Raw genomic sequence first — 114150 nt, forward strand, 5'->3', positions numbered from 1 at the left:
GAAAGCGGTCTTCGGTCGGCCGCTGCATGGTGTAGCCGAGAGCGCCGACCCCGCGCGGAATGATCGAGATCTTGTGCACCGGATCGCAGCCTTCCAGGTTTGCCGCGACGAGCGCGTGCCCCATTTCGTGGAAGGCAACGGTCCTGCGTTCCTTGTCGGACAGGATCCGGCTGCGCTTTTCCAGCCCGGCAATCACCCGCTCGATCGCCTCGTTGAAATCCTTCAGCGTGACGGCGTCCGCATTGCGCCGGGTCGCCAGCAGGGCAGCCTCATTGACCAGCGTTGCCAGATCGGCGCCGGAGAACCCTGCCGTCAGCTGCGCGACCTGGTCGAGATCGGTCTCCGCGTCGAGCTTGATCTTCTTCACATGGACGTCAAGGATGGCGCGCCGGCCCGGCTTGTCGGGGCGATCGACCAGCACTTGTCTGTCGAAACGGCCGGCGCGAAGCAGCGCTGGATCCAGGATTTCGGGCCGGTTGGTCGCTGCCAGAAGGATGATGCCGCTGGACGGATCAAAGCCGTCGAGCTCCGTCAGAAGCTGGTTGAGCGTCTGTTCCTTTTCGTCGTTTGTGCCCATCGGGCCGCTGGAGCGAGCCCGGCCAAGCGCGTCCAGCTCATCGATGAAAATGATGGCGGGGGCTGCCTTACGGGCCTGTTCGAAGAGATCCCGCACGCGCGCCGCACCGACACCGACAAACATCTCGACAAATTCGGAACCCGAGATGGAGAAAAACGGGACACCTGCCTCGCCGGCGACAGCCCGGGCGAGCAGCGTCTTGCCCGTTCCGGGAGGTCCGACCAGCAGAATGCCCTTGGGCACATGCGCGCCCAGCCGGCCATAGGCTGTCGGGTCCTGCAGGAAGTCGACCACTTCCTTGAGTTCCTGCTTGGCTTCGTCGACGCCGGCAACATTGCTGAAACGTACCTCGACATCCTTTTCGACGAACACTTTCGCCTTGGATTTGCCCACGGTCATCATGCCGCCGATGCCCTGCTTTTCCGCAAACTTGCGAATGAAGAACATCCACAGTCCGAACAGCAGCAACACCGGCAGAACCCAGGACAGGATGTCCCGGATGAAGGTGCTCTGGACCACGCCGGTGAACTTCACATCGTATTTGCTGAGCTCCTCCGCCAGCGGAACCTCCACCCGCGTTGTCACGAAATACTGTTTGCCGTCCTTCAGCGGCTCCTTGAACTTGCCCTCAATGACATTTTCCTTGATCGCGATTTCTTCGATCTTCTTGTCCTTGAGGTACTGTTCGAACTGGCTGTAGGGGATCTGTTCGACGGTTTTGTAGGTAGTCCACCAGCTCTGGAACATCAGCACCAGCATCATGGCGATGAAGGCGTACCAAAGATTGATCTGGTGTTTCTTGTCCATCTGAAATCCGTCCGGGTTGTGATCGAATATGTGCAGCCATTGGGGCGGGGTGAGGTTGCGCTGTCAAGATGTTCACCGGCCTGGGCCGAAAGGCCGAGACTCAGACCGCGGGACCGGCCTGACGTTTTGACAGGCGCGTGCGGAATGTCGACGCGCTGGTGCGCGCCAGATAGATCACGGGGATCAGGCCGACAAGGACAATGGCCAGCGACGGCAGGGCGGCTTCTTCGAAGGCTTCACGGGAGGCGGCTTCGAACACTGTCGTTGCCAGCGTTTCGAAATTGAACGGGCGCAGCAGGATCGTTGCCGGCAGCTCCTTCATGCAATCCACGAAACTGAGCAGGGCCGCAGACAGCAGGACCGGTTTCAGGATCGGCAGATGAACCTGGGTCAGGGTCTGGCCCGTGTTGCGGCCAAGGGTGCGGGCGGCCATGTCGAGATGCGGACTGATGCGTCCGAAACCGCCTTCCACCTGGCCATAGGAAACGGCCAGGAAACGGACCACATAAGCGTAGACAAGACCGGTGCCGCTGCCCAGGAGAAGCAGGCCGGTGTCGATGCCGAACCAGGCCTCCATGCGCGCGTCCAGGAAGTTGTCGAACGTTGCCAGAGGGGTCAGGATGCCGATGGCCAGCACGGTGCCCGGGATGGCGTAGCCGATCGAGGCCAGCCGCACGGCGCTCTTGAGCGGGCCATTGGCGTTAAGGCGCAGCGCATAGGCAAGGGAAACGGAAATCAATACTGTCAGCAGCGCTGCGACGGCAGCCAGGCTGAAACTGTTCCAGATGGTTGTCAGGAAACCTTCGGAGAGAACAAAATCGAGCCGCCGGCTGGCGCGGTCGGCCAGCAACAGGCCGGGAACCACGAAACCGACAAAAATCGGGGTGCCGCAGAGAAACAGCGCAAGGCCCGCTTGAACGGGTTTCAGGTTGAACCGGGTGGGAGGACGCTGTTTGGAGCTGCCGCTGTCAAACCGTTGCTTGCGACGGCCGAACCGTTCCAGCCACAAAAGCAGAAACACCATCAGCAGCATGGCGAGCGCAAGCTGTGCCGCACCGGCCAGGCTCGACCGGTTGAGCCAGGTGTCATAGACGGAGAAAGTCAGGGTCTTGACCCCGAAAAACGTGACCGCACCGATGTCGTTGAGGCATTCCATCAGGGCGAGAGATACACCGATGGCAATGGCCGGGCGGGCGAGCGGCAGTGCGACCCGGAAGAAAAGACCATAGGGGGACGCCCCAAGGGTCCGTGAAACATCCAGCGTCGACGCCGACTGGATCAGAAAGCTCGCCCGGGTGGTCAGATAGACATAAGGGTAAAGCACAGCGCCCATAACAAAGATGGCGCCGCCGAGAGAGCGGATTTCGGGGAACCAGTAGTCCCGCGATGTCTTGAAACCGAAGAGATCCCGGATCAGGCTCTGGACCGGGCCGGTATAGTCAAGCACTTCAACATAGGCGAAGGCGACGATATAGGTCGGAACGGCCAGCGGGACCAGCAACGCCCAGTCCATGAAGCGTCGCCCGGGAAAATTGCACATTGTGACAAGCCAGGCCGTGGCCACACCCGTAACGCCAGTCGTCAGACCCACACCCAGCATCAGCAGCAGGGTTGTCTGAACGGCGCCGGGTAGCACGGTCGCCAGCATGTGACCCCAAACGTCCGTGGCCGGCGTCAGTGCGATCCAGACGATTGCCCCGATTGGCAGCAGCACGAACGCCGCGATCACAAGCGCTGCAACCTGCCAGAAACGGTCAACAATGGATTGGGTGGGCGTGCGCAGCAAGGCTGGTCTTTTCGTTGGGAATGGTTCGCAGGAAGCTCTAGCGGCAAATCCTGAAAAATGCAAAAAGCGCCGCGGCGAGCGCGGCGCTTTTCACGTGGTTGATCAGAGACCTGTCTTAGGACGCCGGGCCATTGTCGAAGCCGACCTTGTCGACCAGCTCGCTGGCGGTCTTGCGGTTCTTGGCAATGTCGTCGAGCGACAGGCTGTCCGGTGTCAGGTCGCCCCAGCTTTGAACGCGCTCGGAGACTTCCACGCCCGGGGTAACCGGGTATTCGAAATTGGTCTCGGCGTAGATCTTCTGGGCGTCAGCGGAGCTCAGGAATTCGATCAGCTTGACTGCGTTGTCCTTGTTCGGGGCGTTCTTGGCGAGAACGATGCCGGCCAGGTTCACGTGCGTGCCGCGATCGGCTGCATTCGGGAACAGGATGCGGACGGATTTCGCCCATTCCTTCTGTTCCGGCTCTTTGTCGTTGGTTTCCATCTTGCCCATGTAATAGGTGTTGCCGATGGAAATGTCGCACTCGCCGGCATAGATGGCCTTGACCTGGGCGCGGTCGTTGCCGGCCGGCTTGCGGGCCAGGTTGTCACGGACGCCTGCCAGCCACTCTTCGGTCTTTTCCTCGCCGTGATGGGCAACCATGGAAGCGATCAGGCCGATGGTGTAGACGTGCTGACCGGAACGGGTGCACAGGCGACCCTTCCACTTCGGATCAGCCAGCTCTTCATAGGTGATGCTGTCTTGTTCGACGCGATCCCTGGAGGCATAGATGATGCGCGCACGGTTGGTCAGGCCGATCCAGTGACCTTCCGGATCACGGTACTGAGCCGGGATGTTTTCGTTGACGACGTCGGAGACGACCGGCTGGGTGATGCCGAGCTGCTTGGCGCCATCCAGGCGGCCGATGTCGACGGTCAGAAGAACGTCGGCCGGGGAGTTGTCGCCTTCGGCTGCAATGCGCTCGCCCAGGCCCTTGGAGGCGAAGACGACGTTTGCCTTGACGCCGGTTTCAGCCGTGAATGCATCCAGCAGCGGCTGGATCAGGAATGGCTGGCGGTAGGAATAGATGTTCACTTCGCCGTCGGCGATTGCCGGCGTCGCAAGGGATGCGGAGGTCAGAGCAACGGCACCTGCGAGGGCGCTAAGCGTGGCACGCATGAAAGTCTCCCAGTCAACTGGTTGTTCTCGCCCGGGACGGATCGGCCCGGTGCTTGGCCGGGAATATGTCGCGCTCTCTCTTGGAAGTCAATAAAGTCAGTAAAATCAATACTTTAGAATGATTCAAAACTAACTGGAGACTGAAACTCCACTATTGATGGAAAAACTGGAAGAAAAACAGGAGTTTAAAACTCGACTTTAGGGGCGGGGAAAGAGGCGGAGGTCGAAGGAAACGCGATCACGAACGTGTTACCGGCAAGGTGAGGCGGAAGGTCACACCCAGGCGAAGGCTTTTTCCAGAAAGGCCTTGCCACCGTTGGACTGCCAGACACCATGGGCCATGATGACCTTGTCCGGGTTCCAGGCGAGGATCTCGGATTTGCAGGCGCGCGCCTTGCGGCGGTTGAAAAAACTGAGCCGCCATTCCAGGGGCGCGTAGCCCTTACCTTCGACGATGCCCCACAGCCCGGCGATCCAGCGCTGCCAGGGTTTCCAGTGCCGGTCCAGAAAGCCCTGCGAAAAATGCTCGCTGAGATCAGCCAGGACAACGGTTGCCGACGGCCGGTGAAAGAAAACGACTTCGTCCATGACCGGAGACCCGGAAAACCGGACCATCTTGAAGACATCCTGCCAGTCGGCCGGCGCCTCATCCTTTAGTGCGGCCTCGAACGCAAGATCCGTGCGTTTGTCGATGGTGCTTTGCGGGCCCCAGAGCTTCGCGTCGGGCCACGCTTTTTTCCAGTCCTGCAGGAAGAGGTGATGGATCTTGTTGGGGCTGACGAGGTGTCTCGGCCGGCCGAGGGCCTCGACCTGCCGTTTGACGTCGTCTGTCAGCGCGATTGGCGACCAGACCCAGAGATCCCCATCCGGCAGCCGGACAATCACAGAGCGGGTCGGATAGGCAAAGCCATAAAAGGAGACAGTCTCTCCTTCCAGGATCCAGATGTCATCGGCAACCTGGATCGGGGCCCCTGTCATTATTCTGCGAGCACTCTTTGCGTCGGGAAGACAATCTCTACCAGAGTGCCCTGGTCAGGCGTGGAATCGATATGGAAGCTCGCCCTGTTGGCTTCCACCAGCGCCTTGGTCAGAGGCAGGCCGAGGCCGGTGCCACCACCGCGGCTGGCCGTATGCAGCTGGCGGAACGGTTCGAGCGCAGCGGTCAGCTGTTTTGCTGTCATGCCCGTGCCGGTGTCCCGTACCCTGAGCGCAACCTCGCCATTGCTTTCCAGGGCGGTCGACAGGATCACCTGGCCTCCGGACCGGTTGTACTTGATGGCATTCGACAGGAGATTGAGTACAATCTGGCGCAGCGAGCGCGGATCGGCAACCACATTGGGAACCGCCTCCGGGAGGCTGGCCCGGATGATGACCCGTTCCCGGTTCGCCTGCGGCTGCATCAGCGCCACGCATTCATTGATGACATCGCTCGTCGATACGGCAGAGAATTTGAGATCCAGCTTGCCGGCTTCGATCTTGGACAGATCCAGAAGGTCGTTGACCAGGCTCATGATGTGCGAACCGGAGGTGCGGATGTCCTTCAAATAGTCCTTGTAGCGATCGTTGCCGATCGGCCCGAAACGCTCTTCCATCATGACTTCGGAAAAACCGATAATGGCGTTGAGTGGCGTACGGATCTCGTGACTGATCTTGGCCAGGAAATCCGACTTGGCCGAACTCGCGTCTTCTGCCTGGCGCTTGGCCTGGGTGAGTTCTTCCTCTGCCGTCTTCCACTGGGTGATATCGCGCAGGACAGCGCAATATTTGGCGTCGTCCTCCGCACCGCTGATCCGGCCCATGGTCATGAACAGCGGGATCAGGCCGCCCGCCGGGACAGAGCCCAGCACTTCGCGGCCGTCATTTAAGATGCTGGCCACGCCGTTGCGCGACAGGCCGTCCAGATAGTCGGCCGCGGCCCGGTGACTTTCGGGTGCCAGGAACTCGGTAAAGGGCGCACCGATCATGTCGGACCTGTTGGCGCTGAAAAGCGCTTCTGCCGAACCGTTCACCTTCAGGATCGTGCCGTGCTGGTCCAGCACCAGGACGCCGTCGGTCGCCGTTTCCAGGATCGTGTCCATTTCGGCGATCTGGCTGTGGGCATTGTCCAGTTCCGACCGGACTTCCGCAAAGAAGTTGGGCGAAGCCGGCGCGGCCGTAGACGATGTTGGCGGCGACCTGCGCTCGGTGATGGAGATCATCAGGCCCCGGCTGCCGTTCCAGGGCACCGAATGCATATGCGCATCCACGGTGAGAACACCACCATCGGCCAGGCGCAGTTTCATCGCCTCGTCAACCTCGCCGTCCATGCCGGCGGCATCGGGCAGTTCTTCCGTGTCGTCGATGAACAGCGCTTCCAGGCCGCCGACCTGCGACAGCTTGGCGATCGACTTGTAGCCGATCATGGCGAGCAACGCCTTGTTTGCATAAAGGACTTCACGGTCGTGCACGATGGCGATGCCGATCGGCAGCCGGTCAAGCAGGCTTGGATCGATCGGACCGGCTTCCGGCACCTCCGGCGGCAGCTCGTCTTCCGGCTCGTCTTCTGCCTGTTCGGGTTCGTCGAAATCCTCCAGGTCGCCCTCAAGCCGTGCCCCGAGCGCCTCCGCGATCTTGCGGAAGGCCGCTCTTTCGGGCCGCGAGAGGCCTGATGTGTCGACAGGGACAACGCGCGGCTTGACGGTTGCCAGCGGAATGACTTCACCGGTCGTCGGCCGCTCCGGTTCCGTTGTTTCGGAGGGCGCGTCTGCCGCCTGGTCTTCCGTTTCAAAGGCAGCGGTCTCTTCGAAGAACTCGCGCTCATCGGCCGCAATGCTGTCTTCGTCATCGGCAGCATCGGGCTGCAGGATGTCGTCCAGCTCTGCCGTGGTGGCCGCTATGGCGTCGTCTTCGGCCTCAGCGCTCTCTTCCGTTGCACCTTGCTGAAGCTCCCGCTCCTCCGGAGCACGGTCGCTGTCTTCCGTTGCCGCGGCGTCCTCGTCGGTGTCGTCGTCTGCAAGGTGTTCCGCAGTCTCATCCGCCGACATCTCGGGCTCGGCCGACGGCGCGGTTTCAATGTCCTGCTGCGCAGGTGTTTCCTCGTCAAAGAGGTCGCGGGATTTCTTCTCTGCCGCCTTGTAGGATTTTGCCAGTGATTTGACTGCGCTTTCGATCTCCGCGGGCGCAAGCGTCGCCGGACCGGAGATCCCGGATGGTGCATCTTCGCTGGACGTCGAAGGTGCCGCCGGTTCAACGTCCGCGTCCCCGGTGATCTCTGCCACGGTTTCTTCGGCGCTCTCCTCGGCTGTCTCGGACGTTTCGTCAGTAGCCTCGATTGCCTCGGGCTGCGAAGGCGCCGCCTCGGTCACGGAAGTATCGGTATTGAGGTCAGCGGAATCTGCCTTGTCTTCTACGTCTTCCTGAGCCTCGGTTGCAGTCGCCTCCGGCTCTTCGTCAGTGTCGGCGAGCGTCTCATCAAGATCTGCTGTTTCCGGCCGGCCGCTCTGCAAGGCTTCCAGCTTGGAATCCAGCGCTGCTCCGGGCAAGTCGGCTGCTGCATCTGCGCTTTGCGTCTCAGCGGGGGAAGCGGCAGCCTGTGCTTCATCGGTTGTCGTCTCCTCGGCCTCCGCTTCGGTGGCTGCAACGGCGGGTGGCGTTTCCGGTTCAGCCGGTTCCTGCGGCTTTTGTGGCGACTTCCCGGTGAATCTTGCAAGGGATCCGACCAGGGCAGCAGCGCTTGCGCCGAGGAAGGTCTTGCCGGCCAGCGAGTCCGGCTGTGCCGGTTTGAGGTCGTCCACAGAGGCCTCGGCTTTCGGCGCGGGAGCGTTCTCAATCGTTTCCGCAGTCGTATCTGCGACTGTCTCGCTGGTCGCATCCAAGGTCGCGGTCTCTTCGGCCCGGGTCTCGAGTGGAGCCTCGAGCGGGTCCCCGGAGCCGTCGGCTCCGGTCTCCTCAATGCCCGTTTCTGAAACGGCTTCGGTCGCTTCGGCCAGTTCTGGGGTCTCCTGCTCGATCGAAGCTTCTTCGTCGGAGGGAGCCTGATCCGTCGGCTCTGCGTCGACAGGGTCCGCAACGAGTGCTGCAGCGGCGGGCACGGTAGAAGCGGTCTGACTGTCGGCATCCGGAACCGCATCGGCCGTGCGGCAAACGCCAAAGCCGCGATATCCTTCAAACTTGCGGTTCCGGTCGAAGGCGGGCAGGGCGGCCATGTCAACGGGAACACGAAGTGCCGCGCCGCTTACCGGCCAGTCGACGGTCTTGCCGCTCCAGGTGTCCCGCCGGTCAAGAGCCCTGGCAATCTGGCTGCGCGGGTCTAGATCGAACCGTTCCGCGACCTCCACCCAGGTCTGACCGACAATGTCGGTCGCCTCGGGACCAAGCACGTCGGCAAATTCATCTGAGAGGAAAGTGAAACGCTGGTCGATATCCATCTTCCAGGCAAACCGCACGGGGCGCCGGCGGGGCTGGAAGACGAAGCCGCTAGCGTCGTGGGGTGCCGTCTCAGCCCCGGGTGCTTCATCGGCCTCTGAAAGGCTTTCGTCCGGCGCGTCTTCATCCGTCTGAGCGACCGCATCCGCATCCATGTCTTGCGATCCGGCAGACGCCTGGCTGTCTTCCTCTTGGGGCGCGTCTTCAATAGGCTCTGGACGGTTCGGCAGGTCGTCTTCGTTGGAGACAACCTCTGAAGGGAGTTCTTCCGCCTCCGGCTCTTCAAGCGCGGCATCTTCCGGCTCCGCTTCCTCAGCCTGATCCGAAGTCTGCGGAGTATTCAAGTCCGATACGCCACCATCCAGGTGATCTGGGCCTGCATCGAGCTCCGGCTCTGCGTCGTCAGCCCGGACCCAGGCGCTCTCTTCGTCGACCTTGAGTGTTTCCGCTTCGCTGGTCTCCTCGAGTGTCGGCGCGCTTATGGTATCCGCTGCGACGCCAGCCAGCATGGCAGCGCCAGCTTGGGCAGGTTGATCCGCAAGGTCATCATCCGCGACAGCGTCTTCAACGGCGTTGTTGTCCAGCACGATGAGCCTTTGCCGCTCGGAAACTTTCAGCACAACCCCTTCGTGATAGGTCCCTTCCAGCTCGATCGGTCCGAACAGCGCCGACTGGTCGGCGGGCAGGTCGAGGTCTTCCGGCGTTCCGGTGAGTGCACCAAGCTGTTCGACAACCATGCCACCGGCGCTGACAAAGACCGTCGATGTTTCGGACCCCAGCAAGTGGGCAAATCCGGTCAACGGATCTTTTGACGCGATCAGCCCCTTGTCCCCGCAGACGATCAATGCGGCGGCCTCGCCCGTTTCCAGGTCCAGACGTTTGCACTGGCAGGTCAGCAGCATGACCCTGAGGCCACGGTAGAAGCGCAGCCTGTCGATGGAGAACTTGTCCGTCTGGCCTGCCTCGGCGATACGCGCGATATGCGGCCTTGCGGGCGACCGCTCAAGGGCCGTCAGTCGGATCAGGTCCTGAACCGAATGAGCCGCAAAAAAGGCGGCACCGGCGCTGTTCGCCCACAGTACACGCGCGCCGTCGGCCGAAAAAAGCCAGGCAGCTTTCTTGTCGGCAACAAGCTGAACCAGATCTTCCCTGGCAGACAGGTCCAGAAAGGATTGGGTCTGTTCGTCCATGGCTCTGCTCCAAACGGGTCGGCGACCCCTCATTGATCAGGTGCGCGGCGCCGGGTTTGCCTGCATTGGTAAACACTCCGTTAATACAAGCAAACGCTTACGCCGTCCACGTAAAGCAAGGTTGCTAAAGGGGTTACGTGAAGGCGTGGTTAATCTGTCTGGTCAGGTTTGCCGGATTGCCATCTGCATGTTACGAATTTTTGGCAAGGAAGGAATTCAGGAATACCGCCTGATACCTTTCGTCGACCCGAGGAGCGCCGACATGAGCACAGACAAGACTGGTTTCGAAGTCCCCGAACAGATGCGTGATTTTGCCGAAAAGAGCGTCGATCAGGCCCGCAAGGCCTTTGACGACTTCATGGGCGCAACCCACAAGGCCGTCAGCAATGTTGAAGACAGCGCGTCTGCCGTGCAGGCCAGCGCAGCCGACGTCAACAAAAAAGCGCTGACTTATGCCGAAGAACATGTCAACGCGGCTTTCAAATTCGCTCAGGAGCTGGTCAAGGCCGGCAATGTGGAAGACATGATGAAGCTGCAACAGGACTATCTGCGCAGCCAGATGGAATCCCTTGGCGAGCAGACGCGCGAGTTTTCCAACACGGCGACCAAGGCCGTTCAGGACGCCACCAAGGCAGTGCAGAACAAATAAGCGGTTGCGGGGCGGTGCGGGATCCATTGGTCCCGCATCCTTACGTATTGTATCGCATTGCAATATGCGTGTTTTGGTTGTATTTCTTGCATTGAAACTACCCACATGCCCGTTGTTTCTTTCTGAGATGGATGGCCGGTCCCAAGGCTGAGACACCACTTGTGCAACGTCGGCACGCGGCCAGCTGACCTGTCAGGTTCGGAAAGTCCAGCATTCCCCTTCGGAAATTTTATTGTGCAGCGCAAAAAAATGTTGCAATGCAACAAGAGCTGCACTATGTAGGGGATGCGGATGACGACAGGGTCCGCCGGCAGACAGTTCGGCGGAGACAAAATTCACCAGTGATCGCATCCGGCCTCAAGGAGATGAGATCATGACTGACACCACCACTGCATCGGCCAAATCGGCCCCGAAAACCCGGACCACCAAAGCCAAAGCCGCTCCGGCAGCTGCTGGGGTTGCTTTCCCGGACTTTGAAGCATTTGCAATGCCGAACATGGAAGTTCCGGCTGTCTTCCGTGAAGCCACGGAAAAAGGCATCGAGAACGCTCGTGAAGCCTACGCCAAGGTCAAGACCGCTGCTGAAGACGCGACCGACCTGATGGAAGACACTTTCGAAACGTCCCGCCAGGGCGTTGTCGAGTTCAACCACAAGGCTGTCGACGCTGCCAAGGCCAACGCTGACGCTGCTTTCACCTTCATCAAGGACATCATGTCCGTGAAGAGCCTGGCCGAAGCCATCGAACTGCAGTCCACGTTCGCACGTAGCCAGTTCGACGCTCTCAGCACCCAGAGCAAGGAAATGCAGGAACTGGCCACCAAGCTGGGCACCGACGTTTCCGCTCCGGTCAAGGAAGCCATGGAAAAGTCCTTCAAGGACCTGAAGGTCAACTAATCTGAGTTTCGCCGCACTTTTGCGGCAGACGGATTGAATGCCCGGGGCACGGCCCCGGGCATTTGCTTTTCAACAGGCTGAATTTTCCGAAAATTCACGCTTGCCGGTTACGCTAAATGGCGTTAGAAGACGCCCTTGCAAATGGCGCCCCGGACAGGTAATGTCCGCGCCACTTTGACGACCTTAGCAGACGTAGCTCAGTTGGTTAGAGCGTCGGATTGTGGCTCCGAAGGTCGGTGGTTCGAATCCACTCGTCTGTACCATTCCTGCATTCAAAGCCCAAAATTCAAAACCTTGTTAATACGCAAGACACTCTTGCGACCTTTGTTACATGCAAAGGTTTGGGGCTCGAATATCATTACTCGGAAAAGTGCTTCTTGAACGAATCTGGCACCGTGCTTGTTGCCCGATCGCCTCAAGACTTGAAACGTTGATACCGGCTTGCGTGAAGCCGGGTTGCAATAGCTCATGCTGCTCGAATACAGTGAATTGCGGTGTCAATAAATTGTACCTGAGTGTGATTGCCCATGACCGTCCGGCTTCTCATCATGATGTTGGTCACCATCTTTCCTTCTGTGACGAATGCCGAGCTCAGCTACATTTCAGGTGAAGGTGACGATGGTCTGAGGTTTGTTGTCGTTGAAGGGACTTTCACTCCCAGAGATGATCTGTCCGACTTCGAGAAAACCATCCGCTCTTTCAGGCCCAAAGTGATCGGTTTTGACAGTGAGGGCGGAAACATATTCAAGGCAATGGAGCTTGGTCGGATAATCAGACGGCACGGTCTGGCGACGATCCAACTGCGCAAGCTTGAATGTGCGTCCGCCTGTGCCTTGGCGTTCATGGGAGGCAGGTCACGATATGCCGAACCGGGTTCTATCGGGGTGCACAAGTCATCGTTCTCGCCAACAGCGCCTTTCAACAAGGAAGAAGCCGTCTCAGCTGTTCAGGACGTAACTGCAGACATCATCGGTTACATGGTGGAGATGGGAGTGAAACCCGCTCTCTTGCAGCTCGCGTTCAGGACGGAAGCGAATGACATAAGGTATCTCTCCGGGCAGGAAATGGTCGACTATGGGGTTACCCTTACTGAGGGAGGCACGGAAACGGCTGCGCTCACCGCCCCTTCAGGCCAATTCAAACCCAGTCTTCCTCCTCCTCCAGCCGCGTCGACAAGTCCGAGCTATGTTGAGCCGAGCGGGACGACCGTCCCAATCGCCCGCTCTGGGCGTGTCCGACACCCCAAGGGCTCTGTCCTGTTGAAAGCAGCACCCAGCGCGAAAGCTCATAGCCTGCGTCGCTTTAGCAATGGAGTTGCTGTGCAAATCACTGATGAGGAGGATCGCTGGTATCGCGTGAAGGCATTGGGCCTGACCGGGTACATGCACCACACGTGGATACGAGTTGATCAATTCGATGCCACGCCGGGTGAACTCCGGCTCATTCAGATCAAGAGCTTCGACAACATTCAAGAGGCGGTGGGCTACGCATTAGCGAGAGATCTTCCCTTGTCTGTCTACCTTGCGACCAACGGATGGTACGCCGTGACAATTGCCAAGCCGTTCGACAAAAAGCAGGCCCTCTATTTCACCAAGGGGCTGAAACGAGAAGGGGCTATCCCGAGTGACAGCTTCGTCACCCTGGGGAACACCTACGTGATGAAGGTCTGCTGTGGGACAAGTTCATTGCAGGGTGGCGCCTCAAGTGCTTCCGGTTACGGCCGTTAGTTGGATGCTGAAAAACAAGTTGATGTGTGGCGTTTCCTGCTGCCGATGAATTGTTTGCGTCCTTGGACTCAGGCTGAATGGCCCTGAACGTCGTTGAGCTTCAAAGGAGCACACAATGTCCTATACTGATCGACCGGGTTTGGGGGCGCGTCTGTTGCGTCTGCCGGGCCAGTTGCTCCTGGCGCTGGTCAATGCCACCGCTCTGTTGGTGATTGTCGCCTGCGTGCTGGTGATTGTCGTTCTCAACCGGGTCGATACCGCAGGTGAACGCATTGCCGGGACCGTGACCGACGCAGCGCTGGCGCGACTGGAGGTTTCGCCGGCTGAGTTCAAAACGCGCCTGGAAACGCTCGACAGCCGGATTACAGGGCTCTCGGAACAGTTGAAAAATCCGGATCTTTCCGATCACTGGGAAGTTAGCCAACAGCTGAAAGACCTGAACGGCAACCTGGCGCAGATCAGGCTGGCTGCCGAAGGTCTGAGTGCTGTCGGTCCGGATGTCACGACGACAGCATTCGAACAGGCCGGCAAGCTGCTGACCGGCAGCCTGTTCGCCCTGAGGGGCTGCGAGGTGCCGCAACCGGTCGACGGCCCGTCCAGCTGACAGGCCGCCGGCCGACGCAAGCACTCTACCCCTGGAAGACGTCCGCCCATTCAGGGTGTTTCTGAGACTGCGCCTTCACATAAGGACAGAGCGGGATGATCCTGACCTGTTTCCTGCGTGCGTCCGCCACCAGTCTTTCCACCAGGACCTTGCCGACGCCCATGCCGCGCATGCTGTCGGGTGCGCCGGTGTGGTCGGCGATGATCAGATGATCGTTGACGATGGAGAAGGTCAGCTCTGCCGGGTCGGTCACCCCGTCCAGCCTGGCAACGTATCGGCCCTTGGCGCCGTCCTGTTCCAGGGTGATCGACGGGGACGGTGTATCGGACATGGGAAAGTCTTCCTGTCAATTGATGGGTCCTGGCCCTGGTGTTTTACGGGCACGGGGCGGGCCCGGTTCAACATCGTCATCCTGAGGAGGACCGTCAGGTCCGTCTCGAAGGACGGGCAACAAGCTGAAGAGCAAGCATCCGATCCTTCGTGACGCCGCTCCTCAGGATGACGTCGATGAGGAAGCCGGGCGCCTGGGTTTCCAGGCGCCAGCCTTTTTCCTAGGCCTCCAGGTCGAACAGCAGGAATTCCGCGTTTTCCCGGGCGGCGAGCGAGATGGCGCCGGCGTCCAGCAGGCCAAGCCCGTCCCCGGCGGAGAGCTGCTGGTTGTTGACGCTGAGCTTGCCTTTCACGATCTGCAGCCAGACCTTGCGGCCCGGTCTGATGTCATAGGCAAGGCTCTTGTCGGCGCCGAGCAGCGAGGCATAGAGATCGACATCCTGATGGATGACAACCGAGCCGTTGCGGCCATCGCGTGAACCGATCAGGCGCAGGGCGTTCTGCCGCTCGTCTTCGGCAAACGCCTTTTGCTCATAGCTTGGCTGAAGCCCGTCCTGTTCCGGCACGATCCAGATCTGCAGGAAGTGAACCGGCTCCGTGTCGGAGTGGTTGTACTCGCTGTGACGGACGCCGGTGCCGGCACTCATGCGCTGCAGTTCACCCGGGCGGATCACCGAGCCGGTTCCGATGGAATCCTTGTGCTCCAGCCCGCCGGAGACAACATAGGAAATGATCTCCATGTTCTGGTGCGGGTGGGTCGGGAAACCTGCGCTCGGCGCGACCCGGTCCTCGTTGATGACGCGCAGGGCACCGAAGCCGATGTAGTTCGGGTCGAAATAGGAGCCGAAGGAGAAGGTGTGCTTGCTTTTCAGCCAGCCAAAATCGGCATCGCCGCGAGCTTCGGAGGGACGCAGTATCTGGTTCATGGTTCAATCCTTTCCCAATTCGGTGGCACGGAGACGTCCATGCGCTGTTGGGTTTAAGATTGGCGCGACCAAGTTGATTTACAATTCCGTCAAAATTTGACGATTAGTCATCGATTTTTGAACAATCCTATTGAACAGACTTGGGGGCCTCCGCGGTAAGCCTGTTCCGCTCCGCAATCTGGCGGGCGGTGTTGCCATTGGCTGTCACAGCGTTCCCGGCAGGATCAAAAGCGACCTTGAACGTGAAGGCGTGCGGCGACGGGCCTTCGTCGCCAAGAAGTTCAAAGCGGTCAACGGCTTCGTCCCAGTCCGGCCGATGGTTCTCCGGCACCCACCACAGGACATAGGCCGGATAATCCGTGTGGTCCTGCATGAAGTCGGGCCCCTTTTTCAGGATCTCCGCATGTGGTCCCCGGTAGATAGCGGCAAGGGCCGTTTCAAGGTCCTGCCAGAGAGAGATGATTGAGGGCGCCCAGCCGTCACCGTTGTCCTGCCAGTATCTCGGATAGACCTGCTCGCCCCAGCTGTCCGGTCCGGGTTCGTCCTCGTAGCCGGACCGCGCAATGAAGCCCTCCGAACGTTCCATCGCCGCCCAGACACCCGGCTCCGACGTGTGAAAGATCTCGACATCGGGATGGTCCGCACGGGTGCGGAACTGTCCGAACACGTAAACCGCAAGCCAGTGGCCGCTCATTCTCGCTCCCCTCCCAGAAACGTCAGCAAGACTGTGTCGGTATTTGCCGCCGAGTTCAAGATGAAGGCCCGTGAGAAAACAGATTGTCCGACAAGCCGGCTGGCATTTTTCCCCAGCCTGGTCTAAGCGCAGGGAACACCGCCGCCAAGAGCGGCACGATTGAGGAGACGCGCGTGGAAGATCTCAGCCTATTCTCCCTCGGCCTTCTGGCGGCGGCCTTGCTGGCAACCGGCGTGGTGGCAGGGATTATTGCCGGCCTGCTCGGCGTTGGCGGCGGCATCGTCATCGTGCCGGTGCTCTACTACATGTTCACCGCGCTGAAGATCGATCCGGCCGTCCTGATGCATGTGGCTGTCGGCACGTCGCTGGCAACGATCCTGGCAACCGGAACCTCATCCGCTCGCTCGCACTACAAACGCGGCAGTGTCGACATGGATCTGCTGAAACGCTGGTGGTGGGCGATTGCCATTGGCGTGATTGCCGGTGCGACCCTTGCCGGCAACATCTCCGGCGGTGCGCTGACGCTTGTCTTCGGTGTCGTGGCGCTGGCCGTCGCGGCCAACATGCTGTTCCGGAGGGACGGATCGCATCTGGCCGAGAAGCTGCCCGGCTCGCCCGTGAAGGAAGTGCTCGGTTTCCTGATTGGCGGCATTTCCGTAATGATGGGCATTGGTGGCGGCACGCTCGGTGTGCCGACGCTCACGCTGTTCAACTATCCGATCCGCAAGGCTGTTGGCACGGCGGCCGCGATCGGCCTGATCATCGCCGTTCCGGGCACGCTGATGTCGATCTGGTTCGGGCTCGGTGCCGAAGGTCTGCCACCCCTGTCCCTCGGCTATGTCAACATCATCGGCTTTCTGCTGATCATCCCGGCTTCGACCCTGGCAGCGCCGCTTGGCGCGAAAATCGCCCATACGATCGACCCGTCCAAGCTGAAACTGGTGTTTGCGCTGTTCCTCGGCTTTACGGGCCTGCGCATGATCTATGGTGTGCTGGTCTGAGATTTCAGGACGGCTGTGCGACCGGAACAGCGTCGCTGATAGGTGGATCAAAAGGTTTTATTGGTGCGGGGCCGATCAATCAGCGATACTCGCCGTTCTTGACAAGGTGCACATGAATGCACCCGAAACCCTTGGAATGAAATGCTGAAGAAGAATGTCACCATCAGCCTTGAGGGCTGTGTGCGGGGGGCCGCGCTTTGCTTTCCGGCGGCTCCCGGGATCATCGCGCTCAGCGTGGTGTTCGGCACGGTTGCCGCACAGAAGGGCCTGACCTTTCTGGAAACGATCATGATCAATTCGCTGGTCTTTGCCGGTGCCAGCCAGTTCGTGGCCATGGAAGTGTATGGCAGCCCGCTGACCTGGGGGCTGGTGATCGCCATGATCGGCGTGACGGCCGCGGTCAACATGCGCATGCTTCTCATCGGCGCGAGCCTTCGGCCCTGGCTCGGTCAGGTGCCGGCCTGGCAGACCTATCCGGCGCTGTTCTTCCTCACCGATCTCAACTGGCTGCTGGCAATTTCCGAATATGAAAAAGGCACGCGAGACTGGGGTGTCTATCTTGGCGGCGGCCTGTTCTGCTGGTCGATCTGGTCGCTGTCGGTGGTGCCCGGCTATTTTGCCGGCAGCCTGATTTCCGATCCGAAGGCTTTCGGCCTCGATGTGGTTCTGCCCGCGTTCTTCGCGGCGCTCCTGGTGCCGCTCTGGAAGGGAAACCGCCAGACCTACAGCTGGTTGGTTGCCGGTGGCGTCGCCTGTCTGACCTGGTATCTGGTGGGCGGTTACTGGAGCATTTTCACCGGTGCCGTTGCCGGTGCAGTTGCGGGAGCTTATCTGGATGACTGAGGGGCTCTTCACTGCCGATGCAATGTTCGTGACCGCGGTATTCGGCATGGTCGCCGTCACGTATGCGCTCCGCGCAGGCGGCTACTGGGTCATGGGGCGCCTGCCGATCACCCCCCGTGTGCGGCGCGGACTTGAGGCATTGCCGGGCGCAATCATCGTCTCCACCATCCTGCCGATCGTCTTGCAGGGCGGCCTGGCCGTGGTGTTGTGCCTGGTGGTGGCAATTGCCGCTCAGGTCCGGCTCCGCAAGGAATATGTCGCCGTATTCTGCGCGGTCGTGGCGGCCGCCGCCCTGCGGGCCGCAGGGCTATAGGGACAAGCTGCCGTGGGCGCGTGCGTGCGTGGTCGCCCTGTCGGAACTGGCATCGATTTCTGTCCAGCTCATCCTGCCGGTCTCGTAGCCCTGCTGGATGTCGACCACCTCTTCGGTGGCATCGGACGCGTCGTCGGTACGGGCAGCGATCCGCGCCTTCAGCACCTTGGCTGGCGCGGAGAGCCACAGCCCGGTAAACCCGGCCTCGACCCTGGCGGCCACCTTCGCAATGTGATCGCGCTCGGTTTCAGCGGCAAAAACAGCATCGAAAATGGCGGAATGACCGGCGGCCAGAACGGTCTGCACGGCATCGTCCAGAGCCTGATAGACACGTTGCGACGCCTCCAGCGAATAGGCCTCGGGCGGAGCCTGTTCCGTCTCTGAAATGTTGAGAAGACGCTTGCGCATGACATCGGTCCGCAGGACGCGGGCGCCGGGTGCCCGGCCGATCTCGGGCGCCAGCGCATAGGCAAGTGTCGTCTTGCCGGTGCCGGAAAGGCCGCCGATTGCCAGCAGCTGCGGCCGGGACGGCTCCAGAAATGCAAGCGCATAGCGGAAATAGGCCTTGGCCTGGTCCTGCTGCGCCTGTTTCTGCTGCGGGTCGGATTGCGCCAGGGCGGCGCTGGCCGCGATCTTGGAGCGGATCGCCGCGCGCATCATCAAGTAGAAGGGCAGGGCGGCCAGGCCCTCCGGGTGCGTATCGAGCCGGGTCTTGTCCAGGTAACGGTTGAACACCCTGTTGGCAGACCCGGGTTGGCCGCGTTCCCAGAGATCCATCAGCAGGAAGGCAAGATCGTAAAGCACATCGCCCGTGGCGATGGCATCGGAAAACTCGACCGCGTCAAAGAGAACAGGCACCCCTTCGATCAGGACGATGTTGCGCAGATGGGCATCGCCGTGACAGCGGCGGACAAGGCCCTGCTCGCCCCGCCGCAGAATGAGTTCGTGGATCGACGACAATACGCGTCGCGACTGCTCGCTCAGGTGGCGCACGTCTTCGGCGGGAAACAGTTCGGGATGTTCGTGGAAGGCGGCTTCGTTCTGGTCGACATAGCTGGCCAATTCACTGTAGAAACCTGCGCCGTCCCGCAAGGGAGCTGCGTCATGAGCCGCCACCATCATGTCGGCCAGTTCGTCCGACAGGGTGTCCTGGAAAGGTCCCTTCGACGCCAGGACGTCGAGTTCGTTCCGCCGTTCGAAACGGTTCATCTCCACCACCCACTCGATCGGTTCGCCGGTCCCGTCCAGTGAAAGCGATCCGTCGTCAGCCCGCGTGACCGGCAGGGCCTGACGGTAGATCCGGGGCGCATTGGGCTTGTTGCAGGTGATTTCGGCCTTGCAGGCGTCTTCTCTCAGGGCAAGCGTCGAATAATCGAGAAACGGATAACGGATCGCCCGCTTGACCTTGTAGGCTCTGGAACCGACCAGAAAAACGATGTTGGCGTGGGTATCGATCCGCTTGATGGCGGGGCGCTCCGGATCGTCGGACGGCAAGCTGCTGAGAAACGCGAGTGCTTCGTCCTGGGAATGCGCCTGATCCATGTTCCGTCCTTTTCCTGCCACCTCGCCAACATGCCCCATGGACCCAGCCAACTGTTTGATCCTGCTCAATGTGCGGCAACGCGGGTGTGGCACATATTTGGTCTCAAAGCCAAACGGGAAAATGACAAAGGAGGGCTTTATGAGCGACCATCCGGGTTTGAAGAAGATCAGGCTGAACCTGGCCAGGACCAAGGACTATCCGCAAGGCTCGGCCCGCCACGGTTACGAGTTTACCGCGCCGTTGGACGAGACAGGCCATATCGACGCGGGGCTCTGGAAAAAGGAGCGCGATCATTGCCGCGTCCGCCGTTTCTGGGGCGATGAAGTTGAGGAAATCGGTCACCTGATTCACCGGCCGGGCGGTTCCTGGGCGTTCCACTATGACATTGACGGCGATGACGACGACGAGGCGGGCTACCGCTTCGGCACGCACGCCTTCAATCCGGGAGAGTATGTCTCCATCAAGGACGAAGACGGCGACCTGCACACGTTTCAGGTCGTGACGGTCCAGTCGATCTGACGACCGTCAGACACTTTTGTTTCCAGAGGATTGGGCGCCGGGAAACCGGTGCCCTTTCTTTTTGCAGAGGAGCGCTTGGCCGCGGAAAGACGGGGGCAGTTGATAGCCCCTTCAAGACACATCTGCGTAGCCCGCCAGGATGAAACTGAAGGAATGATCGGCGCCAGGTCTTGCCAGACACACCGTCTCATCTTGAGGAGCCCGGCAGCGCCGGGCGTCTCGAAGGATAGGTCACAATCTCCAGGGAAAGCATTTCTTCCTTCCATTCTGGAATGATCTCATTGCCAATTAATCTGATTTTGGCCTCTGACAGGCTCATCTTTCATACGCTATAGAATGATCAGGCATTATTGAGCGGGAATTTGACCATGGCTGAGAAGACCGGCGGCGCGTTGCTGGTGGAGGCGCTGGAGCGCCACGGTGCGGAACGGGTGTTCTGCGTGCCCGGAGAAAGCTATCTGGCCGTGCTGGATGCGCTTTACGACGCCGATATTCCAGTCACGGTCTGCCGCCAGGAAGGTGGCGCGGCGATGATGGCCGACACCTATGGCAAGCTGACCGGAAAACCTGGCATCTGCATGGTCACACGCGGGCCGGGCGCAACAAACGCGTCGGCCGGTGTTCACATCGCGGCCCAGGATTCCACGCCGATGATCCTGTTTATCGGCCAGATCGAACGCGGCATGCGCGAGCGCGAGGCCTTCCAGGAGGTCGACTATCGTCAGATGTTCGGCGGTATCGCCAAATGGGTGGCCGAGATCGATCACTCGGACCGCGTGCCGGAGTTCCTCTCGCGCGCCTATCATGTCGCCACGTCCGGCCGTCCCGGTCCTGTCGTGCTGGCGCTGCCGGAAGACATGCTGGTTGAAACGGCTGACATTGCGCAGCCGCCGGCCTGGCAACAGGTCGAAACCCATCCCGGGCTGACCCAGATGGCAGATCTGCAAAAGCGCCTCTGGGCGGCCGAGCGGCCGATTGCGATCCTGGGCGGCAGCCGCTGGTCGGAAGATGCCGTTGCAGCCTTTACCCGCTTTGCCGAGCGTTTCGACTTGCCGGTGGCCTGTTCCTTCCGCCGCCAGATGCTGTTTGACAACCTGCATGAGAATTATGCCGGTGACGTCGGCATTGGCATCAACCCGAAGCTGCTGGCGCGCGTCAAGGCGTCCGACCTGATCCTGCTGGTCGGGGGGCGGCTCTCGGAAATGCCGAGCCAGTCCTATTCGCTGCTCGACATCCCGGCACCGGCACAACAGCTGGTTCATGTGCATCCGGACGCGGAAGAATTGGGACGGGTCTATCGTCCTTCACTCGCGATCCACGCCAGCCCGACAGCCTTCTGCAAGGCGGCAGAAGGTCTTCAGCCTCCGGCTGAGCTGAAAGGCGCAGGGGAGGCCGCAAAGGCCCATCGAGACTATCTCGACTGGTCCGGCGCCCGGCCTGAAACACCGGGCGCCTTGCAGATGGCTGGGGTCATGGACTGGCTGGAGAGCAATCTCGCCGACGACACGATCTGCACCAATGGTGCCGGCAATTACGCCACCTGGCTGCACCGCTTCCACCGGTTCCGCCGCTATGGCACCCAGGCCGCGCCGACCTCCGGCTCCATGGGCTATGGCCTGCCGGCGGCCGTTGCGGCAAAGCTCGCCTTTCCGGAGCGCGAAGTGGTCTGTTTTGCCGGCGACGGTTGCCTGCAGATGACCATGCAGGAATTCGGCACGGCCTGTCAGGACGGAGCCAACATCATCGTGCTGGTGATCGACAACGGCATGTATGGAACGATCCGCATGCATCAGGAGCGGACCTATCCGGGCCGTCCGTCGGCCACCAAACTGTCCAATCCAGACTTCGCAGCCCTGGCCAGAAGCTATGGGGCGTTTGGCGAAACGATCGAGACCACCGATCAGTTCGGCCCGGCGTTCGAACGCGCCCGCGCCTCCGGCCTGCCGGCAATGCTGCATCTGAAGATCGACCCGGAAGCGATCACACCGGCGGCAAGCCTCAGCCAGATCCGGGCAGCGGCGGAAGCGAAGTAAGCGCACGTCGGGCATCTCGAATTGTCATCCCGGTTTGGCGCGTCAGCGGCAAGACCGGGACACAGTATTCCATGTCGCAGTGACTAGGTACGAAGCCCTGGGACGGTGGTTACCGGGTCCCGGATCTCCGCATCACTGCGCCCGGGATGACAATCGAGAACTGGCGGCTGCCCAAGCCCTCACGCCTCTTCCGGCACGTCCTTCACCGGCAGCGTCACCAGAGCAATGCCCGGATCGTCCGATGAGGTGCCCACGGTAAATCCGAGCGCCTGGCACATGGAAATCATCGAGGTGTTTTCCTTCAGCACTTCACCCTTGATGGTCTCAATCCCGTCCGCCTTGGCATAGCGAATAATCAGCTTCATCAGCGCCCAGCCGAGGCCGAAACCTTTCAGGTCGGACCGGACCATCACCGCATATTCACCGGTCTGGTGGTCCGGGTCCGCATGCAGCCGGACGACGCCGAGCAACTTGCCGTCCTGCGGATCAATTGCGGCAAAGGCGATGGCGCGGGCATAGTCGAGTTGCGTCAGGCGGGCCAGGAAACGATGGCTGAAATCGCGCACGGGCGCAAAGAACCTGAGGCGGAGGTCTTCCGGTGTGACGGCTTCAAAAAAGGCCTTGAAGAGGTCTTCGTCCTCCGGCCGGACCGGCCGGACAAAAACGTCCCGGTCCCCCTTCAAGGTCAGGGTCTGTTCCCATTCCTGCGGGTAGGGGGCAATGGCAAGGCGCGACGCACCGGTCCGCCCCGGCCGCTTTTCCGGATGACACAGCGTCATGCGCGCATCCAGCGCGATCAGACCGGAGGGCAGCGACACCATCGGATTGATGTCCAGCTCCTGGATTTCCGGAATATCGATGGTGATCTGCGAAAGCTTGACCAGCGCCGCACCAAGGGCTGCCTTGTCGAGGGCGGGCCGTGCCGGTCCTCCCTCAAGCAGACGCGCAACCCGCGTGCGGCCGATCATGGCTTCGGCCAGATTGAGATCGAGCGGCGGCAGTTCCAGCGCGATATCGATATTCTCCTCGATCGATGTGCCGCCATGGCCGAAGACAAGCACCGGGCCGAATTCCCGCGTTTCCGCCAGGCCCATGTAAAGTTCCATGCCGTGCCGGTCTTCCAGCATCGGGTGAATGGAGATGCCGGCGATGCGTGCCTCCGGGAACGCGCGGCCGGTCTTTTCGATCAGTTCTGCGGCGGCGTGCCGAACCGCGTCCGGGCTTTCCAGTCCAAGCCGGACGCCATCGATATGGGACTTGAAGGGAAGGTCAGGCGAGATGAGTTTGGCGACACAATGGCCGGTTTCTTCAAAAAAGCGTCTGGAGAGCTCTGCGGCACTATCCGGTGTCTCGGCCATTTCGGTGGCCATGATCGGCAGGTCATAGGCCGTCAGAACCGACACGACCTCAGGAGGGCTGAGCCACGTGCGGCCTTCTTCCAGGGCGGCCTCGACAACCGCCCTGGCAGCCTGCACATCCGGTGTGAAACTGCTTGGCAGGCTCGGGGGAACAGCCATCAGGAATTCGCGGGCCTGGGCGTCATGGGCCAGGTGCATCAGGCTGCGCGCAGCCTCCGCCGGGCTGGCATAATTCGGTATTCTGGAATCCGACAAGGCCGCCCGGACCGCGCCGTCACCGCCGATCAGCCCGGCCACGAGAGCCTTGCGCCGGCCGGTCCGGCGGCGGTCGGCCGTCGCCGCGTCGCTGATCGCCTTTGCGATGGCCTGCAGCGGCTGGAACGCACTGGCGGCCTGAAGCACGATTGCACCATCCACCTGAGGATCCTTGAGGACTGTGGTGATCGCGTCGGTGATGTTTTCCGGCGTGACGCTTTCCTTGAGGATCACGGAGCCGCTGGCAGCCGGCGTGCCGTCGAGATCGGCATAGGCCCGGCTGATATCGGAAAGCGCCGAACGCGTCTCCTCGCCAAGGTCGGCAAACTTCCCGCCAAGATCCAGCATCCGGTCAACGGCAAGGCTGGCGAGACTGCGGCCGTTGGCGACCACGGCGAGGTTCTCACATCGTGGCACGCGGATGTGCGACAAGGTTTCGAGCGCTTCGAACATTTCATCCAGATCGTGTACCCGCAACAGACCGGTTCTCCGGAACACGGTCTCATAGACGGGGTCCGTTCGTGCCAGGCGCCCGGCATGGGTGCGGCCGGTGCCGCCGGTATCGCGGCTCTTTCCCGAGCGGATCACGATTACAGGCTTGCTGCGGGCGGCGGCACGGGCCGCGGAGATGAATTTCCGCGGCACCGCGATGCCTTCCAGGTGCAGTACAATGGCGCGTGTGCGGTAGTCCTGCGCGAAATAGTCGATCAGGTCGCCGATATCGACATCCATGCGCGCGCCAAGTGAAACGACTGCCGAAAAGCCTGTCCGGTGGGCCTTCGCCCAGGACAAGGTGGCATTGAGAACAGCGCCGGATCGGGAAATGAAGGCGACTTCGCCCTTTTCCGGAGCCTCGGCACTCAAAAGTGCGTTGAGACGCCGTGCGGGCACCGCCAGGCCAAGAGTGCCCGGTCCGATCAGGCGAAGATTTGACGTTTGCGCTGCCTCCCGGCAGGCCTGCATCAGCTCTTCCGGCCAGGTCTCGTAGCCGGGGGAGGGGATCAGGACGGCCTTGGTGCCGCCTGCCGCCAGTTTGGCGATGGTCTCCGGTGCGGCCTCGGCTGTTGCCAGATAGATTGCGAGATCGGGACACGCCTCCAAGGCGTCGACGCTGCGGACACTCTTGCCGTGAAACGGCACATCTTCGTCGATCCCGACCAGGGTGACGGGGTGGCCGGCTTCGATTTCCTGCAGGCAGGCAACGAGCTTTTGGGTGAGAACGCCCGGATGCCGGCAGGGGCCGATGACGGCGATGGATCCAGGTTCGAAAAAACCTTCCAGATTGCGAATGGTCACCTGTGCAGTCCTTTATCGGGCGCCGGAAAGATGGAGACCGGCATCGCAAGATGAAAACAGAAAACCCGCGGACCCGATTGTGTCAGGTCCGCGGGTCTTTTGCACTGCAAAATTTTAGATCAGTGCGCCATCAGAACCGGTACCGTCATGGCTTCCAGGATTTCCCGCGTTGCGCCGCCGAACAGAAATTCACGCATGCGGCTGTGGCCATAGCCGCCCATGACCACAAGGTCATTGCTGTTGTCGCTGACATGGTTGAGCACCGTGTCGGCAATACCGGCCTGCGGATTGGTGACCACTTCGATCGTGACATTCATGTTGTGGCGGGCGAGATAATTCGCGACATCTGCGCCGGGCTGGCCGTTTTCCGTGGTCGCCTTTTTCTCGATCACCAGAAGCGTGATTTTTTCCGCCTTTTCCAGAACCGGCAGGGCCGCGTGGATCGCGCGCGTCGCTGTTGAACTGCCGTCCCAGCCGACCAGCACGTTCTGAGGCTGGAAGGTCTTGCTGCCGATATAGGGGATCAGCAACACCGGCACGCCGCTCTCGAACAGGATCGTTTCGATCAGCAGTTCCCGCATGGGCTCAGGCTTGTCCGGATTGGCCTGCCCGATAACGACAAGGTCCGTCGGTCGGCAATGCACCAGAACGTTCTCCAGCGGGCCGCCGGTCAGGATCTCCGCCACGCGGCTTTCGTTTTTCACGGCTGCCAGACGGGCCAGTTCGTCAAATTCCTTTTTTGCCTCGTTGGCTGCCGCGACAGCCTGCTCATGCGCGGCCTGGAGATAGTCCACGGGCATCGGAGCGGCGGCAAAGGCGGGCACAACCGGCTCGAAAGAGACCGCAAGCCCCGTAACATGCGCGTCGTAGTTGCGGCCGAATTCCAGAGCATATTTGGCGGCCGGCTGATCTCCTGCCAGATCCAGAATGGTCAAAACATCTTTGATAGGCATCATTCCCTCCTGTGGCCGGTAGCGGTTCGTCGAACCGGCCTTGTCAAAAATCTAGAGGACGGATGGCGCCACAGTCCTTGACGCGTATCAAACCTCTGAGCACCCGGGTGGCGGGAAACGAAAAAATGCGCAATATGGGCAGCATGTCGAGACGTTGGCTCTTTCTGGCTCTACCGCCATTTTTGCTTGTGGTGGCAGGCTTTGTGCTGGTTCAGCTCTTTCTGGAGCTGGATGAGGACGCGATTGACCGCAAGGCGGCCGAACGTCTGACGCTCTATCGCCAGACAATCCTCGGCGAATATCAGAAGTATCGCTATCTTCCCTACATGATCGCCCGGGATCCCCGCGCGACCTCCGCGTTGGGTTTGGGACAGCCGGTGGAGAGCGCCAACCGGTTCCTGGAAGAAATGGCGCTGAACTCGGGCGTAGAATTGCTCTACGTCATGAACTCGGAAGGCACCACGCTTGCAGCCAGCAACTGGCGTGAAGAGCTTTCGCTGGTGGGGCGCAATTACGGCTTCCGACCCTATTTTAAATCCGCGATCCAGGGGGAGGAAGGCAGTTTCTTTGCCATCGGGGCAACATCCGACGAGCCCGGTCTGTTTCTGGCACGGCCGACGCCGGTCTCCGGCGCGCCGATCGGCGTGGCCGTTGTCAAGGTCGACATGGGGCCACTGGAAGAGGCCTGGTCGGAAGGCGGTGAAACCGTGTTTGCGTCTGATGCCAATGGTGTGATCTTCTTGTCGAGCCAGCCGGACTGGCGCTACAGGACGCTGTTTGAACTGCCGGACGAGGTGCGCGACACCATCGAGGCCACCCGGCAATATGCGGGCCGTGAGCTCAATCCGGTCAGCGATCAGTCCTTGCGCGCCCATCAGCAGATCAGCATCGATGGCAAGGCCTTCCGGCACAATGCGGCCGAGGTTGGCCTTTTGGGATGGCAGCTTCATTTTCTGGTGCCGGTGGAAGAGGCGCGCAGGAGCGTGTTGCCGATCTGGGCAGTGACGATCACGCTCTGCCTGATTTACGCGGTCATCGTGCTTGTGCTGCGCGGCCGCAGGCTTCGCAAGGCTTCGGCCTTGCTGCGCCAGGAATCGGCCGGACTGAAGGAGTTGAACACGCGGCTTGTGGAGGAAATCCAGGAAAGGCGCCGCGTGGAACGGGAGCTCCTGGAAGCACAGCGGGGGCTTGCCCGTTCCAGCCGCCTGGCGGCCGTTGGCGAAATGTCGGCTGCAGTGGTGCACGAACTCAGCCAGCCGCTGTCTGCGCTGCGCATGTTTGTCGCCGGAACACGCAAGTTTCTGGAGAAGGGGGACACATCGACAGCCGCTGAAAACCTGGACGAGATCGACAGCCTGCAGATGCGCATGGCGAGCCTGACGCAGGAACTGAAACGTTTTGCCCGTCCGGGCGAAAGCCGGATCGAGAAGATCGACTTGAGGGAAAGCGTGCGGGTCGCGGAAAAGATTGTACGGCCGCGCTTCGAGGAAACAGACGTGATGCTCGATCTCGACCTGCCCGAGGAGCCGCTTGAAGCCGAAACCGCACCGCTTCGGATCGAGCAGATCCTGGTGAACCTGTTGCGCAATGGTGCCGATGCGGCGGCTGGCGAGGAACAAGGTGTGGTTACGCTGTGCGCCCAACAAAGGGACGGGCAGGTAATCATGCAGATTTCCGACAATGGCCCCGGTATTCCGGAAGATCTGCGCGAACGGATTTTCGATCCTTTTTTCTCCACCAAGGCCAGTTCCGGTGGCATGGGGCTCGGTCTTGCGATCTCCATCCGGCTCGCCGAGGATCTGGGTGGTGACTTGTCAGTGCGCGCGAATGCGCCTAAGGGAGCGCTGTTCGAACTTCATGTGCCGGCGCTGACGGATGACGCTGCCGGCGGCGACCTGTTGCCAGAGGCAAAACCCGAAGCTGCCGAATGACAGAAACCTCCGATCCCGTTCCCGTCCTGATCGTTGACGATGATCCGTCCATGCGCGCGGCACTGCGGCAATGGATCCGGCTGGCCGGGTTTGAAACCCGCGAGGTGGCAACCGCCGATCAGGCCATCGCACAGTTGCGCCCGGGCTTTGAAGGCTGCGTTGTGACCGACGTCATGCTGGAAGGCGAGGACGGCATGTCCCTGTTGCGCCGGATCAAGGATCTCGACGCCGACCTTCCCGTCGTCCTCATCACCGGCCATGGCGACGTGCCGATGGCTGTGGATGCCATGCGGGCCGGCGCCTATGATTTTGTCGAAAAGCCGTTCGATCCCGATCACATTGCTGAAGTCGTACGCAGGGCCTGCGACAAGCGGACCCTGATCCTGGAAAACCGGTCCTTGCGAACGCAGCTGGAAGAAAGCGCGGGCCTGGAAAGCAGACTGATCGGGGCAAGTCCGGCGATGCAGGCACTGCGCCAGCAGATCCTGCATTTCGCCAGAACAGATGCTGCCGTCCTGATCACCGGTGAGACGGGCACCGGCAAGGAGGTCATTGCCCAGGCGCTGCACGACTTCTCACCCCGGCAGGGGGGCCCCTTCATGGCGATCAATGCCGCGGCCTTGCCGGAAGCGATGGTTGAAGCTGAACTGTTCGGGCATGAAGCGGGCGCGTTTACCGGCGCGGATCGCCAGCGTACCGGCCGGATAGAAGCCGCCAGCGGTGGTGTCCTGTTCCTGGACGAGATCGTGTCGATGCCGCTCGCATTGCAGCCCAAACTGCTGCGGGTTCTTCAGGAAAAGAAGATCGACCGGATCGGCGGCACAAAGCCGGTGGAGGTCGATATCCGCCTGATCAGCGCCGCCAATATCGAGCCCGCAGAGGCGGTTCAGTCGGGACGTCTGCGAGAGGATTTGCTGTTTCGCCTCAACACGATCGAACTGCGCGTGCCGCCGCTGCGCGAACGGGGACGGGATGCTCTGCTCTTGTTCGACACGTTTTTGAACCGTTTTGCCGTTCAATACGCCCTGGAAGCACCGGTGACCAGCGCCCGCGACGAAGCCTTCCTGCAGACCTATTCCTGGCCGGGCAATGTCCGCGAGCTGCGCAATGCCGCGGAACGGTTCGTGCTCAACGCACCTGTCAGCCCGCAGCCTCTGGAAACGCTGGTGACGGGTCAGCGCGATCCATCCGCGGCACTTGCCGGTGGCGGGTTGAAGGAACTCATGGACGCCTATGAGCGCAATCTGATCGAAGGAGCGCTTCGCCGGCATGGCGGCCGGATTTCAGATGTCATGAACGAGCTGAACCTGCCGCGCCGGACGCTCAACGAAAAGATGACCCGCCTTGGATTGAGCCGTGAGCAGGTGGGCCAGTCGGACGCCGCGGAGAGCTGAGCTTCCTCGGGGCCCGGTGACGCGTTTCGGCGAAAATCCGCCGACCGGACGGGGGTATAGGCAAGATCTTGCCGAGGTGCGGTGCAGCATCTTGAGAACCTTGCTCGGAAAGACCCGAGAATCCTTCAATGAAGTGTTGTCAACGTGACTTGGCACGGGTCATGCTACAGGCTCATCGACTTGGTCCGGGCCTGTGGCGCGGGGAGCACGCAGGGTGAGTGACCAAGGAAATGAGCAGGGCCCGCGATGGCCTGAAATGATCTGGGAGGATTGCATGCTCTTTTCACTCAAGTCCGCGACCGCTGTTTCCGCGTTCGCGCTGACCGCCATTTTCGCCACTGAAACCCTTGCTGCTGACGTCACCTGGAACGTGTCGCTCTGGGGCAAGCGCCGTGCTTTCACCGAGCATGTCGAAAAGCTGGCTCAGGAAGTCTCCGACAAGACCGGCGGCAAGTTCGAAATCAAGCTGCACTACGGCGGCGCGCTGTCCAAGTCTCGCGAGAATCTCGACGGCATTTCCTTCGGCGCGTTTGAAATGGCCCAGTTCTGTGCCTCTTACCACGCCGACAAGAACCCGACCCTGACCGTTCTGGAACTTCCGTTCCTCGGTGTTTCCGATCTGGAAACCGAAGTGAAGGTCTCCAAGGCACTCTATGACCATCCGGCTGTTCAGAAAGACCTCGGCCGCTGGAACGCCAAGCTGCTGATGCCGTCTCCGATGCCGCAGTACAACTTCGCCGGCAAGGGCGAAGTCCCGGGCTCCGTTTCCGACTTTGACGGTATGCGCGTGCGCGCACTGGGCGGCCTTGGCAAGCTGATGGAAGCCGCCGGCGCCGTGCCGACTTCCGTGACCGCGTCCGAAACCTACCAGGCCATCGACAGCGGCACCGTCCAGGCAGCCGGTTTTGCACCGCATGCCCACCTGTCCTTCAAGGTGGTGGAAGTTGCCGACTGGTGGACCAAGAATCTCAACCCGGGCACCGTGCATTGCCCGGTTGTCGTGAATGTCGACGCCTACAACGCCCTGCCGGATGACTTCAAGGCAGCGCTTGACGAGTCGGTCGATCCGGCAATCGCGCATTACCTCGACACCTACGCCAAGGTCTACGACAAGTGGTGGCCGGAGCTGGAAGCCCGCGGCATCACCCAGGTCGAGTTCTCCGATGACGAACTGGCCGCCTTTGCTGAAAAAGCCGGCCCGATCCATGACGCCTGGATCGAAGAGCAGACCGCCAACGGCTTGCCGGCCCAGGAACTGCTCGACATGGTCAAGAAGACCATCGCCGAATAAGCCGTCCGGCTTGACGTTACTGCCTTTCGGCGCCGGAGCCCACCCGGTGCCGAAGGGCCCTGCTCGGGGCTGAAACTCATGATGACAACTGATCCCGGTGGACGTTCCCCCTCGGAACGCCCGGTTACCTATATCCGTTTCGATGGCTGGCTCGGCCACGTTGAAAACGCCTTCAACATGTTCGCCGCCTTTTCGATCCTGGCCTTGATGCTGCTCGCGGTAGCGCAGGTCGTTGGCCGGATCTTCAACGCGCCGGTTCCCGGCTTTATCGACATCACAGAACAGGCCATGGCCATCTTCGCCTTCGCGGGCGTTGCCTATTGCCAACGGGTCGGCGGTCATATCCGTATGGAGATCGTGCTCGGCAAGCTCAGCGGGCGCACGCTCTACATCTTCGAGATGATCGGCGTCATCCTGATTGCCTTCACGGTTGCCCTTCTGATCTGGGGCTCCTGGTATCACTTTGATCGGGCGCTCAACATCGGCGACAGCACGATGGATATCCGGCTGCCGACCTGGCCGTCCAAACTGATGGTAACAATCGCGCTCAGCCTTCTGTTCCTGCGGCTTCTCATGCAGATCTATGGCTATGCACGCCTCGTCGCGCATCCGGACCGGGAGCCGATCGCGGTTCCGGTGATCGAGGGTGTCGAAGAACACGCCAAACATGAAATCGAAGAAGCCTTCGGTGAAGAAGACGACAAGGGAGGTGCCAAATGACGCCGTTTGACGTTGGCCTCCTGATGACCGGCGTGTTGCTGGTCCTTGTCATCATGGGCGTGCGCGTTGCGTTTGCCGCCGCCTTTACCGGACTGGTCGGACTGATCATCCATTTCTCCATGAAGATGGGCTTTGAACGGGGGTTCTTTGTCGCCCTGCAGATGGCCGGCACGATCCCGCATTCAAAGTCGGTCACCTATGCCTTGTCGGTTCTGCCGACCTTCATCCTGATCGGTTTCCTGGCGTTCTATGCCGGTTTCACCAAGCAGCTGTTCGAAGCTGCCAAGCGCTGGCTCGGCTGGCTGCCGGGCGGCATGGCCGTTGGTACGGTGTTCTCGACAGCGGGCTTTGCCGCGGTTTCGGGGGCTTCTGTTGCCACAGCCGCCGTCTTTGCCCGGGTCGCCATTCCGGAGATGCTCAATGCAGGCTATTCCAAGCGCCTGTCTGCAGCCGTGGTTGCGGCCGGCGGTACACTGGCCTCGCTGATCCCGCCATCGGCGATTCTCGTGATCTACGCCATCCTGGTGGAGCAATCCGTCGGCAAGCTGCTGATCGCGGGTTTCCTGCCGGGAGTCTTTTCGGCGCTGATCTATGTCGGCATCATCGTTGCAGTCTCTGCCTGGCGCGGCGACGCCCCGCCGGTGAAGGGCTATACCTGGATGGAGCGCATTGAGAGCGTGCCGGGAACGTTGCCGATCATCGCCGTGATTGCGATCATCTTCTGCTCGTTCTTCTTCGGCTGGGCAACGCCCACGGAAGCAGGCGCGCTCGGTGCCTTTGTGGTGCTGATGGTCGCCTTTGCCAAGGGCATGAAGACCAAGCAGCTCGGTCAGGCGCTCCATGAAACGGCAAAACTCACCGTCATGATCTTCACCCTGATCTGGGGTGTGCTGGTCTATGTGCGGTTCCTGGGTTTTGCCGGCCTGCCGGAGGCCTTCAAGGACTTCATCGTCGCGTTGGAGTTTTCGCCCTGGGTTGTCCTGATCTGCATTCTCCTGGCCTATGCGGTCCTGGGCATGTTCATGGACGCGATCGGTATGCTGATCCTGACCTTGCCGGTGGTCTATCCGGCGGTGATGGCGCTGAATGGCGGCGAAGGGGTGTCGGCGGCCGACAGCGCCTTCGGCATGTCGGGCGAGGCCTGCGCGATCTGGTTCGGCATTCTGGTGGTCAAGATGGCGGAACTCTGTCTGATCACACCTCCCATCGGGCTGAACTGTTTCGTGGTCTCGGGTGTTCGCCCGGACATCCCGGTGCAGGAAGTCTTCCGCGGCTGTATCCCGTTTTTTGTCGCGGACGTGCTGACCATCGCCGGTCTGCTCGCCTTCCCGTCGATCATCACGATCCTGCCGACCCTTATGGGATAGATCGGTCTCCGCTCACGTCATGAAAAACGCCGCGGCAGAACAATCTACCGCGGCGTTTTTGTCAGAACACGTTCTGAAACGATCTTGAGAAACCGCAGCCGTCAGTCGAACACCGCGGCCTGGCTGTGGCCGGTGTCGAAGCGGTTATGACCCGGCGTTCCGGCAAAGAAGCCGTTGGCGATGAACAGCCAGAGCGCATAAAAGCCGCCGACAATCGGAATGAACATGATCAATAGCCAGAAGCCCGATGCGTCGCGGTCATGCAGACGCCGGACCTCCAGCGAATAAAGGCACACGGTGAGGGCGAGGAACAGGAGCAGGAACATCACGCCGCTCGTGGACTCCACAAAACCACGCATGAAAACCAGGGAGTCCAGTTCGCCATTAACCGGTTGAAGGGTGCTGCCATAAGCGATCGCTGCACCTACGAAAATCACGAAACGAATGAGGCCGATAGTCCAGTATTCCGCCCGTCCGATACGGCCCTGAAAGCTGAACAGCATGCCGAGCGCGAAACCGAACACCTTGAGTATGGAAAAACTGTCCTCGTCTTCCGGCAATGCGCCATATCCAGGCGAGGCGTAAGCCTGGGCTACAGGACCTGAATTCACAGACGTCTGCTGGCCACTCCAGCTCGGCGTCAATTGCTGGTCAACTCCACGTCTTCCAAACTGCTTACGTTGCGTCGGCATCGGTGCCCCCGTCCGAAAATCAATTGCAGAACGGGGTTACGTTACGCGAGGCATCTTAAGATCGGCGTAAAGGACTTAGTTAAAACTGTATGAAACTGTATTTTTATCAATGGTGAAACAGACGCTGATCTGGCAGGAGCCCGATTGTCAATTTCACTAGAACAGGCTGCCTTGATCCACAGGTGGCGTTTTCCCGGATGGCTGTTTTTTCGTCTTCGCCTTGGCCGGTTTGGGGCCTGCGCTGTCGCTCATGGCAACCGCATCGACAGTTCCGTCCGTCAGTTCGATCGACAGGGCGGAGCCCGAGGCAACTTTGGCGGCGGACCGGACCGGCTGGCCGCTGTCGTCGCGAACCACTGCATACCCGCGTGCCAGGACGTCCTTGTAGGAGAGCGATTTCAGCAGTTTTTGCAGGCCGTCCAGTCGCGCGGTTTCCTGACTGATCCGGGCAAGATACGCGCGGTTGAGCCGGTCGGCGAGACCGGTGAGCCGTTCGGTGCCGAGCGTTGTCTGTTGCACAAGCCGCGAAGGTGTCAGCCGCGCGGCCTGAGCTGCAAAAGCCTGCCTCTTCTGGCCTACCGCGACCTTGAGGGCGCGCTGCTGACGGTCGCTGATCTGATCGAGATCCTGTCTGGCCTTGCCGCTCAGACGTGACAGAAGAAGCGGTGACAACCGGCCGGCAAGGTTCTGGAAATGGGTCCGATGCGTGCGCGTGCTGACGATCAGGGCCCGTTCCAGGCCATTTGCAAGATTATCGAATTTCTGGCGCGGCAGGGCCAGGAGGTCCTGCGGCGCCGGCAGGGCGGCGCTGGCGGCCCGCAGTTCCGTCCGCCGGCCGGTGACAAAGCGCACCAGGCCGGAATTGAGCCGGCGGGAGCGGTCGTCGAGCATCGCCATCAGCTCGGCCTTCACCGGTACGGCGATCTCGGCGGCGCCCGTTGGCGTCGGAGCGCGCAGGTCTGCAGCCAGATCGATCAGCGTCCAGTCGGTCTCGTGGCCGACGGCCGAGATCAGCGGGATCTCGCTGGCGGCCGCCGCGCGCACCACCGTCTCTTCGTTGAAGCCCCAAAGATCCTCGATGCTGCCTCCGCCGCGCGCGACGATCAGCAGGTCCGGCCGCGGGATCGGACCACCTTCGGCGAGCGCATTGAAGCCGCGTATGCCGTTGGCGACTTCGGCTCCGGAAGTTTCGCCCTGCACGCGCACCGGCCAGACCAGTACATGAATCGGGAACCGGTCGGAAATCCGGTGCAGGATATCGCGGATGACGGCCCCGGTCGGCGAGGTGACCACGCCGATCACTTTCGGCATCGGCGGCAGACGGCGCTTGCGCTCTTCGGCAAACAGGCCCTCGGCGGCAAGCTTTTTCTTGCGTTCTTCCAACAGCGCCATCAGGGCGCCGGCACCGGCAGGTTCCAGCGCGTCGATCACCATCTGGTATTTGGACTGGCCCGGAAACGTGGTGATTTTGCCGGTGGCAATCACTTCCAGTCCCTGTTCAGGCTGGATCTTCAATTTGGACGCGACACCGCGCCAGATCACCCCGGACAGAACCGCCCGGTCATCCTTCAGGTCCAGGTAGATATGTCCCGATCCTGGCCGCGAGATCCGCCCCAATTCCCCGCGCACGCGCACATAGCCGAACGCATCTTCCATCGTTCGTTTGATGGAAAAGGAAATTTCGGAAACGGAGAATTCCGAGACGTTGGACTGGGATTCGCTCACAGGTGATTCCTTCTGATCTCCGAAAACTGGCGTGTCGCAACCGGTGGGTCAAGAGTGGCTGCTCCGGCAAGTTACCGCTTGTCGACCTTGCCTGCATAAGCGGTCAGCTCCGCAAGTGTCGCGAACACCTGTGTCTTGCCGAATGCTTTGATCAGCTGATCTCTTACCGGTGCATCCGGATCGTCGAGCATATGCGCAAAGAGCAGCTCCATGCCCTTGTCCTGGAGTTCGCCTTGCAGTGCCTTCAACGTTTCCAGCGCGGTGTAGTCAATGTCGTCCATGCAGGAAAAATCGATACAGAAAAGGTGCAAGCCGCCTTCCTTGCCGTCGATCAGGGTCCTGATCTCGGCCGCCATCCGGTCCGCATTGGCATAATACAGGGAGTGGGTGAAGCGGTAGACCATGAGGCCATCAACGGCTTCTGCCGCAGACCTGAGCGGTTTTGCCTGCCAGAGGCCTGAGGGTTCCTGTGCCAGAAGCACATTAAGCGGCCGGTAGCCGTGCCGCGTATGCACGATCAGGGACAGCACAATGGCGAGCATGATCCCAGGCCCGACACCTGCGCCGACCACCACGCAGATGGTCGCCAATGAGACCCAGAATTCAGCCCTGCGCGTCCGGTAGATCCGCATCATGCCTTTCAGATCGATCAGATCGACACCGATCAGAAACACCAGCGCGGACAGCGCAGCTTCTGGAAGATCCGCGAGCAGTTCGGTGAAGAACAGCAAGACCAGCAGGACGACGGCAGAGGTCACGAGCATCGAGAGCTGTGTGCGCCCACCGGCGCTTTCGACCATCTGGCTCTTGGTCGGACTGCCGTTGACGACGAAAGTGCCGGTCAGGCCGGCACCCAGATTGGCAAGACCGAGCCCGCGCAAGTCGGCGCTTTCGTCGTGGTGGTCCCGGTATTTCGCTGCGTAGGCCCGCGCGGTGGCGGCGCTTTGCGCCAGGATCACCACCAGCATCGCCAGGGCGGTCGGGCCGAGCTGCCAGATCAGGGACATCGACAGGTCAACTTCGGGCAGAGCGATATCCGGCAAGCCGCCGGGCACACTCCCCACAACGGCAACCTTGTCCTTGAGGCTCCAGAACCAGCTGGCGAGAATGGCAAGCGTCAGCGCGATGATGGGGCCCGGGATCGATTTCGAGACAGTTCTGAGGCCGAGAATGACGGCAAGGACACCGATGGAGACGAAGACATCGGCCGGATTGAACCGGGCGGACACTTCGCTCAGATGGGCAAGGCTGTCGAGCCCGCTGGCATGAGGCAGATGAACCCCGGTCATGCCGCCAACCGAATGCAAAGCGACCTGCAGGCCAACGCCTGTCAGAAACCCGGTCAGGACGGTTCGCGACAGAAAGTCTGCCATGAAACCGATCCGGGCGAGGCTCGCAACAAGAAGCAGAAGCCCGACCATCAGGGCCAACAATCCGGCAAGGGCAACATAGTTGGTGGACCCTGTCGCCGCGAGCCCCGCCAGGCTGGTGGCCAGAATGGCCGCCGTTGCCGAATCGGCCCCGACCACCAGATGGCGCGAGGAGGCGAATAGCGCAAACAGCGCCATGGGGACCAGCAGCGTATAAAGCCCGGTGACGACAGGCGTGCCGGAAATCTTGGTGTAGCCCATCACCTCCGGGATCGCGATGGCCGCCAGGGTCAGGCCGGCAAGGACTTCGCGTGGAACCTGCTGTTTTGTCAGGGGTAGGACGCCGGCAAGGCACCAGGATTTCACGTTGGAGGGGGGCAAACGGCGTTCCCGAATGATTGTGCAATCGGGACATCGTGATCAATGCTCGACGGAAAAACAATAGAGCTGGGGCGGCAGGGCGAGAATCGTCTAGGCTTGCAAGATGGACGTGTGGAAACGTCCGCCTTGAAACCCTCACAATCGAGCGTACGTTCAGGCCATGGCCAAATATGAGTTCAACATGCAGCGACTGTTCTTGAGACATATCCTTGCAGATGGGGCGCGCATCGAAGCCGACCGCGGTCAGGCGAACTACCTCCTGAATGTGTTGCGCCTGAAAGACGGCGACTATGTGCTGGTTTTCAACGGCAATGACGGTGAATGGCTCGCCAAGATTTCCAGCAATGGCCGGCGCGACTGTGCCCTGCAGCTGATGGAGCGCACGCGCGAACAGACCAGCCGCAACGACCTGATGTACCTGTTCGCCCCGCTCAAGCATGCCAGGCTGGACTACATGGTGCAAAAGGCGGTGGAGATGGGGGCCGGCAGCCTGAAGCCGGTCATGACCCAGCACACCCAGGCCAGCCGGATCAATCTGGAGCGCATGGAAGCCAACGTGATTGAGGCCGCCGAACAGTGCGGTGTCCTGTCCGTCCCGGAAGTTCTCGCTCCGCAGCCCCTGAACGATGTGCTGGACGTCTGGACCGAAGCACAGCCCAGCCGGAAGCTTCTGTTCTGCGATGAGGCTGAAGGCACCAACAATCCGCTGTTGACCCTGGCGCAGTTGAAGGAAGCCGGTCCTCAGCCGCTCGCGGTTCTGATCGGACCGGAAGGCGGTTTTTCGGAAGAGGAGAGGAACCGGCTGCGCGAGCTCGAGTTTGTCACGCCAATTCCGCTCGGACCGCGCATCCTGAGGGCGGACACGGCTGCGGTCGCCGCGCTGGCGGTCATTCAGGCGACGGTCGGCGACTGGAGGTAGCGCCATGTCCCAGGAGATCCTGCCTCCGGACACGGCTGCGAGCGGGGGGCGTGAACCGGCGGCACCGGATCCCGGAAAGAGGCAGCTGGACGCCGCGGGTCATTTCCGGTTCCGGCTGCCCGTCGGAATTGCGCTTGGGCTGGTGTTTTCTCTGCTGCTTGTCGTCATTTGCGGCATCATCATCACCTATATGACGTCCGCGGACCGCCGCATCGCGGGCCGTTTGCTGGATGAACAGGGGAGCGCCGTCTTAAAGGGCAACGTTGCGGTGCTCGAAGCCTTTTTCAAGGAGCAGGAACAGCTCTACCGTTCGATCGCCGTTCATGTGACTGAGACGGGCGAAAAGCTGAACGAAAGCCGTCTGGTGGCCTATCAGGACCTGCTGCCCAAGGGGGCGCGGCTGGAGCTGACACAGGCTGGCTCGGCGGTGACATCTGATGATCTGCCACCGTCTGTCGTCTGGTCCGGTTTTCATGTTCAGACCGGATTTGCCACTGCGGTCAAGTCAGCGGAAGTGAATCTGAACAATGGTCAGGTCCTGCGAGGACATTATCCGCAGCCGGTCTTTTCTGCCCTGGCCGAAGCCATGGAGTGGGAAGGCCGGCAACAGGTGTTCCTTCTTCACGGCCGCGACAAGGCGATCGTGGTTGCGGGTCTGCCGGAGAGTGACTTCGCCGCAACCCCGGAAAGCCCGTTGCCGGTGCTCTCCAGCCTGACAGCTTCGCCGCTGCATCTGATCTGGAAAGATCAGGAGAGAGCTCACTCGATGGGCGGCTCCATCGACGGCCGGGTTTTCCCGGCCGAACACAGGATGTTCACGGCCATCTATACCGACGTCAAGGCCGGCCCCGCAAAAGGCTGGATTGTCGGCACGCTCTACCAGGCGGACGAATTCGGCGCCGCGCTCGACCAGACCCAGATCGTTCTCTATGCGGCGCTGGTCGCGCTGGTGGTCGGCGCGGTCCTGTCCTTTCTTGTCGGGCGGATGCTCGGCCGGCCTCTGGGACGGCTCGCACATACGGCGGTGGAGATGCGCAATCTTGACTTCGAGGCGGCGGAGCGCTTGCCCAGATCCCGGCTTGCGGAGCTGGACGACGTCAATCAGGCCTTCAACGGCTCGATCGGTGCACTCAACGCCTTTGCCAAATACGTGCCCCGGCAGCTGGTCTCCCGATTGATTGAAGAGGGCATGACCAGCGCACGCAACATCGAGATCAAGGAGATGACCATCGTCTTCACCGATCTAGTTGGCTTCACGGATATGGCCTCTCACATGAGTGCGGCGGAAACGGCGGCCTATCTCAACGGTTATTTCGAGACGGTGTCGCAGGCGATTGCCGAACGGGAAGGCACGATCGACAAGTTCCTGGGTGACGGCGTAATGGCGTTCTGGGGCGCGCCGTCGGACCAGCCCGACCACGCGGCCAAGGCCATTGCCGCGGTAAAGGCACTTGCCGACAGGATAGCCGCCATGCCGGACGGCCACATGCGCGTGCGCATTGGCGTCCACACCGGCAAGGTCGTGGTCGGCGACATCGGTTCTGCGGCCCGGATGAACTACACGGTGATCGGTGATGCCGTGAATGTCGCCGCCCGCCTGCAGGAACACGGCAAGTCCGTCGACCCGGGCGCCAAGGTGATCGCCCTGGTCAGCGGCGAGACCATGACTCACCTGCCGGAGGGGACAAGTGCAACCAGCCTGGGAACGGTGCATCTGCGTGGACGCACGGAGCCGTTATCCGTCTTCAGGATCGCGTGAGATCCAGACGGTGTCGTTTCGCCGCTTGCATTCTTGTTTCAGGACTCCTAAATCACCGAAGCTTTGTAGCGTTCTTCTGCGGAACGCGCCGGATCACTGCGGTAGGCAGGGGGCAACCTGACGGGCCGCGCAGCATTAGGACGCATTCATGGCCCGCGATACGGTCGATTCCACCCCGATTGAAACGGTTGCGGACCTCGCCGCAACGCTTGAGGCGGGTTCCAAGCCGGAAGAGCAGTTCCGCATCGGTACCGAGCACGAGAAGTTCGGTTTCTGCCTGAAGGAACTTTCACCGATCCCCTATGAGGGCGACAATGGCGTTGAAGCCGTGCTCACCGGCATGGAAAAGCTGATCGGCTGGGAGCGGATCGAGGATGCCGGCAAGATCATCGGTCTTGCCGACGATCACGGCGGCGGCGCCATATCGATCGAGCCGGGTGGCCAGTTCGAACTGTCCGGCGCGCCGCTCGACAACCTGCACCAGACCTGCCGCGAGGCCAACCAGCATTTGGCTCATGTGCGCCAGGTGGCCGAGCCGCTCGGTGTCGGCTTCCTTGGCATCGGCATGACGCCGACCTGGTCGCGCGCCGACATGCCGCGCATGCCGAAGTCGCGCTACGACATCATGACCAATTACATGCCCAAGGTCGGCTCGCTCGGCCTGGACATGATGTACAGGACCTCGACGATCCAGGTGAACCTGGACTTCTCGTCCGAAGCCGACATGGTCAAGAAGATGCGCATTGGCCTTGCCCTGCAGCCGGTCGCCACGGCCATTTTTGCCAATTCTCCGTTCACCGAAGGCAAGCCGAACGGCTTCAAATCGTTCCGGGCGCAGATCTGGACCGACACGGATGCCGATCGCACCGGCGATATGCCCTTTGCCTTTGAAGACGGTTTCGGCTTTGAACGCTATGTCGACTGGGCGCTCGACGTGCCGATGTATTTCGTCAAGCGCGGCACCACCTATTACGACGTCACTGACACCACCTTCCGCCAGTTCATGAATGGCGCGCTTGAAGGCCGCGTGCCGGACGCGACGCCGTCACTTGGCGACTGGAACAACCATCTGTCGACCCTGTTCCCGGATGTGCGGCTGAAGAAATATATCGAGATGCGCGGGGCCGATGGCGGCCCGTGGCGCCGTATCTGTGCCCTGCCGGCGCTTTGGGTCGGCCTGCTTTATGACAAGGGCGTGATGGATCAGGCCTATGAGCTGATCAAGGACTGGACCGAGGAAGAGCGCGCGACGCTGCGCCGTGAAGTGCCGAAACACGCGCTTCAGACACCGTTCCGGGATGGCACGCTTCTGAGCGTTGCCAAGGATGTCCTTGCCCTCTCCCAGGAAGGCCTCAAGCGCCGAAACCGTTTGAGCGATGGCGATCTCGACGAACGTGTGCACCTGGCACCGATCGAAGAGGGGCTGGCCTCCGGCATGAGCCCGGCCGACGTGCTTCTGCAGCGTTACAACGGCTCCTGGAACGGCGACATCAGCCAGGTCTTCCGCGAATACGCCTATTAGAGCGTTTCACGGTTAGATAGAAACATTCTGCCGAGGTCGGTTTGGTTCAAGGTCGAGGTCTTTGTCGAAGGCCGTGCTGGCTGCACGGACGAGACAAAGACCGACGGCATTGGGCCAAACCGGCCCGGCCCTTCGGGTTCACGTCCGGCGGACGTCTGCTTTGTCGTGCCGCTCACCCATAGCCCGCTATGGGTTTCACAGCCCTCCGCGCATTCGTTTCGCTGGACGACAAACAGTATACTTTCAATATAACCGCGAAACGCTCTAGGTCCGGTGCCCCGGGTCTCTGGCCGGACAATCAGTTTCCGGCCAGGGCTTCTTTTTCCGGTCCATGGGTTGCCTGTGCTTCATGGGGGGGGCGGTCGCCCGCGTTCGGCGACACTTTCACGAAAGCTGCGACAAGATCATGTGTTTTCCGATCGTTCAGAAAGCTGTCATGACCATGGCCGGGCACGATCCTGACCTCTACATGTGAAAACGGTGCGGCCACCTCAGCGTAGCCGGCCGTGTTGACGGCTGCGTCCTCATCACCTGCTACGATGATCACGTTGCCTTCCATGGCCGCGAGACCGTCTTCTGCTGTCTGTGGTGGCATGGGCAGCCCGGACGCAATGGCGCGAAAGGTGTAGCTGGGATATTCGGGCGGCATGTTGAGATGAGCCACGTGCAGGTGATTGAACGCCTCCAGCCCCATCGCGTTGAAGGCAATTAGTCCGGTGATCCGAAGGCGGTCGATATGAAGCGGTGAGTCTGGCAGCGGCGTTTTCGGTTCGGTCGGGCCCGGGCCAAAATAAGGGGCGAACAACAGGTAGCCCGACAGGCGCGGCCGATCCTGTTTCAGGGCATAGCGCAGTGCGATGCCTCCGCCCATGGAATGTCCTGCCAACCAGATCCTTGCATCGGGCCTGGCCGTGCGAAGGAACGTGATGACCTCTGCAAGATCGTCTTCATACTGACCGAAGTGATCAACGTCATACCGCGCACCGCTGGAATTGTTGTGCCCTCTGAGATCCACCGCAACCACCTGGATCTTGGCCGTGGTGGCGAGCAATCCGGCAGGATTGTTCCAGCGGTCTCCGGCCGCGCCAATGCCGTGGACGAGAACGATGACGTTTGCCGCCGTATCGGAGCCGAACAGTCTGGCCGCAATTCTGGCGCCGTCCCCTGTCACGAAATGTGTGTCGCGGAACGGATAGGTCTGGTCAAAAACCACGCCGTTCTTGAGCTCGATGGCACGCTGCTCCTTGGCGGTAAGTCCTTGTGCGCGAAACGGGTTCTCCCGCGGCCACAGGGTTACCGTGACCACCAGCACGAGGGCCAGCAAGACAAGGCCTGTCACTCCGGCAAGGCTCGTGGCAATCCAGTTCATGTGTTTTCCTTCAATGTCGCAAGTTGCCACGGTTGGAATCTGTCCGAACAAGGCAAGTGTCCTCGCCGGGAAGCGGCAACGAAAATATGAATGACAACTAGTTTGTCATAATGACATAAGAGTTGTCAATATGAGTCGAAACCTGAGATAGCTCCGGGAGTTCCGGATCCGGCTGGAAAGGCGAATTGACCTTCCTCGCGCAAGGAGGCACTCTGTTCGTGAACGGTCTTTTGTCTCAAGGCCTTGCAACACCGTGACCGGAACAGCGCAATGACTGGCAGCGAAACGTCGGCTCCTCCCTTCGATATCTTTTCCTTGTCGGAAGATGTCCGTGACCGCTTCGGCTGGTCGAATGACGACCTCAACAAGGTGATGGAACAGTTGATGCCGGCGGCGCTCAATGGCTTCCGCTATTTCGGCAGCACCGTGCCCGGGTTTTCCGAGTTTCTCGGCCGGTCGACCCCCTTGTCCGGCGGTGCCGATGTGCCGTTTCAGGGGTTTTCGAGCCTGTTTCAGAGCCCTTCCGAAGCCGCGCTGACACCCTTTTTCGGACCGGAAGCCGTGCAGCAGGCCCTGGCCGGCCAGATCTCGGGACTGACAGGACTGCAACGCGACGCCATTCAGGAAATGATGCCTGTGGCAGCTACGCTTGCGATGGGTCAGATCGCACGCCCCTTCGTTCATGGCGAGGCGCGCAACCTGCTGGACGCCTACCTGCGCGGATTTGCAAGGGGCAGACCCAAGCCCCAGCCGACGCCGGTCGATTATCTTCAGGGCTATGCCAATGCCATGCAGGCGTTCTGGGGGGCATTCCTGCAGCCGGCGAGCATCGTCGAACACCCGGCAGAACCGGAGCCGGAAGAAGAAGAACTGCCGCCTGAGCCCGAAGAAGAACCAGCCCCTGAGACCTCGGAATTCGAGGAGATGGTGTCCAACTGGATGTCCGCCGGTCGAGATTTCCAGTCGAGCCAGTTCAAGGCCTTCGACAGTTTCTTTGACAAGGCCGCCAAGGACTTTCGGCCTGACTGACTGGCCCGAAGGAAGAGAGTTTACGCGGTGGGGTCACCGAGCAATTTGCGCGTGTTGGCTGCCTGACGTTCCAGCCGTTTGTCGAGGTCGCCGTAAAGGCGCTCCAGGTATTCACGGGGCGGGCCGGGCAGCAGCCAATGATCGATGGAATTGAGGTTTCCGGAAATCATCGTTTTCATGTTCTTTTGCGCTCGCGGGTCGATTTCCACCAGGGCCTGCTCAAAAAGCCGCTGCGCAGTCTCCCGGTCCTGACCATTGATAAGCATCAAAAGAATAAAGGCACTGTTTCGCACGTAAGCGTGAAGGCCAAGCTCTAACTGTTCTCCAATCAGGGTCAGCGTCGATGCTGCAGTGGGCGCCATGGATGCCAACCAGCACATTGCTGTAATCTTGAGCTTCGACGTCCGGATCAGGTGCTCACACACGTCTTTTGCATGCTCAGTGCCATAACCGCCTTTCTTCAGATAGAGCGAAAGAAGATCCTCGCTGTCCCGCGTTCCGTCAGAGCCCGCGGGCAGCCTGTCAATGAGGCCTTGAAGAAGCGGCAGGACGCGGGGGTCGTTGCCGGCCCGTGCGCAGAGATCGGCGACTTGTGCGAACTCGTAAACAACACCGTCCTCCATCCAGATCCGGGCGATGGCATCAAAGAAGTCGGGCCGGTATTCCAGCAACGGAATCATGCTCGCGGCCAGGGCGGATTTCTCTCGAGCCTCAGGACCTTGTTTCAAACGCGCTTCGATCACCGCGGGCAGTTTCGGGGAGTTGGGAAAGTGCCTGCGCATCAGGCCGCAAATGACTGGCAGAAATGCCGGAGGATCGCGAAAGCCTGACAACACGCCCGCGATCGTCTCGTCTCCCTTGAAAGCGGCTGCCAGCGCAAAGCCAGCCTCGACTGCAAATCTGTTCGCACTCTCTGCATAGCCGGTGGAACAGGGCCAGGCCAACCTGTTGTCGTCCGGTTCAGGTTCGTCGTGTCTGCGCATCTGGGCCATGGCGAATTTGATGAGTTCAGGTTTCGTCGCAACCCCTTTCACGAGGGCGTCCCAGGCGCTTTCCCTGGTTGAGAGCGGGGCGCCGGAAAACAGGGGTTCCTTTGAATCCGGTGCCCATTGAAACTGTTCACTTGAGACCGTCGTCAGGTAGTGCTCGATCATCTGCCTGAGTGTCGTTCTTTGCGGATAGTCGCTGATGAATTCAAGAGCTTTGTTACGGTCTACGTCCGTGCGCGGCCATCTCAAGTCCCGGCGTGTCAGGGTGGTAAAGAGAGCGTCGACCGGCATCAACGCAAGGTCTAAAGCGTTTTCCAGGCGGGCCGGAAGGCCTGCCGTCTGACGCAAGGTGGTATCGATCCTGGTCAGAAGACCGAACCAGCGAGTTGCCTCCTCGGGGGTTGCGTCGCGTTCGATCTGGACCCTCTTTTCAAATACCACGCCTGGTGGCGGAGCAGAGACCCCTCGAACATAATCCTTTTGTCCGAAGACGTGCCAGGCGATTGACGCAGGGTCCGAAGGGTCGAAACTGTATTTCAGGAGGTCGTCGAGAGAGATTTTGATTGGCGCCGGATCGACGGAATAAAGATAGTGGGCGAATTTGTCCGCGACGACCTTTTCCTCGTAGAAGCAGAGCCGCTTCTTGGTGTTGGCGCGTAGCTTCTCCAACGCGGCGACGAGTTCCTGAGCGCCTTCGCGGGAGAGACCTCTTCGCTGCGGATCTTCCTTGTCGACATGCCGCGAAACCGCCACTTCCAGCGCGTCGATAAACCCGGGAGAACTCATGATCCGGTTGGAAGCGTGTCTCGCGTATCCAAATGTCCGGAAACGCTCAAATTCACGACAGCGGCACTCTGCCCAGTCAATCGGCCAAGGATTGAAGACCAGCATGATCTTGTCTTTGGCAACGGCTGAATCGGTTTCGTCGCGCAGCGCTGCAACAAGTTCCCGAAGTGCATCCTGATCGTCAGCCTGTTCCCAAAGGAGATATTGAAAGGCCGCTCGGCGGATTTGTGGCGTTTCGTCCCGGAGCCGGTCCATTAACTCCTTGCTTCGAATTCCTCTCAACGCGATGCGTCGCGTTGCTGCAAGGCGCATGCGCGGATCCGATTTCGGTGATGTCAGCAATGTCATCAAGCGTTTGGTCAGCTCCCCGTCATCGGGGCGCTGGGCGGCGACATATTCCAGGCCGAGCGGCGTTTCCGCAATCTGGTCAATGATGATGCGTTCGGTTTCTGGCGGGAACACACCGGTGTCCAGAAGTCCCAGTTTTGCCGCGTTGCGGACCTCGGTCCAGTCGAGATCGAAGCCGAACTCCAGAGCATAGCGCTGCAATGCGACCGAAACCTGAGCGACTTCGGGGACAATCTTGTCGACGTCATGTGGGTAGAGGCGCTGCTGGCGATCAGATTCGTCAGCGAGATCTCCCAGGGTCGCTGCGAGGACCTTCTTCCGGATTTGCTGAGACGCCTCAAGCGCAAGTTTTGCACGGTAAAGGCGGAATTCGGAGCTGTTCCGGCAATCGCTCAGAAACGGATGGGCAGCGCGGCCGCGAATGTTTTCTGAATACGACTTGTCACAGGCAACGTTGAACAGCAGCTCGGCGTATCCCCGTCTTTTCCGACCCGCGAAGCGGTAGCCGAACTCTTCGAGGAAATGGCTCAGGCTCTCCTCGTCCAGGTTCTGCTTCATCGCGCGACCGAAGAAGTCTCTTGCGTCGGAATCCCGCCAGACACCGCCTTCGAGTGCGAGCCAGATGGGGGCATGCCAGGGAGTGTTTAGCACCCAGATGCCCGCGTGGGGGCGCCCGTCAGGGCCGTACGTCCCTCTGAATTCTTTTGCCGGCAAGGGTTCGAGCAATAGCGTTTCGAGCGCTTGCCGGCGCGCTGTCTTGTCCGGCGACGCAATTATGGCGTTGACGATTTCCAGGCGCAGCTCGGCGTCGGTCTCCTGGCGGAATTCCGTCAGCAGGGCCTCTGTGTCTACCTGATCGTTCATGACAATGACCTAAAGGAAAAGTTGCAAATCTCAGAGCTTCAACATCGGCGTTACTGGTGAAGAAAACGTAAGGGCGGCAAGGCCTTCCTGATAAAAAAAGACCCGCCGGAGGTGGCGGGTCAGTTTCGTCAGCAAGGCATGCCGACAGGGGCTGCTAATTTGGAGGCCGGACCAGAAGATGGTCGCGGGGGTCAGGCGGCCAGCTGGTCCTGATCAGGACGCCGGGTTCCGATGATGGCCAGGCTGGTGCGGTCCAGCGGCGTATTTGCCGGTCGCACGTCAAGCCAGCTGGATTGCACTTTGGCAGCGCTCACCAGAGATGTCGGGTCGGTATAGAACGGCTGGGCCAGCGCCCGTCGAACGTCGCTCCGCGTCAGGCCGACATCTTTCAGCTGTTCATCGGACCAGTCCTTCAGTTCTGCGAACTGACGCCGGTTGATAAATACACGCCATGCACGGGCAACCGTCTGCCCGAGGAGAGCGAAGAATGGGGTGCTTGCAGTATGTGTCATGGCATAAATCTCCTGTGAGCGGCCGGAGGAATTTCCGGCAGCCTGTTCCGAGCCAGTGCTGGCTATCCTTGTTGGGAACATCCTCAAGATGGATCATCCGTTTGCATTAATCCAACGAATGTTTGTGATTGAAATAATCACTTCCTGTGATGTCAGGAATTTCCGCTTCCGGATCACGAACTGCCATGTCTGAACGGCAGGAGACCGCCGGCTTCATTCAGAGCCGACGGTCTTCCCTGAGAACGATCATGCTGAGTTGTCAGTTGCCGAGCTGATGGTAGGCTCCAAGCAAAATGGCGATGATCACGAGTTCGACGATCAGTGGGGGCAGGACAGCCTTGTCGAAACCATCTGCCACAATGCCGACAAGTCGCCCGATTGCGACCATGCCCATGAGCATGGCGACGGGCAGGAAGGCCTCGGTCTTGCCTCCGACGAGACCCAGTGCGAGCATTGCGACGCTTGCCAGGAACAGGCCACCCATCACGGAGCGGATCGTGCTCAGCCCGGGGATCCCTTCAGGCTGCAAGGCGAAGTTGCCAACCATTTTAAGAGGCGCGAACATTGATAGCGTGCCAAGGCCAAGAAGCATGAGTGCTGCGAGGCCGACAAGAATTTCCAGTGCGGTTTCCATGTGAAGTTCCATTTTGGAGTGAAAGCGTCAGGCGAATTGCTGGACTGCCAGGCTGGCACTGTCCTGATAGGTGACATCGTCGAAGACGGAGAAGAAACCGGATTGGTCGCTGACCGGACCAGTCGGCGAACTACCCGCACTGGCGTAGAACCGGCCGGACTTGAATTTTGGGTTCAAAAGACCGTCCACATACCGCTTTGCGCCCGTCTCCACCCCGTGCATCATCCCGAAAAGGGGCATCAGGACGCCACCGACATGTTTGAAAAAGATCCGTTTCATGAACGGCAGATCGTCCATGCCGTTCGTGCCGGTGGTGCCACCCGGGCTCATCGTAATGAAGCGGATATGCGGGTGTTTGCGCGCCATTGCCGCCATCCACAATGTGGCTGTCAGTTTGACACTGGCATACGCCTCCAGAGGGTCGCCGTCCGGTCCGAACCGGCTGCCATTGGCGATAGAGGTGAACTCTTCAACCGAATTTGTCCGCAGTTCCGGCCGCGCCATGCCCATTTTTGGAATCCCGCGTGCAGCTTCCGAGCCCGCATAAAGAACGGTCGAGGTCACGAGCTGACGGTTCAAGAGTTCATCAACCAGGACCGCGTGTCCAAGGACGTTGGACGCAAAGATGTTGGTAACGCCGTTGGCCGTCAGGGCATTTGGCTGACGGCCGCCCGTGCCGCCGGCATTCAGGATGACTGCATCGATGGGTGCGTCCAGTCCGGAGACCGCGCCGCGCACGGAGTTCGGGTCTGAGACATCCATAAGCACGATCTCAAAGATGGCCCGCTTGCTTTCTGTTTCCAGTGCCGCTTTGGCAGCCTTGGCTTTTTCGGCGTTGCGGCAGCCAAGGTAAATTTTCTCGATCGAGTCCTGTTGAGCGAGTTGGCGTGCGGTTTCCCGGCCCAAGCCCGCATTTGCCCCGGTAATCAAAACCGTTTGGATGGATTTCATTGTTGCGTTCCTTTGCTTGAAAAGCGAATGGACGCAAAATAGGGTGGTTGAAAAATGGTATATAGATGGGCGAAACTGGACGCAGCGTTTCAAAAATGAACCAGTGTGACATATGTCTCTTCGAGAAGCCCAGACCCTCAATTGGGACGACCTGAAGTTCTTTCTGGCGGTTGCCCGAAAAGGCACGATCAGAGGCGGCGCCGACAGTATTCAGGCCAACCACACCACGCTCGCGCGCCGCCTGTCGGTCATGGAAGCACAGGTTGGAAGCCGTTTGTTTGACAGATCCAACACCGGTTTGGTGCTGACGCAGCTCGGTGAGGATCTTTTGCCGATCGCCGAACGCGTCGAAGAAGAGATGGCCGCCGCCTCTCGTGTGATTGTGGGGCGGGACGCTCACCCGTCAGGCCCCATCTACATCACCATGCCACATGGTCTTGCCCTGACATCGATCATGGATGACCTGACCCGCTTTGCGGAGATTTACCCCGAAATCACTCTCAACATGAACTTCACAAACAATGTCGAGGACCTGACAAGGCGCGAGGCGGATGTCAGTCTGAGGGTGGCGCACGAAGTGACGGATGATGTTGTCGGCCGCAAGCTGGTTCAGATGTCGCAGGCCGCCTACTGCTCCAAAGACTATGCGAAACGCGTGCGCGACAATGGCGGGGAAGGACTTCATCTCATCGGTTGGCAGGAACCGGAGAAGGACACCACCGCAAGATGGGTCCAGCAAAGTTGCTATCCCAAGGCTGTCCTGAAACACAGGGTCTCCGAGCTGGTGCCGCTCATTTCCCTGGCGGCCTCCGGTCTGGGCATGGCCTATCTTGCGTGCAATCTCGGCGACCGGCACCCAGAACTCATCCGTGCTCCCTTTCAGCATCCGCTGCCTTACCGAAACCTGTGGCTGCTCTTGCACAGAGACTTGCGCAACACGACACGTGTGCGCCTGTTTGTTGACTATCTGGCCTCGGAGATCAAACGCAGGCGGAATGAGTTCTGGGTCGCCGGGACCCTTTCCTGACCTGCGGCCGGCGTTTTGATGTTGTCAGCCGGACCAGGTGCGGAAACATTTTCGATCTAGATGGTTTTCATGCTAAGTATGAGCATCTCTTATAAATGAGGCGCTCATGCTCGACCTGGATCAGCTCCGAACCTTTGTGGCCATCGCGGAAAGCGGCAGTTTTACTCGTGCCGCAGACAACGTGCACAAGACCCAGTCGGCGGTGTCCATGCAGATGCGGCGGCTGGAGGAGCGGATCGGCAAACCGCTTTTTGTCAGGGTTGGCCGACAGTCACGGCTGACCGAGCATGGCGAACGCCTTTTGCATTATGCCCGCCGCCTTGTGCAGCTGAACGATGAGACCCTGGCAGCCTTTGACGACACCGAACTGGCCGGTCTTGTCAGGCTCGGCACGCCCGACGACTATGCGGACAGGTTCTTGCCGGAGATCCTGGCCCGCTTTTCAAGATCCAATCCAAAAGCTGAGGTCAGCGTCGTCTGCGCCCCGACGCCCAACCTGGCGGACATGATCGGGGAAGGGGAGCTGGACGTTGCGATCATCACCCACGTTCAGAAAAAGGGCCGCAAGCATGTCGAGGTGGTGCGCCGGGAGCCCTTGCTCTGGGTGGTGTCCGCGCGGCACGCAGTGGAAAATGAATCACCGCTGCCGCTTGCGCTCGGCCGGGCAACCTGCGACTGGCGCAAGGCTGCCATCAATGCCCTTGGCGACCAGATGCGGGAACACAGACTGCTCTATTCCAGCTGGAACTCGACAGCTGTTGGAGCGGCCGTGCTCGCGGGCCTCGCCATATCTGTCCTGCCGGAATCGGCGCTGCGCTCGGGCATGCGCGTATTGACGGAAGCCGACGGGTTTCCAAGGCTGCCGGAGTGTGAAATCGGCATCATGCGGTCCTGGCACACCACCTCCCGCGTGACGGATGCTCTCGTGGAGCATATCTTGTCTTCCCTCGACAATCTTTCCGTTCCTCAGGCAGCAGAATGACCATCCGCGCGAATTGTTGACACAAAATCAAGTGGTTATGATCGAATGCCATTTTTGCTCAATTGGAAAAATGCGTTGAAGTGTTAGAGATTGTGATATATCTTGCTTCAATCAATTCGAATCTCGAATTCCCCGCTGGTCCGTGGCTGATTTATAGGGTCCCTGATGAATCACGCACTAGATATTGATCAGTTGCGAACGTTTTTAGCGATCGCAGAGCTCGGCAGCTTCACGAAAGCCGGGGAGGCCGTGCACAAGACCCAATCGGCCGTCTCCATGCAGATGCGGCGCCTCGAGGAACGGGTCGGGCAGCCGATTTTCATCAAGGATGGTCGTCAGTCGCGTTTGACCGAAGACGGTTTGCGTCTTGTCGAGTTTGCCCGGCGCATGATCCTGCTGAACGATGAGACGCTCTCGGCCTTTAACGGCCAGAAGGAAGTTGGACACGTCAAGCTCGGTGTGCCGGATGACTATACCGACCGGTTGCTGCCTCAGGTCCTGGCGGCGTTCAACCGCCTCAACCCGTCGATTGATGTGCAGGTCGACTGCTGTTCCAGCGCCAAGCTGACCGCCGCGATCCGGGAAGGTGCCCTGGATGTCGCCATCACGACCTCCGGTGACACGATGGAACTGCGCGGCGAGATAATCCGGCGTGAACCCCTTTACTGGGTGACGTCAAGCCAGCATTCCGCTCATACGCAAGATGTCATTCGCCTCGCACTCGGTCCGGCCAGCTGCGGCTGGCGAAGGCTCTCCATGGAGGCTCTGGACAGGGCCGGGCGGCAATATCGTGTCTCCTACACCAGTTCAAGTGCGGCCGCTCTGGTGGGGGCGGTGCAGGCAGGTCTTGCCATCACCGTATTTCCTGAAAGTGCCATTCGCGACGGCATGCGCATACTGGACGAGAAGGATGGATTTCCCTCGCTTCCGTTCTGCGACATAGCCTTGCTGCGGTCAGATGGGGCGCGTGAAGCCATGCATGACAAGCTGTGCAATCACCTGGTTGCCGCGATCGGCAATGTCGGCAACGGCGCTGGCCAGATGGCGGCCGAATAGATCGGCCGTCGTCCGCCAGGCTTTTCCAGGATAAGTTGAGAATATCGCCTCAGCGGGCGCGCAACATCATCAGGTTGCCGCCCAGTACACAGACGAGGCCTGCCGCTGCCAGCGGGGTCCACTGATAGCCTTCGAAAATCGTCGACAGCGTCAGCGCAACAACGGGAAACATCACCGTTGCATAGCCCGCGCGTGCAGAGCCGATACGGCCGAGCAGTGTCAGATAGGAGGCAAATGCGATCACCGAGGCGACAATCGCGAGATAGACGAGGCTGCCGAGATAGTAGACAGACCATTCGATGGCAAAGCTCTGGCCTCGCAGCGCCGAGAAAAGGCCCAGAAAAACCATGCCGTAGACCATGCCCCAGGCGGTCGCAGGCGTCACGCCGATGCCTCGCCGCTGGGTGTCGGCCGACAGCATGTTGCCGAAGCAGAAGGACAGGGTGCCGCCAATACAGAAGGCCAGTCCGATTGCAGCCTCGGTGTTGAATTCCGCACCGGCCAGTTTCGGCCAGAACATCAACGCGATACCGGCAAAACCGAGAAGTCCCGCTGCCAGTGCCATCATGTTCGGTCGTTGCCCGAACAGGATCAGGCCCAGGAACAGGTTGAAGATGGACGCAGTGGAGAAAATAACGGCAAGCAGGCCGGAAGGCAGACTGGCGGCGCCGTAATAGAACAGCGTGAAATTGGTCGAGAAGATCAGCGCGCCGAGACCTGCGAACCGAAGATGATCCCGAAATGGAAACCGCAGCTGGTGCCCACGGGACCAGGCCCAGGCCATCATGATGGCAGCAGCCAGCACGAAGCGCCAGAACACCGAAACTTCCGGGGCGACGCTTGCCACCTGTCCCTTCATGGCGATCCAGCTCACGCCCCATGCCAGAACGGTAACGGCATAAAGACCGTAATCGGTGGCGCTGAAACCGGTTGAACCGGGGCGCAGGGCGGGCGAGGCTACACTCATGACTGAACCAGTTTTATCGGAAGTGACCGCTAATGTGCGGCGCTGGATACTTCAGCGCAAATGATTGTTTTTGATGTTTCCATCAAACAAGCAGATGCATTAGGGTTTTCAGGTGATTTCAGGGGCGGTGACATTCTGCGGGGGCGGTATGCATTTTCTTGTCATTGAGAACTACCCACACACAGAGCTGGGAACACTCGGGCGGGTGGCTCTTGAAGAGGGACACACCTGGCGCAGCGTTGAAGCCTATGCCGGTGAGGACCTGCCGACCACGATTGATCCGTATGCCGGCCTGGTAGTCCTGGGCGGCGCGCAGGACGCACTTGCCGATGAGGCCTACCCGTTCCTTCAAAAGGTCTGCGACCTTGTCCTGAAGTTTCACGAAGTGGACAAGCCGGTTCTGGGCATCTGCCTTGGAAGCCAGCTCGTGGCGCGGGCTTTCGGGGCAAAAAATCTGCTCGGCCTGCCGGTTGAATTCGGCTGGCGAGAAGTGTTGCCGACGAAAGAGGGCCGACTGGATCCTGTGCTGCAGAAACTCCAGACCGGCAGACCGCAGTTTCATTGGCACACCGACACGATGACCTTGCCGGAGGGCGCGGTTCACCTGGCAACCAGCGCCATGACACCCATTCAGGCCTTTCGCCTGGGCCGGGCGACTTATGCGCTTCAGTTCCATTTCGAAACGGGTCTTCAGGAAGTGCGTAACTGGTCGCAGCAGTTCGCCGGCGAGATTGAAGCACATACACCGGACTGGCCGGTTCGCTTTGACACAGAAGCTGCACGCCACTCGGCAAGCGCTGATGAAACGGGCGCCGCAATTGCGCGCGCTTGGCTGGACTTGCTTTGAAGCAGACGTTTGGACGGGACTTTCCGGCTCTCACGAAAACTGTGCGAGAGCCTCAAACCATCGGTGTGCCACCACTCAGGACGGTCTGCATCATGGTCTCGTCCAGATTCCCGCCGGATAGAATTATGCCGGCCTTTTTGCCCTTCAGCCGTTGAGCATCCCGTGCCAAGGCGGCCAGAGCCGCAGCACCCGCGCCTTCGGCAAGATTGTGCGTGTCCGCAAACAGGACCCGGACGGCCTCTGCAATCTCGTCATCCGTGACGCAGACGATGCGCTCTGCACCGGCCTTCAGAATATCCAGGGCGGCCTGAACCGGTTCGCGGCAGGCCATGCCGTCGGCGAAGGTCCGGGCCGTCTCGGTGGTGACGATGGCGCCGGTTTCAAACGAGAGCCCGTAGGCGGGTGCGTTTTCTGTCACCACCGGGACAATCTCGGTCTTCAGGCCAAGGAGGTCGCGCACGGTGATCAGACCGCAGGCACCCGACCCCATGCCGACCGGCACATAGACCACATCGAGATCGGGTTGGGCGGTGAAAAACTCCAGGGCATAGGTGGCAACGCCAAGGACGATGTTCTTGTGAAAACTCGGCACCATGAGAAATCCGCTGTCTTCCGCGATCCGTTCCGCTGCGCGCCGGGAGATGTCAAAATCCCGGCCTTCGATCACGAGCGTTGCGCCGAATGCCTGCATTGCCCGGTTCTTGCCGTCCGCATTGCCTTCAGGCACGACGATCGTTGCCGGCAGCCCAAGTGTGCGGGCCGCCAGAGCCATTGACTGACCGTGATTGCCGCGCGTTGCGGTAACGACACCGGACGGGCGGCCGTGGGCCTCGATGTGCTTCTGGATATAGACGATCGAACTGCGAGCCTTGAACGCTCCGATGGGCGTGTGGTTTTCATGCTTGACGGCAATCTTGAAACCGAAGCGTTTTTCAAGCAGGGGCCAGAGATAGGCCGGCGTTTCCGGCACCAGCTGGCGGACAATCGGAAAGGCGGCGTCGAGCTCGGAACGGGAAAAAAGCGGGGTCATGTCGGGGTCTGCTGGCGTCCGTGGTTTGTCAGTCGGGGCGATTGCCGGAGAATAGCCGAAGCCGGAGTGCATTTGTCTTTCAGGATCCTGAACCGCATTTCGCTTGCATGCCGGTGGCCGCTCGGTCAGGTTAGGCGGCCATGAGCCGTCTGTTTTTCCAATCAGCCATGCCACCGCAACCCGACCGCATCGACATTGCGGGGCACAGGCTCGTCCTGTTGTCGGCCTCGGCCTATGACGTCGCGTTCGTGGCCACGCGGGACACGATCGGCTTTGCCTTTGATGGCCAGACAGGCAGTCACGCCATCGCGTCAGACCGCAGCGAACCCTTCCGTCGCCGCCCCAATTCGGTCGCGCTGACACCAAGGGGCTGCGAGGTGAGGTCCCGGTCGGCCACAGGCGGTGAATATCTGCAGCTCAGCGGAGACGGCATCAGCTTTGAGGGAGAGGCCTATCGAACCAATCTCATGATTGCCGCTGCCTTGCCGGTCGCGACAGAGATGCGCCGGTGGTTTTTGACGGGCAAGACCCCGGATCCGCTGCTGGCGGAAGCCGGGCTGGCACGGCTGACCACCGCGGTATCGCGGCCGCAATCCGATCCGAAGGCCGCTCGCTGGATGACACCGATGCGCTTCCGGCGGATCACCGACCTCGTCGAAGCAGATCTGGACACAGAGCTGACGGTTGACGGGCTGGCAAGGTGTGTTGGCGTATCGCCAAGCTTTCTGAGCCGGGCCTTTTCGGCTTTCTGTGGCCAGTCGCCTTATGACTACATCGTCAGCCGCCGTCTCCAGCGCGCCCGCCGGCTGATCAGCGAAACGGAAGCTGATTTGGCCGATATAGCGGTGGCCTGTGGCTTTTCCTCTCAAAGCCACATGACCTCTCTCTTCCGGAAACGCTTCGGGATCTCGCCGGGCCGGTTGGATCGGCCAGGCAAGAGCGGCTGAAATATAGAACCGGCATCAGCACCGGCTCGGACTTCTCTAAAGCACCAGGTTGTGACGTCCGGCCTTGGTGATATCGGTTTCTCCACACAGGCCCATGGTGACGTCCAGTTCCTTGTGCATGATCTCCAGCACCTTGCTGACACCGGCCTTGCCCATGGCGCCGAGCCCATAGATGAAGGCGCGGCCGATATAGGTGCTGTGGGCCCCCATGGCGACGGCCTTGAAAACGTCCTGACCGGAGCGAATGCCACCGTCGAAATGCACTTCGACCTTGTCGCCCACAGCGTCGACAATCTCCCGCAGAACGTCATAGGACGCCAGGGCACCGTCCAGCTGCCGGCCGCCATGGTTGGACACCACAATGGCATCCGCACCGAGACTGGCCGCGATCTTGGCATCCTCGACATCGTTGATGCCTTTCAGGATCAGTTTGCGGTCCCAGTGTTTCTTGACCCACTCGACAGAGGACCAGTCGAGGGTCGGATCGAACTGGCTGGCCGTCCACTCCGCGAGCGATGACATGTCCTCGACACCCGAGACATGGCCCTGGATGTTGCCGAATTCCCGACGCCTGGTCTGTAGCATGTGCCAGCACCAGCGCGGTTTGAAGGCGAGGTCGAGCAGAACATGCGGCTTCGGTTTGGGCGGCGTCGACAGGCCGTTCTTGATGTCCTGGTGCCGCTGTCCGAGCACCTGCAGATCGAGCGTCAGCACCAGGGCCGAGCAACCGGCCTTGTGGGCACGCTGCATCAGGCTTTCGGAAAAACCCCGATCACGCATGACATAGAGCTGGAACCAGAACGGGTTTTTGGTGTTCTCGGCCACATCCTCGATGGAACAGACGCTCATGGTCGACAGGGTGAAGGGAACTCCGAATTCTTCGGCGGCCTGGGCGGCCAGGATCTCACCATCGGCGCGCTGCATGCCCGTCAGGCCAACAGGTGCCAGGGCAACCGGCATGGCAACGTCCTGGCCGATCATGGTTGTCTTGACCGAACGGTTGTCGATGTTGCGGGCAACCCGCTGGCGCAATTTCTGCCGCTGCAAGGCAGCCTCATTGTCCCAATAGGTGCTCTGGGTCCAGGAGCCGGTGTCGGCATATTGATAGAACATCTTCGGCACCCGGCGGCGGGCCAGCGCCTGCATGTCGGCGACATCTGTGACAATCGGCATGTGAGGTTCTCCTGATGCTGGGGACCGCGTTTACGGTCAATCGGTTTTGGGCTTTCTGAGGCCGGCAAGATATTCGCGCTGGTCGAGATCTTCCGCAGTCGCCAGCGCTTTCTGGACATAGTCGATGTGATCTTCGGAGGCGCGGCGCGCGGCCTCCGCGTTGCCGGACCGGATGGCGTCGGCGATCGCTGCATGCTGGGCGAGCAGGTCGACCCGCGCCGTCGGTTGATGGTACAGCCGGCCGCGGTCATAGAAGACGCCGTTTTCCAGGAGCCGGTAGCAGGAGCGCAGCGTGTGCAGCATCACCACATTGTGGGCGGCCTCACCGACCGCATGGTGAAAGGCCACATCAAGAAGGCTTTCCGCCTTCCTGTCACCGGCCTCGTGCGCAGCGTTCATCTGAGAAATGATGTCGTCGAGGCGCTTCACGTCGGAAGGGGCTGCCCGGTCGGCGGCCAGAGCGGCGGCCTGACCTTCAATACCCCGCCGGAACTCGAAATAATCGGACTTTGCCGAGGGATGTCTGGAGATCAGCTGGATGATGGCTTCGGAGAAGATCGGGCCGATCAGGTCGGCAACGAAGGTGCCGCCACCGCGCCGTGCCTCGATGAGTTCCCGTTCCTCCAGGAGTTTCAGGGCATCGCGCAGCACCGGTCGGGATACGGCCAGTTGTTCTGCCAGGTCGCGTTCCGCCGGCAGGCGGTCGCCCGAGCGCAGCACGCCTTTCAGGATCAGATCCTCGATCTGTTCCACTGCGGCAAGAGCCGTTTTCTGATGGTTGACGGGCCGAAACATGGGGCTGGCAATCTCCTTGTTGATGGCAAAATAGCTGCAAAACCTTAATTGGTCAATTTTTTTGTCCAATTAGTGTTGCGGATACGACGCTGCGCAGCACAAAGCGGACATGTGACAAATTGACTGTTGGTTTTCCCGATGCCTTAAAGGAAGGTGTGTGAGGCACACTACTTTAGTCGAGGTCGGCAGCTTGGATCAGAGGTCAGAAAACGGGTCGTCCTTTCCCAAATTCCGGACGTCGCCCTTGCGGGAAAAGGTTCTGGGCGAGGTCCATGCGCGTCCCTTTCGGGCGCTCACTTGCCCGCGTACGATCCTCCACTACGCCTTTCTGACCGATGCCGAAGAGGCGGCACGCGATCAGGCATGGCTGTCCGAATTCTGTGTTTCGCGGGGTGGGCATGGACCGACGCCGGGCGCACGTCATCATACGTTGACCTTCGGCGGCGGTACGCTGAGCTGGGAACAGCATGCCGAGTTCACCACCTATACCTGGGATGGTGCCGCGCATGAAAAGACCATTTTCGGCAGTGTGCCGATCAACCATCCCTTCGGCGCGGCGTTCCGGGCACCGGGCGATCTGCTGGTGGCGGTGCGCGTCGAACTGCGGGGTGGGGACGACACGATCGAATGGCGCAGCCAGTTCGATGACGGCAGCATGACCGTATCGACACTGGAAGACGGCGCGGCCCTTGTTGCGACAGATTTCCGCCAGGATGGCGACGGTCTGACGCGCATCCTCGTTTGCAACAGGACAATGAGCGATGTTCAGTCCGGCTCTGTCGTTCAGCGCCTGCTGGAAGTCGAGACCTATCGCACGCTGGCCATGCTCGGACTGTTTGAGGCGACCAGCCTGCAGCCGGATATCAGGCGGTTCGAACTCGAGCTGGCCGATCTCACCGGCCAGATGAAGGATGCGTCCGCGCTTGGCGCAAACCAGGAGCTTCTGGACAAGCTCAGCGCGCTGGCGGCGGCGCTGGAAGCGGGGGCGACAGCCAGCACATTCCGGTTTGGAGCAAGCCGCGCCTATGACCAGATCGTGCGGGCGCGTCTGGAGGCGCTCAGGGAAGAAGCTGCGCCCGGGGAACTTTCCATGGCGTCTTTTCTGGCGCGCCGGTTGGCTCCGGCGATGCGTACCTGTCAGGCGATCGAGGACCGGCAGGCCATGCTCTCACGCAAACTTGCGAGGGCAACCACCCTCTTGCGCACACGGGTGGATGTGGAGCTTGAAGACCAGAACCGGAACCTGCTCAAGTCGATGAACAGGCGGGCCCGCCTGCAGCTGCGCTTGCAGCAGACCGTTGAAGGCCTGTCGGTCGCAGCGGTCAGCTATTACGTGGTCGGACTGATTTCCTATCTGGCCAAGGCCGCCAAGAGCGCGGGTCTGCCCGTTCCCGATGCCAGCGTGACCACAGGTCTCGCGGTTCCGGTCGTTGTGCTGTTGATCTGGTGGACTGTTCGGCGCATCCGTCAGCATCATGGTGAGCACTGACGGAGCAAAACGGATCTCTCAAATGAAAAAGGCCGGGCTGACCCGGCCTTTGTTGTTTCACCTTGAAGCACGTTACTTCGTGGTGCCGTCCGCGTTGTACTGTGCCAGATAGGCGATCACGTTTTGCAGATCGGCTTCCTTGCGCAGGCCGGCAAAGGCCATCTTGCCTTTCGGGATTACGTCTTTCGGCTTGGTCAGGTACGCGGTGAGCGTTTCCTCGTCCCACACCTTGCCGTCGCTCATCTCGATAAGAGCCTTGGAGTACTTGTAGCCTTCCACCTGGCCCCAAGGCGCGTCGACGACACCGTTCAGGGTCGGGCCGACCTTGTTCTTGGCCTTTTCACCGACTGCGTGGCAGGCGGCGCATTTCTTGAAGACTTTGGCACCCTTTTCCGGGTCGCCCTCGGCGTGGGCCTGGGCAGTCAGGGCCAGAAGCGCGGTTCCGGCGATCATCAGCAGTCGCTGCATGTGTCTCTCCCTCATGCTGGGTGTGTTGAAACCCGCCCCAACAGAACAGGATGTCCCGCACAGATGCAAGCGACGCACCGTCGCACTCGGGATACTACCGACCGGGCTCGGTCAAATCTGCGGGAGTTCAGACGGCCCTGGCCTGCCTGGGCGGATTGAGCCAGCTTTCAAGCCCAGAATCCCAATAGGGGGAGGACCCGTAAAGGCCTGCCAGAAAGTCAATGAAGACCCGTACCTTTGCGGGCAGGAACTGCCGGCTGGGGTAGACGGCATAAAGACCCACATCCTTGGAAGCTCTGTATTGCGGCAAGAGAATCTGGAGCTTGCCCTCACGCAATTCGGGTCCGACATCCCAGGTCGATCGCAGGGCAATGCCCACACCGGCCAAAAGGCACTCACGCACGACTTCGTTGGAGTTTGTCTTGACCGGGGCCTGGGTCCGAACGGTTTCGATCCCGCTTGGTCCCAGCAGCCGCCATGGATCCTGATTGGTCGCCGCAAGTGTGACATGGTTGGCCGTGAGGTCTTCGATGCTGGTTGGTTCGCCGTGTTTTGCGACATAATCCGGGCTGGCGCACAGGATCCGGTGAACCGGGGCAAGACGCCGCGCAACCAGGCTGGAATCCGACAGTTCCGCGATCCGGATTGCAAGGTCGTAGCCGTCTCCAACGATATCAACAAAGTCGTCGGACAGATCGAGATTGACCGACAGATCCGGATTTTTCGTCAGGAAGGTGCCGAGGTGAGGAGCAATATGCAGCCGTCCGAATGAAGTCGGAACGGCGACTTTCAGATTGCCCCGTGCCTTGGCCGATCCTCGCGTGACGAAAGACTCGGCTTCTTCGACGGAGGCGAGGATCGCGACCACGCGCTCGAAGAAGCCCTGTCCGGCTTCCGTCATGGCAATCTGGCGCGTGGTTCTTTGCAGAAGGCGTGTCCCAAGTTTTTCCTCGAGCCGTCGAATGCGCTTTGACACCACAGCAGGAGACAGGCTCATTTCGCGTCCGGCAGCGGACATGCTGCCTGCGCTGACCACTCTCGCGAAAATCTCCATGTCCGTCAGATTGCTCATTTTCAATCTCTCAGAAAGATATCTATTCTTGTTCGAACGTTTTCCTTCGGCGCAGGACTTGCCACACTTGGGCAGGTCCTGTGATCTACCAAGACATGTTACGGTCGGACCTGTCTGTTGGATCAACGTAACAATTCGTAGAAGGAGTCCTCTTTGTGACAGCCATTGCGATGCCCGCTCCTGATCAGGCCGTGATCGCCCGCCGCAAGGAGATTTTGAGCGCCCTGCAGGCGATCGTTCCGGGCGAGGGAGTGATCCACGACGAACGTGAAATGCGCGCCTATGAAACGGATGCACTGACAGCCTACCGTCAGCTGCCGCTGATTGTCGTACTGCCAGAGACGGTCGAGCAGGTCTCCAAGGTGCTCAAATACTGCTATGAAAATGATGTCAAGGTCGTGCCGCGTGGAGCCGGTACCTCCCTGTCCGGTGGCGCTCTGCCGCTGGAAGACGGCGTTCTGCTGTCGATGATGAAGTTCAATTCCGTTCTGGATATCGACTATGCCAATCGGGCCGTCGTGGTGCAGCCGGGCGTGACAAATCTTGGCATTACGCGGGCGGTCGAGCACGAGGGCTTCTATTATGCGCCTGACCCCTCGTCCCAGATTGCCTGTTCCATCGGTGGCAACATCGCCGAAAACTCCGGCGGGGTGCATTGCCTGAAATACGGTCTGACCACGAACAATGTGCTCGGCCTGGAAATGGTACTGATCAATGGCGAAGTGATCCGCCTGGGTGGCAAGCATCTCGACAGCGAGGGGTATGACCTGCTGGCACTGATGACCGGATCCGAAGGCCTGCTGGGGGTGGTGACGGAAGTCACCGTACGCATATTGCAGAAACCGGAAACGGCGCGCGCGCTCCTGATCGGCTTCCCGACCAGCGAAGACGGTGGGCGCTGTGTCGCCGACATCATTGCCGCCGGTATCATCCCGGGCGGCATGGAAATGATGGACAAACCCGCCATTCACGCAGCCGAAGACTTCGTCAATGCCGGCTATCCAAGAGACGTTGAAGCCTTGTTGATCGTGGAGCTGGACGGTCCGGAAGGCGAGGTCGACTACCTGATCGGGCGGGTCGAGGAGATCGCCAGGGCCAATGCCGCCAGCCATCTGCGGGTCTCGGAAAGCGAAGAGGAGCGCATGACCTTCTGGGCGGGGCGCAAGGCAGCGTTTCCTGCGGTTGGCCGCATCTCTCCGGACTATCTGTGCATGGACGGAACCATACCGCGCCGGGAGCTGCCAAAGGTTCTGGCCCGCATGCGCGAACTGGCAGACAAGCACGGCCTTGGTGTTGCCAACGTCTTTCACGCAGGTGACGGCAACCTGCATCCGCTGATCCTTTATGATGCGAACAAACCGGGAGAACTGGATGCGGCTGAGGCCTTCGGCGCCGATATTCTGCGGCTCTGTGTCGAGGTTGGCGGTGTCCTGACCGGTGAACACGGCGTCGGCATCGAGAAGCGCGACCTGATGACGGACATGTTCTCCGAGGCCGATCTCAAGCAGCAGCAGCGGGTCAAGTGCGCGTTTGATGAAAAGCACCTGCTCAACCCGGGCAAGGTCTTTCCGGTGCTGCATCGCTGTGCCGAACTCGGCAAGATGCATGTGCACAAGGGCCAGCTGCCCTTTCCAGATATTCCGCGGTTCTGAGGAGGCGGCATGGAAGCGACCCTGAAACCGCAAAGCGCACAAGATGTCGAGGATGCTGTCCGCTGGGCCGCGGCAGAAGATCAGCCGCTGGAAATCGTCGGACAAGGCTCCAAGCGGGACCTCGGACGGCCGGTCCAGTCTGCCCATGTGCTGGACCTTTCCGGGCTCAGCGGCGTTGAAAGCTATGAGCCGGCTGAGCTGGTGTTGACGGTCAAGGCCGGCACACCGATTGCGGAGGTGGAAAAACTGGTCGACGACAACGGCCAGGAGCTGTCCTTCGAGCCGATGGATTACGGCCCGCTTTTCGGCAAGCCCGCCGGCAAGGGCACGATCGGTGGGGTGCTTGCCGCAAACCTGTCCGGTCCGAGGCGAATAAGGGCCGGGGCAGCGCGCGACCATGTCCTGGGTATGGAAGCGGTCTCGGGCCGTGGTGAAATCTTCCGCTCCGGCGGCAAGGTGGTCAAGAACGTCACCGGGTATGATCTGCCACGGACATTGTGTGGCTCCTACGGCACTCTTGCGGTTGCCACCAGTGTCACGCTCAAGGTCAATCCGAAGCCGGAAACCGCGGTCACCTTCGTTCTGACGGGACTGGACGATCTGGACGGCGTCAAGGCGTTGTGTGAAGCCATGGGCTCCTCGGCGGAGGTCTCCGGTGCGGCTCACCTGCCGTCCTGGGTGGAGGGTGACCGCAGCAGAACTTTATTGCGCCTTGAAGGTTTCCAGTCCTCGGTCGACTACAGGCTGAAGACCCTGAAGGAGCTGTTGGGCGGTTATGGCACGCATGAGAGCCTGAACCGGGACGAGACGGACAAGCTCTGGAAAGACGTGCGCGACCTGGCGTTTTTTGCAAAGCGGTCAACGCCGGTCTGGCGCATTTCCGTCGCTCCAACGGCTGGCCCGCAGCTGGTGGCGAGACTGAAGGCGGCGATTGAGCTGGATGCGATTTACGACTGGAGCGGCGGCCTGGTCTGGTTGACCTGCACGGATGGTGACACGCATCAGGCCAAGATCCGCATGGCCCTGGACGCTGTCGGTGGCGGGCATGCCACGCTGGTCCGCGCGGATGCCTCAACCCGGTCCAATCTGGATGTGTTTCAGCCGCAACCGGCGCCCCTGGCGGCTCTGTCGCGTCGGCTGAAGGAGCAATTTGACCCGAAAGGGGTGTTAAACCCTGGACGTATGGTCACCGGGATGTAGTCTGGGAGTGGGTAGGGGCCTTGAGCCATTCTTTTTAGCGGAGTTCAGTGATGGAACAAAAATCCGATGTTGCAGGTTATTTTGAACCAGGCGGCAAGAACGCCACCCTTATCTACATTCTCTATCTTGCCAATATAATCGTTCCGTTCACGGCGATTGTCGGCGTTATCTTCGCCTATCTGAACCGGGGGCAGAATTCTTCCTGGGTCGACAGCCATTACACCTACCAGATCCGCACCTTCTGGATTGGCCTTCTGTTCGGGATCGTCAGTGCGCTTTTGACCGTTATCCTGATCGGGTTCTTGCTCATTCTGCTCGTACTGGTCTGGATGATCGTGCGCTGTATCAAGGGCATGCAGCTGGCCGGTCGCAACGAAGCCGTACCAAATCCCGAGACGTGGCTGTTCTAGGGTCAGGAGTTTCCGTTTCCTGAGGCGCGCTTGGCACTTCGGGAGATGGAAAAGGTTGACGCGGCTGCCAGGCAGATCAGTTTTTCTGCTTCTGCAAAACCCTTGTGCCCGAAAGTCGCCTTGTGCGGCCCCTGGCGGGGCCGTACGATTCGCGCCACAGCAGACGGGAGGATCCCGGTTGACCGGGCAGGGGGACGCAAGCGGCGATGCAGACCAATTTCACTGCAGAACAGTTGAAAGACACGCATGTTGCAGAATCTGAAAAGATCCTGCGCAAATGCGTGCATTGCGGTTTCTGCACGGCAACCTGTCCGACATTCACTCTGCTTGGAGACGAGCTCGACAGCCCTCGCGGCCGTATCTATCTCATCAAGGACATGCTGGAGAATGACCGGCCGGCGGACGAAAAGATCGTCAAGCATATCGACCGGTGCCTGTCCTGTCTGGCCTGCATGACCACCTGTCCTTCCGGAGTGCATTACATGCATCTGGTCGACCATGCCCGTGTTCACATTGAAAAAACCTACAAGCGCCCGCTGTCAGACCGGCTGATGCGTGGTGTTCTTGCCTTTGTCCTTCCCTATCCGAAACGTTTCCGCATGGCGCTGATCGGGGCGTTTTTCGGCCGGCCTCTTGCCGGTGCCCTGAAAGCCCTCGGTGGTCCACTGGCGAAGATCGGGGCAATGCTGGAACTTGCACCTGCCCGCGCTCCGATGCGGGGGCAGCTGGAAGGACCGGGCGTCTTTCAGGCCGAGACAGGAACGCGCAAGGGACGTGTGGCGCTCCTGAGCGGCTGCGCCCAGCCGGTGCTCAATCCGGGCATCAACGATGCCACGATCCGGCTGTTGAAGCGGGCGGGTTACGAGATTGTCCTGCCGAAGGGGGAGGTCTGCTGTGGCGCGCTTGTCCACCACATGGGCAAGGAAGAGGCGTCGCTGGAAAATGCCCGCCGCAACGTCGATGCCTGGATGGCGGAAGCCGAAGGCGAAGGCCTCGATGCCATCCTAATCACGGCGTCCGGTTGTGGCACGACCATCAAGGACTACGGCTTCATGCTGCGGGAAGACCCGGCCTATGCCGAAAAGGCGGACAAGGTCTCCAAGCTTTCCCGGGACATCACGGAGTTCCTGAGCGACATTGAGCTCGGGACACCTGACATCGAGCCGGGGCTGACCGTGGCCTATCACTCTGCGTGTTCGATGCAGCATGGTCAGAAGATCACCCGCCAGCCCAAGGATCTTCTGAAGGCGGCAGGGTTTCGGGTGAAGGATGTACCTGAAGGCCATTTGTGCTGCGGTTCGGCAGGCACCTACAATATTCTGCAGCCGGAAATTGCCCGCCGACTGCGTGACCGCAAGGTTGCCAATATCGAGAGCACGAAGCCGGATCTGATCGCCACCGGCAATATCGGCTGCATGACCCAGATCGGCCTCGGCACCGGGATCCCGATCCTGCACACGGCCGAGCTGCTCGATTGGGTCTATGGCGGCCCGGAACCGGAAGCGGTGACCTCCGTTCGCATGGCGCAGCAGGCCGCCGAATAGGGGTGACGGACAAAGGCTCTAACTTTCGCGCGTTCCCAATTGGACCGGTGTCTTGTCCGGGGGTTGGTCCGGCAACTCGCCGGCCAGCCTGAGCGTCCGCTCCAGAAGTTCTTCGTAGATCGGCCGGCCACCCAGGTGATGGGCGGTGAGAGAGGCTGTGGTGCAGGTGACCAGAACCGGCATGATCAGCGCATAGGCGCCGGTGAGTTCCATCACCAGCACAACGCCGACCAGCGGTGCACGAACCGAGGCGGCGAAGAACCCGCCCATGGCGGCGACGGCGCAGGCCGAGCGGAAATCGTCGTCGACCGGCAGAAATTCGACCGAGGCAACTCCAAACGCCAGGCCTGCGCAGGTGGCAATGGACAGCATGGGGGCAAAAATGCCGCCCGGTACACCGGAGGCGTAGGAAAACAGGACGCCACCGAACCGCAAGACGGTCAACAGAAGCAGGGCCATGATGCCGTAGTGGTTGACGATCAGGTCATGCACCAGATCTTCACCGCCGCCGGTGGCATCGGGAAAGGCATTGAGCAGGATACCGGTTACCGCGCCGACCGCGAGCGCCGGCACCCAGCGCAGGCCGCGCGGGATCTTCAGGAAAAGATCCATGACGGTGATCAGCGCCCTGTTGAAGAAAACGCCGAGGCCGCCGAGAAGGATGCCGAGCACGGCCAGAAGCGAGAAGCTCCAAACCGGGACATAATCGACTTCCACAAGCAATGGCGGACCGATGCCGGTGAGCTGTTCGGTGACCGCGGCACTCAGGATCGAGGCGATGATCACGGCCATATAGGTGCGGTAACCAAAGGGAAACTGCCGCCGCGTTTCTTCGACAATGAACAGGATCGCGGCAAGGGGAGCGTTGAAAGCGGCTGCCAAACCGGCCGCGGCCCCAGCCGCGAGCAAGCCCTTGTGCTCGGCAGATGTCAGCGGACGGGAGCGGGAAATCGCCTCTGCGGTCATGGCGCCCATGTGAATGGTGGGGCCTTCGCGGCCGAGCACCAGGCCGGATCCCAGTGCGAGCAGCCCACCGAAGAATTTGGCAATCAGAACCAGAACCGGGCGCAGCGGACGCTTGTCCTCCATGGCGCCTTCGATTTCCTGAATGCCACTGCCGGCAGCTTCCGGAGCGACCCGTTGCACCAGCAAAAACGCTCCGGTGACGCAGAGCGCGGAGATCACGACGGAAACCGCATAGGGCAGGAGGCCAGGGCCGAGCGCTGCACGAAGGGAAGAATATTGGGCAAACAGGAATTCAAGGCCGGTGTGGAAACCGGTGGCCAGAGCGCCGACCAGCAGTCCGACCAGCGCCGCTTTCAGAAAATAGGCCGCATCGGATCTTGCGCTTGAGGAACTGGAAGGGTCTGCCATGCCGCCCGCCGGGGTGAGGAACCAACCGCACGCGTTGCTGAGTCGGCGTGCTTCTTGTCCAAGCCTGCAAAGAATTGACGTTGCGCGCAAGTGAGGGGCTGAAATGACAAACGCGCGGCACGCCGCGCGTTTGTCTTAAAGCTGTTTGGCGGGCTCGCCCAGAGGTCTTGATCCTAGATCACATAGACCCGCGTGCCGACCTTCACCCGCTCATAAAGGTCTGTGACGTCCTCGTTGCGCATGCGGATGCAGCCGGAGGAGACCGCATGGCCGATGGTCCAGGGCTGGTTGGAGCCGTGAATGCGGTAGAGCGTGGAACCGAGATAGAGCGCCCGGGCGCCGAGCGGGTTGTCCGGTCCGCCTGCCATGAAGACCGGCAGGTCCGGCCGGCGTTTGCGCATTTCTGCGGGCGGGCGCCAGTCCGGCCATTCCGCCTTGCGGGTGATCTTGTGCGTACCTGCCCATTCAAAACCGGGTTTGCCGACGCCGACGCCGTAGCGGCGGGCCGTGCCGTCATTCTGCACCAGATAGAGGAAGCGGGCATTGGTATCGATGACGATCGTGCCTGCCTTGTGCGGGCCGTCATAGTCGACCACCGTCGGCAGGAATTGCGGTGCGATCTGGCGCGACTGCGGCTGGCGAACCCGCTGCTGCTGTTGTCGGACCGGCTGCTGCTGGCGCGGTGCCCACCAGCTGGTCCGGCGCACCTGGCGCTGCTGCTGTTGCTGCGGGACCTGCCGGAACTGATAGCGGGTCGCGGTCGAGCGCCGCTGCACCCGTGGTTGCAGTTGCAGCATCCAGGGTTCGGTCAGGTTCGGGCTCAGGACAAGGGGCGGCGGAGCGGTCTGGGCAGAGGCCTCGAGCACGCCCGAAAGGCTCGCGGCAATCACAAAAGCACCGGTCAAGGCAATTGCCTTTGATGGTATTGAACGCAAAAAGAACATGGCAGCACTCACAAACTTTTCATCGACCACGTTCAGCAGCCAGGAGAGTGTCCACGGCTGCCGGTTAACGGATTGGCAAGGATGATAAGCGGCCACCTTCAGTCAAACGTGAATCCGGCATAGAGAATTCAGGTAATCTTTTCTTATGGTTAGTTCTTTGTTGAAGAACAGCCTTAATAGAAAGCCTAACCGGATCGAAGTCGTTTGGTTAACGATTTCGGAGCGGATTGAATCCGCTGTGCTTTCTAGGATTCCTTGGTTAACGCACCCGCCGACGGGCATCGCGCACGACAAGCGGCAGGATGTCCTTGGTCTGTTTCATGGACATGCCCGGTTTGATCCGCGGATCGTAAAGCATGTTCAAGATAATCTGGTCGAACACGGTAAAACGGCTGTGGCGCGAGGAATCGTTAAAGACGGAGTGGATGAGCGCGGCATCGTCATTCATCGGGCCAAGGCCCTGCAGCAGTTCTTCCACCAGGCAGCGCTTGAACAGGAACTCTCCTTCGTCGGACACGATCACGGCTGCAGACCGTTTGATGCCCTTGCGGCCGGAGACAACGCGGACAAGGCACCGACCAGGCACACGGGCGCGGTCGTTCTTGTAGATGTCTCGCCGCACCACGTCTTCATATTGTGCGCGGTCGACGACATAGACCTCGAAATTCGCGGCGTTGCGATCGTTCGTGATGCCGGTGGTGAGTCCGCCGATGCGATTGCCGATTTCTCGCACGAACCGTCGGACCATTTTGGTACGGTCGCGTGACGACAGGTTATGGACGTAAAACAGGACCGGCTGTGTGAATTTCTTCACCAGATAGGGGCGCCAGCTCCAGCTGCGGTACTCCAGGCCGAACACCGTCTTTTCGAAACCCTCGAGCAATTCCTCCGTTGTGAAGGAATCGTTTGCCGACGCGGCGCTAGGCAGCGTGACGGAGGCGAAGAAGAGTAGGAGACAAGCCAGGAAACAACGCATCAAGGACATAGAGGTCAATACACCGTTAGAAACCGAAGGGGCTGCAAATCGTGGCCCCGGACATGCGCCTGGCGGGATTGCCAATCCATGGATCGGAAGATAGCCAAAACACCCGAGAGAGGAAAGCCAAGAAACCGTTACCAAAGGGCAAATGGCCCTGTCAGATGCATCAAGCATCGGAAAAACAATTCTTTAAACTTCCCCTGTTATAGCTGGAACATATTGCGATTTAAGAAAGCCTGTCAGGGCTGGGGACGGGAGTAGGCATGGCCGCGGTGAAGAGATCCTTTCGAGCGGAAAGCTTGATACGAATGAACGCCGGGGCGAGTGAAGACCCCGCCTTTAGAGAGGAACGCCGCCACCAGGAAGTCATGGCAGAGATCGCCAGCCTGAGAGCGATGATCAAGAGCGGTGACGGCGAGCAACAAAATGCGCTCGACCCGGAAGCCATGAGCCAGAAGTTCATGAGCGAGTTCCGCAAGGAGCTCTCCGAGGCAGCCAAGCTCAAGGTCGAGCTGGATGCGATGTATGAAGCGATTGCCCAGACCAAAAAGGAAATCGCGACGCTGCACCAGACCACGGGTTCCAAAGGCGAAGAGATGACCCGGGTGACCAACGAGCTGGATGCTGTCGTTATCGGAACGGAAGGCGCGACGGAAAACATTCTTTCAGCGGCCGAATTCATCGATGAAACCGCCAATACGCTGTCTGCGCGGATCGACAAGGACGATGCTGAGCTGGCCAATGACATTCAGGACAAGGTCGTTCAGATTTTCGAAGCCTGTAACTTCCAGGACCTGACCGGTCAGCGCATCACCAAGGTGGTGTCGACCCTGCGTTTTGTCGAAGACCGCATCATCCAGATGATGGACATCTGGGGCGGCATCGAAACCTTCAAGGACATTGAACTGGAAGAGCGCGACCTGAAGGAAGGCGATGCGGCCCTTCTCAATGGCCCTGCGCTGGAAAGCGATGTCGATGTGGCAACGCAGGACGATATCGACGCCCTGTTCGCTTAACTGTCCCACAGTCCCGTTTCGGAACCCGGCCAACTGGCCGGGTTTTTGTTTTCAGCAGCTAGCAGATTTGCACTTGCCTCGACAGGCCGGACTCGCTACCAACAGAAGAACAAAGAGTGAATATCGAGGCGGATCATGGCAGACAACAAACCGGCAGCAAAGGCAGAGCGTGATCCTGAAACAGGGCTCATCACCGGAAGCGATGGGAAGACAAGGTGCTGGTGGCCCGGGGATCTGGAGGATTACCAGCGTTATCATGACACGGAATGGGGCTGGCCGGTTGACGATGACCGGCGCCTGTTCGAGAAAATCTGCCTGGAAGGCTTCCAGTCCGGGCTGTCCTGGCTGACGATCCTGCGTAAACGCGAGGGATTTCGGGCCGCATTCGCGAATTTCGAGTTTGAACAGGTCGCCAAATTCACGGAAGCTGATGTTGAGCGGTGTCTCGCTGACGCCAGCATCGTCAGGCACCGCAAGAAGATCGAATCGACGATTAACAACGCCAGACGCGCCCTGGAACTGCGAGACGAGTTTGGCTCGCTTGCGGCCTATTTCTGGGCCTACGAGCCGAAACCGGAGAACCGGCCGGAGAAAATTGACTTCGCCACCGCCCGCACACTCGGCAAGACAGCGGAAAGCACCGCCTTGTCGAAGGACCTGAAAAAACGCGGCTGGAGCTTCGTCGGCCCGACCACCGTCTATGCGTTCATGCAATCCATGGGCATGGTCAACGATCACCTGGAGGGGTGTTTTTGCCGCGAAGAAGTCGAAGCGGCAAGGGCGGCTTTCAAGCGGCCACGGAAAAAGTCCGGATCTTGAGCTGACCTATTCGGCCCGGGCCAGCAAGGTCTCGTTGAGAACCTTCAGGTCGAACTCTTCCGAGAGCAGATTGCGCAGGCTCTTCAGTTTGGCTGAGTTCGGCTGAGAATAGGACAACACAACATAATCCTGGACCATCTTGCCCTGCTGCTCGAAGCGGTAACTCAGGAAGCGCTTGCCGGGAACGATGGTATAGGCATAAGGATCACGAAACCGGACATGTTCCATGGCGACTGCCAGCAGTGTAAAGCCCGTCCTGTCCCGGTTCTGATACTGCCAGACATGCATGATTTCGTGGGCGAGCAAACCCAGTTCGTCCACGCGCACGCGTGTTGGAAAACCTTCCGCAAAGTCGGCTCGATAGGAGCCCGATTTGTAATAGATGCGGTTGTGGATCACCAGTGCTTCGGGTCTGCTGCGCAGTTCAGCCGAGGCCCTTTCCAGGAGTTCCGAATTGGTCAGGCCTGTGCGTTTTAGGGACTTTGTCTGCGCAATTTCCTTGGCAAGTGTTCCCTTGAGCCTGTCGTTTGAGTCTTTGGAAGACTGGCCAGGTGAATAGATCTCTATCTTGCCGGTGTTGAGCTGCCCGGCATAGATTCTGGAGGTAAAGTTCTTCTCATTGGCGGTCAAAGACCGGCATCCCGAAAGCGCTAACGCCACCATCAGGACACCAAAAAGAATTCTGAATTTCATATTTTCGGCCCCACCCGGAAAAGTCTTAATGAAAAGAACTTTGTTCGGGTTCACCGACGAGTTCAACAGGAAATTGTAGTTGCAGTCCTGTTCAACGGTGCTTCAGCGATCTGCGGATTGCACGTGTCTCAGGTTCCTGAGGGCTCGCCCACTTTCATCTTCAGCGGCGCGAACAGGCGGTTTTCCTTTGAGAACACGTAGTCCAGCGTTTCCACCGTAACCGTGTCCGCCCCTTCGGCAATCAGCAGCTGGGCACAGTCGGCGACGGCGTCCTTCGGGCAGAGGACGCTGACATGGTGTGCATCGTCCTTGTCGGTAAAACGCTGCAGAGCACCGACCTTGCTGACAGCGCGCAGCGCCTGCGTCCGGTCGTCGACGACGGCCTTGACCAGCTTGACGTCACGCGCGGCCTCCTCGGCGGCAATCCGGTCCAGGATGGCGCGGGCGGCGGTCAATGCGGTTTCCGACCAGTCGGCATTGAGCGATGCGACGAGATTGGCCTGGCTCTTCAGCATGACACCGTCGGCAAGGATCTTCAGGTTGTTGGCCTGAAGCGTCGAGCCGGTGGTGGTGATGTCGACGATCAGTTCGGCAGAGCCTGCCGCCGGTGCGCCCTCGGTCGCTCCGGCGCTTTCCACGATCCGGTAGTCGGCGATGCCGTGCCCGGCAAAATAGGACCGGGTCAGGTTGACATATTTGGTGGCGACCCGAAGACGGCTGCCGTGACGGCTCCTGAAATCGGATGCGACGTCGGACAGGTCCGCCATGGTTTCAACGTCGATCCACGCCTTGGGCACGGCGACCACCACATCCGCCGGTCCAAAGCCGAGCGGCGTGACGATGTGAACCGTGCTGTCCGGATCGGTGATGTTTTCATGAACCAGGTCGAGACCGGTGATGCCGAAATGCACGTCGCCATCAGACAGCGCCCGCGCGATCTCGGAGGCCGACAGGAATGCGATCTCGACATTGGGCAGGCCCTTGATGGCGCCCCGGTAATTGCGTGCGCCACCCGGCTGCAGGACTTTCAGACCGGCCCGGCCAAAGAAGTCGTGGGTGTTTTCCTGCAGACGGCCCTTGGACGGGATGGCAATAATCAGTTTGCTCATGCTTCAACACTCGCTGCAATCCGGTCCAGCCACATGGAAAAGCCGATGGCCGGAACATCCGTTTCAGCGCCCAGCAGGGTAACCAGCTTGTCATAGCGGCCGCCGCCCACAAGGGGGCCGCCCACATCCTTGCCGGTGGCGTGGATCTCAAAGACGAAGCCGGAGTAATAGTCCAGGCGCCGGCCGAACTCGGCGGCAAACCTCAGCCGGGACACGGGAATTCCCTTGGCTGCGATGGCGGCGAGGCGCTGTTCGAAGGCGGCAATTGGCGTGTCGAGGCCAAGGCCGAATTCGGCGGCAAAGGCGCGCAGAACCTGAGGGGCGCTTTCGCCATCGGCTTTCAGGGAGAGATAGGCCGTCAGCGTTTCGGCAGCCCTGTCATGACCGCGCGCCCCGCGGGCCAAAGCGGCCTGTTCGAGGAACCGGTCGGCAATTTCGCTTGGTGTGCGCCCGCCGACTGCCGAGATGCCGGCAATCGACAGAAGGTCCTCGACAACTGCATGTGCGGCTTCCGGGTCAGCCCCCTCCAGGGCGGACAGGAAACCGAGACGAACGTCGCGGCTGTCGTCTTCGGTGGCCGCGCCGCCGGCCATGCGGCCGATGGCGGCATTCAGGCGGTCTGTCTCGCCAAAGAGGTCACGCAGGCGCCGGCGCCAGACGGTCGGCAAGTCGAGGCCTTCCAGGATCGCCGCGAAAATCGTCTCGTCACCGATCCGGATCAGGCTGTCCTGAAGCCCGAATGTCTCGAGCGCCTTGACGGAAAGTGCCAGAAGATCGGCATCGGCTTCGGCCGTGTCCGTGCGGCCGAGGCTTTCCGCGCCGAGCTGCGGGATTTCGCCAAGTCCATCCTTCCGCTGACGGAACACTGGCCCGTTGTAACAATAGGCTGCGGGCAACGTCGCCTTGGTGTTGGCCAGGTGATGGCGGCAGACCGGAATGGTAAAGTCCGGGCGCAGACACAGGTCGGCACCATCCGTCCCGTTGGTCAGGAACAGACGGCGGCGGATGTCCTCGCCGGTCAGGTCGAGAAAAACGTCGGCCGGCTGCAGGATCGGCGGGCTGACTTGCGCATGGCCTGCCGCGCAGAACAGGTCTAGCACCGCGTCAACTTTAGCCGGATCCAATCCGTTCATCTGCGCCGTTCCCATTGACTTCAGGCCTCGCTTGCCCGTTGGCGGTCGTCCGCCTGACCGTTCAGGATCGAGCGAACGGTTTCGATCAGTTCTGCTTCCTTGACAGTAACCTGAGCCGGACGGCTCTCGCGCCAGGTGATGTTGTCGGTGATTTCTTCCGACAGGCGCTTGCCCTCGATCAGATCTTTGACCTGGATCTCGCCGGCCTCGCGCTCGTCCGAGCCCTGGATGATCGCGACCGGACAATTGCGCCGGTCAGCATATTTCAGCTGATTGCCGAATTTCTTCCAGTTGCCCTGGTACATCTCGGCACGGATACCGGCTGCCCTGAGATCCTGAACCATCTTCTGGTAGCGGCCGAGCGCAGCAACATCGCCGTCCATTACGGTGACCAGAACCGGTGCCACCACGTCGGCGGTGCCGAGCTTGCCGAGGTTCTTCAGTGCGGTCATCAGGCGGGAGACGCCCATCGAAAATCCGGTGGCCGGCACGTCACGACCGGTGAAGCGTTTTACCAGGCCATCATAACGCCCGCCTCCGCCGACGGACCCGAACTGGACGACGTCGCCCTTTTCGTTGGTAACGTCGAACAGCAGTTCAGCTTCGAAGACTGTACCGGTGTAATACTCAAGTCCGCGGACGACCGAGGGATCGATTTTGATCCGGTTCTCGGCATATCCGCTGGCTCTGACCAACCGGTTGAGATCCGAAAGCTGACTTAGGCCATCGTGATACAGACCGGACTCGTCAAGTTCTTCGATTTTTTTGGAAGCATTCTGAACGGAAATGCGGTCTCCGTCGGTATCCTCAATTTGTAGCTCAAAGATCGACAGAACCAGTTCAACCTGTTCAGCGCTGAGTTTGGCGCCAGGCGTGAAGTCCCCGCTATCGTCTTTGCGGCCATCCCCAAGAAGCAATTTTACTCCTTCGATTCCGAACTTGTCGAATTTGTCCAATGCGCGCAGCACTGTAAGGCGGCGCTCGTCATGCTCCTCGCCACCTAGGCCGATGGCTGCCAGGACGCCATCCAGAACCTTGCGGTTGTTGACGCGGATGACATAGTCGCCACGCGGAATGCCGAGGGCTTCCATCGTGTCGGCCATCATCATGCACATTTCCGCGTCCGCCTGGACGCCGGGCGCGCCGACCGTGTCGGCGTCGAACTGCATGAACTGGCGGAACCGGCCGGGGCCGGGCTTTTCATTGCGGAACACCCAGCCGGCCCGGTAGGTCCGGTAGGGCAACTGGATCTCGTTGATGTTTTCCGAGACATGACGGGCGAGCGGCGCCGTCAGGTCATAGCGCAGGCTCATCCATTGCTCGTCCTCGTCCTGCACGGAAAAGACACCGGCATTGGGCCGGTCGGTGTCGGGCAGAAACTTGCCGAGGCAGTCGGTATATTCAAAAGCGGGCGTTTCGACCGGATCGAAGCCGTATTGCTCATAGACCTTCCGGATCTTGCCGATCATCTCGTCGGTGGCACGGATATCCTCGGCAGAGCGGTCAGCGAAGCCACGCGGCAGGCGGGCCTTCAATTTGTTCGGTTTTTTGGCCATGAAATTCTTGGTCGTGGTTAGGCGCGCCAAAAACCTTGGGCGCCAGCATGGTGATGGTGCCGATGTCCTAGACGAAACAGGCCGCTAGGGCAAGGATGGTGCGGCCCGAGACAGATAGGATGCGTTTCTTTTGCTTCCCACCTGGCCATGCCTTGTTTGCATCACAGTTCGGAGTAAAAGGACCGGAACAAAGGTGGCAGAACACACCGTGTCATGGAACACGCAGTTGCAGCCGGTGCGCAGCGCGGATTTCCCTTCTGTCTTTCCTTGTATTTAATCTCTATGGGGCTATGGTCCGCGCCACTTGCGGGAAATGGCAGAGCCGGCTTGGAAAATGCCGGCAAAGACGGGCAGAACGGATCGAGAATGGACAGTGTGGTGCGCGTGGCAGACGGGAATGCCGGCGAAGATGGAGCAGGGGCTCATAAGGGCATGGCACGGCAATCCGCCGAGCTGAGCGTCATCCTGCCCAGCTTCAATGAAGCTGCCAACATTCCTATTCTGGTCGAGCTGCTCGACAAGACCCTGGCCGGCATTGCCTGGGAAGCCATTGTCGTTGACGATAATTCTCCGGACGGCACCACCGAAGTTGCGCGCACGATCGCGGCAAGCGATCCCCGTGTCCGGGTGATCCGCCGCATCGGCCGGCGCGGCCTGTCCGGCGCCTGCATCGAAGGCATTCTGGCCTCTTCCGCGCCCTATGTGGCGGTGATGGACGCCGACCTGCAGCATGACGAGACCATGCTGCCGAAAATGCTGGCCGAACTGCAGGCGGGGAACGCCGATCTGGTGGTTGCCAGCCGCAAGGTTGACGGCGGCACGGTCGGCGAAGGTCTTTCCAGCATACGCGCCTGGGGCTCCAACATTGCCAATTCCCTGGCGCAGAAGCTTCTGAATGTGACCCTCGAAGACCCGATGAGCGGGTTCTTCATGATCCGCCGGGAAAAGGCTGAAGCGCTGGCTCCGAAACTCTCGCCTCAGGGTTTCAAGATTCTGCTGGATCTTGTTTCCAGTGCCAAGGGCAGCCTGCGGATCAAGGAACTGCCCTTCACGTTCCGCGAGCGCCAGCACGGTGAAAGCAAGCTCGATACTTTGGTGACCTTCGACTATTTCGGGCTGCTGCTGGCAAAATATTTCGGCGACATCATTTCGGTCCGTTTCCTGATGTTCGGACTGGTCGGCGCCAGCGGTCTCATCGTTCACCTGATTGCCCTGCGCGTGTTCCTGCTTGGTGGTCTGGAATTCAACATGGGGCAGACGGCGGCGTCCTTTGTCGCCATGACCTCGAATTTCTTCCTCAATAACCAGCTGACCTATCGCGACCGCCGTCTTCACGGCATGCGTGCCGTGGTGGGGCTGCTGACCTTCTATGCGGTCTGTTCTGTCGGTGTGCTGGCCAATGTCGGCGTTGCCAACCTGATATATGCCGACCCGTCCTACTGGTGGTTTGCCGGAACGGCCGGGGCAATCATGGGAGCCGTCTGGAACTATGCGGCGAGCTCGGCGCTCACCTGGCGCAAGTCCTGACGTGACGACACGGCCCGAGACAGAAAAGCTGCCGTTTTTCCTGCGACCCACAGGCCTAGCCCTGCTGGTCGCCCTCTTGACGGCCTTGAAGCTTTTTGCCGCCAGCCAGGCCCATTTTGTCGAAGACGAGGCCTATTATCGGATCTGGGGCCTGTTCCCGGCCCTGAGCTACTACGATCACCCGCCGATGATCGGCTGGTGGATCGCCCTGGGGCAGGCGCTGTTCGGCGACACGATCCTGGCCGTCCGTGCGCTTGTAGTAGCTTCCGGCGTCGTCGGTTCGCTGGCGCTCTGGCGCACGGCTTCCCTGCTGTTCGACCGCCGTGTGGCCGGCTGGGCGGTTCTCTTTCTTAACACCAGCCTCCTGGTCGGTATCGGCGGCATCCTGGCAACGCCGGATGCGCCCTCCGTTCTCTTCTGGGGGCTGAGCCTCTGGGCGCTTGCCGAACTCTCCTGTTCCCGTAACGCAAACTGGTGGCTGGTGGTTGGCCTGATGGCAGGGCTGGGCCTGCTGTCAAAATACTCCGTCCTGTTTCTCGGCGCCGGTATCGTGCTCTGGCTCCTGTGGGTGCCCGAGGCGCGGCGCTGGTGGACAAGCTGGCAATTGTGGGCCGGCGGTCTGGTCGCCGTGATCTGCTTCCTGCCGGTGCTTTACTGGAATCACCTCCACGAGTGGGCGAGTTTTTACAAGCAGTTCGGCCGGGCCGGGGTGTCCGGTTTAACGGCCAAATACATCTTCGAATTTCTGGGCGCTGTGGCTGGTCTGATGAACCCGCTGATCGCACTGTTGGCCGTTCCCGGGGCGATCAAGCTTGCCGGGGGGCTCAAGAGCCGCGAAACAGCTGCCTCTCTCCTGCTTCTGACCGTGCTGCCGTTTCTCCTCTATCTTCTGTATCACTCGCTTCATGCACGTGTGCAGGCCAACTGGCCGGCGCCGCTTTTTCCGGCCTTTGCGATGATGGCGGCGGTCTTCGTTGCGGGCTTGCCCGGAAGAGGCGGGATCTGGCAGGGTTTGGCGCGCGCCGGCGTTGCACTCGGACTGGCCGTTGCCGTGCTGGTTCAGCTGCATGCCGTCTGGCCGGCGACGGGCCAGCTCGCCCGAAAGGACCCGACGTTCCAGTTGCGCGGCTGGCCGGAAATCGGCGCCGAGCTTCAATCCATTGCAAAGCGGGAAGGGGCCAGCTTTGTCGCAACGACCAGCTATGGCCTGAACGGTCAGCTGGATTTTCTCCTGAAGGATGATGTGCCGGTCATCCAGCTCACCGAGCGCATCCGGTATATCATGGCAAAAGCCCCGGATCCGGCCTTGTTCGACCGGCCGGGGCTCTACGTGGCCATCGAGCGCCGTGACCAGTCCAGCAATCTGGCGGAGACTTTCAGTACGGTTGAAAAACTCACTGAGTTGACCCGGCGCGTCAAAGGTGTCCCCTTGGAGACCTTGAACATCTACAAGATCGATGGCCGGACCGGGCCGGTATTGGAGCCTGTCTTGCCAAGATGACCTGTCAGGATATTTCAGGGTCCTGTCAGAAGTGACTTGCAAAGCCCAGAGGAATGCCGCAGGGATGTGACTGATTAGTCAGTTTGTCCGGTCCGCCTGCGGAAATAGATGAAGCGAATTACACTTGGTGCTCTTGATTACGGCCTCGCCTTTGGCGTTGACCGCGCGTTGCGCGAGCTCGTCGAACAGGGCCGTCTGAGCGCGCTTGGAGCCCTGGTGGCAACCGATCTGTGGCCGCGCGAGTTCCGGCCGCTTCAGGAAACGGTGTCCCGGGTCGGCAAGCGGGCGCTTTTCGGTGTAACACTTGCCTTCAGCGGTGACCGGGTCGCGCCGGTCAGCGCGCGTATGCAGGAAATCTACGGCGACCGCATGTTCACGCGCGAACAGCTTCAACGCCGCGCGCTTCTGCGCCTGTTGCCGGATGAATTGCTTCTGGAGGAAGCGCAGGCCCAGCTGGCCCGTTACAGCGTATTGATGAAGAGGCCTCCGGATTTCGTCGCCGTTCGTGAAGGGCTGCTGGCCAGAACGTCGCTGGCGCGTCTGGTGTTCAAGGCGATCGTGCATGCGGATTATGATACGCCGCCCCTGGTGATCTCGCCGGCACGTTCCGGGCTGAAACCCATCCGTCTCGCGCGTCTTGCCAGGTCCTATGGCCTGAAGATGCTGCCCAAGGCCGATCCGCTTCCCGAAACCGAAGATGAGGAAGAGCTGCAGCGGCTTTTGCACAATCATTTCGATGGCATGGCCGATTTCAGCTTTGTTGCCGCGATTCCCGGGCGTTCGGACGATCGTCTCAGGCGTGACGAGCCGCGCCGCAAGGTAGCGATCCGCGAATGCCAGTATGAAGTGCTTGCCAGCGACAGATTCTTCCATACGCTGGAAAAGAAGGATGTGTTTCTGAACTAGGCCGTTTTGAGGGCGCAAGCCTCGGACAACGGCCTGAAACGAAAAAACGGTCCTGCGGGGAACAGGACCGTTTTTCGTGGAGGTCTGGAAGGGGGGAGGGGCAACCCCGCTTCCATGTCCTTTGATATAGGGTTATTTTGCTCCGATGCACGTGACGAGGATCACAAATTTTCATTTGGTCCTTTTTCTACGGGCAGATTACTTGGCAGGGGGTCGGTGTGGCGGAAATCAAGGACTTTTTGAGAAACAGCTTTTCGCTGGAGGGGCTGGATTCCGATTTGGCGGTCGGATTGTCCCGTCTGGCGCGGCCGATGAAAATCGCCGCGGGCACGATCCTGTTTGAAAATGGCGACCCCGGAAACGGTTGTTATGCCGTTCTGGAAGGCTCGCTGAAAGTGGCACTCCTGTCCGTGGAAGGCGACGAGCAGTTGCTGGCGGTGCTCGGCCCCGGCGATCTTGTCGGCGAACTGGCCCTTCTGGACGGGCGCCCCCGGTCGGCAACGGTCAGCGCGCTGAAGGAAGCCCAGCTCGCCTTTATCGACAAGGCCGCCTTCCAGCGCTTTGCCGATGACAACCCGGCCGTCTACCGGCATATGCTGTCGATTGTCGGCAAGCGCCTGCGCCATGCCAATGATGTTCTGGCTGCACGTTCGTTCCTGCCACTTCCGGGCCGGGTGGCGCAGACCCTGCTGCAGCTTTCCGAAACCTTCGGCAAACCGCTCGATGATGGCCGGCTGCTCATCCACTACAAGCTGAGCCAGGCCGACATTGCCAACATGGCCGGAGCGGCGCGCGAGAATGTCAGCCGCGTGCTCAATGACTGGAAACGCGCCGGCACCATCAGCCGCATTTCCGGCTATTACTGCATCGAACAGATCGACTTCCTGGAACAGGCTTCGACGCTGTAGCCCGGGGCTGCATCTCGCATCTGACGCGTGGCCTCTCTAGGCGGTAAGCGGTCATGCCCGATCAAGTCGGGGCTGGCCACAGGGGGAAGCGGCTTTATGCGTCGCCCACCATCACCGCCATCTGGGTGCCCACCAGGATAGACGCCAGCGTCTGGGTGTTGAGGCTGTCGAGGAATGCCTCGGCCGCGCGGGCCATGGCCCCTTTCAGGGCGCAGCGGGGCAGGAAAGCGCAGACCGCATCGCTGTCGGGCTTCAGGCAGGCCACGACGCCGAGATCCGGCTCGATCAAACGGACCACGTCACCCAGCCGGATCGCTTCCGGCGCCAGCGCCAGCCGGATGCCGCCGCCGCGGCCGCGGGTCGTTTCCAGGTAGCCGCCCTTGGCCAGATGGGCGACGATTTTCATCACATGAGATTTCGCAAGGCCAAGCTGGGTGGCCAGCTTGTCGACGGTCTGCGGATCATTGCTCTGACCCGTTGCCATCAGGATTCTCAAGGCAAAATCGCTTGCCTGACTGAGGCGCATGGCTGCTTCCCATAAAACATTCATCTCAGATGTTGATTTTAGCGTGCATGTATGTCATTTAAAAGATGCATCTTAAATGAATGTTTGGAGGCGGCGATGGAAGCCGGCAGAACATCAGCCCACAGATACAAATTGCAGCGCAGGCCGGCGCCCGATACCGGCGACCGTCTGCAGCGCTACGAACAGGTCGACGAACAGGCCATTCACGTGATGGTGCACACCTTTTACGGCTGTATCCGTCAGCATCCGCGGCTTGGAGAAATTTTTGAACGCCGGCTGGCGGGCCGGTGGGAGGAACACCTGCCCAGAATGGAGACCTTCTGGCAGTCGGTTCTTCTGAAAAACGGCGCCTACAAGGGCAAGCCGGTACCGGCGCATCTGAAACAGAAAGAACTTGTCAGTGCCGACTACGGCGAATGGCTGTCAGTCTTCCGGCCGGTGATCCGGGAACTGTTCGTGCCGGATCTGGCAGATGAAATCATCGCGGTGGCCGAACGCATCGCCCAAAGCCTCTGGCTGGCCACCTTTGGCACGCCCGGCGCCACCCCGCCGATCGAATTGACATCACAACATTCCGATTGGAGCGGATCATGCTGGTAACCATTGTTCTCGTCGCAGAAGCCCTTGTCGCTGTCTGGTTCATCGTCTTTTCGCTGATGCTTCTGTCCATGTATCTGGACAGCAGGAACATGCCGCGGCCAAAGCTGGATGTGGCCGGACGCACCCTGATCGGCAGCGCAAAACTGGCCTTCATCACCGGAATGGTTGCGCTCGCGGCCATGACCGTATTCGAAATTCAGGCCATCAGCTGATCAAAACCCGGTTCGGGAGACCAAAAATGTTCAAGTCCAATCTACTGCACCGCGGATTGCCGATCCTGCTGATCTGGGTTGCCGCACCTTTGCCTTTGTGGATCATGGCCATTTTGATGATGCTGTTCTGATCGATGAAAGGCTTGTGCTTGTGCGTTCGCTGGTTAGTCTAGCCTGACACGGAATGGAGGGGCTCAGGCGTGACAGACGAAAAACCGCATGGCGAACTGACCTTGCGCACCATGGCCATGCCGGCCGACACAAATGCGTCCGGCGATATCTTCGGCGGCTGGGTGCTGTCGCAGATGGACCTTGCCGGTGGAATCGCCTCGGGCCAGCGGGCCGAGGGACGCGTGGTGACCATCGCGGTCGACAAGATGAAGTTCATCCGGCCGGTTCATGTCGGCGACGTGCTGTGCGTTTATACCAGTGTCGGACGGGTCGGAAATTCCTCGATGGAAATCAAGATCGAGGCCTGGGCCCTGCGACATCGCTACGGCCATCGGGAAAAGGTGACGGAAGCCATTTTCACGATGGTGGCGGTTGATGACAGCGGCAAGCCGCGTCCGGTGCCGCAACAGGATTGAGTATCCGACAGCCAATTACAATAAAACTTGTAACGCCCGATGATGCCGAGTGTGTGGCGAGAGCCAAGGGACGGCCTTCATTTGAAGGGATTTTGACCAGCGGTTGTTCGTGCCGGAATAGCACAATGGTGTTTTCACACAGGCCGGGCCACACCAACTTCGTCATCCTGAGGAGGACCGTTTGGTCCGTCTCGAAGGACGGGCCGCTTGCTCTTGGGGGGCAGCCGATCCTTCGAGACGCGCACGAGTGCGCTCCTCAGGATGAGGCCACAGGGGTGGAGAGCGCAGACAGAAGAAGAGGCAACGCCTGCCCGAACAATTCTAGGAAAGCCGGCCTTGTCCATGCCGGTTCAGGATATCGGCGAAGAGGTCTTCGTCGACGGCGCAGGTACAGCCGTTTGCCCAGAGCTGCAGCAGGTCCTTCAGGCGCTCGACCCGGTCCGCGTCGCTGAGCGGGGCCTTGTGGCGCGGCAGGCCGCCCAGAATGCGCAAGGACCGGATACGGGCGAGCACGCAGTCTTCGGCTGCGCTCCGCCAGATGTCGTCGTCGGCAAGGCTTGACTGGCTCAACACTTTGTTCTCGATCAGATCTGCCGCACGTCCGGCAAAAGGTTCCTGAGACAATTAATCCTCCATCGGTTTCCCGAGGAGGACTGGCGCATGAAAGAGTACCGCTTCATTGCCGGAGAGTTCCTTGAGGAAAACCCGACCGCATCCCTGTTGCGGAAACCACCTTGCCCGGTCTGGCAGGTTGGCGAGGGCGCCAGCCCTTCTCTTGATGATGGCGCGCTTATGCCACGGACAGATCTTCTTGGCAAGACCGTTGCTGCATAACAGCTATTCACATTGAGTCATTGCCGCCGGTCATAGTCGATCCGCCCGTCCACCAGGTGGATGCGCCGTTCCATCCGTGCGGCCAGATCCATGTCGTGGGTGACGGCAACCACCGTCGTCCTTTCCCGGTCGACGATTTTCTGAAGGCTTTCAAAGACCTGTTCGGTCGCTGCCGAATCCAGGCTGCCGGTCGGCTCGTCCGCCAGGATCAGGTCGGGGGAATTGGCGAGCGCCCTTGCAACGGCCACACGCTGGCGCTGACCACCGGACAATTGCTCCGGCCGCCGGTGCAGGAACTCCTCCAGACCGAGATCGGCGAGCAACCCGGTGGCATGATCCAGTTGTTCCTTTGCGGGCAGTTTGCCGAGCCGCTGCATCGGGATCATCACATTGTCCAGCGCCGTGAATTCGGGCAGAAGAAAGTGAAACTGAAAGACGAAGCCGAGCTTTTCAAGACGCAGGTGTGCCATTTCGGCGGAGGAGAGGTCGGCGGTCTCATTGCCTCCGATCAGGACAGAACCGCGTGTTGGCCGGTCGAGCAGGCCCAGCAGATAGAGAAGCGACGACTTGCCCGATCCGGACGGTCCGGTAATGGCGACGAATTCGGCTTCGCCGACGGTGAAGCTGACATCCTCGACCAGCGTCACCGGTACGACTGCCTGCAGAATGCGGGTCAGGTCGCAGGTTTCCAGCAAGGGGGGCGTCTCGGCCTTCGGGGCAATCGCGGTTGTCATGTTGCCCCCCTGATGATGTCGACGGGATTGAGCCGTGCGGCCTTGCGGGCCGGGATAAGGCCGGCAATGGCAGACGACAACAGCGCGAGCAGGCAGGCCAGCACGTAGTGAAGCACGGAGAAGTGGATCGGCAGCCGGGTCATTTCGACATTGGTCGTGACTTCGAACTTGATGGAGGCGAGATAGCTCGACAGGCCGAAGCCAAGCATTGATCCGGCGATTGCTCCCAGAACACCAATGACCAGTCCCTCCAGCACGAAGATCCGCTGAATGTCGCGTTCAGGAAAGCCGAGTGACTTCAGGATCGCAATGTCCTTGGCCTTCTCGTGTACAATCGTGGAGACGATGTTGTAGATACCGAACCCGGCAACGACCAGGATTGCGCCGACCACGGTGTACATGATCACGTTGCGCACGAAGAAGGCTTCCATCAGGCCCTCATTGGCTTCTTCCCAGGATATGGCCTTGTAGCCAAGCTGGCGCTCCGCCCGGGCGGCAACTTTTCTGGCTGTCTTGATGTCGTTGAGATGGACGGAGATGGAGTTGATGATGTCGGGTTTTTCCAGAAGAATCTGAACGGCTTTCAAAGGGGCGTATGCCAGGCCTTCATCGCTTGAGGTGATGCCGGTGTGGAACAGGCCGACAATCTTGAAGCGCTTGGCAATACCGTTGGCCGACGTCATCGTGACGGTGTCGCCGAGTTCGGCACCAAGCCGAGTTGCGGCCTTGGTCCCGATCACGAGGCCGTTGGCTGTCGAGGCGAGATCGGTGAAGGCTCCCTGGCGCATGTCTTCACCGATCTGGGAGACCTGCAGTTCCCGGCGGGGGACGACGCCGACCAGCGTCAGGCCAAGATCCTGGCCGCTGTAGCGCAGCACCGCCTGGCCGCTCAATCGCTCCGCCATGGTTCCGTCCACCCAGTCTCGCAGGGAGGAGAGCGCTTCCGTCGGGTTGCGGATACCGCGCAGTTCCTCTTTCGGCCTTAAACCGTGAAAGGCAACGGCGTCATAGGCCGCGCTTGCGGGCTGCTCGCGCGGCGCACGTTGATCGTCCTTGATCTCGACATGGGGAATGGCCTCGATCAGCGTTGTCGTGAAGTCGCGTTGGGACCCTTCCATCAGACTGGCCATGGCCACTGAAAACCCGACACCCATCGCGACACCGAGCGTCGACACCACCGTCTGACGCATCCGGTTGCGCACATGGGTTGCCGCTATCCGCAGGAGCAGCATCAGGACCTGTCCCCGGCCATGGGTTGCACGGCCTGGCCCTGCTCCAACTCCGCGTCGAAAGGAAAGACAACACGATCCGACTGGATCAGGCCGTTCAGAACTTCCACGGCACGGGTGCCCCGAATGCCGGTATCGAGCGTCACCAGCGAAATGCGGTTGTCCTTGTCGAGCAGCTGGACTGCCTGACCGTCGAAGGCGGCGAGAGGTAGCAGCAGTGCGTCGTCCTTTTCCTCCGTGACGATATTGATTTCCGCGGTCATGCCGATCAGCAACGGCGTGTCCTCCGGCAGGTCAAGATAGACCCGGTAATTCTTCAGCACCGGATCGCCCTTGGGAGTAATCCGCGAAACCGTCGCCTTGAGTTCGCCACCAGGGAAGGCATCGGCCTTGATCAGCGCGACGTGGCCCTGTGCGACCTTCGGAATGTCTTCTTCATTGACCTCGGCGACCAGTTGAAGCGGTGTCGGCTGCCCGATCCAGAACAGGATCTCGCCGGGTTCGGCGACCTCACCGACAGAGCCGTCCTGCCGCAGCACCATGCCGTCCATCGGGGCGACGATGCGATAGTCCCGGAGCCGTTCCGACTGTGCGGCGATCATGGCGTTGACGCGGATCAGCTCGCTCTGCGCCTTGTCATAGACCTGCTGGCTGACCACCCGCCGTTCCAGTAGTTGCTGGGCCCGTTCCCGGTCCGACCGGGCCAGAACCTGGCGCGCTTCCAGTTCCGCCAGGGTTGCTCTTGCGTCGCCGCTGTCGAGTTCGGCCAGCTCGTCGCCCTTGGCAACCACCATGCCCTCGCAGCCGCAAAGCGAAATGATGCGTTCGCGGATGATGCTGGTCACCTTGGCCCATCGGACGGGCTCGACCACGGCCGTTGCATAGACAACTTCGGCTGCCTTACCCTGAAAGGGTGACACGACTTCGACCTTCGGCGGCCGCGCGCCCCACCAGTTCCAGCCGGCAATCGCCGCCGCCAGCAGCAGGACCAGACCCAGATATTTCAACAAACGCATGACGCACCTTCATCAAGTTGGGCGCAAGACTACCGCCTTGAAGGTGTGGTGCAAGGAGATGGATCAAATCCGTAAAACTGCGGAGAGATCAGGGGTCCTGACCCTAGTAATGTGGTGGCTTTTCGTTCTGGTGACCGGGCAGGACATTGTCCATCAGCTCTTCCACCTGGTCGGTCATGTTGCTTAGAAGCCGCGTCATCCGGTCGATCTGCTTGCCCTGCTCGATGACCACCTGATTGAGGTCCTCGATCGTGTTGGTGGCGTGGGCAAGATCGGTTTCGAGCTTCTCCAGACGGGCGTCGTGATCGTCTGCCATGTGGTCTCCTGGCCCCACGAAAAGGGCAGCTGTTGGGCTTCGGGCGCAGGTATAGGCCGGTCACCGGCAAAGCACAATTGTTCGTGACCCGTGCAATGACGGCTTTTCCTCTGGCGTTGCGCCGCTTTATGGTCACCGGCAACACGGCCCGCGCGCCGACCTGCCTGAATTGCCTTCCCCGGAGACCCGCTCATGACCAGCCTGAACGACTTTGACATCACCCGGAAATGGCCCGCCCAGCACCCGGAGCGCATCCAGCTCTATTCCCTGCCGACCCCGAACGGCATCAAGGTGTCGGCCATGCTGGAGGAAACCGGTCTGCCCTATGAGGCGCACAAGGTCGATTTTGCCACCAATGATCAGATGAGCCCGGAATTCCTGTCGCTCAACCCGAACAACAAGATCCCGGCCATCATCGATCCGAACGGTCCGGACGGTGCGCCGCTGCCGCTTTGGGAATCGGGTGCCATCCTGATTTACCTGGCCGACAAATCCGGCAAGCTGATCCCGGCGGATGCGGCCGGGAAGTACCAGGCGATCCAGTGGCTGATGTGGCAGATGGGCGGCCTTGGTCCCATGACCGGTCAGCTCGGCTTCTTTCACAAGTTTGCCGGCAAGGAATATGAAGACCGGCGCCCCTTCGAGCGGTATCGCGACGAGGTTAAACGGCTGCTCGGTGTGCTTGACCGGCAGCTGGACGGCAAAGACTTCATTCTCGGTGCGGACTACTCGATCGCCGATATCGCCACCTGGCCATGGGCACGCAACATCAACGGTTTTTACGAGGCCGGTGAGGTCACGGGCTATGCCGGCTATTCCAACGTGGTGCGCTGGGTGGAGAGCTGCATGGAACGGCCGGCCAGTCAGAAGGCGATCAACATTCCGCCTCGCGATTGATGCAAATGCCGGAGAGATGAAGAGGAAACCGCCTCTTTCGGGCGGTTTCTTTTTTTCGTCGGGACGCGTAAACATCACGCGCAGTTCGATTACCCGCCGCCGGACAGCAGATCATGAAGCGTCCGGTCGCACCCTATCCATTTGCTTGATTGTCTCTTTGTCTGGATGATTGTGATGCCACATCGATTTCGCCTCTTGACCGGTGTCCCGGTCGTTCCGCGGCTTGTCTGTTTCCTGGTTGCCGGTTTTGCGGCAGGGGCCGGTCACCCGGTCAAGGCTTCAGGAAAGGAGGTTCCTCCTCTGACCCGCTTCTCCGATTGTCCGTCCTGTCCGGAAATGGTGGCGTTGCCCGATGGAGCGCTGGTCAAGCGCTCAACTGGCAAAAAAGGAGATGGCAAGGCCGCGAAACTTTCGCGAATCACGGTCCCGGCTTTTTCCGTCAGCCGCTTCGAAGTCACGGTGGCGGACTGGGCAGCTTGTGTTGCGGAGAAGGCCTGTCCGGAACTTCGCACAAACAAGTTCGCGACCGAAGCTCGGCACCCGATAACGAATGTCAGCTGGCTTCAGGCGCAGGACTACGTGAATTGGCTGTCGGAAAAAACGGGTAAGACCTATCGTCTGCCGACGGGCAATGAGTGGCAATATGCGGCCCTTGGAGGCCGTCTGAAATCTTTCGCCTGGCAGGACAGATGCCAATATGCCAATCACGATGATCTGACTTACCTGGTTCAGGCAGATGACAAACGCAAGGCGAAGCTGGCCAGGATAACCGGGAAATGTGATGACGGGTTCTGGCGGCTTGCCCCTGTCGGCTCATTCAAGGCAAATGATTTTGGGCTCCACGACACCAGCGGGAATGTCTGGGAGTGGACGCAAAGCTGTTGGGTCCATGTACCTGAGGAAAAACCGGATGCCGATACACCGGCGATCGGACCTGGTTGCGAGAAGGCGGAATTGCGCGGAGGCAGCTATCGAGTCAGCAGCTCCTTGGTCGGGTCATGGCAAAGCTCCGGTCGGCGTCCGGATTTTTCAAATATCGACATCGGCTTTCGCGTTGCGCGGGATCACTGAAGCCAATCGGCCAGCATGCAGCTCGTCGACCTTTATTGCGCAATTTCGTTCAAATCAATGAGTCCTGACCTTAGCTCTCTTGGCTGCGATTACCGGAGGACGAAGGTCAGCTCTTCCGGCTCCAGGCATATCTCGTTGTTGCAGGCCTGCAGCGTCAGGGTGGCCTTGAGAGGACGTTCCAGGTTTGGTTCATCGGGCTGTTCTGCGGCGATGTCGAACGCGCCTTCCAACAGTGCGAGTTCAGTATCGCTAAAGGCGAGTGTCTTGATCACCGGAGCGGGATAGCGGACGGGAAGCGGGGCCTGTCCTTCCAGCACTAGCCTGGTCGGGACCACAAAGTCGGACAGGGGTTTGTGGGCATTGATGTGCCACCCTTCGGCGATCGACAGGGACAAGCGGATATCACCGCTTTCGCGATGGTCCAGCAATGTGACGCGGACATGCCCGCCACCGGCAAATCTCGTTCTTCCGGTGCCGCCCCATTGCAGTTCCTGAAGAGCGGTCAAGAGATAACCGCGCAGATCCGGATAGGAGGCCGCGTGACCGGAGAGGGCAGAGGCAAGGTCATAGGCGCTCAGTTCCAGTTCCGGCGCTCGCATGCGCTGGGACAATCTGGCAAACAGCGTCAGGGCCAGTGCGTTGCCGGAGGGGAGTTCCGTGTCGTCCAGCGGCACGATGCGCGTTACACCTTCGCTCGCCTCGGTCATGTTGTATCCCTCGGCCGCCGCTCCAAACCGGTTCTGAACTTCATCGGCCATACGCCGGGCCGCCTCCAGCCACGCCTTTTGTTCGGTAGGATCAGTGCTGACATCGTGGAGCGTGAGAAAGGCAAGGCCGAGACCGGCATAATCGGCCAGCTGTCCGGGAATGGCGGTTTCGCCCTCGAAATGGACGCGCGTCAGGCCATCCTCGCCCAGCATGTTTGCCGAGATGAAGGTGGCGGCGGTGGTCGCCGCGTCGTGATAGTCGGGACGTTCCAGAATGTTTCCCGCTTCGGCCAGGGTCTGGATCATCATCGCGTTCCAGGAAACCACGATCTTGCGATCTGTCAGCGGGGCAGGTCGTTCGGAGCGCAGCGCCTTCATGCGCTGAAGAATGCCGTCGAGACGCTGCTGAAATGCCTGCGGGTCGCGCTCAAAGTCTGCTGCGATCTCCTCGGTCGCCGTATTGAGTGTCAGGACGTTGCTGCCTTCGAAATTGCCCTCCTCGGTAATTCCGTAAAGATCCTGGACAAAACTCCGGTCGCCGCCAAGGGCAGCAATCTGGTCCGGCGTCCAGGTGTAATAAGACCCTTCCGCTTTGGTGCCGTCTTCTGACCTGCTATCGGCATCCTGGGCGGAATAGAACGCGCCCTCCGGCCCTCTAAGGTCGCTCAGCACATAGTCAAACAGCCGCTCTGCCGCGCGGCGATACCGGTCTTCACCGGTCAGCTGCCAGACCCGGACCAGCAGGCGGCCGGTCAGCGCTTGCGTATAAAGCATCTTTTCAAAATGCGGCACGCCCCATTCCGGATCGATGGCGTAGCGATGGAAGCCGCCGCCGACCTGGTCGTGAATCCCGCCCCGGATCATGCCGTCGAGCAAGTTGGTGACTGCGGCCAGGGCGTCAGCGTCGCCGGTTCGTTCCGCATGATCCAGCAGGAAATGAAACAGCGTTTCACGCGGAAATTTCGGCGCGGTGCCATAGCCGCCGTGAAACGGATCGAGCTTGGCATAGGTCTCATTTGCAATCCCCGCGATGAGTTCCGGTGTGATCTCCCGCGCTGCTGCCTTGCGCACCAGGTAACCGGAGACGGCCTGGGAGATCCGTCTGGCCTCCTGGGCTACCAGGTCCGGTTCGTCCACAAATGCGACTTGAACTGCGCCGAGCATGTCCTTCAGTTCAGCAGGGGGGACATAGGTTGTGGCAAAAAAGGGAGCGCCGTCCGGGGTCAGGAACACGGTGTTGGGCCAGCCGCCGCCACCGGTGATCATCTGGGTAACCGTCATGAACTGCTCGTCCAGATCGGGCCGGCTTTCCCGGTCGATCTTGATGGAAATGAAGTCGCGGTTGAGCAGATCGGCGATCTCCTCATTCATGAAACTTTCTTCTTCCATGACATGGCACCAGTGGCAGGAGGCATAGCCCACCGAGACCAGGATCAGCCGGTTTTCCGCCTTGGCCCTCTCAAGAGCCTCCGGTCCCCAGGGGTACCAGTCCACGGGATTGTCGAGATGTTGCAAGAGGTAGGGCGACGTGCTGCCCGCCAGGTGGCTGTCCTTGCCGGCTTGCGCCGCGGCGCTTGAAACTGCGATGAGAAGAGCAAAGGCTATGATGATGCCGCGCATGACGTGTCCCCGATTGACGCGCACGCTAACACGGCAGTTGCGGGCAGGGCGGTCACATTTGGTCGATGTGACCACGCCGTCCAGGTTGAGACGGATCGCTCAGGTCGTCACCAGGGTGACAAGGCCCGCTGTCTGCAGGCCTGCTGCCAGGATGCAGGCGAAGGTGCGCACCGTGTTCCAGAATGTCCAGCGTGGCAGATAGGTGCCGGTCCAGTATGTGCACGCGTCTTTGTCGGAGGCCTTGAGTGCCGCAAGACGTTCGTTCATGGGCACGTTGCAGATGATCGTGACAGCGAGGCAACCAGCCAGATAGAGCACGCCTGAAACGAGCAGGAGACTGGCACCCGGTGTGTTCAGGTTGGCCCAGGCGATGCCGGCGAGGACGAGCGAGACGGGCGCCATGCCCAGAAAAAGCGTCATGAACACCCATCGGAACACTTGCCGGTTGATGGATTGCATCGCCTCGATGCCACCTTCCCCGGATGTCAGGGCCAGCGATCGCATGATGAAATCCGAGAAGGCCAGGAAGACGCCACCTACGAGTGCGTAGGCGACGATGGAGAACTGGACGAGAAGAATGAGCCAGTGGGACATGAACTCTATCCTTTGGAAGGAGGTCAGGCGGCGTCAGACCACGCGCCTGCGCGCGCGGCATTGCGTGCAAATTCGGCGAAGTCGCGCGGCGGGCGTCCAATGGCGCGCTCAACACCATCGCAGAGGCTGGCATTGCGGCCATCGAGCGTTTCGCGGGCAATGCCGGTAAAGACATCGGCAATGAACGCGCCGGCGCTGTCCGCCAGGCCCTTGTGAAATTCTTCGAAGGAAATGGAGACATGCTGCACAGCTCGGCCTGAGGCGTCCGACAGAATTGCAGCCATCTCCGCAAACGTCAGCAGACGGGGCCCCGTGACTTCGTAGAGCTCACCAGAGTGCCGGTCTTCCGTCAGGGCGGCGACCGCAACATCGGCAATGTCATCGACATCCACGATCGGCTCGGCCACGTCGCCACCAGGCATAGGCAGGACCCCGTTCAGCATTGGATCGCGCAGATAGCCTTCGCTGAAATTCTGGGCAAACCAGGACGCCCGGACCAGCGTGAAATCGACACCGGAAGCCCGCACAGCCTCCTCTCCGAGCCTTGCGTGGTGTTCGCCGCGCCCTGACAATAGAACGAGACGCTCCACACCCGCTTCCCTGGCAACCTGGCTGAGGGCCTCGACCTTATCGACCGCGCCGGGAAAAGCGAGATCCGGAAAGTAGGTTATGTAGGCAGACCGGACACCCTCAAGAGACGCCGACCAGGTGTCGGGTGTGTCCCAATCGAACGGGATCGGTGCGCGGCGCGATCCATGCCGGACGGCTTCGCCGCGTTGTTCAAGCCTGGCTGCGACCCGTGAGCCGGTTTTGCCGGTGGAACCGATAACAAGAATGGGCTGAGTGGACATCTGTTGTCTCCCTTGGCTGTGTGATGCTCAAGGGATAGCGGCAAGGGCGGTTTTCGTATTGACCGCAACTGCCACGCTTTTGACCGCGGCGGCCAAGCGTCAATTCGCTCAGCCGGTCTTGCGGAAATTTGCGGGTGTTTCGCCCAGCCAGCGCTTGAAAGCACGGGTGAAGGCGCTTTGTTCGGAAAAGCCGGTCAGGAAGGCGATTTCGGCAATCGAATAGTGTTCCTGTTTCAAAAGCGCCACGGCCAGGTCCCTGCGGGTTTCTTCGGCAAGGCTCTGAAAGCTCAGGCCGTCTTCGGCAAGGTGCCGGTGCAGCGAACGCACGCTGACACCGAGGCGCCGGGCAACATCCTCCATTTTCGGCACGCCCTCACTCAACGCGCGGGCAATGACATCCCGTGTGCGCCGTGCGAGGGATTTGGTGTCTGCAATGGAGGCCAGCTCCTGATCGAGATGGTCCAGCAAAAACCGTGTGATGCCTTCGTCGCCCAGCCTGTTGTCACGCGATAAGGCCTTCTTTGACAGAAGAAGAGCGTCCCTGTCGGATCCAAAGCGTACCGGACAACCGAAATAGCGCTCATGCCCGAGGATCGACGCCGGGGCTGCGTGTTGCAGGTGGACTTCGAGCGGGTGAAACACGCCGTCAGGAGAGACCTCCCGGGCGATCGCGGTCGCACTTGCCATCGTGGCTTCATTGGAAATCCGAAGTCCAAGCCGGCGCGTTCCGGTCCGGTGAAGGAAAAACCAGACAAAATCGCCCTCGGGTTTCAGTTCATACTCGACAACGCTGGTCCAAAGACGGGCATAGCGCTCCACCCGCGAGAAGGATCCATGGAGCGTCGTTGCCGCCTTGAAGGCGAGGCCAAGCGCGCCATAGTCGTCGCAGCGCATAGAAGCCCCCGTCACCAGCGGCAGCTCGGTGATGTCCTGCTCCGTGGCGATGCGTTCGATCAGGTCGTAATAGGCGGTATCGGTAACCATCTGCGTGGGGTCGGCGCCAGCCTCTGCATCAAGCCCCACCGAGGCAAGCAGGGCCTTGCCATCGACAGTCGCTCCTGCTGCCGCAACAATCTTGCGCACAAAAAGTGAGGTGATCGATCCCATGGGGGAACTAAACCGCAAGCAGCCAAGGGCTGCAAGGCTAGGTGTATGGCTGCCTGGCGGTTTGCAGAACAAGGCCGGCGGGACCGCTGATCCAGGGCCTCAACCGTTGTTCACTCAGGCGCCAGCAGTGCCTTTAGCAGTTTGGCCAGTTCGGCATGGCGGTCTAACGGTGAATGGACACTCAATGCTTCCAGTCCGATCAGGCCACCATAAAGGGCAAGCGCGTTTGACCGGCAATCGGGCGGTTCATATCCGCAGTCCGAAAAGAGACCCTCAACATAGGCGATCCGTCTCTGATCGACCGATTTCAGCACCGCGCGCGCAGCCTCGTCATATCTGGCCCAGTCGCGAATGGCGGCTTCGACCTGCACGCCGCCATAGGCAGACGTGTCGGTGCCGGTCGAAACTGCGACCAGGCGTTTCAGCTTCTCCCGGGGCGGTCCGCTTGCTGCCTCGACATAGGAAATGATGGCCTCTGTCGCCTTGTCCTGCCAATGGGTCAGCATCTGCTGTTTCAGGGCCGGTACATCCTTGAAATGCCAGTAGAACGAGCCCTTGCTCACCTTGAGATCTCTGGCAATTGCCTCTGCCCGAATGGCGTTGGGACCATCTGCGGCAAGGGCGCGGAATGCTGCCTGTATCCAGTCTGTCGATGTCAATGTGGATCTGGGTTTGCGCATAATGCCGCAACCATACGGTAGCGTATTGACCTGCGCAACGATATCGCCATACGCTACCGTATGTTTTTTCGAGGAGTGGATCCCATGTCGGAAGTCATCGCCGTGGTGTTGTTTGCCGTTCTGTTCTGTGTGGCAGCTGTTCACGCCTATTGGGCCATGGGTGGCCTTTGGCCTGCGCGGAACGAGGCGGCTCTTGCGCGAATGGTGGTCGGGGTTAAAGACCTTCAGAAAATGCCGGGTGCGGCTTTGACACTCGTCGTATCGGTTCTGATCGCCGTGGCAGGGGGGCTGCCGCTTTACTTCACGGGTCTTCTGGACTTCCCGATCTCTGTTTCTCTACCAGCCAGTGTGCTTGAGGCCGCGCCCTCGATTGTGCTCGGCGGACTGGCCTTCATCTTTCTGGCGCGGGGCACGCTCAGCTACACTGGTTATTTTCAGAAGATGGAAGCCGAAGAACCGTTTGTGACCCTGGACAGGCGATACTACGCCCCCCTTTGCCTCTTTCTTGGCCTCGGGTTTGCGTGGCTTGCCCTAAGTTGAGCAGCAGGTAGGCCAGCGCTGAAATGAGTAGGAGCCTACACGACGTAAAAGGTTATGTAACGGGCAAGACAGTATCTGGACCCTTCACTCAATTGGCTCGGCTGGGTACCGACTGTTGGATGAAAAGGACGTTTCGACAGCCGGGATTTCAGCTGCCTTTGTCGTCTCTGGCCTCCCACCATTCATGCATCGCGTGAAACATCTTGGTCAGCGCCATTGCACGTGAAGTTGCGCTGTATTCCACCCGGGGAGGCACTTCTGCATAGACCTTACGCTCCACGAGACCATCTGCCTCCAGAGCACGCAACTGGCTTGTCAACATGGTCTGTGTGACACCATCGATCATCCGTTTGAGTTCGTTGAAACGTTTGGTGCCACGAAAAATCAGAATTTGAAGAACGATCAGCTTCCATTTGCCACCGATCAGCTTTGCAATATCCGGCATCGGACAAAGGTCTTGTTCTTCAGAGACTTGTTCAGTTGAAGCCAATTCTGGTCCAGTTAGTGTCATCAGATTTGTGGTCCATTAGTATGGTTTTTAGTACTATAGCAGAAAATACTGCCTACTTGTGAAAATATACTTAGTTCATATCCTTTCCCTGACTGCAACCGGGAGATTGATATGAAACCTGTCCTCTACCAATTCAGCGGTGCTCCGCGCAGCTGGCGAGTCCGTCTGGGTTTGGCCTTCAAAGGGCTCGACGCTGAGATCCGAACACTGAGTGTTTCAGACAAGGATCACCACAAACCGGACTTTGTGGCCTTGAACCCAAGGTCAACTGTTCCTGTGCTTGTCGCTGGCGAAACGAGGCTTCGAGACTCCATTGCGATACTCGCCTGGCTGGACCGTGTACACCCGCTGGCGCCTCTCTTCGGGGAGACCCCTGATGAAGCGGCGTGCATCTGGCAGATCTCGATGGAATGTGCGGACTACCTGCGGGCCGCCAATCATGCGCTCTTGAGCCAGGTGTTTTCCTCCGATGGTTCGGTTCCGCCACCGGAAAGTGAAGACAGGAAGAGGCTCGAGGCCGCTGCGCAGCTGTTGCATGCCGAATGCGCCTATCTTGAAGAACTGCTGAAGGATGAGCGGCTGTTTCTGGCGGGAGATCGGCCGACGGCCGCTGACGCGATTGCCTTTCCGGAAATCCGCCTGGTTCAGCGTGCCGTTATGACCAGGAACGCGCTGATGGCAACGGTCGGTTTCGGGTTTCCGCCTGACCGCTATCCGAAGACGGCCGAGTGGAAAGATCGGCTCAACAGCATGCCGGAAATTGCCGCGACCATGCCCGAGCACTGGAACGAGCAAACGGTTGCCGCCTGATCAAAACAGGGAAAGTTAAGATGACCTCACCAATGATCGTCAGCCGGGACGAGTGGCTGCGCGCGCGCAAGGATCTTCTGGCGCGAGAAAAACAACATACCCGGGAGAAGGATGCTCTCGCCGAAGCAAGACGCCGGATGCCCTGGGTCAGGGTCGAAGCGGAGTATCGCTTCGACACACCGAATGGCGTCAGGTCGCTTGCGGACTTGTTCGGTGGCAGATCCCAACTGATCGTGTATCACTTCATGTTCGGAGCGGACTGGGACAATCCGTGCAAGAGCTGCTCCTTCTGGGCGGACAGCTACAATGGACTGGCGCCCCATCTGGAAGCACGTGACATCGCCTTCGTCGCCATCTCTTCCGCACCTTTGTCTCGTCTTCTGCCCTTCAAGGATCGCCTTGGCTGGAAGTTCGACTGGGTCTCGTCACAGGGGTCCAGTTTCAACCACGACTTTGATGTCGGCTTTGGCGCGGACAGGCCTCCTGAACGGGGTCGCAGCTACAATTTCGGGACGATGGCCGATGCGCCGATGGACGAGATGCATGGCACATCCGTTTTTGCCAGAGGAGAGGATGGCTCTGTCTACCACACCTACTCAATGTATGGGCGCGGTCTGGATGCAACAAATGCCGCCTATGCCTATATCGACCTGACGCCGAGAGGGCGAAACGAACCGGCCGGCGGCAATCCGATGGCGTGGCTGCAGTATCATGACGCGTATTGACCTTGCACGGAGCCGGCAGTCGGGCGGACCTCTCCTGATCGGGGCAGCGTTGTGCGTTTGCTGGCTGTTTGTTTTGCAAGGGGCAGGAATGAGCATGAGTATCTGGGAGATGAGCTCTCCCAGGTTCCCACCCGTTGAAGGGCAGATGCGGATGCCTATGGCACGCGCCTGGGACCTGGCACATGCGACGCATATTGCCGTCATGTGGTGGGCGATGATGATGGCCATGATGCTGCCCGGCTTGCTGGCTCAACAAGCTTGCGGCAGGAGCAATGCGTCCGTTTCGGTCAGCTTCGTCACCCAATATGCCGCTGTCTGGAGCATCGCGTCCCTTGTCGCAGCCGTAGCTCAGTTCGGGTTCGAACAAGCAGGCTGGCTGGACACCATGCACTTGTGGAGTGTCAGCAAAGGCTTGACGCTGGTCCTGATTATCTGTGCTGCTGCCTCGCAGATCTGGCGGCAATTCGCCTTGAGACGGTCTGATGAAAGTGTATCAGGCAGCGTCTCCGGTCTTGATTATGGCCGCGACTGCATCTTGTCTACGGGACCAGTGATGTTGCTGCTCTTTGCCGGTGGCGTCATGAACCTCTATTGGATAGCGACGTTGACGGTCTGGAACATGGCTATGAAAATCTGGCCCCGTTCATACGTTCTGCCTGGAGCCACAATTCTGGTCTGCCTTTGTCTGGCGTTGCTGGTCTGAAATTGCGTCTGGCTGGGGCAGGCTTTCTGGCAACCGATGCCGCCCCCGGTGTCGCAAGGCAGTACAAGCAGAAAAGCAGGGGCGGCGCTAGATGCAAAAAGGGCGGCTCGAGAGCCGCCCTTTCCGGAATTCACAAGCGTCAGGCTTCTTAGAAGCCCATGCCGCCCATGCCGCCCATGTCGCCACCCGGCATGGCCGGAGCAGCGTCTTTCTTCGGCAGCTCGGCAACCATGGCTTCGGTGGTGATCAAGAGGCCGGCAACGGAAGCTGCGTCCTGCAGAGCCGTGCGCACAACCTTGGTCGGGTCGATGATGCCGGCTTCGATCATGTTGACGAATTCTTCGGTCTGAGCGTTGAAACCGAAGGTGTCGTCGCCGTTTTCCTGGATCTTGCCAACAACGATGGAGCCTTCGACACCAGCGTTTTCAGCGATCTGACGGATCGGAGCTTCCAGAGCACGCAGGACGATCTTGATGCCGGCAGCGATGTCGGCGTTGTCGTTGGCCAGAGCCTCAACAGCCTTCTTCGCACGCAGCAGAGCGGTGCCGCCACCCGGGACGATGCCTTCTTCAACGGCAGCGCGGGTTGCGTTCAGAGCATCGTCAACGCGGTCTTTTTTCTCTTTCACTTCGATTTCGGTCGCACCGCCAACGCGGATCACGGCAACGCCGCCTGCGAGTTTGGCAAGACGCTCCTGGAGCTTCTCACGGTCGTAGTCGGAAGTGGTTTCTTCGATCTGGGCCTTGATCTGGCCAACGCGACCGTCGATGTCTTCCTTGGAGCCAGCGCCATCAACGATGGTGGTGGTTTCCTTGGTGATCGCGACTTTTTCAGCAGTGCCGAGCATGTCGAGGGAAACGTTTTCCAGCTTGATGCCGAGGTCTTCGGAAATGACGGTGCCGCCGGTCAGGATGGCAATGTCTTCCAGCATGGCCTTGCGGCGGTCGCCGAAGCCCGGAGCCTTGACAGCAGCAATTTTCAGGCCGCCGCGCAGCTTGTTGACAACGAGGGTTGCCAGAGCTTCGCCTTCAACATCTTCAGCGATGATGAGCAGCGGACGGGAAGACTGAACGACAGCTTCCAGGATCGGCAGCATGGCCTGCAGGTTGGAGAGCTTCTTCTCGTGCAGCAGGATGTAAGGCTTTTCCAGGTCGGCCAGCATCTTGTCGGCATTGGTGACGAAGTACGGGGACAGGTAGCCGCGGTCGAACTGCATGCCTTCAACGACTTCCAGCTCGGTTTCCAGGGACTTGGCTTCCTCGACGGTGATGACACCTTCGTTGCCGACCTTCTGCATGGCTTCGGCAATGTCTTCACCAACCTGGCTGTCGCCGTTGGCGGAGATGGTGCCGACCTGTGCAACTTCTTCAGAAGTGGTGATGGTCTTGGAGGAGGCAGTCAGAGCCTTGACAGCTTCAGCAGCAGCAAGATCAACGCCGCGCTTCAGATCCATCGGGTTCATGCCGGCAGCAACAGCCTTGGCGCCTTCCTTGACGATGGCCTGGGCCAGAACGGTTGCGGTGGTCGTGCCGTCGCCAGCGATGTCGTTGGTCTTGGAAGCCACTTCGCGCACCATCTGGGCGCCCATGTTTTCGAACTTGTCTTCCAGTTCGATTTCCTTGGCAACGGAGACACCGTCCTTGGTGATGCGCGGAGCGCCGAAGGCCTTGTCGAGGACAACGTTACGGCCTTTCGGGCCGAGGGTCACTTTGACGGCGTTTGCCAGGGTGTCGACACCTTTGAGCATACGCTCACGGGCGTCGGAGGAGAATTTTACTTCTTTAGCAGACATGAGATCGTCTCACCTAAATTTGGAATGGAGTTGAGATCAGAAGCGGTTCGCTGATTAAGCGATCACGCCCATGATGTCGGATTCCTTCATGATCAGGAGGTCTTCACCGTCGATCTTGACTTCGGTGCCGGACCATTTGCCGAACAGGACGCGGTCGCCTGCCTTGACATCGAGAGCAACGATTTCGCCGTTGTCCTTGCGGGCACCGGTGCCGACAGCGATGATCTCGCCTTCCTGCGGCTTTTCCTTAGCGGTGTCCGGAATGATGATGCCGCCAGCGGTTTTCTCTTCAGAGTCTACGCGGCGAACTACGACACGGTCGTGCAGTGGACGAAATGCCATAAGACTGTTTCCCTTCATGAGCGCGCCCCACGCAATTGGCAGCGCGCGAGACATGATTACGAGGTTGATTGGGTACGAAAGGGACAGACCCTTCGCAGCAAATTAGCACTCCCTAGAGGCGAGTGCTAACAGCGCTCTGGATTTATGGAGCTGGGCCCGTCTTGTCAATGCTTTGTGACGAGAATTTAATCCTGGTCCGCCTTTATGCCGAGGCGCCAGATGGCCGCCCGGTCAAGTGAACCGGGCCACTGCAGCACTCAATTGGTGCCGTTGACCGAAAATGGCAAGGTAAAGCTCGATTGATTGCCGCCGATTTCGTCTTCGAACCGGGTCTCAAGCTTGTATTCGCCGACGGGAAGGCCGCTGAACTGGAAAGTCAATGCTGCGGAGAGTTCGCGCTTCTTGGTTCTGCCGGATCCGGCGAACGTCGCGAAGTTTTCCTGCTCGGCCAGGACCTGGCCGGACAGGTTCAGCAACTTGAAACTGGCAGTAAGTTCGTACGAATAGGTGCTGCCATCCTGGCTGAAAGCGTAACCGACCGGTTCGGCATAGACGGTGAGGGCTTCCTTGTCGTTGAAGACAGTATTCCCGCGCGGGATATACTGACCGTAGCCGGTGGCCGCACCCTCGGTAAACGTGACCTCGGTGAATGCCAGGCCGGAGGCTGTCCAGGCCCGGTCAAAGGCTGCCAGGGCTTCCTGGAAGGCTTCGGAAGGTTGAACAGTGTCCGATTGGGCAAACGCAGTTGCCGAACCGGCGATCAAGCCTCCAGCAACCAGAACAGCAGAAACGATCTGCTTCGAAGCATGTCTAACAGCCACCATTTTCTTTTCCCCGCACGCCTTTAAATCTTGTCGTTTTCAGCGATTTTGCCGATATAGACCGACTTTTCCCAATAAACAAGACAATGTGTGCGATGCGGTAAACATCGGTGCAGACAAGTGTTGTTTGTTTATCCGGAAAAAAGGAAAACCAGATTGGGGTTAATGGACCCTCTATTCGGGCACCGGCAGGTACAACTTACGCGCCGTGCATCAGCCGCTCAGACCAGGCCTGTCGCTTGCGGTAGATCGTCGAGGGGCTGATCTCCAATGCGGCGGCCGCCATGGCGATGTTGCCGTCAAAGGCGTCGAGAGCGTCCTCAATGATCCGTCTTTCCTGAGCCCAGAGCGGTTCGATCGCACCGAAGGGGCGGCTCGGCGGCGCCGAGCGCGGGCGTTCCCGGGAAAGATCGATGATGGCATTCGGGCGTGCACTCAGGTCGCGGATCACCATGGGCAGCATGTCATAGGTAACGGCGGCCCCGTCATTCATGACCACGATCTGCCGGATCGTGTTTTCCAGCTGACGGACGTTTCCGGGCCAGGCATAGGCGACAATCCTTGCCTCGGCATCCGCATCGAAACCTTTGAACCCGCGCCGTTCTTCGCTGGAATAGCGCAGCAGGAATGCTTCGGCGAGCGGTAAGATATCATCCCGCCGTTCGCGCAAGGGCGGTAGATGAATAGGCAGCACATGGAGGCGGTAATAAAGGTCCTCGCGGAACCGCCCCGCGGAGATTTCCGAGACCGGATTCCGGTTGGTAGCACAGATGATGCGCGCATCGACCTTGCGGCTGCTGGTGTCGCCAAGTCGCTGGAACGTGCCGGTTTGCAGGAAACGCAGCAGCTTGCTCTGCAGCAACAGATCCATTTCGCCAATTTCGTCGAGAAACAGCGTGCCGCCATCGGCCTGTTCGGCTGCGCCGGCGCGGTTGTCGGTCGCGCCAGTGAACGCACCGCGCACATAGCCGAAAATCTCGCTTTCGATGAGATCGCGCGGTATTGCTGCGCAGTTCAGTGTGACGAAACGGTTGTCGCACCGATCCGACAGGTTGTGAACGGCGTTGGCACAAAGTTCCTTGCCTGTCCCGGATTCGCCAGTGATGAACACCGGGGCCTGGGACGGCGCCATGCGCGCAATCTGATCATGGACGTCGCGCATTTGAGCCGAAACACCGATCAGTCTGTTGTCGTTTTCGGGCTCCTTGGCGGAGAGAAGTCGCTGCGGTGCCATTGCCTCTTTGGTCATCGGCGCTGCCGCAGCCGCAACACTGGAAACCACCGGCTCAGGCGTTGTCACCGAAGGACGTCTTTGCTGGAGCTGGAACATGATTTTGGATGCGAGCGCATCCAGAGAAAATGGTTTGGTCAGAAAGTCATGCGCTCCGGAGCGCATGGCACTGACGGCACGGGAGACAGAACCTTTTGCCGAGACGGCGATGATGACGGATTTCGGGCAGCGCACTGCATAGGCTTCAAGGGCCTCTTCGCCGCCGATTGTTTCCAGATCTATGATGAGAATGTCGGTTGACTTGTCGGCCAGGTCCTGGAGGCAGGAAGTAGAGTCGGTATAAAGTATTGGATCCGTACAGGCGGCGGACAGTTTTGCACATACCGCGGATGTTCGGGCGGCTTCGGATGCCGATGCGTCCAACACGCGTACAATTGCAGGCAACTCTTTGCCTTCGTTACTCCCCATTGCTGGGCAACTCCCATTCTGCGATCTGGGTCTTTCGAATACCGAAAGATTCGTCAGTTTGATAATTCGCCGAACAGGGTAAACAAAGCGTTGTCAGCCAGTGCAAATTGCACAAGTAGGCGAGGATAAGCGCGAATTAGCCGGAAAAGCTCCTAGGCTCAGGGCGCCAATAGAAGCGCGAGAAAGTACCCGGCCAGGAAACAGGTTCCGCCGAAAAGCAACGATGGCACGAGTGGAACGGAGCGCCAGCTGGTTTGAGCGGGGTTCTGTGAGCCATTGGCCTCTGGGGGGAGGGGCCCCGCACCTTCCAGGCGAGACGGGACCGGTCCGGTCTTGCCGCCGGACAACCCCATTCGCGTGCCTGCCTCCTGAGCCTCCGCGGTCGAAGCGCCAGAAGCGGTGGCTGCGTCCTCCAGGAGGTCGTCGGTTGCCGACGTGAACGTCTTTCCGCCTTCCTGAAAGGTCAGGACTCCAGCAGACGGTTTTTCTGTCTCCTTCAGCAAAGGAGCGGAACAGAACTCCGGCGCATAACTGCCTTTGGGAATGAGGATGCGCACCGGGTCATCGGCACCGGAGCCGGTATAGTATTTTTCCAGCCTTCGCCGGAGGCGCGCCGCCTCCACGCGGACAATCGGATCGGTAACGGGGTTGAAGTCTTCAGGCCGCCCGAGCGCTTCGACCGCAATCGTATAGCCTTTCACCTTTTCCTGCTCTCGATCCAGGGTGGCACGCACGACAAATCCCAGAAAGGCACGCAGCTGCGGAGCCGACTGGAACTCCCGGCTTTGCAGCGCCGACACAAGTGCGGCCTGAACGAGCTCGTCGGTGATGTCCTGATTGTCGCTGGAATTGCCGCCCGCCTTCGCCGGCCGCGGTCGGGAGGTCCGGCTTTTGGAGTGGCCAGGTCCTCGACGAACCCAATCGGGTTCATCTGGTTTTGCGTTCTCTTCGGCCCCCTGCGGAACGCAATGGGATGTCTGTCCGGCTGCCTGCATACCAGCCCCCTTGGAAATTCGCATAAAATAACGTCGCCACGACACAACTTCCCTTGCGTAAGTTTAGCGGAAGGCCTGGGGGATTGCAAAGTGCAATTGCCGTCTCACGCAGGGAGAGCTGGCTATTGTGCAAAACATTGGTTTGAGACATTCTGGTTAGCGAGGTGGGGTTGTGCTGCTCTGATTTGCACATTGAAAAGCCATAATCGGGGACAAGTCACGGATTCCACGTTTGAAAGCAGTTTGTGGATTCGGTTGCGCCTTGTTCTTAAGGCATGATTAAGCAGTAACTTTTGATTCGGGTCGGAACTTTCGAACGCCATGGGTCGTACTGGGACCATCTTTGTAGCAGTTTGTATGGCCGTGATCGCCCTGTCGTCGGCGACGGTTCTGGTGTTTCAGTTCGGCCGTCCGCTCGGCGAAGCAGTGTCGCTGTCGCTTGCTCTCATGTGCACCATGATCCTGTTCCACCTATTGATTGGGCGTGCGCGTGATCGGGGAGCTGTCAACGAAGCCGTTGAGCGACTTGAAGAGCGCATGACGGACCTGGACGAAGATGTCGGCAATCTGGAAGGGCGTTTGACCGGCATGGAACATGCCGTGCCGCGCCGCACGCGTGCGGAGATTGATCCCCTGTTCGCCGAAGTTGAGGTCCTGGGCACGCTGGTCAAGCAGATGGCGGAAGCCATGTCGGATCTTGAAACCAAGGTCGAGGACCAGCAGGCGATCGCACCACCGCCTCGGGCTCCGAGCCTGCCGCGTTACCAGCAGCCTTCCCAGCAACCTCCTTATCCGGCGGAGCAGGAACAGGCATACCGGGCTCCACGGGACTGGCCACCCGTGCAACAACCCGAACAGCATGCGCAGTATGCACCTGTCGAAACACCGCACGCGCAGGAGGGGATGTATCCGTCTGCACCGGTGCAGTCCCATCGTGACATGGCCGAACTTGACCGTCGCTACGGTGTTCATGCGCCGCGTGAGGGGGATGAACCTGCGCATCTGAACGCCCCCCGCCAGGATTATGTCGGCCGGGACCCGCATCGGGACGGGGCGAGTGAGTTGGCAGCGCCTGCGCACGAAGATCCGGTTCTGGCGCCAGCACCACAGGCCAACAGGCCAAATATGGCCATGCGCGAGCTGATCACCTCAGCGCTGAATGCCAATCGGGTTGAGCTGCATCTGCAGCCGATCGTGACGCTACCGCAGCGCCAGGTGAAATATTATGAGGCCTTCACCCGTTTGCGCGATGTCGAAGGCAACCTGATCGACGCGGCTGCTTTCCTGCCGGAGGCTGTTATGTCCGGCCAGGTTGCGCGCATAGACAATCTGCTGTTGTTCCGTTCGATCCAGGTCGTGCGCCGGCTCACCTCGCGCAATCGAAACGCCATCCTGTTCTGCAACATCTCGACGGTATCGCTCGCAGACGAGACCTTCTTTCCGGGCTTTCTGGAATTCGTCAAGGACAACCAGAATTTTGCCGACGTGCTGGTGTTCGAGTTTGCGCAGGACGATGTCGCGGCGATGGGCGCGCTGGAGCTGGAAAGCCTGAGTGCCCTCTACGACCTGGGTTTCCGGTTCTCCGTCGACCGGATTTCCGACATGAAGATGGATTTCAACTCGCTGGCTGGGCGGGGCTTCAAGTTCGGCAAGCTGAATGCCGATTACCTGATCGGCCGGCGCGAAGCCAAACACGGGCATATTCACCCGTCTGATTTCGGCGATCTCCTGCAGCGCTACGGCATGCAGTTGATTACCGATCATGTCGAGACGGAATCGCAGGTCCTGGAGCTTCTCGATTATGATGTGACCCTTGCCCAGGGCACATTGTTCTCACCGCCGCGCCCGGTCCGGGCGGAAGTGCTTCAGGGCGCTCCGGCCCCAGGGCCAAGACGGTCCGCGGCGGGATAACCCGCCGCTTTTGACTATTCTTCAGTCTCAGCCCTGTTTCGGCCCGACGGTAATCACTGTCGGGTTTTGTCTGCGAGCAGCCGTTTGGCAACCCGCTGCACATCTTCGAGCGTCACCGCCTCGATCTCGCTGTTTCGGCGCTCGAAATAATCAATACCGAGGTCCGCATTCTGCAGGCCGACCAGCTGACGGGCAATCTTCCCGGAACTGTCGAACCTGAGGGCGTAGGAGCCGGTCAGGAACTGCTTGGCGGCGCGTAGTTCCTCTTCGGTGGGGCCTTCCGTTGCCATTCGTTGCAGTTGGTCCAGGATGATGGATACCGTCTCGTTGGCCCGCTCCGCCTTGGTGGCCGCCGAACCGATCAGGAGCCCGGTACGGGCATAGGGAGAAAGCGAGGTTCCGGTGCTGTAGGAAAGGCCACGTTTTTCGCGGACTTCCTGATAAAGCCACGAGGTAAATGTGCCGCCACCCAGGATGTGGTTCATCACGAAGGCAGCCTGATAGTCCGGATCGTTTCGTTTCAGACCCGGCAGACCGACCAGAATGGTCGATTGCGGGACTGCCAGCTCGTCGCTGATCTGATCACCATAGGAAGGTTCTAGTTCGGCAATGGAAACCAGCTCTCCGTCAGCCGGCAGTGTGAGAAACACTTCGTCCAGAATCTCGGCCAGGGCTTCGGCATTTATCGCACCGACCACGCCGACGGTCAGGCCGTTCCGCGTCAGCAACCGTTTGTGCTGGCCAGCCAGGTCGGCAGCGGTCAGCGCTTCGAGGCTTTCAACAGTACCGAGGGTGGGACGTGAATAGGGGTGGTCGCCGAACATGGCTGAGGCAAGTGATCTGCCGGCGATCGCGTTCGGGTCACTTTCGTTGCGCTTGGCCCGGGTTACCAGCTGGGCTTTCATGCGTTCCAGCGGTGCTTCGTCAAAACGGGGGCTGTTCACCGCGAGAGCAAGCAGGTCGACTGCTTCGTCCAGGCTGGGCGTCAGGCTGCGCAGACTGCCGTAAAACCGGTCTTTGCCGGTGCTGAACCCGATGCTGACTGCAAGCTCCTCCATTCGGCCCTGAAAGGCTTCACTGTCCAGCTCGCCGGCACCTTCATCCAGTGTAGCAGCGAGCAGCCGGGTCAAGCCTTCCTTTCCATCCGGATCCTGGGCCGATCCACCGGTGAAGGAAAAATTCAGGGCAACGATCGGAACGGTATGATCTTCCACCAGCCAGGCTTCTATCCCGCCCGGGCTGGTGACTTTCTGGATCTCAACGGCCTGAGCCGGTCCTGGCGCCACAAGAAGGACAATCAGCGTCAGACAGGCAAACGCGAACCAGTCGTGCAGGTATTTACGGTTAGCCATATCAGGACTTGTCCTTCACTTTCGGGGCCTCGGTCTGGGCGGCGTCAGGAACATCAGGCGCCTCAATGCGCAATTCGCCGCTCACCGGCAGGCCAGACAGGTATGTCCGGGCTGCTTCAAGCACATCCTCCGGCGTGACCGCGCTGACCTGGGCCGGCCAGGTCTGTACCTCTTCAATGGTCAGGCCGGTTGTCAGGGCACTGCCGAAAAGACGGGCAAGACGCGACTGGCTGTCCTGTGCGTAGATCGCACCTGCAATCATGCTGTTTTTGGCGCGTTCGACTTCTGCCTCTGTGACGCCGGTTTCCAGCAGCCTCGCAATTTCTGCTGCCATCAGGCGTTCCATGTCCTCAAGGGTAAAGCCGGGGCGCGGGGAGGCATAGACACCGAAGCGCCCGTCATCGAGGGCTCCTCCCTGATAGTAGGCACCGGCGCCGAGGGCTGCTTCCTGGTCCAGGACCAGGGCCTTGTGCAGCCGGCTCGATGGACCTTCGCCGAGAATATAGGCCAAAACGTCGAGAGCTTCGGGTTGGCGCCCGTCCCCGGTTGACTGGCTGGGTACGATCCAGGTCTGTGACAGGGATTCCTGGCGGACGCGCGGGTCGCTGACCGAAACCCGGCGTTCTCCGGAAAGAGGCGGCTCCGCTGGACGGACACGGGGCGGCGGTTCTGCCCGGCGGGCGACCTTGCCATAGGTGTTCTCGGCGATCTTGCGGACGTCTTCCACATCGACATCTCCGGCGACAACCACGACCGCGTTGTTTGGCGTGTAGAACCGGTCGTAGAAGGCGAGGGCGGCTTCCTTGTTGAGGGCCCTGATCTCGCTTTCCCAGCCGATCACGGGCGAACCATAGGGGTGATTGACGAAGGTGATCGCATTTAGAGCTTCTCGCAGGCGCGAACCCGGTTCGCTGTCGACGCGCGAGCGGCGCTCTTCAAGGACGACGTCGCGTTCCGGGTCGACAACGGCGTCCGACAGGATCAGGTTCTCCATCCGGTCGGCTTCAAGTTCCATCATAAGCGGCAGATGTTCCTTTGCGACCCGCTGAAAATAGGCCGTGTAGTCCGCGCTGGTGAAAGCGTTCTCCTGTCCGCCACGCTCGGCAACCATCTTGGAAAAGGCACCATCCGGGTTGTCGGTCGTGCCCTTGAACATCAGGTGCTCCAGAAAGTGGGCGACGCCCGATTGCCCGTCGGGTTCGTCCGCAGCGCCGACCTTGTACCAGATCATGTGGGTTGCAACGGGAGCCCGGCGATCGGGTATGACCACCACTTGCAGGCCGTTTTCCAGCGTGAAGCTCTCCAGGTTCGGGGCGATCCGGATGTCGGCAGCCTTTCCCGACGTTTCCAAAGCAATCGCAGGGAAACTCACCGATGTCCCGAAGACCAGAAGCGTTGGTAGCAGGATATGACCGAGCACCCGGCTGAAGCGGCGCGCGGCGCGAGTTCGACGCCGTTTGGAGGATGGGTTCACGTGCAGCTCCCGAGTTTTGAGCCGGTTGCAAGGACGATTTGGGTCTTGGCGACGCCCATGCGAACGGCATATGAGGCAAAGTTTTTCTGCTTTCCGGCGCCGAACAGCGACACTTGCACGGAAAACAAAAAACCTCCGGACCTTCTTCCATATAGGAAGTGTGGACCGGAGGTCTCGTTACTTTTTCGTCATCTGTGCCAGTGAAAGACGGTTGGCCGATCAGCGGCAGTATTGCGACTCGCCTTCCAGGCAGCGCGGGTCGAGCGGCGTGGAATCGTACACATCATAGTTGCTCGGTTTGCGGTCTTTCTTCTTGACCACTTCAGGCATCGGCGCATCCGGCGAGGGCGTGCTGTAGTCGGTCGGCGGCTCCGTCAGGAACCGGCGCGTGGCAAGGCCGCTTTGATCGATGCCGGCCTGCTGACTCTGCAATTGCTGCAAGCGTTCCCACTCGGCCTTCTGCTCGGCGCGTGTCAGTCGAGCACCTTCGTCGATCTCGTTTTGACGCCGTTCCGCCTCAAGATCGCGACCGGTGCCTGTAACGCCTGTGATCTTGAAACCGCGCATCTGTTCCGGCGTCAGCGGTTCGGCGTTCATGCTGCCGGCTTTGCCGGAGCTGGCATAAAGTTGCTGAATGTCGGTAAGTTCCTGGTTTTCGCGCTGCTTGGGCCAGTTTTCTGAATTCACGCCGGCAACATTGGTTTCCGGCTCGGGCAGCTTGCCCGGTTCGGCAGGCATGGCAAGCGGCGCACGGGGCTTGTAGTCGATCGGCTTCTCGTTCGGGTCAACGGCGCCAAGACCCTTCATGACGGTGTCGACAAGCGCCACATCCGGCGCCTGGCTCGTGCCATCGGCGGCCTGACAGGCGGCCAGCCCGGCCAGAAGAGCCAGAACCAAACCGTTTTTCACAAAACCAAACATCGTCCGCGCCACAGCAGACTCCCCGAAAATACCTGTTTTTGCCGGCAACCTGCTGCCCGCAATCCGTCAGTCCAGCGTTAAACCGCTATTTTGCGGCTGAATTAGGACCATTTGTGAAACTGTCATACAGGAGACCGATCACACCCGCAACGATCCACACATCCGCAAGGTTGAAGACATACCACGAGAATGTGCCGACATGAAAATGGACGAAGTCCACCACAGCGCCGTGGAACAGCCTGTCGACCCCGTTGCCGAGTGCGCCACCGATAACCAGGGCGAGCGACAGCGCGACCAGCCGCGACGCGCAGCGGGTGGACCAGACCCAAAGGCCGATCGTCACGACAACGGTCAGTCCGGCCAGCAGCCAGCGACCAAGGTCGCTGTTCTGCTGAAAAAGGCCGTAGGAAATGCCCCTGTTCCAGACAAGCACGATATCGAGAACAGGCAACAGTTCGACCGGGCCGTTGCGTTGCAGGTCAAAACCCTGAACCAGCCAGAGTTTGCTACCCTGGTCCAGAACAAGGCCGATCAGCGCAATGATCAGGACAAAGCCGCTGAAACGGCCCCAAAGCAGGGGCTGTTTCGCTCCGGCCGGCCCGGGTTGATCCGCATCGGTCATTCTGCTGGTCACACCTTGTCTTATGCGGACACGTGGGCTGCATCCCACTCCCGGAGCGCGTTCGCGTCGCGTGGTGTCACATCCGGATAGTCCGGATCGGAGCCCACGTCTGGAAGGATTTTCCAGGACCGGGCGCATTTGGTTCCTTCCGCCAGTGCCGGAACGACGGCCACGCCCTTGGTGTCTTCCAGTGTGAAGGCGCCGGCCGGGGCCGGGTCTGCGGACAGCGTCAACTGGCTGGTGATGGCGATGTCGGCCATGTCCTTGCCTTCAAGCGCGGCCATCAGCTCCGGATCGGTGACATGAACCACCGGATGGGCTTCCAGGGACGAGCCGATGCGCTTTTCGCGGCGTTCGATTTCAAGGGCGCCGGTGATCACGCGGCGCACCGTCTTGATTTTTGCCCATTTTGCCGCCAGCGCATCGTCGCGCCACTCTGCCGGGACCACCGGGAACTGTTCCAGGTGGACACAGGCCGTGTCGCCATAGCGGGAGGTCCAGGTCTCATCCATGGTGAAGGGCAGCATCGGCGCCATCCAGGTGACGAGACAATTGAACAGCTTGTCGATCACATAGAGCGATGCCTTGCGCCGTGTGGACGAGGCGGCATCGCAGTAGAGCGCGTCCTTGCGGATGTCGAAATAGAACGCGGACAGTTCCACGGTCATGAAGGTGAACAGCTGGTGGGTGATCTTCTTGTAGTCGAATTCCCAGTAGGCCTCGCGCACGAGCACGTCGAGTTCCGCCAGGCGGTGCAACATGAGGCGCTCCAGCTCCGGCATGTCGGAATAGGCAACGTCCTCGCCCTTGGCATGGGCCAGGGAGCCGAGCATCCAGCGCAAAGTGTTGCGCAGTTTCCGGTAGCTGTCGACATTGGTCTTGATGATTTCCTGGCCGAGGCGCTGGTCTTCCCAATAGTCGGTCGAGGCCACCCAGAGGCGCAGGATATCGGCGCCATACTGCTTGATGATGTCCTGCGGGAACACCTGATTTCCGAGGGATTTGGACATCTTGCGTCCGTCCTCGGCCATAGTGAAACCATGGGTCAGCACCGCATCATATGGCGCACGACCGCGGGTGCCGCAGCTTTCCAGAAGCGAGGAATGGAACCAGCCGCGATGCTGGTCTGAACCTTCCAGGTAAAGCACATAGTCATTGCCGCCATCGACCTTGCGTTTCGGCGCCAGATCTTCGCGTTCTTCCATGACGAAAGCATGGGTGGAGCCACTGTCGAACCAGACATCGAGGATGTCCATGACCATGTCCCACTCATCGGCCTTATAGTCGTTGCCCAGGAACCGCTCCTTGGCACCGCCCTCGAACCAGGCATCCGCGCCTTCGGCGGAGAAGGCGTCAAAGATCCGTTTGTTGACGGCTTCGTCCTTCAGGATTTCGGCCGTTTCCTTGTGGATGAAGACGGTGATGGGCACGCCCCAGGCGCGTTGGCGCGACAGGACCCAGTCCGGGCGGTTCTCGATCATGGAACGCAGCCGGTTCTGACCGCTGCCCGGCACGAAGCGGGTTTCGTCGATCGCGGTCAGCGCGCGTGTGCGCAAGGTGTCGCCTTCGCCGCCAAGGGTCTTGTCCATATAGACGAACCACTGGGGCGTGTTGCGGAAGATCACCGGTTTCTTGGACCGCCAGGAATGCGGATAGGAGTGGGTCAGACGGCCAAGACCGATCAGGTTGCCGGCGTCTTTCAGCCGTTCGATGACCGCCTTGTTGGCCTTGCCCTTTTCCCCCTTGTGGGTGATGACCTCGAAGCCGTCAAAGCCCGGTGCGTCCTTGGTGTAAAAGCCGTCATCGGCGACCGTGAATGGGATCGCAGTGCTGATACCGCGTGCTTCCAGGTCGGCCCGTTTGGCCATCCAGATCTCAAAATCGTCCGCGCCGTGGCCAGGGGCCGTGTGCACGAAGCCGGTACCGGCATCGTCGGTCACGTGATCGCCATCCAGGAGCGGCACGTCGAACTCGTAGCCGCCCAGATCAAGTTCGGCCAGCGGATGCGCCAGGGTCATGGTGCCCAGCTCGTCCGCTGTTACGCCGCGCAGGCGGTTGAAGTCGGTGATGCGGGCATTCTTGAAAACGTCGTCGGCCAGCGCGTCCGCCAGGATCAGTTTGTCGCCCTTCTGCACCCAGTTGTCGTCCGGCAGGCCGTCCTGGGAGACCTCATAGATCGAATAGGCGATTTTCGAGGAGAAGCAGACGGCACGGTTGCCCGGGATCGTCCAGGGGGTGGTTGTCCAGATGACAACAGCGGAATCGAGCAGTTCCTCGACCGCCGCGTCGTCGCTGCCGCCGGCGCTCTCGATCGGAAACTTCACCCAGATCATGTCCGACTTGTGGTCGTGATATTCGATCTCGGCTTCCGCAAGTGCTGTTTTTTCGACCACTGACCACATCACCGGCTTGGAGCCGCGATAAAGCTGCCCGGACATGGCAAACTTCATCAGCTCGTTGGCGATGACGGCTTCGCTTTCAAAGCGCATGGTCAGATACGGGTTGTCCCAGTCGCCTTCGATGCCGAGGCGTTTGAACTCCTTGCGCTGGACGTCGATCCAGTGCTCGGCAAACTCACGGCATTCCTTGCGGAATTCGTTGATCGGCACTTCGTCCTTGTTCTTGCCCTTGGCGCGATACTGCTCCTCGATCTTCCACTCGATCGGCAGGCCATGACAATCCCAGCCGGGAACATAATTGCTCTCATACCCCAGCATCTGCATGGAGCGGGTGACGATGTCCTTCAGCGTCTTGTTGAGTGCATGGCCGATATGGATGTTGCCATTGGCATAGGGAGGGCCGTCATGCAGGACATATTTGTCGCGGGATTTACCCTGCTCGCGCAGTTTCTTGTAAACCTCGAGCTGCTCCCAGCGGGCCAGGATTTCCGGCTCCTTCTTGGGCAGGCCCGCGCGCATCGGAAAATCCGTCTGCGGCAGATTGAGCGTTTCGGAATAGTCGCGTTTATCTGTATCGGTCATCGTCAGGTCGATCCGTTCGGGCGTCTGGCCCGTCATTCAAAGGGAAGGGATTGCCGGCCTCAGGGAAGGCTGCAATCGGAAAGCAGGAAGATCCCGGTCCCTGGCGCCGCGCTCGCCGCGTCAGCCGAAGGCCGGGCTAGTAATTCGCGATATCGCGGTCGCCGGCTTGGTGGCGACTATGAGGGCCCGATGTTGCATGGCAAGGGACATAGCAGCACTTTGCCGCTGAATAAAGATCTCTTGCGCAATCGAACCGGGTTTGCGTCTCCGGTCGTGAGCGACAGCCTCTTCCACCCTTCCAGAAAATTGCGGAGGAGTAACCGAATATGAATGTCTGTGCGGCATTCAGAAGGCGAACAGAGATCTCGGGACACGCAAACGATCATGGCCACATCCTCAAAACTTGCCACCGGGCATCAACAGGCACCCGGGCTCTGGCACCGGGCGGCACGGGACGGTGAGTGGTTTACCTGGGACCGGATCGGGTTTGCATGTTTGTGTTCGGCCATTGGTTTCGCCGCCGGGCTTGCCTGGATGCTGGTGATCCCAAACACCTATGGGGCACCGAACGGCACGTTGTTGATGGACTATCTGAGCTTCTGGCTTGCCGGAGGACAGGTGCTGAACGGCACGCCGGAACTGGCCTACAGTCCCAAGGATTTCGCAGCGCTTCAAAACGCCTATACCGGCTCGGATACGGTCTTCGGCTTTTTCTATCCGCCGACTTTCCAGATGCTGCAAAGCGCCTTCGCGCTGCTGCCCTACAAGGCCGCCTTTGCAGGCTTTGTCGCCCTGACAACCGGCCTGTTGTGCCTCTCCTGCCGGATGATCACCGGCAAATGGCTGCTGGCCGCCTGTCTCATTCTCATCCCGGCTTGCGCCAACAACGCCTTTCACGGCCAGAACGCTGCACTGACGGCAGCGCTCTACGGCTTTTTCCTGGTCGGTGTTGAACGCCAGAAGATGATCCTGGCCGGCATTGCACTCGGGCTGCTGACCATCAAGCCCCAGCTCGGCATCCTGGCGCCCATTGCTCTGATTGCCAGCTTGAACTGGCGCACCTTCCTCAGCGCTTCCGTGACCACACTGGTATTTGCCGGATTGAGTGCGGCGGTTCTGGGGCTGGGTGTCTGGCAGGCCTTCTGGCTTCAGGCCCCGGTTGCCTCGGCCATGATGGAACTGGGCGGTGTTGAATGGGGCAAGATGATCTCCGTCTATGGCGGCTTGCGCCTTGTCGGACTGTCTCATATGGCGGCGATGGCACTCCAGGTCCTCGTTGGACTCGCTGCGCTTGTCTGTGTCTGGATCGCCTGGCGGCGCTCCGACCGGATGGCCGTGCGCGCGCCGGTGCTGGTCGGAGGCGCGTTGCTGGTGACGCCGTTCGCGCTGTCATACGATCTGACGCTTTTGGTGGTCCCTTGCGCTTTCCTGATCCGAGAAGGACTGAAATCCGGCTTCCTGCCGTATGAAAAGGCTGCATTGGCGCTGGTGATCGTTCTGTCGGCCTCCACCAGCCCGTTCGCCGTCTGGCTCGGCTTGCCGATCGCGCCGCTTCTGCCGCTGTTGATCGTCTGGATGGGTCTGCAGCGGATGAAGACGGTGGCCGCAGAAGGTCAGACCTCCGCCACTGCCGTCTGAACGGTCTTTTTCAGCTTGCGTTCCCGGTGGGCGATATAAAGACCGCTGCCGATGATGAGCGCGATACCGAACCAGGTCGGGCCGTCCGGAAAGTCGGCAAATACCAAGTAACCGAACAATGTTGCGCTGACGATCTCGATATATTGCAGAGGGGCCAGCAGGCTGGCGGTCCCTCGCTGAAAGGCCGCGACGACGAGGCCGTGGGCGGCAAAGGAAATCAGTCCGATAAGCGCCAGAAGGCCGAGTTGCGTGCTATCCGGCATGACAAAGGCAAGGCCTTCGAGACCGGCGACATTGCCGATCAGCAAGGCTGCGCCCAGCATCAGCGAGCCGGACAGTCCGGCGCTGAACTGGATGGTCAGCAGGCCGTCGGTGACCGGATAAAGTCTGTTGAGCAGCAGGTAGAAGGAAAACAGGAACGCTGTTGCCACGGGCAGCAGGCTGACCAGGCCGATTTCGGCAAGGCTGGGCCGCAGGATAACGATCGCTCCCAGAAGCCCGACCAGAATGGCACCGATCCGGCGAATGCCGACCTGTTCCTTCAGGATCAACGCCGCCAGGATGGTCAGCACCATCGGCTCGATGAAAAAGATCGAGATCGCGGTTGCGACCGACATGAACTTCACCGCCGTGAAGAAACAGAGCGATGCGGCGGCCAGCAGGATACCGCGCATGTAGTTGATCAGCGGCTGCGTCCCGCGCAGGCGGGTGATCTGTCCCGTGACAAGCGCCAGGACCAGGCAGATCAGGAACTGGAAGAAGAACCGGCCGAACGTCACTTCAAGCGGAGGGAGATCAGCCGACAGGTATTTGGCGATGATGTCCATCACCGGAACGATGAGCATCGCAGAGCTCATCAGCAGGATCGCCAGGAGCGAGTTCTGTTCGATGGTCCTCGACGTGCCGGCCGTGGTCACGGAGTGAGGTCCAGCAACTGCGTATCGATTTCGGAGATCGGCTGCAGGGCCGCAAGTGCTGCGCGGGCCTCGGCGCTGTCCTGGTCCATCTGCGCGACAAGCGCGTCAACGCTGTCGAATTTTTCTTCGCCGCGCAGATAGGCAATCAGGTGTACACGCAGCGTCTGACCGTAAAGATCGCCGGCAAAGTCGAAGAGATGAACTTCAAACGTGGCCGCGCCATTGTCGAAAGTCGGCCGCCGGCCGTAGCTGGCAACGCCCTCGTGCCATGTCTCACCG

Annotated in this window: 101 protein-coding genes, 1 tRNA gene and 1 riboswitch (2 of these 103 running past the window's edge); of the genes, 46 read left to right on the forward strand and 56 right to left on the reverse strand. The window is 60.2% G+C overall.

Annotation, left to right across the window (positions count from 1 at the left end):
* From ftsH to ACO6TG_RS20800, 5 genes are all read right to left on the reverse strand, one after another.
* Positions 1–1384, reverse strand: partial view of an ATP-dependent zinc metalloprotease FtsH gene (gene ftsH, locus ACO6TG_RS20780; protein ID WP_422374954.1) — the 5' portion only. Its footprint begins 443 nt before the window's first position; 1384 of the gene's 1827 nt are visible here — the first part of the coding sequence; its start codon is at positions 1382–1384; its stop codon lies off the left edge, out of view.
* Between the two features lie 100 nt (positions 1385–1484).
* The gene (locus ACO6TG_RS20785) at positions 1485–3170 is read right to left on the reverse strand and encodes an ABC transporter permease (protein ID WP_422374955.1); all 1686 of its coding nucleotides are present in this window, start codon (positions 3168–3170) and stop codon (positions 1485–1487) included.
* A 115-nt stretch (positions 3171–3285) separates the two neighbouring features.
* Positions 3286–4326 carry a Fe(3+) ABC transporter substrate-binding protein gene (locus ACO6TG_RS20790; protein ID WP_422374956.1) on the reverse strand — a complete coding sequence of 347 codons (1041 nt, stop codon included), beginning with the start codon at positions 4324–4326 and terminating at the stop codon, positions 3286–3288.
* 273 nt (positions 4327–4599) lie between these two features.
* The gene (locus ACO6TG_RS20795; protein WP_422374957.1) at positions 4600–5304 is read right to left on the reverse strand and encodes a DUF4336 domain-containing protein; all 705 of its coding nucleotides are present in this window, start codon (positions 5302–5304) and stop codon (positions 4600–4602) included.
* Entirely contained in the window at positions 5304–9920 is a 4617-nt protein-coding gene (locus ACO6TG_RS20800) for an ATP-binding protein (protein ID WP_422374958.1), read from the reverse strand. Before ACO6TG_RS20800 ends, ACO6TG_RS20795 begins: the two co-directional genes overlap by 1 nt.
* Positions 9921–10182: 262 nt before the next feature.
* Between ACO6TG_RS20800 and ACO6TG_RS20805 the strand changes: the two genes are divergently transcribed.
* From ACO6TG_RS20805 to ACO6TG_RS20825, 5 genes are all read left to right on the forward strand, one after another.
* On the forward strand, positions 10183–10569 hold the full coding sequence (locus ACO6TG_RS20805; protein ID WP_422374959.1) for a phasin: 387 nt from the start codon (positions 10183–10185) through the stop codon (positions 10567–10569).
* Positions 10570–10942: 373 nt separating this feature from the next.
* A complete protein-coding gene (locus ACO6TG_RS20810; RefSeq protein ID WP_422374960.1) occupies positions 10943–11464 on the forward strand; it encodes a phasin in 522 nt (173 codons plus the stop codon).
* Between the two features lie 186 nt (positions 11465–11650).
* Positions 11651–11727, forward strand: a tRNA-His gene (locus tag ACO6TG_RS20815).
* A 264-nt stretch (positions 11728–11991) separates the two neighbouring features.
* Positions 11992–13191 (forward strand): SH3 domain-containing protein, encoded by a 1200-nt coding sequence (locus ACO6TG_RS20820; RefSeq protein WP_422374961.1) that lies wholly within the window; start codon positions 11992–11994, stop codon positions 13189–13191.
* Positions 13192–13306: 115 nt separating this feature from the next.
* Positions 13307–13795, forward strand: a complete 489-nt coding sequence (locus tag ACO6TG_RS20825; RefSeq protein WP_422374962.1) for a hypothetical protein — start codon at positions 13307–13309, stop codon at positions 13793–13795.
* Positions 13796–13820: 25 nt separating this feature from the next.
* On the opposite strand, the gene ACO6TG_RS20830 is transcribed toward ACO6TG_RS20825, so the two are convergent.
* From ACO6TG_RS20830 to ACO6TG_RS20840, 3 genes are all read right to left on the reverse strand, one after another.
* The gene (locus ACO6TG_RS20830; protein ID WP_422374963.1) at positions 13821–14126 is read right to left on the reverse strand and encodes a GNAT family N-acetyltransferase; all 306 of its coding nucleotides are present in this window, start codon (positions 14124–14126) and stop codon (positions 13821–13823) included.
* A gap of 220 nt (positions 14127–14346) precedes the next feature.
* Entirely contained in the window at positions 14347–15051 is a 705-nt protein-coding gene (locus ACO6TG_RS20835) for a pirin family protein (protein ID WP_422374964.1), read from the reverse strand.
* A gap of 127 nt (positions 15052–15178) precedes the next feature.
* Complete coding sequence (locus ACO6TG_RS20840; RefSeq protein ID WP_422374965.1) at positions 15179–15745, reverse strand: DUF3291 domain-containing protein; 567 nt, start codon at positions 15743–15745, stop codon at positions 15179–15181.
* 173 nt (positions 15746–15918) lie between these two features.
* Here ACO6TG_RS20840 and ACO6TG_RS20845 point away from each other — a divergent pair, with 173 nt between their 5' ends.
* From ACO6TG_RS20845 to ACO6TG_RS20855, 3 genes are all read left to right on the forward strand, one after another.
* Positions 15919–16746, forward strand: coding sequence for a sulfite exporter TauE/SafE family protein (locus ACO6TG_RS20845; RefSeq protein ID WP_094074992.1), 828 nt, complete (start codon positions 15919–15921; stop codon positions 16744–16746).
* Between the two features lie 141 nt (positions 16747–16887).
* On the forward strand, positions 16888–17589 hold the full coding sequence (locus tag ACO6TG_RS20850) for an AzlC family ABC transporter permease (protein ID WP_422374966.1): 702 nt from the start codon (positions 16888–16890) through the stop codon (positions 17587–17589).
* Positions 17582–17902 (forward strand): AzlD family protein, encoded by a 321-nt coding sequence (locus ACO6TG_RS20855; protein ID WP_094074019.1) that lies wholly within the window; start codon positions 17582–17584, stop codon positions 17900–17902. The genes ACO6TG_RS20850 and ACO6TG_RS20855 overlap by 8 nt, the downstream gene beginning before the upstream one ends.
* Here the strand turns inward: ACO6TG_RS20855 and ACO6TG_RS20860 are convergent.
* Entirely contained in the window at positions 17897–19444 is a 1548-nt protein-coding gene (locus tag ACO6TG_RS20860; protein WP_422374967.1) for an AAA family ATPase, read from the reverse strand. The genes ACO6TG_RS20855 and ACO6TG_RS20860 overlap by 6 nt on opposite strands.
* A gap of 139 nt (positions 19445–19583) precedes the next feature.
* Here ACO6TG_RS20860 and ACO6TG_RS20865 point away from each other — a divergent pair, with 139 nt between their 5' ends.
* The gene (locus tag ACO6TG_RS20865) at positions 19584–19964 is read left to right on the forward strand and encodes a hypothetical protein (RefSeq protein WP_094074994.1); all 381 of its coding nucleotides are present in this window, start codon (positions 19584–19586) and stop codon (positions 19962–19964) included.
* Between the two features lie 368 nt (positions 19965–20332).
* On the forward strand, positions 20333–21997 hold the full coding sequence (locus ACO6TG_RS20870) for a thiamine pyrophosphate-binding protein (RefSeq protein WP_422374968.1): 1665 nt from the start codon (positions 20333–20335) through the stop codon (positions 21995–21997).
* Positions 21998–22176: 179 nt separating this feature from the next.
* On the opposite strand, the gene ACO6TG_RS20875 is transcribed toward ACO6TG_RS20870, so the two are convergent.
* Both ACO6TG_RS20875 and ACO6TG_RS20880 read right to left on the reverse strand, forming a co-directional pair.
* Entirely contained in the window at positions 22177–24906 is a 2730-nt protein-coding gene (locus ACO6TG_RS20875) for a bifunctional acetate--CoA ligase family protein/GNAT family N-acetyltransferase (protein ID WP_422374969.1), read from the reverse strand.
* A gap of 119 nt (positions 24907–25025) precedes the next feature.
* Positions 25026–25859 (reverse strand): universal stress protein, encoded by an 834-nt coding sequence (locus ACO6TG_RS20880; protein ID WP_422374970.1) that lies wholly within the window; start codon positions 25857–25859, stop codon positions 25026–25028.
* Positions 25860–25984: 125 nt separating this feature from the next.
* Between ACO6TG_RS20880 and ACO6TG_RS20885 the strand changes: the two genes are divergently transcribed.
* The 5 genes from ACO6TG_RS20885 (at position 25985) to ACO6TG_RS20905 (ending at position 32562) form a co-directional block, all read left to right on the forward strand.
* Complete coding sequence (locus ACO6TG_RS20885) at positions 25985–27790, forward strand: sensor histidine kinase (protein ID WP_422374971.1); 1806 nt, start codon at positions 25985–25987, stop codon at positions 27788–27790.
* Complete coding sequence (locus ACO6TG_RS20890) at positions 27787–29184, forward strand: sigma-54-dependent transcriptional regulator (RefSeq protein WP_422374972.1); 1398 nt, start codon at positions 27787–27789, stop codon at positions 29182–29184. Before ACO6TG_RS20885 ends, ACO6TG_RS20890 begins: the two co-directional genes overlap by 4 nt.
* A gap of 274 nt (positions 29185–29458) precedes the next feature.
* Positions 29459–30475, forward strand: a complete 1017-nt coding sequence (locus ACO6TG_RS20895) for a C4-dicarboxylate TRAP transporter substrate-binding protein (protein ID WP_094074023.1) — start codon at positions 29459–29461, stop codon at positions 30473–30475.
* An 81-nt stretch (positions 30476–30556) separates the two neighbouring features.
* The gene (locus ACO6TG_RS20900; RefSeq protein WP_422374973.1) at positions 30557–31195 is read left to right on the forward strand and encodes a TRAP transporter small permease subunit; all 639 of its coding nucleotides are present in this window, start codon (positions 30557–30559) and stop codon (positions 31193–31195) included.
* Positions 31192–32562, forward strand: coding sequence for a TRAP transporter large permease (locus ACO6TG_RS20905; protein WP_422374974.1), 1371 nt, complete (start codon positions 31192–31194; stop codon positions 32560–32562). Before ACO6TG_RS20900 ends, ACO6TG_RS20905 begins: the two co-directional genes overlap by 4 nt.
* 101 nt (positions 32563–32663) lie before the next feature.
* Here the strand turns inward: ACO6TG_RS20905 and ACO6TG_RS20910 are convergent, their stop codons facing one another.
* The 3 genes from ACO6TG_RS20910 to ACO6TG_RS20920 form a co-directional block, all read right to left on the reverse strand.
* Entirely contained in the window at positions 32664–33173 is a 510-nt protein-coding gene (locus ACO6TG_RS20910; RefSeq protein ID WP_422374975.1) for a DUF805 domain-containing protein, read from the reverse strand.
* A 237-nt stretch (positions 33174–33410) separates the two neighbouring features.
* Complete coding sequence (gene xseA, locus ACO6TG_RS20915) at positions 33411–34979, reverse strand: exodeoxyribonuclease VII large subunit (protein WP_422374976.1); 1569 nt, start codon at positions 34977–34979, stop codon at positions 33411–33413.
* A 71-nt stretch (positions 34980–35050) separates the two neighbouring features.
* The gene (locus ACO6TG_RS20920) at positions 35051–36730 is read right to left on the reverse strand and encodes a SulP family inorganic anion transporter (protein ID WP_422374977.1); all 1680 of its coding nucleotides are present in this window, start codon (positions 36728–36730) and stop codon (positions 35051–35053) included.
* Positions 36731–36890: 160 nt separating this feature from the next.
* Between ACO6TG_RS20920 and ACO6TG_RS20925 the strand changes: the two genes are divergently transcribed.
* The 3 genes from ACO6TG_RS20925 to ACO6TG_RS20935 all read left to right on the forward strand — a co-directional run bounded on the left by ACO6TG_RS20925 (position 36891) and on the right by ACO6TG_RS20935 (position 40930).
* The gene (locus ACO6TG_RS20925) at positions 36891–37649 is read left to right on the forward strand and encodes a 16S rRNA (uracil(1498)-N(3))-methyltransferase (protein WP_422374978.1); all 759 of its coding nucleotides are present in this window, start codon (positions 36891–36893) and stop codon (positions 37647–37649) included.
* A 4-nt stretch (positions 37650–37653) separates the two neighbouring features.
* Positions 37654–39408 (forward strand): adenylate/guanylate cyclase domain-containing protein, encoded by a 1755-nt coding sequence (locus tag ACO6TG_RS20930; protein WP_422374979.1) that lies wholly within the window; start codon positions 37654–37656, stop codon positions 39406–39408.
* 148 nt (positions 39409–39556) lie between these two features.
* Positions 39557–40930: a glutamate--cysteine ligase gene (locus ACO6TG_RS20935; protein WP_094074031.1), complete on the forward strand. Its 1374-nt coding sequence runs from the start codon at positions 39557–39559 to the stop codon at positions 40928–40930.
* Between the two features lie 298 nt (positions 40931–41228).
* Here the strand turns inward: ACO6TG_RS20935 and ACO6TG_RS20940 are convergent, their stop codons facing one another.
* Complete coding sequence (locus ACO6TG_RS20940) at positions 41229–42299, reverse strand: alpha/beta hydrolase (protein WP_422374980.1); 1071 nt, start codon at positions 42297–42299, stop codon at positions 41229–41231.
* A gap of 270 nt (positions 42300–42569) precedes the next feature.
* Between ACO6TG_RS20940 and ACO6TG_RS20945 the strand changes: the two genes are divergently transcribed.
* A complete protein-coding gene (locus ACO6TG_RS20945) occupies positions 42570–43328 on the forward strand; it encodes a DUF937 domain-containing protein (RefSeq protein ID WP_422374981.1) in 759 nt (252 codons plus the stop codon).
* 20 nt (positions 43329–43348) lie between these two features.
* Here ACO6TG_RS20945 and ACO6TG_RS20950 read toward each other — a convergent pair whose 3' ends face one another.
* From ACO6TG_RS20950 to ACO6TG_RS20965, 4 genes are all read right to left on the reverse strand, one after another.
* Positions 43349–46315: a HEAT repeat domain-containing protein gene (locus ACO6TG_RS20950; protein ID WP_422374982.1), complete on the reverse strand. Its 2967-nt coding sequence runs from the start codon at positions 46313–46315 to the stop codon at positions 43349–43351.
* Between the two features lie 191 nt (positions 46316–46506).
* Entirely contained in the window at positions 46507–46827 is a 321-nt protein-coding gene (locus ACO6TG_RS20955; RefSeq protein WP_157739101.1) for a DUF1127 domain-containing protein, read from the reverse strand.
* 259 nt (positions 46828–47086) lie between these two features.
* Complete coding sequence (locus ACO6TG_RS20960) at positions 47087–47461, reverse strand: DUF4345 family protein (RefSeq protein WP_422374983.1); 375 nt, start codon at positions 47459–47461, stop codon at positions 47087–47089.
* Positions 47462–47488: 27 nt separating this feature from the next.
* Positions 47489–48412: an SDR family NAD(P)-dependent oxidoreductase gene (locus tag ACO6TG_RS20965; protein WP_422374984.1), complete on the reverse strand. Its 924-nt coding sequence runs from the start codon at positions 48410–48412 to the stop codon at positions 47489–47491.
* Between the two features lie 112 nt (positions 48413–48524).
* Between ACO6TG_RS20965 and ACO6TG_RS20970 the strand changes: the two genes are divergently transcribed.
* The 3 genes from ACO6TG_RS20970 (at position 48525) to ACO6TG_RS20980 (ending at position 51477) form a co-directional block, all read left to right on the forward strand.
* Positions 48525–49439, forward strand: coding sequence for a LysR family transcriptional regulator (locus ACO6TG_RS20970; RefSeq protein WP_422374985.1), 915 nt, complete (start codon positions 48525–48527; stop codon positions 49437–49439).
* 106 nt (positions 49440–49545) lie between these two features.
* Positions 49546–50421, forward strand: coding sequence for a LysR substrate-binding domain-containing protein (locus ACO6TG_RS20975; protein WP_094074036.1), 876 nt, complete (start codon positions 49546–49548; stop codon positions 50419–50421).
* Between the two features lie 165 nt (positions 50422–50586).
* Positions 50587–51477, forward strand: coding sequence for a LysR substrate-binding domain-containing protein (locus ACO6TG_RS20980; protein WP_422374986.1), 891 nt, complete (start codon positions 50587–50589; stop codon positions 51475–51477).
* Positions 51478–51526: 49 nt separating this feature from the next.
* Here ACO6TG_RS20980 and ACO6TG_RS20985 read toward each other — a convergent pair whose 3' ends face one another.
* Positions 51527–52444, reverse strand: a complete 918-nt coding sequence (locus tag ACO6TG_RS20985; RefSeq protein WP_422374987.1) for a DMT family transporter — start codon at positions 52442–52444, stop codon at positions 51527–51529.
* A 148-nt stretch (positions 52445–52592) separates the two neighbouring features.
* Between ACO6TG_RS20985 and ACO6TG_RS20990 the strand changes: the two genes are divergently transcribed.
* Complete coding sequence (locus ACO6TG_RS20990) at positions 52593–53291, forward strand: type 1 glutamine amidotransferase (RefSeq protein ID WP_422374988.1); 699 nt, start codon at positions 52593–52595, stop codon at positions 53289–53291.
* 52 nt (positions 53292–53343) lie between these two features.
* Here the strand turns inward: ACO6TG_RS20990 and ACO6TG_RS20995 are convergent, their stop codons facing one another.
* Positions 53344–54321: a threonine dehydratase gene (locus ACO6TG_RS20995; protein WP_422374989.1), complete on the reverse strand. Its 978-nt coding sequence runs from the start codon at positions 54319–54321 to the stop codon at positions 53344–53346.
* 140 nt (positions 54322–54461) lie between these two features.
* Between ACO6TG_RS20995 and ACO6TG_RS21000 the strand changes: the two genes are divergently transcribed.
* On the forward strand, positions 54462–55268 hold the full coding sequence (locus ACO6TG_RS21000; protein ID WP_422374990.1) for a helix-turn-helix transcriptional regulator: 807 nt from the start codon (positions 54462–54464) through the stop codon (positions 55266–55268).
* Positions 55269–55304: 36 nt separating this feature from the next.
* Here ACO6TG_RS21000 and ACO6TG_RS21005 read toward each other — a convergent pair whose 3' ends face one another.
* Together ACO6TG_RS21005 and ACO6TG_RS21010 are read right to left on the reverse strand one after the other, a co-directional pair.
* Positions 55305–56441, reverse strand: a complete 1137-nt coding sequence (locus ACO6TG_RS21005) for an alpha-hydroxy acid oxidase (protein WP_422374991.1) — start codon at positions 56439–56441, stop codon at positions 55305–55307.
* Between the two features lie 36 nt (positions 56442–56477).
* Positions 56478–57236 carry a FadR/GntR family transcriptional regulator gene (locus tag ACO6TG_RS21010; RefSeq protein WP_422374992.1) on the reverse strand — a complete coding sequence of 253 codons (759 nt, stop codon included), beginning with the start codon at positions 57234–57236 and terminating at the stop codon, positions 56478–56480.
* Positions 57237–57426: 190 nt separating this feature from the next.
* On the opposite strand from ACO6TG_RS21010, the gene ACO6TG_RS21015 reads away from it, so the two are divergent.
* Positions 57427–58725 (forward strand): DUF3422 family protein, encoded by a 1299-nt coding sequence (locus tag ACO6TG_RS21015; protein ID WP_422374993.1) that lies wholly within the window; start codon positions 57427–57429, stop codon positions 58723–58725.
* Between the two features lie 72 nt (positions 58726–58797).
* Here the strand turns inward: ACO6TG_RS21015 and ACO6TG_RS21020 are convergent, their stop codons facing one another.
* Together ACO6TG_RS21020 and ACO6TG_RS21025 are read right to left on the reverse strand one after the other, a co-directional pair.
* On the reverse strand, positions 58798–59193 hold the full coding sequence (locus ACO6TG_RS21020; protein ID WP_422374994.1) for a c-type cytochrome: 396 nt from the start codon (positions 59191–59193) through the stop codon (positions 58798–58800).
* 127 nt (positions 59194–59320) lie between these two features.
* Entirely contained in the window at positions 59321–60265 is a 945-nt protein-coding gene (locus ACO6TG_RS21025) for a LysR family transcriptional regulator (RefSeq protein ID WP_422374995.1), read from the reverse strand.
* A gap of 170 nt (positions 60266–60435) precedes the next feature.
* Here ACO6TG_RS21025 and ACO6TG_RS21030 point away from each other — a divergent pair, with 170 nt between their 5' ends.
* The 4 genes from ACO6TG_RS21030 to glcF all read left to right on the forward strand — a co-directional run bounded on the left by ACO6TG_RS21030 (position 60436) and on the right by glcF (position 65071).
* The gene (locus tag ACO6TG_RS21030; RefSeq protein WP_422378922.1) at positions 60436–61917 is read left to right on the forward strand and encodes an FAD-linked oxidase C-terminal domain-containing protein; all 1482 of its coding nucleotides are present in this window, start codon (positions 60436–60438) and stop codon (positions 61915–61917) included.
* Positions 61918–61926: 9 nt separating this feature from the next.
* A complete protein-coding gene (gene glcE / locus ACO6TG_RS21035) occupies positions 61927–63117 on the forward strand; it encodes a glycolate oxidase subunit GlcE (protein ID WP_422374996.1) in 1191 nt (396 codons plus the stop codon).
* A 50-nt stretch (positions 63118–63167) separates the two neighbouring features.
* Positions 63168–63527 (forward strand): DUF4870 family protein, encoded by a 360-nt coding sequence (locus ACO6TG_RS21040; RefSeq protein WP_422374997.1) that lies wholly within the window; start codon positions 63168–63170, stop codon positions 63525–63527.
* A gap of 206 nt (positions 63528–63733) precedes the next feature.
* Complete coding sequence (glcF, locus tag ACO6TG_RS21045) at positions 63734–65071, forward strand: glycolate oxidase subunit GlcF (RefSeq protein WP_422374998.1); 1338 nt, start codon at positions 63734–63736, stop codon at positions 65069–65071.
* An 18-nt stretch (positions 65072–65089) separates the two neighbouring features.
* Here glcF and clcA read toward each other — a convergent pair whose 3' ends face one another.
* The 3 genes from clcA to ACO6TG_RS21060 all read right to left on the reverse strand — a co-directional run bounded on the left by clcA (position 65090) and on the right by ACO6TG_RS21060 (position 68272).
* Positions 65090–66445 (reverse strand): H(+)/Cl(-) exchange transporter ClcA, encoded by a 1356-nt coding sequence (clcA, locus tag ACO6TG_RS21050; RefSeq protein WP_422374999.1) that lies wholly within the window; start codon positions 66443–66445, stop codon positions 65090–65092.
* Positions 66446–66618: 173 nt separating this feature from the next.
* Entirely contained in the window at positions 66619–67389 is a 771-nt protein-coding gene (locus ACO6TG_RS21055; protein ID WP_422375000.1) for a L,D-transpeptidase, read from the reverse strand.
* Positions 67390–67648: 259 nt separating this feature from the next.
* A complete protein-coding gene (locus ACO6TG_RS21060; protein WP_422375001.1) occupies positions 67649–68272 on the reverse strand; it encodes a DUF2927 domain-containing protein in 624 nt (207 codons plus the stop codon).
* 404 nt (positions 68273–68676) lie between these two features.
* Between ACO6TG_RS21060 and ACO6TG_RS21065 the strand changes: the two genes are divergently transcribed.
* Together ACO6TG_RS21065 and ACO6TG_RS21070 are read left to right on the forward strand one after the other, a co-directional pair.
* On the forward strand, positions 68677–69384 hold the full coding sequence (locus ACO6TG_RS21065; protein WP_422375002.1) for a protein phosphatase CheZ: 708 nt from the start codon (positions 68677–68679) through the stop codon (positions 69382–69384).
* 135 nt (positions 69385–69519) lie between these two features.
* Positions 69520–70203, forward strand: a complete 684-nt coding sequence (locus ACO6TG_RS21070; RefSeq protein WP_422375003.1) for a DNA-3-methyladenine glycosylase I — start codon at positions 69520–69522, stop codon at positions 70201–70203.
* A gap of 6 nt (positions 70204–70209) precedes the next feature.
* Here the strand turns inward: ACO6TG_RS21070 and ACO6TG_RS21075 are convergent, their stop codons facing one another.
* From ACO6TG_RS21075 to hisS, 4 genes are all read right to left on the reverse strand, one after another.
* Positions 70210–70896, reverse strand: coding sequence for a hypothetical protein (locus ACO6TG_RS21075; RefSeq protein WP_422375004.1), 687 nt, complete (start codon positions 70894–70896; stop codon positions 70210–70212).
* Positions 70897–71024: 128 nt separating this feature from the next.
* Entirely contained in the window at positions 71025–72005 is a 981-nt protein-coding gene (hisG, locus tag ACO6TG_RS21080; protein WP_422375005.1) for an ATP phosphoribosyltransferase, read from the reverse strand.
* Positions 72002–73138 carry an ATP phosphoribosyltransferase regulatory subunit gene (locus ACO6TG_RS21085; protein ID WP_422375006.1) on the reverse strand — a complete coding sequence of 379 codons (1137 nt, stop codon included), beginning with the start codon at positions 73136–73138 and terminating at the stop codon, positions 72002–72004. The genes hisG and ACO6TG_RS21085 overlap by 4 nt, the downstream gene beginning before the upstream one ends.
* A 20-nt stretch (positions 73139–73158) precedes the next feature.
* The gene (gene hisS / locus ACO6TG_RS21090) at positions 73159–74694 is read right to left on the reverse strand and encodes a histidine--tRNA ligase (RefSeq protein WP_422375007.1); all 1536 of its coding nucleotides are present in this window, start codon (positions 74692–74694) and stop codon (positions 73159–73161) included.
* 432 nt (positions 74695–75126) lie between these two features.
* Between hisS and ACO6TG_RS21095 the strand changes: the two genes are divergently transcribed.
* From ACO6TG_RS21095 to ACO6TG_RS21110, 4 genes are all read left to right on the forward strand, one after another.
* On the forward strand, positions 75127–76221 hold the full coding sequence (locus ACO6TG_RS21095) for a glycosyltransferase family 2 protein (RefSeq protein WP_422378923.1): 1095 nt from the start codon (positions 75127–75129) through the stop codon (positions 76219–76221).
* Between the two features lies 1 nt (position 76222).
* A complete protein-coding gene (locus ACO6TG_RS21100; RefSeq protein WP_422375008.1) occupies positions 76223–77722 on the forward strand; it encodes a glycosyltransferase family 39 protein in 1500 nt (499 codons plus the stop codon).
* Positions 77723–77830: 108 nt separating this feature from the next.
* Positions 77831–78628 (forward strand): ChbG/HpnK family deacetylase, encoded by a 798-nt coding sequence (locus ACO6TG_RS21105; RefSeq protein WP_422375009.1) that lies wholly within the window; start codon positions 77831–77833, stop codon positions 78626–78628.
* Between the two features lie 218 nt (positions 78629–78846).
* Positions 78847–79536, forward strand: a complete 690-nt coding sequence (locus ACO6TG_RS21110) for a Crp/Fnr family transcriptional regulator (RefSeq protein ID WP_094074059.1) — start codon at positions 78847–78849, stop codon at positions 79534–79536.
* Between the two features lie 94 nt (positions 79537–79630).
* Here the strand turns inward: ACO6TG_RS21110 and ACO6TG_RS21115 are convergent, their stop codons facing one another.
* A complete protein-coding gene (locus tag ACO6TG_RS21115) occupies positions 79631–80062 on the reverse strand; it encodes an RrF2 family transcriptional regulator (RefSeq protein WP_094075000.1) in 432 nt (143 codons plus the stop codon).
* Between the two features lie 96 nt (positions 80063–80158).
* On the opposite strand from ACO6TG_RS21115, the gene ACO6TG_RS21120 reads away from it, so the two are divergent.
* The 3 genes from ACO6TG_RS21120 to ACO6TG_RS21130 all read left to right on the forward strand — a co-directional run bounded on the left by ACO6TG_RS21120 (position 80159) and on the right by ACO6TG_RS21130 (position 81461).
* Positions 80159–80662 carry a group III truncated hemoglobin gene (locus tag ACO6TG_RS21120; protein WP_422375010.1) on the forward strand — a complete coding sequence of 168 codons (504 nt, stop codon included), beginning with the start codon at positions 80159–80161 and terminating at the stop codon, positions 80660–80662.
* Positions 80653–80874 carry a hypothetical protein gene (locus tag ACO6TG_RS21125; protein WP_094074061.1) on the forward strand — a complete coding sequence of 74 codons (222 nt, stop codon included), beginning with the start codon at positions 80653–80655 and terminating at the stop codon, positions 80872–80874. Before ACO6TG_RS21120 ends, ACO6TG_RS21125 begins: the two co-directional genes overlap by 10 nt.
* 242 nt (positions 80875–81116) lie before the next feature.
* Positions 81117–81461, forward strand: a complete 345-nt coding sequence (locus tag ACO6TG_RS21130; protein WP_422378924.1) for an acyl-CoA thioesterase — start codon at positions 81117–81119, stop codon at positions 81459–81461.
* 321 nt (positions 81462–81782) lie between these two features.
* On the opposite strand, the gene ACO6TG_RS21135 is transcribed toward ACO6TG_RS21130, so the two are convergent.
* The 5 genes from ACO6TG_RS21135 to ACO6TG_RS21155 all read right to left on the reverse strand — a co-directional run bounded on the left by ACO6TG_RS21135 (position 81783) and on the right by ACO6TG_RS21155 (position 85590).
* Positions 81783–82085 carry a hypothetical protein gene (locus tag ACO6TG_RS21135; protein WP_422375011.1) on the reverse strand — a complete coding sequence of 101 codons (303 nt, stop codon included), beginning with the start codon at positions 82083–82085 and terminating at the stop codon, positions 81783–81785.
* Between the two features lie 41 nt (positions 82086–82126).
* A riboswitch (SAM-I-IV-variant riboswitch) is annotated at positions 82127–82248 on the reverse strand.
* Positions 82249–82312: 64 nt separating this feature from the next.
* Positions 82313–83029 carry an ABC transporter ATP-binding protein gene (locus ACO6TG_RS21140; RefSeq protein WP_422375012.1) on the reverse strand — a complete coding sequence of 239 codons (717 nt, stop codon included), beginning with the start codon at positions 83027–83029 and terminating at the stop codon, positions 82313–82315.
* Positions 83026–84264, reverse strand: coding sequence for an ABC transporter permease (locus ACO6TG_RS21145; RefSeq protein WP_422378925.1), 1239 nt, complete (start codon positions 84262–84264; stop codon positions 83026–83028). The genes ACO6TG_RS21140 and ACO6TG_RS21145 overlap by 4 nt, the downstream gene beginning before the upstream one ends.
* Positions 84261–85274, reverse strand: a complete 1014-nt coding sequence (locus ACO6TG_RS21150) for an efflux RND transporter periplasmic adaptor subunit (protein WP_422375013.1) — start codon at positions 85272–85274, stop codon at positions 84261–84263. The genes ACO6TG_RS21145 and ACO6TG_RS21150 overlap by 4 nt, the downstream gene beginning before the upstream one ends.
* A gap of 103 nt (positions 85275–85377) precedes the next feature.
* Positions 85378–85590, reverse strand: coding sequence for a SlyX family protein (locus ACO6TG_RS21155; protein WP_094074066.1), 213 nt, complete (start codon positions 85588–85590; stop codon positions 85378–85380).
* 192 nt (positions 85591–85782) lie between these two features.
* Here ACO6TG_RS21155 and ACO6TG_RS21160 point away from each other — a divergent pair, with 192 nt between their 5' ends.
* Positions 85783–86487: a glutathione S-transferase C-terminal domain-containing protein gene (locus ACO6TG_RS21160; RefSeq protein WP_422375014.1), complete on the forward strand. Its 705-nt coding sequence runs from the start codon at positions 85783–85785 to the stop codon at positions 86485–86487.
* Between the two features lie 174 nt (positions 86488–86661).
* Positions 86662–87558, forward strand: coding sequence for a formylglycine-generating enzyme family protein (locus ACO6TG_RS21165; protein ID WP_422375015.1), 897 nt, complete (start codon positions 86662–86664; stop codon positions 87556–87558).
* A gap of 89 nt (positions 87559–87647) precedes the next feature.
* On the opposite strand, the gene ACO6TG_RS21170 is transcribed toward ACO6TG_RS21165, so the two are convergent.
* The 5 genes from ACO6TG_RS21170 to ACO6TG_RS21190 all read right to left on the reverse strand — a co-directional run bounded on the left by ACO6TG_RS21170 (position 87648) and on the right by ACO6TG_RS21190 (position 93117).
* A complete protein-coding gene (locus tag ACO6TG_RS21170) occupies positions 87648–89885 on the reverse strand; it encodes a DUF255 domain-containing protein (RefSeq protein WP_422375016.1) in 2238 nt (745 codons plus the stop codon).
* Positions 89886–89984: 99 nt separating this feature from the next.
* Positions 89985–90479: a DUF1772 domain-containing protein gene (locus ACO6TG_RS21175; protein ID WP_422375017.1), complete on the reverse strand. Its 495-nt coding sequence runs from the start codon at positions 90477–90479 to the stop codon at positions 89985–89987.
* Positions 90480–90502: 23 nt separating this feature from the next.
* Positions 90503–91330 (reverse strand): NmrA family NAD(P)-binding protein, encoded by an 828-nt coding sequence (locus ACO6TG_RS21180; RefSeq protein ID WP_422375018.1) that lies wholly within the window; start codon positions 91328–91330, stop codon positions 90503–90505.
* A gap of 108 nt (positions 91331–91438) precedes the next feature.
* Complete coding sequence (locus ACO6TG_RS21185; RefSeq protein ID WP_422375019.1) at positions 91439–92437, reverse strand: AraC family transcriptional regulator; 999 nt, start codon at positions 92435–92437, stop codon at positions 91439–91441.
* 110 nt (positions 92438–92547) lie between these two features.
* Positions 92548–93117, reverse strand: a complete 570-nt coding sequence (locus ACO6TG_RS21190; protein WP_422375020.1) for a TetR/AcrR family transcriptional regulator — start codon at positions 93115–93117, stop codon at positions 92548–92550.
* A gap of 84 nt (positions 93118–93201) precedes the next feature.
* Between ACO6TG_RS21190 and ACO6TG_RS21195 the strand changes: the two genes are divergently transcribed.
* Complete coding sequence (locus ACO6TG_RS21195; RefSeq protein WP_422375021.1) at positions 93202–93657, forward strand: DUF3995 domain-containing protein; 456 nt, start codon at positions 93202–93204, stop codon at positions 93655–93657.
* Between the two features lie 148 nt (positions 93658–93805).
* Here the strand turns inward: ACO6TG_RS21195 and ACO6TG_RS21200 are convergent, their stop codons facing one another.
* A complete protein-coding gene (locus ACO6TG_RS21200; protein WP_422375022.1) occupies positions 93806–94168 on the reverse strand; it encodes a winged helix-turn-helix transcriptional regulator in 363 nt (120 codons plus the stop codon).
* A 111-nt stretch (positions 94169–94279) separates the two neighbouring features.
* Between ACO6TG_RS21200 and ACO6TG_RS21205 the strand changes: the two genes are divergently transcribed.
* Genes ACO6TG_RS21205 through ACO6TG_RS21215 form a run of 3 tightly spaced genes read left to right on the forward strand, consistent with a single transcriptional unit; the run spans position 94280 to position 96406 of the window.
* Positions 94280–94978: a glutathione S-transferase family protein gene (locus ACO6TG_RS21205; RefSeq protein WP_422375023.1), complete on the forward strand. Its 699-nt coding sequence runs from the start codon at positions 94280–94282 to the stop codon at positions 94976–94978.
* Between the two features lie 20 nt (positions 94979–94998).
* Positions 94999–95703, forward strand: coding sequence for a DUF899 domain-containing protein (locus ACO6TG_RS21210; protein WP_422375024.1), 705 nt, complete (start codon positions 94999–95001; stop codon positions 95701–95703).
* Positions 95690–96406 carry a DUF2182 domain-containing protein gene (locus tag ACO6TG_RS21215; protein ID WP_422375025.1) on the forward strand — a complete coding sequence of 239 codons (717 nt, stop codon included), beginning with the start codon at positions 95690–95692 and terminating at the stop codon, positions 96404–96406. Before ACO6TG_RS21210 ends, ACO6TG_RS21215 begins: the two co-directional genes overlap by 14 nt.
* A gap of 148 nt (positions 96407–96554) precedes the next feature.
* On the opposite strand, the gene groL is transcribed toward ACO6TG_RS21215, so the two are convergent.
* The 5 genes from groL to ACO6TG_RS21240 all read right to left on the reverse strand — a co-directional run bounded on the left by groL (position 96555) and on the right by ACO6TG_RS21240 (position 102055).
* Complete coding sequence (gene groL, locus ACO6TG_RS21220) at positions 96555–98198, reverse strand: chaperonin GroEL (RefSeq protein ID WP_422375026.1); 1644 nt, start codon at positions 98196–98198, stop codon at positions 96555–96557.
* 54 nt (positions 98199–98252) lie between these two features.
* Positions 98253–98540: a co-chaperone GroES gene (groES, locus tag ACO6TG_RS21225; protein ID WP_094074079.1), complete on the reverse strand. Its 288-nt coding sequence runs from the start codon at positions 98538–98540 to the stop codon at positions 98253–98255.
* 257 nt (positions 98541–98797) lie between these two features.
* Positions 98798–99364: a hypothetical protein gene (locus tag ACO6TG_RS21230; RefSeq protein ID WP_422375027.1), complete on the reverse strand. Its 567-nt coding sequence runs from the start codon at positions 99362–99364 to the stop codon at positions 98798–98800.
* A gap of 196 nt (positions 99365–99560) precedes the next feature.
* Complete coding sequence (locus ACO6TG_RS21235) at positions 99561–101060, reverse strand: sigma-54-dependent transcriptional regulator (protein WP_422375028.1); 1500 nt, start codon at positions 101058–101060, stop codon at positions 99561–99563.
* 158 nt (positions 101061–101218) lie between these two features.
* The gene (locus tag ACO6TG_RS21240; protein ID WP_422375029.1) at positions 101219–102055 is read right to left on the reverse strand and encodes a hypothetical protein; all 837 of its coding nucleotides are present in this window, start codon (positions 102053–102055) and stop codon (positions 101219–101221) included.
* A gap of 357 nt (positions 102056–102412) precedes the next feature.
* On the opposite strand from ACO6TG_RS21240, the gene ACO6TG_RS21245 reads away from it, so the two are divergent.
* Positions 102413–103966, forward strand: coding sequence for an EAL domain-containing protein (locus tag ACO6TG_RS21245; protein WP_422375030.1), 1554 nt, complete (start codon positions 102413–102415; stop codon positions 103964–103966).
* A gap of 53 nt (positions 103967–104019) precedes the next feature.
* On the opposite strand, the gene ACO6TG_RS21250 is transcribed toward ACO6TG_RS21245, so the two are convergent.
* The 5 genes from ACO6TG_RS21250 to ileS all read right to left on the reverse strand — a co-directional run bounded on the left by ACO6TG_RS21250 (position 104020) and on the right by ileS (position 111316).
* Positions 104020–105318: a M16 family metallopeptidase gene (locus tag ACO6TG_RS21250; protein WP_422375031.1), complete on the reverse strand. Its 1299-nt coding sequence runs from the start codon at positions 105316–105318 to the stop codon at positions 104020–104022.
* Between the two features lies 1 nt (position 105319).
* Positions 105320–106690: a M16 family metallopeptidase gene (locus tag ACO6TG_RS21255; RefSeq protein ID WP_422378926.1), complete on the reverse strand. Its 1371-nt coding sequence runs from the start codon at positions 106688–106690 to the stop codon at positions 105320–105322.
* Positions 106691–107011: 321 nt separating this feature from the next.
* Positions 107012–107725, reverse strand: coding sequence for a hypothetical protein (locus ACO6TG_RS21260; protein ID WP_422375032.1), 714 nt, complete (start codon positions 107723–107725; stop codon positions 107012–107014).
* 73 nt (positions 107726–107798) lie between these two features.
* The gene (gene lspA / locus ACO6TG_RS21265; RefSeq protein ID WP_422375033.1) at positions 107799–108335 is read right to left on the reverse strand and encodes a signal peptidase II; all 537 of its coding nucleotides are present in this window, start codon (positions 108333–108335) and stop codon (positions 107799–107801) included.
* A 20-nt stretch (positions 108336–108355) separates the two neighbouring features.
* The gene (gene ileS, locus ACO6TG_RS21270; protein ID WP_422375034.1) at positions 108356–111316 is read right to left on the reverse strand and encodes an isoleucine--tRNA ligase; all 2961 of its coding nucleotides are present in this window, start codon (positions 111314–111316) and stop codon (positions 108356–108358) included.
* Between the two features lie 384 nt (positions 111317–111700).
* On the opposite strand from ileS, the gene ACO6TG_RS21275 reads away from it, so the two are divergent.
* Positions 111701–112954: a glycosyltransferase family 87 protein gene (locus tag ACO6TG_RS21275; RefSeq protein ID WP_422375035.1), complete on the forward strand. Its 1254-nt coding sequence runs from the start codon at positions 111701–111703 to the stop codon at positions 112952–112954.
* Here ACO6TG_RS21275 and ACO6TG_RS21280 read toward each other — a convergent pair.
* Together ACO6TG_RS21280 and ACO6TG_RS21285 are read right to left on the reverse strand one after the other, a co-directional pair.
* Entirely contained in the window at positions 112930–113871 is a 942-nt protein-coding gene (locus tag ACO6TG_RS21280) for a DMT family transporter (RefSeq protein WP_422375036.1), read from the reverse strand. The genes ACO6TG_RS21275 and ACO6TG_RS21280 overlap by 25 nt on opposite strands.
* On the reverse strand, positions 113868–114150 hold the 3' end of the coding sequence (locus ACO6TG_RS21285; protein WP_422375037.1) for a bifunctional riboflavin kinase/FAD synthetase. The gene runs 716 nt beyond the window's last position; the window shows 283 of its 999 coding nt (coding positions 717–999); its start codon lies off the right edge, out of view — the gene reads right to left on this strand; its stop codon occupies positions 113868–113870. The genes ACO6TG_RS21280 and ACO6TG_RS21285 overlap by 4 nt, the downstream gene beginning before the upstream one ends.

The sequence above is a fragment of the Roseibium sp. genome, from assembly GCF_965233565.1.
GTDB lineage: Bacteria > Pseudomonadota > Alphaproteobacteria > Rhizobiales > Stappiaceae > Roseibium.

Bases quoted from the DNA above. Each gene is read 5' to 3' on its own strand.
- ACO6TG_RS20790 (WP_422374956.1), bottom strand. From the start codon at position 4,326: ATGCGTGCCACGCTTAGCGCCCTCGCAGGTGCCGTTGCTCTGACCTCC.
- ACO6TG_RS20795 (WP_422374957.1), bottom strand. From the start codon at position 5,304: ATGACAGGGGCCCCGATCCAGGTTGCCGATGACATCTGGATCCTGGAA.
- ACO6TG_RS20800 (WP_422374958.1), bottom strand. From the start codon at position 9,920: ATGGACGAACAGACCCAATCCTTTCTGGACCTGTCTGCCAGGGAAGAT.
- ACO6TG_RS20805 (WP_422374959.1), top strand. From the start codon at position 10,183: ATGAGCACAGACAAGACTGGTTTCGAAGTCCCCGAACAGATGCGTGAT.
- ACO6TG_RS20810 (WP_422374960.1), top strand. From the start codon at position 10,943: ATGACTGACACCACCACTGCATCGGCCAAATCGGCCCCGAAAACCCGG.
- ACO6TG_RS20820 (WP_422374961.1), top strand. From the start codon at position 11,992: ATGACCGTCCGGCTTCTCATCATGATGTTGGTCACCATCTTTCCTTCT.
- ACO6TG_RS20825 (WP_422374962.1), top strand. From the start codon at position 13,307: ATGTCCTATACTGATCGACCGGGTTTGGGGGCGCGTCTGTTGCGTCTG.
- ACO6TG_RS20830 (WP_422374963.1), bottom strand. From the start codon at position 14,126: ATGTCCGATACACCGTCCCCGTCGATCACCCTGGAACAGGACGGCGCC.
- ACO6TG_RS20835 (WP_422374964.1), bottom strand. From the start codon at position 15,051: ATGAACCAGATACTGCGTCCCTCCGAAGCTCGCGGCGATGCCGATTTT.
- ACO6TG_RS20840 (WP_422374965.1), bottom strand. From the start codon at position 15,745: ATGAGCGGCCACTGGCTTGCGGTTTACGTGTTCGGACAGTTCCGCACC.
- ACO6TG_RS20850 (WP_422374966.1), top strand. From the start codon at position 16,888: ATGCTGAAGAAGAATGTCACCATCAGCCTTGAGGGCTGTGTGCGGGGG.
- ACO6TG_RS20855 (WP_094074019.1), top strand. From the start codon at position 17,582: ATGACTGAGGGGCTCTTCACTGCCGATGCAATGTTCGTGACCGCGGTA.
- ACO6TG_RS20860 (WP_422374967.1), bottom strand. From the start codon at position 19,444: ATGGATCAGGCGCATTCCCAGGACGAAGCACTCGCGTTTCTCAGCAGC.
- ACO6TG_RS20865 (WP_094074994.1), top strand. From the start codon at position 19,584: ATGAGCGACCATCCGGGTTTGAAGAAGATCAGGCTGAACCTGGCCAGG.
- ACO6TG_RS20870 (WP_422374968.1), top strand. From the start codon at position 20,333: ATGGCTGAGAAGACCGGCGGCGCGTTGCTGGTGGAGGCGCTGGAGCGC.
- ACO6TG_RS20880 (WP_422374970.1), bottom strand. From the start codon at position 25,859: ATGCCTATCAAAGATGTTTTGACCATTCTGGATCTGGCAGGAGATCAG.
- ACO6TG_RS20885 (WP_422374971.1), top strand. From the start codon at position 25,985: ATGCGCAATATGGGCAGCATGTCGAGACGTTGGCTCTTTCTGGCTCTA.
- ACO6TG_RS20890 (WP_422374972.1), top strand. From the start codon at position 27,787: ATGACAGAAACCTCCGATCCCGTTCCCGTCCTGATCGTTGACGATGAT.
- ACO6TG_RS20895 (WP_094074023.1), top strand. From the start codon at position 29,459: ATGCTCTTTTCACTCAAGTCCGCGACCGCTGTTTCCGCGTTCGCGCTG.
- ACO6TG_RS20900 (WP_422374973.1), top strand. From the start codon at position 30,557: ATGACAACTGATCCCGGTGGACGTTCCCCCTCGGAACGCCCGGTTACC.
- ACO6TG_RS20905 (WP_422374974.1), top strand. From the start codon at position 31,192: ATGACGCCGTTTGACGTTGGCCTCCTGATGACCGGCGTGTTGCTGGTC.
- ACO6TG_RS20925 (WP_422374978.1), top strand. From the start codon at position 36,891: ATGGCCAAATATGAGTTCAACATGCAGCGACTGTTCTTGAGACATATC.
- ACO6TG_RS20930 (WP_422374979.1), top strand. From the start codon at position 37,654: ATGTCCCAGGAGATCCTGCCTCCGGACACGGCTGCGAGCGGGGGGCGT.
- ACO6TG_RS20935 (WP_094074031.1), top strand. From the start codon at position 39,557: ATGGCCCGCGATACGGTCGATTCCACCCCGATTGAAACGGTTGCGGAC.
- ACO6TG_RS20940 (WP_422374980.1), bottom strand. From the start codon at position 42,299: ATGAACTGGATTGCCACGAGCCTTGCCGGAGTGACAGGCCTTGTCTTG.
- ACO6TG_RS20945 (WP_422374981.1), top strand. From the start codon at position 42,570: ATGACTGGCAGCGAAACGTCGGCTCCTCCCTTCGATATCTTTTCCTTG.
- ACO6TG_RS20950 (WP_422374982.1), bottom strand. From the start codon at position 46,315: ATGAACGATCAGGTAGACACAGAGGCCCTGCTGACGGAATTCCGCCAG.
- ACO6TG_RS20955 (WP_157739101.1), bottom strand. From the start codon at position 46,827: ATGACACATACTGCAAGCACCCCATTCTTCGCTCTCCTCGGGCAGACG.
- ACO6TG_RS20960 (WP_422374983.1), bottom strand. From the start codon at position 47,461: ATGGAAACCGCACTGGAAATTCTTGTCGGCCTCGCAGCACTCATGCTT.
- ACO6TG_RS20965 (WP_422374984.1), bottom strand. From the start codon at position 48,412: ATGAAATCCATCCAAACGGTTTTGATTACCGGGGCAAATGCGGGCTTG.
- ACO6TG_RS20970 (WP_422374985.1), top strand. From the start codon at position 48,525: ATGTCTCTTCGAGAAGCCCAGACCCTCAATTGGGACGACCTGAAGTTC.
- ACO6TG_RS20975 (WP_094074036.1), top strand. From the start codon at position 49,546: ATGCTCGACCTGGATCAGCTCCGAACCTTTGTGGCCATCGCGGAAAGC.
- ACO6TG_RS20980 (WP_422374986.1), top strand. From the start codon at position 50,587: ATGAATCACGCACTAGATATTGATCAGTTGCGAACGTTTTTAGCGATC.
- ACO6TG_RS20985 (WP_422374987.1), bottom strand. From the start codon at position 52,444: ATGAGTGTAGCCTCGCCCGCCCTGCGCCCCGGTTCAACCGGTTTCAGC.
- ACO6TG_RS20990 (WP_422374988.1), top strand. From the start codon at position 52,593: ATGCATTTTCTTGTCATTGAGAACTACCCACACACAGAGCTGGGAACA.
- ACO6TG_RS20995 (WP_422374989.1), bottom strand. From the start codon at position 54,321: ATGACCCCGCTTTTTTCCCGTTCCGAGCTCGACGCCGCCTTTCCGATT.
- ACO6TG_RS21000 (WP_422374990.1), top strand. From the start codon at position 54,462: ATGAGCCGTCTGTTTTTCCAATCAGCCATGCCACCGCAACCCGACCGC.
- ACO6TG_RS21005 (WP_422374991.1), bottom strand. From the start codon at position 56,441: ATGCCGATTGTCACAGATGTCGCCGACATGCAGGCGCTGGCCCGCCGC.
- ACO6TG_RS21010 (WP_422374992.1), bottom strand. From the start codon at position 57,236: ATGTTTCGGCCCGTCAACCATCAGAAAACGGCTCTTGCCGCAGTGGAA.
- ACO6TG_RS21020 (WP_422374994.1), bottom strand. From the start codon at position 59,193: ATGCAGCGACTGCTGATGATCGCCGGAACCGCGCTTCTGGCCCTGACT.
- ACO6TG_RS21025 (WP_422374995.1), bottom strand. From the start codon at position 60,265: ATGAGCAATCTGACGGACATGGAGATTTTCGCGAGAGTGGTCAGCGCA.
- ACO6TG_RS21030 (WP_422378922.1), top strand. From the start codon at position 60,436: ATGCCCGCTCCTGATCAGGCCGTGATCGCCCGCCGCAAGGAGATTTTG.
- glcE (WP_422374996.1), top strand. From the start codon at position 61,927: ATGGAAGCGACCCTGAAACCGCAAAGCGCACAAGATGTCGAGGATGCT.
- ACO6TG_RS21040 (WP_422374997.1), top strand. From the start codon at position 63,168: ATGGAACAAAAATCCGATGTTGCAGGTTATTTTGAACCAGGCGGCAAG.
- glcF (WP_422374998.1), top strand. From the start codon at position 63,734: ATGCAGACCAATTTCACTGCAGAACAGTTGAAAGACACGCATGTTGCA.
- clcA (WP_422374999.1), bottom strand. From the start codon at position 66,445: ATGGCAGACCCTTCCAGTTCCTCAAGCGCAAGATCCGATGCGGCCTAT.
- ACO6TG_RS21055 (WP_422375000.1), bottom strand. From the start codon at position 67,389: ATGTTCTTTTTGCGTTCAATACCATCAAAGGCAATTGCCTTGACCGGT.
- ACO6TG_RS21065 (WP_422375002.1), top strand. From the start codon at position 68,677: ATGAACGCCGGGGCGAGTGAAGACCCCGCCTTTAGAGAGGAACGCCGC.
- ACO6TG_RS21070 (WP_422375003.1), top strand. From the start codon at position 69,520: ATGGCAGACAACAAACCGGCAGCAAAGGCAGAGCGTGATCCTGAAACA.
- ACO6TG_RS21075 (WP_422375004.1), bottom strand. From the start codon at position 70,896: ATGAAATTCAGAATTCTTTTTGGTGTCCTGATGGTGGCGTTAGCGCTT.
- hisG (WP_422375005.1), bottom strand. From the start codon at position 72,005: ATGAGCAAACTGATTATTGCCATCCCGTCCAAGGGCCGTCTGCAGGAA.
- ACO6TG_RS21085 (WP_422375006.1), bottom strand. From the start codon at position 73,138: ATGAACGGATTGGATCCGGCTAAAGTTGACGCGGTGCTAGACCTGTTC.
- hisS (WP_422375007.1), bottom strand. From the start codon at position 74,694: ATGGCCAAAAAACCGAACAAATTGAAGGCCCGCCTGCCGCGTGGCTTC.
- ACO6TG_RS21095 (WP_422378923.1), top strand. From the start codon at position 75,127: ATGGCACGGCAATCCGCCGAGCTGAGCGTCATCCTGCCCAGCTTCAAT.
- ACO6TG_RS21105 (WP_422375009.1), top strand. From the start codon at position 77,831: ATGAAGCGAATTACACTTGGTGCTCTTGATTACGGCCTCGCCTTTGGC.
- ACO6TG_RS21115 (WP_094075000.1), bottom strand. From the start codon at position 80,062: ATGCGCCTCAGTCAGGCAAGCGATTTTGCCTTGAGAATCCTGATGGCA.
- ACO6TG_RS21120 (WP_422375010.1), top strand. From the start codon at position 80,159: ATGGAAGCCGGCAGAACATCAGCCCACAGATACAAATTGCAGCGCAGG.
- ACO6TG_RS21125 (WP_094074061.1), top strand. From the start codon at position 80,653: ATGCTGGTAACCATTGTTCTCGTCGCAGAAGCCCTTGTCGCTGTCTGG.
- ACO6TG_RS21130 (WP_422378924.1), top strand. From the start codon at position 81,117: ATGGCCATGCCGGCCGACACAAATGCGTCCGGCGATATCTTCGGCGGC.
- ACO6TG_RS21140 (WP_422375012.1), bottom strand. From the start codon at position 83,029: ATGACAACCGCGATTGCCCCGAAGGCCGAGACGCCCCCCTTGCTGGAA.
- ACO6TG_RS21150 (WP_422375013.1), bottom strand. From the start codon at position 85,274: ATGCGTTTGTTGAAATATCTGGGTCTGGTCCTGCTGCTGGCGGCGGCG.
- ACO6TG_RS21155 (WP_094074066.1), bottom strand. From the start codon at position 85,590: ATGGCAGACGATCACGACGCCCGTCTGGAGAAGCTCGAAACCGATCTT.
- ACO6TG_RS21160 (WP_422375014.1), top strand. From the start codon at position 85,783: ATGACCAGCCTGAACGACTTTGACATCACCCGGAAATGGCCCGCCCAG.
- ACO6TG_RS21165 (WP_422375015.1), top strand. From the start codon at position 86,662: ATGCCACATCGATTTCGCCTCTTGACCGGTGTCCCGGTCGTTCCGCGG.
- ACO6TG_RS21170 (WP_422375016.1), bottom strand. From the start codon at position 89,885: ATGCGCGGCATCATCATAGCCTTTGCTCTTCTCATCGCAGTTTCAAGC.
- ACO6TG_RS21175 (WP_422375017.1), bottom strand. From the start codon at position 90,479: ATGTCCCACTGGCTCATTCTTCTCGTCCAGTTCTCCATCGTCGCCTAC.
- ACO6TG_RS21180 (WP_422375018.1), bottom strand. From the start codon at position 91,330: ATGTCCACTCAGCCCATTCTTGTTATCGGTTCCACCGGCAAAACCGGC.
- ACO6TG_RS21185 (WP_422375019.1), bottom strand. From the start codon at position 92,437: ATGGGATCGATCACCTCACTTTTTGTGCGCAAGATTGTTGCGGCAGCA.
- ACO6TG_RS21190 (WP_422375020.1), bottom strand. From the start codon at position 93,117: ATGCGCAAACCCAGATCCACATTGACATCGACAGACTGGATACAGGCA.
- ACO6TG_RS21195 (WP_422375021.1), top strand. From the start codon at position 93,202: ATGTCGGAAGTCATCGCCGTGGTGTTGTTTGCCGTTCTGTTCTGTGTG.
- ACO6TG_RS21200 (WP_422375022.1), bottom strand. From the start codon at position 94,168: ATGACACTAACTGGACCAGAATTGGCTTCAACTGAACAAGTCTCTGAA.
- ACO6TG_RS21205 (WP_422375023.1), top strand. From the start codon at position 94,280: ATGAAACCTGTCCTCTACCAATTCAGCGGTGCTCCGCGCAGCTGGCGA.
- ACO6TG_RS21210 (WP_422375024.1), top strand. From the start codon at position 94,999: ATGACCTCACCAATGATCGTCAGCCGGGACGAGTGGCTGCGCGCGCGC.
- ACO6TG_RS21215 (WP_422375025.1), top strand. From the start codon at position 95,690: ATGACGCGTATTGACCTTGCACGGAGCCGGCAGTCGGGCGGACCTCTC.
- groL (WP_422375026.1), bottom strand. From the start codon at position 98,198: ATGTCTGCTAAAGAAGTAAAATTCTCCTCCGACGCCCGTGAGCGTATG.
- groES (WP_094074079.1), bottom strand. From the start codon at position 98,540: ATGGCATTTCGTCCACTGCACGACCGTGTCGTAGTTCGCCGCGTAGAC.
- ACO6TG_RS21230 (WP_422375027.1), bottom strand. From the start codon at position 99,364: ATGGTGGCTGTTAGACATGCTTCGAAGCAGATCGTTTCTGCTGTTCTG.
- ACO6TG_RS21235 (WP_422375028.1), bottom strand. From the start codon at position 101,060: ATGGGGAGTAACGAAGGCAAAGAGTTGCCTGCAATTGTACGCGTGTTG.
- ACO6TG_RS21240 (WP_422375029.1), bottom strand. From the start codon at position 102,055: ATGCAGGCAGCCGGACAGACATCCCATTGCGTTCCGCAGGGGGCCGAA.
- ACO6TG_RS21245 (WP_422375030.1), top strand. From the start codon at position 102,413: ATGGCCGTGATCGCCCTGTCGTCGGCGACGGTTCTGGTGTTTCAGTTC.
- ACO6TG_RS21250 (WP_422375031.1), bottom strand. From the start codon at position 105,318: ATGGCTAACCGTAAATACCTGCACGACTGGTTCGCGTTTGCCTGTCTG.
- lspA (WP_422375033.1), bottom strand. From the start codon at position 108,335: ATGACCGATGCGGATCAACCCGGGCCGGCCGGAGCGAAACAGCCCCTG.
- ileS (WP_422375034.1), bottom strand. From the start codon at position 111,316: ATGACCGATACAGATAAACGCGACTATTCCGAAACGCTCAATCTGCCG.
- ACO6TG_RS21275 (WP_422375035.1), top strand. From the start codon at position 111,701: ATGGCCACATCCTCAAAACTTGCCACCGGGCATCAACAGGCACCCGGG.